Origin of the sequence: Streptomyces sp. NPDC059897, from assembly GCF_042730865.1 — a bacterium.
Taxonomy (GTDB): domain Bacteria; phylum Actinomycetota; class Actinomycetes; order Streptomycetales; family Streptomycetaceae; genus Streptomyces.
The window spans coordinates 55,203-170,545 of the sequence record NZ_JBHWKQ010000009.1 but is presented as its reverse complement, the minus strand read 5'-3'; the positions used below and the strand labels follow the sequence as shown (position 1 = coordinate 170,545).

The following is a 115,343-nucleotide window of genomic DNA, read 5'->3' as shown; positions in this document are numbered from 1 at the left end:
GGAGGCGTAGGCGGTGGCGGCCCCGTCCAGTTCGACGCGGTAGTAGGCGATGGCACCGTCCCCCGCCGGGAGTGAACTCCGGTAGGTCGTGCCCGCCTTGAGCTGCGCCGCCGTCGCACCACTGCGCGCGCCGTCGACGCTCTGGGCGCCCTCGGCGAACTCGTACGGATTGCCGTTCCCGGCCGCCGACGCCGCTCCCGGCAGCGCCAGCACCAGGGCCGCGCACAGCCCCGCCCCGGCAGCGCCCCTCGCCGGAGCCCGGCCGCGCCGCACGTTCCTCAGCCGCCTCAGGAGTCTCCCCATGGACGGCCATCCTGCCGTTCCACTCCACGCGGTGTCCGGCGTGCGACGGATTCCTGCCACGCGATCGCACAGGTGAAGACGCCCCGGACAGCACAAGGCCCCGGCCGCTGCTGCGACCGGGGCCCTATGAAGTGACTGTTGTCGATACTCACGAACCCGTGGGCACGGAGTCAGTCGCCTCCGTCCACAGATCCTGCTCGGCGCGATCCGCCTGGATCTGGCGGTACACGAGGAGCCCGCCGATGGCGGCCAGTGCGACCAGGAGAAGCTTCTTCACCGCGCGACCTCGTCTTTCCTTTGACGTAGGGGACTTCTGGCGCCCGACTATACACACCGATCGATACCGATCGGTGACCTGGATCCACCTCAACTCGGCCCCTGAGGACAGCAGTAGAAACGGCCCGTTGCGCCCATCCGAGTGGTGTTCATCTGAATATCGACGCCCCGCGAGCGTCGGTCCCCCACTCCCGGGCCCCCATCCACATCATGAGGAAAGTAATCAAATCGCCCAACCTGAAAGCGAGGGGCCATGACCAAGCAGAAGGTCATGACGCTGTGGACCGTCATCATCTCCGCAGTCATCGCGCTGTTCTCGGCGCTCGGACTCACCTCCCCGGCCACCGCGGCCACTCCGGCTCAGCAGACGGAGAAGACCCAGCCCGCGGCGGTCAGCGCTCCCGCCCCCGCGGCGGCCCGCCCGTACTGGTCGCTCAAGCGGTCCCTGCCACCGACGATGAAGCAGCGGATCCGCGCCGAGGCCCACGGCTCCTCCCCGAGCGTCCGCCACCGCCCGCCGGCCGACACCGAGCAGCGCAACGCCGACAGCCACCTGGCGGCCGAGACCCTCACCACGCAGCTGTAGCCCGCACCACGCAGCAGACGTAGCCGCTCAAGCAGTAGACGTAGAAAAAGCAGCGGCACAGACGGAACAGCACCACAGACAGATCAGCAGCACGCAGCACAGACGGACCCGCACCAAAGACGGAACAGCCGGGCGCACAACCACGCCCGGAGACGGCAGCACAGCAACACGGCAACACGGCAGTACCGCACAACAGAAGAGCAGGACTGTCGAACGAGGCCCCAGCCATCCCCTACGGCTGCGAGGGCCCATCGGCATGTCCGCCCGCGGCCCTGCACCGCTAACACGCGAACAGCAGAAGACCCCCAAGCGTTTCCGCTTGAGGGTCCTCATGATGTGGGGCTAACAGGATTTGAACCTGTGGCCTCATCCTTATCAGGGATGCGCTCTAACCAACTGAGCTATAGCCCCGCCGCGCTCTGCGGTGTGTGTCCCGCGCGCTGACTCCTGAAGATTAGCGCACTGGGGGGCCAGTCCCAAAATCGATAGTCCTGGCCCGCCCACCAGCGGGTCTTGCAGGCCTCAGAAAGCCGGGGGAACGGTCACTCGTCCTCGGCGAGCGTGAGCTCGACGCCGCCGACGAAGCCCGCGGAGAGGTTGTAGATGAACGCGCCGAGCGTCGCCAGGGCCGTGGCCAGGACGACGTCGATGACGGCGATGACCGTCGTGAACATCAGGACGCGCGGCAGCGACAGGAACGACTGCAGGTCGAAGCCGTTGGACTCGTTCGAGCCCGTGGCCTCGGAGATCGTGCCGCCGACCGTGGAGAAGACGCCCATGGCGTCCATGACCATCCACAGCACGGCGGCCGCGATGATCGTGCAGATGCCGAGCGCGATGGACAGCAGGAAACTGACCTTCATCACCGACCACGGGTCCGCCTTCGCGACCCGCAGACGGGCCTTGCGCGTACGCGGGGTGGTGCGCGCCCCGGTGCGCGGCCTGCGGGTCCCGTCCGGTGAGTTCTGGTACGCCTGCGGCGGGTGATACGGCTGGGCCGGCTGCTGCGGCCTCTCGCCCGGCAGGGCGCCGCTCTCGCCGGCCGCGTACTGCTGGGTCTGCGGACCTCGGGTGTCCGTCACAGTTCCCCCCTGGGATCCATGAGACTCGTTCGAGTCGGTCGAGTCGGTTGAGCCTTTGACGTCATCGACGTCGTGAGCGGAGCCACGGCCGCTCTCGGTTTCCGTACCGGTGGATGTCCCGGTAGAGCCTGCGCCCGTGGCTCCGCTCACGATGACTCACTCCTCGCGCTACTCGGCCGAGGACTGTCCGCCCTCGTCCGTTCCGACGGCCGTCTCACCCGCGGTGGAATCGTCGATGTCGACGCCGTCCTCGTCCTGCGGGACGTCGCCGTCGACTTCCTCCGCCTCACGGCCGGCCTCGGCGTTACGAGCGATGCCCACGACGGCATCGCGCTTGCCCAGGTTGATCAGTTGGACGCCCATGGTGTCACGGCCCGTCTCCCTGACCTCGTTGACTCGCGTACGAATCACACCGCCGGACAGCGTGATGGCGAGGATCTCGTCGGTCTCCTCGGTCACCAGGGCTCCGACGAGCTCGCCGCGGTCCTCCACGATCCTGGCGGCCTTGATACCGAGGCCACCGCGACCCTGGACGCGGTACTCGTCGACGTTGGTCCGCTTCGCGTACCCACCGTCGGTGGCGGTGAAGACGAACGTACCGGCACGCACGACATTCATCGAGAGCAGCTCGTCGTCCTCGCGGAAGCTCATGCCCTTGACGCCGGACGTGGCTCGGCCCATGGGACGCAGTGCGTCGTCCGTGGCGGTGAACCGGATGGACTGCGCCTTCTTACTGATGAGCAGCAGGTCGTCCTCGGCGGAGACCAGCTCGGCGCCGATCAGCTCGTCGTCCGAACCGTCCGCCTTCTCGCGGAGGTTGATGGCGATGACGCCACCGGAGCGCGGCGAGTCGTAGTCCTTCAGAGGCGTCTTCTTGACGAGCCCCGCCTTCGTGGCGAGCACCAGGTAGGGCACCGCTTCGTAGTCGCGGATCGCGAGGATCTCGGCGATCGACTCGTCCGGCTGGAAGGCCAGCAGGTTCGCGACGTGCTGACCGCGTGCGTCCCGCCCGGCGTCCGGGAGTTCGTACGCCTTCGCGCGGTAGACGCGTCCCTTGTTGGTGAAGAAGAGCAGCCAGTGGTGGGTCGTCGACACGAAGAAGTGGTCGACGATGTCGTCTTCCTTGAGCTTCGTGCCGCGCACGCCCTTGCCGCCGCGCTTCTGGGAGCGGTAGTCGTCGGTCTTGGTGCGCTTGACGTAGCCGCCGCGCGTGATGGTGACGACGATGTCCTCTTCGGCGATCAGGTCCTCGATGGACATGTCGCCTTCGAAGGGCACCAGCTTGGTGCGGCGGTCGTCGCCGAACTTGTCGACGATCTGCTGCAGCTCCGAGCTGACGATCTCGCGCTGGCGCTGCGGCGAGGCCAGGATCGCGTTGTACTCGTTGATCTTCTGCTGGAGCTCGTCGTGCTCCTGGACGATCTTCTGGCGCTCCAGGGCGGCCAGTCGGCGCAGCTGCATCTCGAGGATGGCGTTGGCCTGGATCTCGTCGATCGTGAGGAGCTCCATGAGGCCCCCGCGCGCGACGTCGACGGTCTCACTGCGCCGGATGAGCGCGATGACCTCGTCGATGGCGTCCAGGGCCTTCAGGAGGCCGCGCAGGATGTGGGCGCGCTCCTCGGCCTTGCGCAGCCGGAACTTCGTCCGGCGGACGATGACCTCGATCTGGTGCGTCACCCAGTGGCGGATGAACGCGTCGAGCGAGAGGGTGCGCGGGACGCCGTCGACGAGCGCCAGCATGTTGGCGCCGAAGTTCGTCTGCAGGTCCGTGTGCTTGTACAGGTTGTTCAGTACGACCTTGGCGACGGCGTCGCGCTTCAGGACGATGACCAGGCGCTGGCCCGTGCGGGACGAGGTCTCGTCGCGGACGTCCGCGATGCCGCCGACCTTGCCGTCCTTCACGAGGTCGGCGATCTTCTGGGCGAGGTTGTCCGGGTTGACCTGGTAGGGCAGCTCGGTGACGACCAGGCACTGGCGGTTCTGGATCTCCTCGACGGCGACGACCGCGCGCATCGTGATGGAGCCACGGCCGGTGCGGTACGCCTCCTCGATGCCCTTGCGGCCCACGACGAGGGCGCCGCTCGGGAAGTCGGGGCCCTTGATGCGCTCGATGAGGGCGTCCAGGAGCTCCTCGTGCGAGGCCTCCGGGTTCTCCAGGTACCACTGGGCGCCGGACGCGACCTCGCGCAGGTTGTGCGGCGGGATGTTGGTGGCCATGCCGACCGCGATGCCCGCCGAGCCGTTGACCAGCAGGTTCGGGAAGCGGGCCGGCAGGACGGTCGGCTCCTGGGAGCGGCCGTCGTAGTTGTCCGTGAAGTCGACGGTCTCCTCGTCGATGTCACGGACCATCTCCATGGACAGCGGTGCCATCTTGCACTCGGTGTACCGCATGGCGGCCGCGGGGTCGTTGCCCGGGGAGCCGAAGTTTCCGTTGGAGTCCACCAGCGGCATGCGCATCGACCACGGCTGGGCGAGGCGCACCAGGGCGTCGTAGATCGAGGAGTCGCCGTGCGGGTGGTAGTTGCCCATGACGTCGCCGACGACGCGGGCGCACTTGTAGAAGCCCTTCTCGGGCCGGTAGCCGCCGTCGTACATGGCGTACAGGACGCGGCGGTGTACGGGCTTGAGGCCGTCGCGTACGTCGGGCAGCGCGCGGGACACGATGACGGACATCGCGTAGTCCAGGTAGGAGCGCTGCATCTCCGTCTCGAGCCCGACGGGCTCGATCCGCATCGCGATGGCGCTGCCGTCCTCGTTCTCCTCGGGCGGCGGCGTGGGGGTGTTCTCGTCGGCCATTGCTGGTCAAGATCCTTTCTGTGCGGTCAGCTGAGACCGACTCAGATGTCGAGGAAGCGGACGTCCTTGGCGTTTCGCTGGATGAACGAGCGCCGGGCCTCGACGTCCTCGCCCATGAGGACCGAGAACAGGTCGTCGGCCTGGGCGGCGTCGTCGAGCGTGACCTGGCCGAGCACACGGTGCTCCTGGTCCATGGTCGTGACGCGCAGTTCCTCGGCGTTCATCTCACCGAGACCCTTGAAGCGCTGGACCGAGTCGTCCTTGATGCGCTTGCCTGCCTGCCTGCCCATCTCGATGAGGGCGTCGCGCTCGCGGTCCGAGTACGCGTACTCGAAGTCGTCACGGCCCCACTTGATCTTGTAGAGCGGCGGGCGCGAGAGGAACACGTGGCCGGCTTCGACGAGCGGCCGCATGAAGCGGAACAGGAAGGTCAGCAGCAGGGTGTTGATGTGCTGGCCGTCGACGTCGGCGTCCGCCATCAGGATGATCTTGTGATAGCGGAGCTTCTCGATGTCGAAGTCCTCGTGGACTCCGGTGCCGAAGGCCGAGATCAGCGCCTGGATCTCCTGGTTGTGCAGGATCTTGTCGATGCGCGCCTTCTCGACGTTCAGGATCTTGCCTCGGATCGGCAGGATGGCCTGGTACATCGGGTCACGGCCGGACTTCGCCGAGCCACCGGCGGAGTCACCCTCGACGATGAAGATCTCGCACTTGGTGGGGTCGTTCGACTGGCAGTCGGAGAGCTTGCCCGGCAGGGACGCGGTCTCCAGGAGGCCCTTGCGGCGGGTCAGGTCGCGGGCCTTGCGGGCCGCCACGCGCGCGGTGGCCGCCTGGATGGCCTTGCGGATGATGTCCGTGGCCTCGACGGGGTTGCGGTCGAGCCAGTCCTGGAGGTGCTCGTAGACGACCTTCTGGACGAACGTCTTCGCCTCGGTGTTGCCCAGCTTGGTCTTCGTCTGGCCCTCGAACTGCGGCTCGCTCAGCTTGATCGAGATGATCGCCGTCAGACCCTCGCGGATGTCGTCGCCCGTGAGGTTGTCGTCCTTCTCGCGCAGCAGCTTCTTGTCGCGCGCGTACCGGTTGATGAGACCGGTCATCGCGGCGCGGAAGCCCTCTTCGTGCGTACCGCCCTCGTGCGTGTGGATCACGTTCGCGAAGGAGTACACGCCCTCGCTGTAGCTGGTGTTCCACTGCATCGCGACCTCGATGGAAAGGAGCTTCTCCTTGTCCTCGGCCTCGATGTCGATCACGGAGGGGTGAACGACCTCTCCCTTGCGGGAGTTCAGGTACTTCACGAAGTCGACGATGCCGCCTTCGTAGTGGTACGACACCGAACGCGGCTCGAAGGCGGTGTCGTCGCCCGCCTCGTTCGTGTCCGCGCCGGCCGTGGCCTTCGCGATGTCGCGCTCGTCCGTGAGGTTGATCCGCAGGCCCTTGTTGAGGAAGGCCATCTCCTGGAAGCGCCGCGACAGCGTCTCGAAGGAGTACTCGGTGGTCTCGAAGATGTCGCCGTCGGCCCAGAAGGTGACCGAGGTGCCGGTCTCGTCCGTGGCCTCGTGCTTGGCGAGCGGGGCCGTCGGGACGCCGGCCTTGTACTCCTGCGTCCAGCGGTGGCCCTCGGTCTTGATCTCGACCGAGACCTTCGTGGACAGCGCGTTGACGACGGAGACGCCCACGCCGTGCAGACCGCCGGAGACGGCGTAGCCGCCGCCTCCGAACTTGCCGCCCGCGTGCAGGACGGTGAGCACGACCTCGACCGCCGGCTTCCCCTCGGAGGGGATGATGCCGACGGGGATGCCACGGCCGTTGTCGACGACGCGGACGCCGCCGTCGGGCAGGATCGTGACGTCGATCGTGTCCGCGTGACCTGCCAGGGCCTCGTCGACGGAGTTGTCCACGACCTCCTGCACCATGTGGTGAAGGCCACGCTCACCGGTCGAGCCGATGTACATGCCGGGTCGCTTGCGGACCGCGTCCAGCCCTTCGAGGACGGTGATCGCACTGGCGTCGTACGAGGCCTCTGTGGCCTCGACGTGCTCTTCGGCGTCGGTGGACGGGATGTTCTCGTTGGGGTTGCCGGAATCGGCCACGAAGCGCCCTTTCTGGCACAGCACAAGCCAAGCTCCCGGTTGGTGGCCGGAGCGGCTGCGGCGTGTTTGTTCGGTAAGCCCTGATCAGCGTTGCTCGGTGCGTCCCACAAGTGGGGCGGGATTGTCTCCCAGTGTACCGGTAGCTCGGACATAGATGGGGGTTTGGCGGTGCCTGAGTCCTCATGTGCCGCCCTCAACCGGGATCGTCCGACTCCCCCTATGCGGAGCGGGGCTCCAAGAGGCTCACAGCGGCACTCAGCGCTTCGAGGTGTGAACCACCAGCTACGGCGGCCGATCGGTCACCCGTAGGTGTCGCCGGGACCCGTGCTTCCGGGGGCTCGCAAGGGGCCGTAGCGGCGGGGGCCACCACCGGGATTCTTGATGTCGATGCGGCGCACCGCGCCGTGCCCGAGATCCTCGTTCAACCGCCTGACCAGCTGCGGAGCCAGCATCCGCACCTGCGTCGCCCACGCCGTCGAATCGCACTGCACCACCAGGACCCGCTCGTCCTCGTCGTACGTCTGCGGAACACAGTGCTTGGCGAGGTCCTCGCCGACGATCTGCGGCCAGCGCCCCATGACACCGCCGACCGCGGCCGGCGTCTCCCAGCCGCGCTCGGTGATCAGCCGGTTGATGGCGGGGCCGAGCCCCATCGGGTCCCGCCCGTCGGAGCGCGCCCCGGACCGCAGTCCGCCGCCGCGCCGCGCCTGCTTCTTCTGCTGCGCGGAGTCACCACGCGCGCGTGCCGCCTCTTTCGCCGCCCGGAGGGCGACGCGCGCCAGGTCGACACCAGAAGGCTCGGGATCGCCTTTTGGTTCCCGCGGGCCTGTCGCACCTTCGGGGGATTCACCGGCGCTCACAGCCGCTCCACCGTTCCGTCCGACACCGCGTAGCGGGTGCCCGCGAGTACCCCCGGCACGTCGTCGTCGACGGCCGCCGTGACCAGAACCTGCTCACCGGGCGCCACGAGCTCCGCCAGGCGCTCCCTGCGGCGCGCGTCCAGCTCGGCGAAGACGTCGTCGAGCACGAGCACCGGCTCGTTCCCCTCGGCCCGCAGCAGGTCGTACGAGGCCAGGCGCAGCGCCAGCGCGTACGACCAGGACTCGCCGTGGCTCGCGTAGCCCTTGGCGGGCAGCTGGCCGAGCTTGAGGACCAGTTCGTCGCGGTGCGGGCCGACCAGCGTGACGCCCCGCTCGATCTCCTGCTTGCGCGCCCCTTCGAAAGCGGCGAGGAGCTGCTCGTAGAGCTCCTCGCGCGCGTGCCCGACGATTTCGGGGGACGAGGGCTTGTACTCCAGGGCGATCGGCCCGCCGCCCGGCGCCAGCTGCTCGTACGCCTTGTCGGCCAGCGGCTGCAGCGTCGCGACCAGGTCGAGCCGCTGCGCGAGCAGCTCCGCGCCCGCGCGCGCGATGTGCTGGTCCCATACGTCGAGCGTGGACAGGTCCATGGTGCGCCCGCCGTGCCGCCGCGCGAGCGCCGCGGACTTCAGGAGCGTGTTGCGCTGCTTCAGGACCCGGTCGTAATCGGAGCGCACGCCCGCCATCCGGGGCGAGCGCGCGGTGACCAGCTCGTCGAGGAAGCGCCGGCGCTCGCCGGGGTCGCCCTTCACCAGGGCCAGGTCCTCGGGCGCGAACAGCACCGTGCGGACGATCCCCAGCACGTCACGCGGCTTGACCTGCGAGGACCTGTTGATCCTCGCGCGGTTCGCCTTGCCCGGGTTCAGCTCCAGCTCGACGAGCTGCTGGCGCTCGCCCTGGCGCACCTGCGCCCGGATCACGGCGCGCTCGGCGCCCATGCGCACCAGCGGGGCGTCGGAGGAGACGCGGTGGCTGCCGAGCGTGGCGAGGTAACCGACGGCCTCGACGATGTTCGTCTTGCCCTGTCCGTTGGGGCCCACGAACGCGGTGACGCCCGGGTCGAGTGCGACCTCGGCCCGGGCGTACGAGCGGAAGTCGGCCAGCGACAGATGCGTGACGTGCATGGTCGTGGGCCGACCTCCCCCAGAGTTCTGAACAGCGGTTTTCTACAGGTGTGGATTACTTCTTCTCGACGGCGTGGCCGCCGAACTGGTTGCGCAGCGCCGCGATCATCTTCATCTGCGGCGAGTCCTCCTGGCGGGAGGAGAAGCGGGCGAACAGCGACGCGGTGATCGCCGGCAGCGGCACCGAGTTGTCGATCGCGGCCTCCACCGTCCAACGGCCCTCACCCGAGTCCGCGGCGTAACCGCGCAGCTTGTCGAGGTGGGTGTCCTCGTCCAGCGCGTTGACGGCCAGGTCGAGCAGCCAGGAACGGATGACCGTGCCCTCCTGCCAGGACCGGAAGACCTCACGGACGTTGTCCACGGAGTCGACCTTCTCCAGCAGCTCCCACCCCTCGGCGTAGGCCTGCATCATGGCGTACTCGATGCCGTTGTGGACCATCTTCGAGAAGTGCCCGGCACCGACCTTGCCCGCGTGCACGTAGCCGAAGTCGCCCTCCGGCTTGAGCGCGTCGAAGACCGGCTTGACCTTCGCGACGTTCTCCTCGGAACCGCCGACCATCAGCGCGTAGCCGTTCTCCAGGCCCCACACGCCACCCGAGACGCCCGCGTCGACGAAGCCGATGCCCTTGGCCGCCAGCTCCTCCGCGTGCTTCTCGTCATCCGTCCAACGCGAATTGCCACCATCGACCACGATGTCGCCCTCGGACAGCAGCTCCCCGAGCTCGTCGATCGTGGACTGGGTCGCGGCACCGGCCGGAACCATCACCCACACCACACGCGGGCCCTTGAGCTTGCCCACAAGCTCCGCGAGGCTGTGGACGTCCGCGAGGTCCGGATTGCGGTCGTAGCCGAAGACGGTGTGGCCGGCGCGGCGGATGCGCTCGCGCATGTTGCCGCCCATCTTGCCGAGGCCGACGAGACCGAGCTCCATCTGTGGTTCCTTACGTTGCGACGAGGCGTGAGGTGGTGCGGGGCGGTACGGAACCACGCGCGCGTGGCGTCTCGTACCTGCGTCCGAGCCTAAACCCGGACGCTCCCGCACACCTGTGGGCATAGCCGCTCGGGCGAACCCGGGCGGCCCGCCCCTCAAGCTCCTCAGCCGGAGAGCCGCACCGGCATGATCAGGTACTTGTACGCGTCGTCCGCCTCGGCGTCCAGGGCCGGCTTGCCGGAGAGCAGCGCGGGCTTGGTGGATGTCGTGAACGACAGCTGGGCGACCGGGGAGTCGATCGCGCTCAGGCCGTCGAGCAGGAACGTCGGGTTGAAGGCGATCGAGATGTCGTCGCCCTCCAGATTGGCGTCCACCCTTTCCACAGCCTGTGCGTCGTCGCTGGAGCCGGCCTCCAGGATGAGCACACCCTGCTCGAAGCTGAGCCGCACCGGAGTGTTGCGCTCGGCGACGAGGGCCACACGCTTGACGGCCTCCACGAAGGGGGCGGTCTCGATGACGGCCACGGAGTTGAACTCCGTCGGGAACAGCGTGCGGTACTTCGGCAGGTCGCCCTCGAGGAGACGGGTCGTGGTGCGGCGGCCCGCGCCCTCGAAGCCGATGAGGCCCTCGCCCGCACCGGAGCCGGCGAGCGCCAGCGTGACCGTGTCACCGCTCGTGAGCGCCTTGGCGGTGTCCAGGAGCGTCTTGGCGGGCACCAGGGCGACCGCGGAGGCCTCCGGGTCCTCCGGCTTCCACAGGAACTCGCGGACCGCGAAGCGGTAGCGGTCGGTGGACGCCAGCGTCACCGTGTCGCCCTCGATCTCGATGCGCACACCGGTGAGGACGGGCAGCGTGTCGTCACGGCCGGCCGCGATGGCCACCTGGGACGCGGCGGCCGCGAAGACCTCACCCGGGACGGTGCCCGTGGCGGTCGGCATCTGCGGCAGCGCCGGGTACTCCTCCACAGGAAGCGTGTGGAGTGTGAATCGCGAGGAGCCGCAGACAACGGTCGCTCGTACACCGTCTGTGGAGATCTCCACCGGACGGTTGGGCAGAGCGCGGCAGATGTCGGCGAGCAGGCGACCGGAGACGAGCACCGTGCCTTCCTCGTCGATCTCCGCGTCCACCGATACGCGTGCCGAAACCTCGTAGTCGAAGCTCGACAGGCTGAGTGCGCCCTCCTCGGCCTTCAGCAGAAGGCCCGCGAGGACGGGCGCAGGCGGTCGTGCCGGGAGGCTGCGCGCCGCCCAGGCCACTGCCTCCGCGAGTACGTCGCGTTCCACCCGGATCTTCACCGTAAGCCGCCTCCTGCTGTTGCTGGCTGCTCTCGCCCTGCTTGGTCTTCGGTCTGCCGTCTGCATCGGCAGACGTGGTGTCTCTCGGCCCACCGATGGGGAGAACACCGGGGAACAGTCTGACGCACCGCACTGACAGTCGTTGCCTGCCTCGGTCAAGTCACGCCGAACCGAGGCCGAGGTGCCGAGAGCGAGTTGTGCACAGCCCAGGCTTCGAAACGAATTCCCAGCTCTTACTAGTTGGACGTAGTAGTAGGGGCTGTGGAAAGCGTGGATAACCTCTAAAGCGCAGGTCAGAGGCGGTTTTTTGTCCACCGGGCCTGTGGGCCGAGGCGGTGGACAACCGGCCTTCGCTGTGGATGGCGGAAAGTTCTGCACACTCGATGCACAGCCTCGGGCGACTTCTCCCCAGCGCCGTCCCCAGCTTTACCCAGGTTCTCCCCAGCCCAACCGACCACCTTGGTGTGACGCCTTTCACTCGCGGAGGTGAGATCGCGCGTTGCGTTGCCGAACAGTGGACAGCCGTGTGGAGAAGCTCTTGATCGCTGTGCACAACGAGCCGGAGCCTGTGGGTTGCCGGTGGACAACATCATGCACAGCCTGTGGAGAAAAAATCTCTCCACAGGCTGTGGAGACAGCTTTTCCACGAATCCACAGGCGCCTGACCTGGGCTGATGCCCTGTCACCCCGGGACCCTGTGGATGCCATCTGGACAACTTCCCAGTCCCCAGGGTGTGGATCGCAAAAACCTGGCCGATCTGTGGAGAACACCCGTAACGCGGCCGGGAATCGAACACCGGTTGAGCGAGAGGTGTCCTCGGGCCGGCGACCGGGACGGCGTCGAGCGTGCCCACAGACGCGAAAAGGGCGCTCCGGGGAGTCGTTCCCGAAGCGCCCTGCGGGTCGTAACCGGGCCGCTGTCAGCCGTTCTTGATGCGGTTGGTGAGCTCGGTGACCTGGTTGTAGATGGAGCGCCGCTCGGCCATCAGCGCGCGGATCTTGCGGTCCGCGTGCATCACGGTCGTGTGGTCACGGCCGCCGAACTGGGCGCCGATCTTCGGCAGCGAGAGGTCGGTCAGCTCACGGCACAGGTACATGGCGATCTGCCGGGCCGTCACCAGGACGCGGCTGCGCGAGGACCCGCAGAGGTCCTCCACGGTGAGACCGAAGTAGTCCGCGGTCGCCGCCATGATGGCCGAGGCCGTGATCTCGGGAGCCGCGTCCTCGCCGCCGGGGATCAGATCCTTGAGGACGATCTCCGTGAGGCCCAGGTCCACAGGCTGTCGATTGAGCGACGCGAACGCCGTGACGCGGATCAACGCCCCTTCCAGCTCACGGATGTTGCGCGAGATGCGGGACGCGATGAACTCGAGTACTTCCGGAGGCGCGTTGAGCTGCTCCTGCACCGCCTTCTTACGAAGGATGGCGATGCGGGTCTCCAGCTCCGGCGGCTGGACGTCCGTGATCAGGCCCCACTCGAAGCGGTTGCGCAGCCGGTCCTCCAGGGTCACCAGCTGCTTGGGCGGCCGGTCGCTGGACAGCACGATCTGCTTGTTCGCGTTGTGGAGCGTATTGAAGGTGTGGAAGAACTCCTCCTGCGTCGACTCCTTGTCCGCGAGGAACTGGATGTCGTCGACGAGCAGGATGTCCATCTCTCGGTACCGCTTGCGAAAGGAGTCGCCCTTGCCGTCGCGGATCGAGTTGATGAACTCGTTGGTGAACTCCTCGGAGCTCACGTACCGCACGCGCGTGCCGGGATACAGGCTGCGCGCGTAGTGCCCGATGGCGTGCAGCAGGTGCGTCTTGCCGAGGCCCGACTCCCCATAGATGAACAGGGGGTTGTACGCCTTGGCGGGTGCTTCGGCGACGGCGACCGCGGCCGCGTGCGCGAAGCGGTTCGACGCGCCGATGACGAACGTGTCGAAGAGGTACTTGGGGTTCAGGCGCGCCGTCGGCTCGCCGGGGCCGGTCGCCGGCGCGGGCTGGGCCGCCAGCGGGCCCGGCGCTCCACTGGGCACGCCACGGTTGCCGTGCCCGCCGGGGCCGTGCCCGCCGTCCTGGGGCGGGCGGCCGCCCATCGCGGGCTTGCCGGGCTCACGGCGCTGCGGCCGCTCACGCGGAGGTTCGTAGGAACCGCGCTCCTCATAGGACGACCGCTCTTCATAAGAAGAGCGGTCCTCGTAGGAACGGTCTTCATAGGGTCGCTCTTCGTAAGAAGAGCGGTCTTCGTAGGAGGAACGGTCCTCATAAGAGGGGCGGTCCTCGTAGGAGGGGCGCCCGTCCCCCTTCTGCTCGTACGGGGAGCGGTCCTGCTGCTGGTCGTAGCGGCCGCGCTCCTGCTCGTACGCCTGCTGCTGGTCGTAGGGCGGCCGTTCCTGCTGCCGGTAGTCGTGCTGCGGCTGCTGTGTGGGCGCCGCGTACGGGTCCCGCTCCGGGAAGCCGAGCCGGGGCTGCTGCCAGTTGTACTCGTCCTGCTGCGGACGCGGCCAGGCGCCCGGCTCGGGGCGCTGGTAGTCCGGGTAGGCGGGCCGGGCGGTCGGGAGCTGGTCGGGGCGGGGGGCCGGGGGCTGCTCGGCCCGCGGGCCCTGGACGTGCTCGTCGGCGCCGCGGCGCTCGTAGCCCTCGTACGCCGGCGGGGGCGTGGGGCTCGGAGCGGGTGTGGGGGTGGGCGCAGGGGTGGGGGGCTCGCCCACGGAGTCGTCGACGGTGATCGCGATCCGGATGGGGCGGCCGCACTCGCGGCTGAGGGTCTCGCTGACGACGGGGGCCAGCCGGCCCTCGAGTACGCCCTTGGCGAATTCGTTCGGCACGGCGAGCAGCGCGGTGTCGGCGACGAGGGCCAACGGCTGACAGCGCCGGATCCAGTGCTCGTCCTTCGTCTCGACGCCCTGCCCGCGGCCTTCCCCGAGGAGTTGCTCCAGAACTCGTGGCCACACTGCGGCAAGATCGGCAGGTACGTCAGCCACAGGGCACGCTCTCTCGCTGGTCCCACGAACGTGTGATTCCGGGGACGGATCGGGAAGAAAATCGGGTGGGGCGGTGAGAAGGGAACGAATCGGAGTTCAGCCACGGTAGTCAGCGCGACCGCTGCGGTTCAAGTTGTTGTCCCCAGCCTGTGGACAGTGTCCCCCGCATGACGTCGGTTTGACCGGATGGCGTAGCCGCGCGTACCGTAACCAGGTCGAGTTGTCGATGGCTGCTGCCGCCTGCCTCCGATGGGCAAGGTCACGATCCACAGTTCTTGCGGGCCGTGTAGCGGTGCACTCGGGCGTATTCGCGAGCTACTCGTGGGCGCACGGTGACAGCCAGGCGATGTCCCGCCACCACACGTTTTTCAGGAGCCCCCGAGTGAGCAAGCGCACCTTCCAGCCGAACAACCGTCGTCGTGCCAAGACCCACGGCTTCCGCCTTCGCATGCGGACCCGCGCCGGTCGTGCGATTCTCGCCAACCGTCGTGGCAAGGGTCGCGCCAGCCTGTCCGCCTGATCTCGTAATCAGGTCATGACGTGCTGCCTACCGAGTATCGGCTGAGGCGGCGCGAAGACTTCGCGACCGCGGTACGCCGGGGACGTCGGGCCGGACGCCCGCTTCTCGTCGTTCACCTACGTAGCGGTTCAACGGACCCGCACGCGCCCAGGGAGACTCTCTCCCCGCCGCGTGCGGGTTTCGTCGTGAGCAAGGCCGTGGGTGGCGCCGTCGTACGGAACGCGGTGAAGCGCAGGCTTCGGCACCTCATGCGCGACCGGGTGGCTTCGTTGCCCCCAGGTAGCCTGGTAGTCGTACGCGCGTTGCCCGGAGCGGGTGACGCGACCCACGCACAGCTGGCCCGAGACCTGGATGCCGCCCTCCAGCGGCTGCTGGGAGGGGGCGCGCGATGAAGTACCCACTGCTGGCCTTGATCAAGATCTACCAGTGGACCATCAGTCCACTGCTGGGTCCGGTGTGCAAGTACTACCCGTCGTGCTCCCACTATGGCTTCACCGCCATCGACCGGCACGGGGCAGTCAAGGGAACAGCACTCACCGCCTGGCGGATCCTTCGGTGCAATCCGTGGTCGCTGGGCGGGGTCGACTATGTTCCGCCACGCAAGCGTCCGCGCTGGCACGAGATGCTGCGCGAGGCATGGCGAGGGGACAAAAAAACGGCCCCCGCCGTTGAGGGCGACAGCCCCTCTGCACAGGACAATAAGTCCGGAGCGACTTCGCCCAACGCCCAAGGAGCCTGATCAGGGACATGATTTCCGATATCGTCAACGCTGTATCAGGCGTTTTCGCGTTCCTCACGACCCCGGTGTCGTGGGTCATCGTCCAGTTCCACACGGTCTACGGGGCGATCTTCGGCCCTGATACCGGCTGGGCCTGGGGCCTGTCGATCGTGTCCCTGGTGGTCCTGATCCGGATCTGCCTGATCCCGCTCTTCGTGAAGCAGATCAAGTCGACCCGGAACATGCAGCTGCTCCAGCCTCAGATGAAGGCGATCCAGGAGCGCTACAAGAACGACAAGCAGCGTCAGTCCGAAGAGATGATGAAGCTGTACAAGGAGACGGGTACCAACCCGCTCTCCTCGTGCCTTCCGATTCTCGTGCAGTCGCCGTTCTTCTTCGCGCTGTACCACGTCCTCGCGTCCATCGCCGAGGGCAACACGATCGGCGTCATCAACCAGTCGCTGCTGGACAGTGCCCAGAAGGCGCACATCTTCGGTGCCCCGCTGGCCGCCAAGTTCACCGACAGCGCCGCCGAGGTCCAGGCGATGGGCGCCTCGCTGACGGATGTCCGCGTGGTCACCGCCGTCATGATCGTTCTGATGTCGGCGTCGCAGTTCTACACGCAGCGCCAGCTGATGACGAAGAACGTCGACCTGACGGTGAAGACGCCGTTCATGCAGCAGCAGAAGATGCTGATGTACGTCTTCCCGCTGATCTTCCTCTTCATGGGCATCAACTTCCCCGTCGGTGTCCTCGTCTACTGGCTGACCACCAACGTGTGGACCATGGGCCAGCAGATGTACGTGATCAGCCGGAACCCCACGCCGGGCTCCAAGGCCCAGGCGAAGATGCTCGAGGCTCTGCAGAAGCACGTCGTCGACCACAGCGCCACCCGGAACAAGCGCGAGCGGAACATCGTCAAGGCGATCGTTGCCAAGGGCCGCGACCGTAACGAGTACGAGCGCAAGTTCATCAACGGGCTGAGCAAGGCCGGTCTCGCCGCGCAGGCCGACGGCACTGTCGCCAAGGGCGCCGCCGCGGAGGAGCTGGACGAGGACGGGATGCCGAAGGGCACCCCGAAGCGCCAGCAGCCCAAGCGCCAGTCCAAGTCGCAGCGCCAGTCCGGTGGCTCGACGGCTCAGGGCAAGGACGACTCCCCCTCCTCGGAGAAGACCTCGCTGGAGAAGCAGGACGAGCCGCAGGACGCGAAGCCGGGGTCCAAGACCAAGCAGTCCGGTGGGGCCAAGCCCGCGGGCGGCTCGCAGCAGCGCAGCAAGGCCAAGTCCGGGCAGCGCAAGGGCGGCCCGCAGCGGCCGAAGTCCCCGTCCAAGAAGTAAGACCTCGACGTAAGACGTTGGCGCAAGCCTTGACGCAAGAAGGAGCCCATCCCGTGACGGAAGGCACCACCGCCGCTGCTGAGGGTGGCGACACCCTGACCCGCCTCGAGCAGGAGGGTGAGATCGCCGCGGACTACCTCGAGGGTCTGCTGGACATCGCCGACCTCGACGGCGACATCGACATGGACGTGGAGGCCGACCGGGCCGCCGTGTCCATCGTCAGCGATGTGAGCAGCCGCGATCTTCAGAAGCTGGTCGGCCGCGACGGGGAGGTCCTCGAGGCGCTCCAGGAGCTGACCCGCCTCGCGGTGCACCGGGAGACCGGGGACCGCAGCCGTCTGATGCTGGACATCGCCGACTACCGCGCGAAGAAGCGCGCCGAGCTCAGCGAGCAGGGCGCCAAGGCCGCGGCCGAGGTGAAGAACACCGGTGAGCCGGTCAAGATGAACCCGATGACGCCCTTCGAGCGCAAGGTCGTGCACGACGCCATCAAGGCGGCCGGCCTGCGCAGTGAGTCCGAGGGCGAGGAGCCGCAGCGCTTCGTCGTCGTGCTTCCTGCCTGAGCGGCAGCACACGTCGCCTTCCGGCCCCGTCTGTTTCGCAGGCGGGGCCGATCTTTGTCAGCCTGTTAGTCAGCCACTTACTGCGGTAGAGCGGTACGGAAGGACGGTTCCCGTGACGGAGGCAGCAGAACTCCCCCCGGCCCCGGAGCAGGCCCGGGCGGTATTCGGGGAGCGCTTCCCGGACGCGGTCCGGTACGCGGAGCTTCTCGCTGACGCGGGAGTGCAGCGCGGCCTCATCGGCCCTCGCGAGGTGCCGCGCCTGTGGGAGCGGCACATCCTGAACTGTGCCGTGCTCTCCGAGGTGGTCCCCGAAGGCGTCACCGTGTGCGACGTGGGTTCGGGTGCGGGCCTGCCGGGCATTCCGCTCGCGCTGGTCCGTCCTGACCTCAAGATCACTCTCCTTGAGCCGTTGCTCCGTCGTACGACCTTCCTGACGGAGGTCGTCGAGCTGCTCGGGCTCGACCATGTGACCGTGGTGCGCGGGCGGGCCGAGGAGGTCCTCGGCAAGCTGACGCCCGTGCATGTGGTCACCGCTCGTGCCGTGGCCCCGCTGGACAGGCTGGCCGCGTGGGGCGTCCCGTTGCTCCGGCCGTACGGGGAGATGCTGGCGCTCAAGGGCGACACGGCTGAGGAAGAACTCAAGAGCGCGGCCACTGCCCTGAGCAAGCTCGGTGCGGTGGAGACATCCGTGCTGCATGTCGGCGAGGGTGTCGTGGACCCCCTGTCGACCGTCGTGCGCGTAGAGGTCGGGGAGAGCCCCGGCGGTGTGCGTTTCGCGGCGAAGCGCGCCAAGGCTGCCCGTACGGGACGCGCACGGCGCCGTCGCTGACGGTCGGCAGTACTCCACAAAAGCTGTCTAACGTACCCATCTCGGGGTGTCGCACGGGAGCGCATCGGGCTGCGGTGCATCGTGTTTCACGTGAAACGTCGCTCACTGCTGCAGGGCATCATCAGTCGTGGCCGCGCGGCGGCCGCTCCCCGCGACCGAAAACCCCTCGGGTCCCTCGATACGGACATGGAGTTGTCCACAGAGGGGGATTCGTCCACAGAAGCACGGGCCTCGCTGGTTCTCGACCCCGAAGGCATGGGAGGCTCTGTTCATTGCGAGCCTGAAGTCGAGGAGAGTGAATCCTTGCGGTCCGACGCCAACATCGCGGGACCGATGACCGATCCGGTCCCCGGTCCCCGTACCGAGTCGGTGGGGGAGGATGTTTCACGTGAAACGCCGCCCCCGATGGACGACACACCCATCGGTCGTGCTGCCCAACTGGCAGTAGAAGCTCTCGGTCGCGCGGGCGAGGGCCTGCCGCGACCTGAGCAGACCCGCGTCATGGTGGTGGCCAACCAGAAGGGCGGGGTCGGTAAGACCACGACAACGGTCAACCTCGCCGCCTCACTTGCGCTGCACGGCGCACGTGTCCTGGTGGTGGACCTGGACCCTCAGGGCAACGCCTCGACGGCTCTGGGTGTCGACCACCACTCGGAAGTGCCCTCCGTGTACGACGTGTTGGTCGACAGCAAGCCGCTCTCCGAAGTCGTCCAGCCCGTCCCCGACGTGGAAGGCCTCTTCTGCGCCCCGGCCACCATCGATCTCGCCGGTGCGGAGATCGAGCTGGTCTCTCTGGTCGCGCGGGAGAGCCGACTGCAGCGCGCCATCCAGGCGTACGAGCAGCCGCTGGACTACATCCTCATCGATTGTCCGCCGTCGCTCGGCCTTCTGACGATCAACGCCATGGTCGCCGGGGCGGAAGTACTGATCCCGATCCAGTGCGAGTACTACGCGCTGGAGGGCCTCGGCCAGCTCCTGCGGAATGTGGATCTCGTGCGTGGGCACCTCAACCCCGCCCTGCACGTCTCCACGATCCTGCTCACGATGTACGACGGACGGACCCGGCTGGCGTCCCAGGTCGCGGACGAAGTCCGCAACCACTTCGCCGGCGAGGTCCTTCGGACGAGCATTCCGCGCTCGGTGCGTATTTCGGAGGCCCCGAGTTATGGGCAGACCGTGTTGACCTACGATCCAGGGTCGAGCGGGGCACTCTCCTACCTCGAAGCGGCACGAGAGATGGCGCTGCGCGGAGTCGGGATTCACTACGAGGCCCCGAATGCCCACACGGGCGCTCAACTTGACCAGCAGAGTACGTCGGAGGGGATGCAGTGAGCGATCGACGGAGGGGACTTGGCCGAGGACTCGGCGCGCTGATCCCGGCTGCCCCCACACCAGAGAAGACGGGCCCGGCCACTCAGGCGGGAGGGGCCTCGACGTCTCCCGCCTCGGTGCCGGTGCTGACGACCGAGCGTGGAGTGGCGGCCGCCAAGGTGGCCGCGCTGTCACAGCCGCCTGTTTCACGGGAAACCGAGGAGTCGGCGGCCGCGGCGGCAGAGGACTTTGAGCGTCCTGCGGGAGCGCATTTCGCCGAGCTGCCGATCGACGCCATCACGCCCAACCCGCGCCAGCCGCGTGAGGTGTTCGACGAGGACGCTCTCGCCGAGCTCATCACGTCCATCAAGGAAGTCGGCCTGCTGCAGCCTGTCGTCGTACGACAGGTGGGGGCGGGCAACTACGAGCTCATCATGGGCGAGCGGCGCTGGAGGGCCTGCCGAGAGGCAGGTCTGGAGCGCATCCCGGCCATCGTGCGTGCCACGGACGACGAGAAGCTCCTTCTCGACGCGCTCCTGGAGAACCTGCACCGTGCACAGCTGAACCCGCTGGAAGAGGCTGCCGCCTACGACCAGTTGCTCAAGGACTTCAACTGCACGCACGATCAGCTGGCCGACAGGATCGGCCGGTCCCGCCCGCAGGTGTCCAACACGCTGCGGCTGCTGAAGCTTTCGCCGGCCGTCCAGCGCCGGGTGGCGGCGGGTGTGCTGTCGGCAGGGCATGCGCGTGCGCTGCTCTCCGTCGAGGACTCCGAGGAGCAGGACCGGCTGGCCCACCGCATCGTCGCCGAGGGCCTCTCGGTGCGGGCCGTCGAGGAGATCGTGACCCTCATGGGGTCGGGTCCCAAGAGCAACGCGCGGGCCAAGGGGCCGCGGGCCGGCGCCCGGGTCTCCCCGGCGCTGAGCGATCTGGCCACGCGGCTCTCGGACCGCTTCGAGACGCGGGTGAAGGTCGACCTGGGTCAGAAGAAGGGCAAGATCGTCGTCGAGTTCGCCTCGATGGACGACCTGTCGCGCATCCTCGGCTCTCTCGCTCCCGGCGAGGGACCCGTGCTCCAGAACGGTCTCCCGGAGGAGACGGACGGCGACGAACAGGACTGACCGCCGCCCTGTCACGAACAGAGAGCGGGCCGTGCTCCGGTGTGTACCGGAACACGGCCCGCTCTTTGCTTGTCTACGGTATCGAGCGAATCCCATCGTGGTTACGATGCGACGGGAAGAGCGCATCCACCCGGCGGCACCTCATACAGGAGGCGGGTCATGCGATCGGTGAGTCGCACCGGACTGATGACCGCAGGTCTCGGCCTGGGAGCGGTCGGCGGGTTCGTCGGCAGCCTGCTCAGGGAACGGAGCGCTCTGACGGCCGCCCGCGCAGCGGCGGGCGAAGGAAGCGAGGAACTGCCTTCATGGGGCGTCGGCTCGTACCGCTTACGCTGGACAACCTCCCGGACCTCCCCAAGCGCTGCCGTTCATGTGTCTTCTGGGAGCTGGACCCGGTCAGCGGCCAGGCCGCGGTAAAGGCGGGCACGCCCGAACTGGAGAAGGAAGCGTGGATCTCCGCCGTCCTGCTGGAGTGGGGCTCCTGCGGACGCGTGGTCTATGTGGATGACGTTCCGGTCGGGTTCGTGCTCTACGCGCCACCCGCGTACGTCCCACGGTCGACTGCCTTTCCGACAAGTCCGGTGTCCCCCGACGCCGTTCAGCTCATGACGGCCTGGATCTCTCCCGACTATCAGGGACAGGGGCTGGGCCGGGTCATCGTGCAGACCGTTGCGAAGGATCTGCTGCGTCGGGGCTTCAAGGCGATCGAGGCCTTCGGTGACGCTCAGTGGAACGGGCCCGCTTGTCTGCTTCCCGCGGACCATTTGCTGGCGGTCGGGTTCAAGACCGTGCGACCCCACCCCTCGTATCCGCGGCTGCGCCTGGAACTGCGGACGACGCTGTCCTGGAAGGAAGACGTCGAGATGGCCCTGGACAGGCTTCTGGGAGCCGTGCAGAAGGAACCGGCACTCCGGCCGCTGTGACGGGTCGGTGGACCCGTACAACGGAAACGGGCCGACCCTTCCGGGTCGGCCCGTTCGTGTTTCACGTGAAACAACGTCCGCCGTCTGTGAAACGGCGGCGCGTGATTATTCGGCGATGAAGTCCTCGAGGTCGCGCACGATGGCGGCCTTGGGCTTGGCACCGACGATGGTCTTGGCGACCTCGCCACCCTGGTACACGTTCAGGGTCGGGATCGACATGACGCCGTACTTGGCGGCCGTGCCCGGGTTCTCGTCGATGTTGAGCTTGACGACCTCGATCTTGTCGCCGTGCTCGGCGGCGATGGCCTCGAGCGACGGCGCGATCTGGCGGCACGGACCGCACCAGGCGGCCCAGAAGTCGACCAGGACGGGCTTGTCGCTCTTCAGGACTGCCTCGTCGAAGGTGTCGTCCGTGACGTTCTTCAGGTTGCCGGCCACAGCAGGCTCCTCATTTCTTGGGGGTGATACGCGGGTGAAAGTGTTCGGGTCAGACGCCGGCGGTCTGGGTCTTCTCCGGCTCGGCGGCCTCGCCGTCGACGAGCGCGGCCAAGAAGCGCTCGGCGTCGAGAGCGGCGGAGCAGCCGGTGCCGGCAGCCGTGATCGCCTGCCGGTAGGTGTGGTCCACGACGTCGCCGGCGCCGAAGACACCGGGGATGTTCGTACGCGTCGACGGTGCGTCGACCTTCAGGTAGCCCTCGTCGTCCAGCGTGAGCTGGCCCTTGAAGAGCTCCGTGCGCGGGTCGTGGCCGATCGCGATGAACAGGCCGGTGACCGGGAGCTCGGAGGTCTCGCCCGTCTTCAGGTTGCGCAGCGTCAGGCCCTCGAGCTTCGGGTCGCCCTTGACCTCGGCGACCTCGCTGTCCCAGATGAACTTGATCTTCGGGTCGGCGAAGGCGCGCTCCTGCATCGCCTTCGAGGCGCGCAGGGTGTCGCGGCGGTGCACGATCGTCACGGACTTGGCGAAGCGCGAAAGGAAGGTGGCCTCCTCCATCGCGGTGTCGCCGCCGCCGATGACGGCGATGTCCTGGTCCTTGAAGAAGAAGCCGTCACAGGTCGCGCACCAGGAGACGCCGCGGCCGGAGAGGGCGTCCTCGTTCGGGAGGCCGAGCTTGCGGTGCTGGGAGCCGGTGGTGACGATGACGGTCTTCGCGCGGTGCACGGTGCCCGCGGTGTCCGTCACGGTCTTGATCTCGCCGCTCAGGTCGACGGACACGACGTCGTCGGGCACGAGCTCGGCGCCGAAGCGCTCGGCCTGGCCGCGCATGTTGTCCATGAGCTCGGGGCCCATGATGCCGTCCTGGAACCCGGGGAAGTTCTCCACCTCGGTCGTGTTCATCAGTGCGCCACCAGCGGTGACGGCACCTTCGAACACGAGCGGCTTCAGCGACGCGCGCGCGGTGTAGAGCGCCGCCGTGTAGCCGGCGGGCCCGGAGCCGATGATGATCACGTTACGGACGTCGCTCACGGCTTGATTCCTCGTCTCTGCGGGACTGCTGCGTACTGCCGGGGGGAGGCCATTCGGAGGACTCTCACCCCACCCAACGGATCCTACGGGGCATGCATTCCCGACGTGCCCGGCCACACCTAGCGAGTGGTCTTGGGCAACCCGGAGCCGTGGTCGTAATCGTGCTTGTACAGCAGCGTGCCGGCTGAGGAGGACGAGCCGACGCAGGAGGAATCGATGATGAAGGCCGTGACCTGGTGGGCCGGATCGGTCTTGTGGGGCAGCACGACGAGGTAGGCCTTCTTCCCCTCGTACGTGCCGGTCTCCGCGGCGAGGGGGTCCTCGTTCTGGTGGGTTCCGAGCTGGATGCAGGGGGGCACCGAGACGGCGCCCTTCGTCATCGGCGCCTTCGTCCCCTGCGTGCTGGGCCCGTCCTTCTCCGTGCCGAATGTCGAGGAGCCGAGCAGCGTCGTGACCTTCGTCTCCAACGTGTCCTTGGCGAAGGTCGAGGCGCTGGAGCTCTTCCGGGCGACGGGTGTCCCGCCCTCGTCGTCCTGGATGAGCAGGGTGCCCACACCGATCGCGGTGACCGTCAGGACGGCCCCAAGAACGGCACCGGTACGCCTCCGGTTGCCGCGCGCCTTGCGTCCTGGGCCGGTGGCCCCGTGCGCGTGTCCGGCAGGGCGGTCGGCCGCGGTCGATGTTTCACGTGAAACGGGGCCCGTTTCACGGTCGCCTTCGGCAGCCAGGGCGGCATCGATCCGGTTGGCGATCTCCTCCGGCATCCGCGGCGGGGCCGACACAGCGCCGAGCGTGCCCCGGATCTCCTCCAAGGAGGCGAGGACGTCGGCGCAGAGCCCGCAGCCGTCGAGGTGCTGCTGGACGTCGGTCGTACGGGTGGGGGGCAGCAGGCCCTCGGCGAGATCGGAGATCTCGGTGACCTCCGGGTGCTCTGCCGTGTCGGTCGTGGATGTCACGCTCGCCCACCTCCGCCCTTCACCGCAGCCGAATCGCCGGGTCCTGTCTCGTCGCGAGGTCCCGCTGCGGGTGGGACGGATGTCCCCTGCGTCCGGTTCCTTCCCAGGGGCGGGTTCTCGCCGGCTTCCTGGCTCCCGCCCTCGTTGCGCAGATGTGTCAGCAGCGGAAGCAGCTTGGCTCGGCCGCGCGCACAGCGGCTCTTGACCGTGCCGGTCGGCACGTCGAGGATCCGCGCGGCCTCGGCGACCGGGTACCCCTGCATGTCGACGAGGACGAGGGCTGCCCGCTGGTCGCTGGGCAGGATCGAGAGCGCCTCCAGGAGCTGACGGTGCAGATCGCCGCGCTCGACGGGGGCGTCCGCGGATTCGTGCGGCTCCAGCAACTGGTCCAGGCGGTCGGCGTCGTCCACGGGCGCCGTCTTGCGCGAGGCCATCTTGCGGGCGCGGTCCAGGCACGCGTTGACGGTGATGCGGTGCAGCCAGGTCGTCACCGCGGACTGGCCGCGGAAGGTGTGGGCGGCGCGGTAGGCCGAGACCAGCGCGTCCTGCACCGCGTCCGCGGCTTCCTCCCGGTCCCCCAGGGTCCGCAGGGCCACCGCCCACAGGCGGTCGCGGTGGCGCCGGACGAGTTCACCGAAGGCATCCTTGTCGCCCGCGACATGACGGGCGAGGAGGTCCTTGTCGTTTGCTTCGCCGTAGGCGTCGTCCACTGTCGAACCCCCTCCCCGTGGTGAGCCGAACCCCTCAGCCGGTGAACTCCACGTCGGTGATGCCCTGCTTGAAGCCCGCGCTGCTGTAGCCATCCTGACCCGCGTGGGGCAGGGCGGTCAGCCAGACGAGCAGATAGCGCGTCTTGACCGGTTCATCGGCCGTGATCTTGGCGGAGGTGGTCTTCGAATCCGTCGTGGACCCGATCTGCTTCAGGCCGGACACCGAGCCCGGATCGAGGGACGGAGAGGCGTACAGGGAGACCGTGGTGTGGTCGCCGCCGTATCGGAGCCCTATCGAGGCGGCCGAGACGTCCTTGGCGGAGCCGAGGTCGTAGACGATGCCGACACCGGGCTTGATGACCATCTTCGGGCCGTCGACGAAGGACTTGGTCCGCCAGTACGTCGACTTGCTGTCGTCGTACGTCTTGTCGACGTCACCCGGGGCCTGGGCGCCGCCTTCGGCGACGAACTCCTTGGCGCTGCCGATCGAGAGCGGCTTCGCGTCCTGCTTGCCGCCCTTGTCGCTGTCGTCCGACGTGTCCGTGGGCCCGGAGTTTCCGGGGTTGCCGCGGTCCATGAGGGCGTCGGCAAGCTGCCAGCTGCCCAGGCCGAGGGCCGCGATGAGCAGCGCGGAGACGGCCCACTTGAGGGCCTTGCCGGTGCGGCTGTGCAGCGGGGGCGGCGGTGTGGGGACGGGCCGGGTGGCGTGCGGGGCGGAGCGGCCGTAGTTCCCCTGCTGGTACGTGGTCCGCTGGTACTCCGGCGGTGCCGTGAAGGCGGGCTCCGGCGGCCGGATCTTGGGCATCTCGCCGATGGCCTTCACCAGGTCCTCCGGCGTGGTGCACGGCGGCTCCTGGCGGGACGCGGTCGCCCCGTCATTGGCCAGCGCGCGCATGGAGAGCTCCGCCAGACCGCGGTGGACGCCGGCGCGCACCTGGTCGGGGGCGATGAGGCCGACGCCCTTGGGCAGCCCGGACAGGCCGTAGGCGTCGTCCTCGTACGGCCAGCGCTGGGTGAGCGAGGCGTACAGGAGCGCACCGATCGCCTCGGTGTCGGCGCGCTGCGGGGTGTCGCAGGTGATGCCGCGCAGCGCCGCGTTCACGGCGAGGCCGCGGATGCGCCACTGACCCGTGGAGGTGCGCAGCACGGCGCTCGGGGTCAGACGCAGGTGGGCGAGGCCCTCACGGTGGGCGGCGGCCATGGCGTGGGAGACCTGGCTGACCATCTGGTAGGCGTCGTGCGCCTCGATGGGGCCGAGGGCGAGCAGGGCGGTCAGCTCCGTCGCGTCGGGCAGCCACTCGTGGACGACGTAGACGAGGTCGTTCTCCTCGACCGCGTCCAGCACCTGCACGAAACGGGGGTCGCCCAGAAGCGCCGACGAGCGGGCGGCGGCGAGCACCGAGCGGCCCCGAGGGTGATCGGCGGGCAGGATGTGCACGCCGACGGCGCGGCGGAGTTTCTCGTCCATCGCACGCCAGCTGCTGAAACCGTCCAGACGGGTGACGCACTCCTCCAGCCGGTAGCGTCTGGCGAGCTTGTGGCCGCTGTGCAACTCGGGCGGCGACGCGGCGCCGGGGCTCATATGAGTCCCCGTCTCCGCGGTGTCCACGGCCTCCTCGCGCTCCGGCGCGTCCTGCTCCCCGGTATCGGCCACCCCGTCGGCCGTGGCCTGCTCCGCCTTGTCCGCCTTGGCGGTCAGCGGTTCATCACCGCTGTTGTCGGCCACGTCGACGGCAGCCGTGCTCCGTTCCGCCACCGTCGTTCCTGCCTCCCCATCCGTTGCGCTCACTCCGACGCCAAAGCCAATTGTGCCCACAGTCCAGCGCTATGCACGACACGCGGTGGCCACCGATGGTTGCACGCTGTTCCGGCCGACTCAGCGGCCGAGACGGCCTCGAACCATACCGACCAGTGAATTCAGTTCTTCGATCCTCATCTTGCGGGCTGCCACGTAGAAGACTCCGAGCAGCGCCGCACTGCCCACGACCAGCGCCGCGATGGAGCCGAGCACGCCGTGGCCGAGTGCTTGCGTGACCGCGTACCCAATTCCGCCGCCGATCACCGTCGCCGGCAGCGACGCGAGGCAGAGCCGGGCGTAGGTGCGGACGACGTGCGCTCCGTCCAGGTCGCCGCCGAGCCGGTTGCGCAGGCGCCGCCAGGCGACGCCGACGCCGATCGCGTACGCGATGCCGTAGGACAGTGCCATGCCGACGACGGCCCACTGAGCGGGCAGGATCAGGTAGCAGATGCCCGCTGCGGCGGCGTTGACCGCGGCGACGATGACCGTGTTGTAGAAGGGCGTGCGGGTGTCCTCGTAGGCGTAGAAGCCGCGCAGCACGACGTACTGCACGGAGTACGGGATGAGGCCGATGCCGAACGCCATGAGGATGTAGCCCATGGACTGGGCGGCCTCGGTGCCGCTGGACCCGAAGAGCAGGGTGCACATCGGGACGCCGAGAGCCACGAACATGAAGGAGATCGGGACGATCGCCACGGCCGAGGTGCGCAGGCCGGAGGAGATGTCGTCGCGGACCGCGCCCGGGTCGCCGTCGTGGGCGGAGCGCGAGATGCGCGGCAGCAGGGCGGCCATGACGGAGACCGTGATGATCGCCTGCGGCATGCCCCAGATGAGCTGGGCGTTCGAGTAGCCCATGATGCCGGTGCCGTCGACGGGGGACGCCTTGCCCGCCGCCGTGGCGAGCTGGGTGACGACGAGTACGCCCGCCTGGTTGGCGAGGACGAACAGGACGGTCCACTTGGCGAGCTTCACGGCCTTGCCGAGGCCGTGGCCCTTCCAGTCGAAGCGCAGGCGGAAGCGGAAGCCGGTCTCGCGCAGGTACGGGATCATCGCGAGGGACTGCACGACGAGGCCGAGCAGGGTGCCGATGCCGAGGAGGCGGATGCCCTCGTCCGGGATGGTCGTGACGCCCATCTGGGATTCGGCCGCGGTCCCGTAGACCCAGATGAACGTGCCGAACGTGAAGATCATGACGATGTTGTTGAGGACCGGGGTCCACATCATCGCGCCGAACTTCCCGCGGGCGTTCAGGATCTGGCCCATCACCACGTGGATGCCCATGAAGAAGATCGTGGGCAGGCAGTAGCGGGCGAAGGCGATGCCGACGCTGTTGGCGTCCGGATCCCCCGCGACCGTGTTCGACATCAGGTGGATCAGGACCGGTGCCCCGAAGACGACGACCGCAGTGATCGCCGCGAGCGCCACCATGACGAGGGTGAGCAGGCGATTGGCGAAGGCCTCGCCGCCGTCCTCGTCCTCCTTCATCGCGCGCACCAGCTGCGGCACGAACACCGAGTTCAGGCCGCCGCCGACAGTGAGGATGTAGATCATCGTCGGCAGCGTGTACGCCACGGACCAGGTGTCACCGAGCAGTCCGGCGCCCAGCGCCGCGGTGATCACCATGGTGCGGACGAAGCCGGTGAGGCGGGACACCAGCGTGCCCGCCGCCATCACCGCGCTCGACTTCAAGAGGCTGGAGGCGCGGCCGCCCTTCTTCGCCGCCGGCGCGGGCGCGGGGGTGTTGGCCGGTGGTGGCGGGGGCTGCGGAGGACCGAGCTGCGTGGTCGGGTTGTCGACAGGCTCGGCCGGCGGGCGGCCCCCGCTGTGGCCGGGCTGCTGGTCGCGGTACAGGTGCGCGAAGGCGTCCGGTTCGTGGCTCTCCTCGGCGGAGTGCGTCACCAGGTCGTCGACGCCCACGAACTGCGTCGTACGGGCGTCGTCGCCGTACGGCAGGTGCTGGGTGGGGCCCGCCGGCTCCGGCGCGGGCGTCTGAGCCCACACGCGGGGGTCGGGCTGGTACTGCTGCGCGGGCGGCGGCGCGTACAAGGGCTGCTGCGCCTGTTGCGAGCCCGGGGGCGGCGGAGGGTGCGAGGCGCGGTCGTACAGCGCCTCGGTCACCGGGTCCTGGGCGGTCAGGTCGTGCGCCCGGTACGGGTCCTGCTCGTACGCGTCCTGAAGGTACGCGTCCTGCGGATACGCGTCGGGGGCAGGCTGCGGCGGCGGCACCTGCCCCTCGGGCTGCGGTGAACCGGCGTACGGCCGACCATCGCCCGAGGCAGAGCCGCCCGAGCCGTGGCCACGCTCACCGTCGTACGGCGCGTTCATGGTTACCCCACCTCATCGTCCCCGGCCCAGCGGCCCCGACATCGCTCAACGGTCCACTCTCTCACCCGTGCCCGACGGGTCCGTGCTTTCCGAAGCGGTGTCAGGCGTCGGGTCACTCGGCTGCTGCGGAACGTCTGCCCGGGCGGGGGCGGTCGAGTCGCCGTCCGGCTGGTCGCCCTCCTCGTCGTCCGCGGCCGTGGAGTCGGCCGTGGAATTGCCCTCGGGAGCGTCCTCGTCGGGCTGCGCGGCGACGGCGCGCTTGCGCTGCTGGTACATCCGGTACCCGGCCAGGACGAGCAGCAGGACACCGCCGGCGATGACGAGCATCACTGTCGGGGTGACTTCGGTGACGTCGACCTTGAAGGCGAGCGGTTCGCCATAGGGCGCACCGTCCTGCGTGTACAGCTGGGCGTGCACCGTGATCGGGCCCGTCGCCTTGGCCGTGGTCGTGAACTTCACGGCCTGGCTGTGCCCGCTGGCGATCTTCACTTCCTGGTCCTGGGAGGTGGCGCCGCCGATCTTGAGACGTGTGCCGTTGCCCGAGGTGAGGCGCAGCGTCAGATGGTCGACGTCCTGCCACAGGTTGTTCTGCACCGACACCGGGATCGTCGCGCTGCGCCCGGAGAGCTTCACCTCGGACTTGTCGATCAGCGCCACCTGTTCGGTGAGGCCCGACAGATAGGAGGAGACGCCGTCGCGGAACTTCTCCGAAGTGCCCGACTCCGCACGCCACGACGTGGACATCTCCCGGTCCATCGCGCGGCCGAACGGTGTCACCACGCGGGACTGGTCGGTGAGGACGACCTTGAAGTTCTCGAGGTCGCGCTGGGTCGCCTGGATCTGCTCGAAGGCCGACCGCGGCAGCTCCTGCTTGCGCAGCGACGAGGGGTACGCGTGCGGGACACGCGTGGTGGCGGCAGGGTCGGGCTTCGCCTTCGCCGCGGCCGACAAGGTCTGGGGCTGCGACCAGTTGCCGTCCTGCAGCGCGTGCAGCGCCTTGGCCATGCTCTGGGCCTGGCTCGCGGTGGGCATGCGCTGCGGGGCCACGACGACGCTGCGCTGCTTGTCCGTCTGCTTGTTCAGCATCAGGGAGTGCGCGAGGAACTTCTGCACGGCGAGCGTGGAGCTCTCGGCGCCCGTCATGTCGCCCTGGAAAGCGGTCGACAGGCGGCCGTCGGCGACCACGGCCGAGGCGCCGCCGCCGATCGGGCGGGCGGCGGACGGCGTGTACGCCAGTCCTGAGGTCTCAGGGAAGTGGTCGCTGCGCGCGATGATCTTGTCGGCGCCTGCGGACGTGGCGACCTTGACGATGTCCGGGTCGACGGCGCCTTCCGCGGGCCATGCGTACGACGTGTCCGGCTTGGTGTGCAGGATCGTCTGCACGGTCAGCGTGGCGGCGTCCGTGGCGTCCTTGAGGTGGCCGAGGGAGCCGGTGACCTTCGTGCCCGTGTGTGCGAGCGACGCCAGGTCCGGGTCGGCGAACGGGAGCGTGACCACCTTCTGGCCCTGCACCGCCGTCTCCAGGTCGCTCAGCCACTGCTTGGCGTGCGCCTGGTTCCTGCCCGCCCTGAGCTTTCCGTCGGGTCCCTTGACCTTGTACGGCTCCGTCATGGCGTCGACCGACGCCAGCAGGTCCGGGTCGATCACCCAGGTCACGTCGAGTTCGCTGCCGAGGGCCAGCATCTGCTGGAGGCGGCCGCCCGGGCTGATCTGCTTCGACAGCTCGTTGTCGTCGAAGACCGGCGTCTGCTGCTCGTTCGCGCCCGTCTCGGCGGTGAGATGCGAATCGGAGATCAGCGGCCACAGGGCCGTCGTCCTCGTGCTCGTGTCGGCACCGCTCGGCTGCCAGGGCAGGAAGGTCCGCTGGATGCCGAGCGTCTGCTGGTACGGCTGCGCGGCGGTCTGTCCCATCAGCGCGACGCTGAGCTGGTAGACGCCGTCGGAGCCGAGGTGCAGCGCCTTGACCGGGACGGACAGCGTGAAGTCCTGCGCGACGCCGGGCGCCAGCTTGCCGAACTTCTTGCCGTACTTGCGGGAGACCTCGCTGCCGTCCGCGGCGCCGCCCGTGCCGTTCTTCGCGGCCTCGTCGACGGCCGTACGGCCGCTGTAGGACGTACCGACCCGCAGGCCCACGTGGGCGCCGGTGACCGTCCGCTTGCCCTTGTTCGTCACTGAGCCGCTGACCGTGACGGTGTCGCCGTCCGTCGGCGCGCTGGGTGTCAGGGAGTTCACGGACACGTCGACCGTGCTGGTCCCTGTCGCGCTCGCTGCGGCGGTCGCCGGGGTGGCGGCACCGGCCGGGGTCGCGGCAGGCAGCAGCGGCAGCGACGCCAGGAGCGGCGCAGCCGCGAGTAGGGCCCCGGTGCGCCGCAGCAGTCGCCGTGCAGGTGAGGGACTCACCGTTGGGAAGTCTGCCGCCTCGGCCACGTGGTCGTCCGTCCCTCGTCGTCGTCGGTGGTCGCAGATGTGTCCACGCATGGTAACGAGGAGCGCTGTGGCTGAGTGCCACGGTCTGCCCGGCTTGATCGTGGGGGCAAGAGTAGGGGGCCGCCAGTGTGCTCCTGTTGCGGGCCCGGCAAACGGTTCGGCCCGGGCCGCCCGGGCCACGTACCCTGTCCTGTTGTGCCGAACGCCAATGAAGACAACCCCAGCACCCTGAGCCAGGTACAGCAGCGCGCGGTCAGTGAGCTGCTGCGGGTCTCGCCTGTCGCAGACGATCTCGCCCGCCGGTTCCGGGAGGCCGGGTTCTCCCTCGCCCTGGTCGGTGGTTCGGTGCGGGACGCACTGCTCGGCCGGCTCGGCAACGACCTGGACTTCACTACTGACGCCCGTCCCGAGGACGTACTGAAGATCGTCCGCCCGTGGGCCGATGCGGTGTGGGAGGTCGGGATCGCGTTCGGCACCGTCGGTTGCCAGAAGGACGCCCGCGTCGGAGACGCTGATCATCGCTTTCAGGTCGAGATCACGACCTACCGCTCGGAGGCGTACGACCGCACCTCGCGCAAGCCCGAGGTGTCGTACGGCGACTCCATCGAAGAGGACCTGGTCCGCCGGGACTTCACCGTCAACGCGATGGCCGTGGCGCTCCCCGAGAAGGAGTTCATCGATCCGTACGGCGGCATCAGCGATCTGTCCGAGCGGATGCTGCGCACGCCCGGCACTCCCGAGGACTCCTTCTCCGACGACCCGCTGCGGATGATGCGGGCCGCCCGCTTCGCCGCTCAGCTCGACTTCGAGGTCGCCCCTGAGGTCGTCGCCGCCATGAAGGCCATGGCCGGCCGCATCGAGATCGTCTCCGCGGAGCGAGTACGTGACGAGCTCAACAAGCTGATCCTCTCCGCGCACCCGCGCAAGGGCCTGATGCTGCTCGTCGAGACCGGCCTGGCCGATTCCGTACTGCCCGAGCTGCCGGCCCTGCGCCTCGAGCGTGATGAGCACCACAGGCACAAGGACGTCTACGACCACACGCTGATCGTGCTCGAGCAGGCGATGGCGTTGGAGACCGAAGGACCCGATCTGACGCTGCGCCTCGCCGCGCTGCTCCACGACATCGGGAAGCCGCGCACGCGCCGCTTCGAGAAGGACGGCCGCGTCTCCTTCCACCACCACGAGGTGGTCGGCGCCAAGATGACGAAGAAGCGCATGACCGCGCTCAAGTACTCCAACGACCTGGTGAAGGACGTCTCGCGCCTCGTCGAGCTGCACCTGCGCTTCCACGGCTACGGCACCGGCGAGTGGACGGATTCCGCCGTACGTCGTTATGTACGGGACGCGGGACCGCTCCTCGGTCGCCTGCACAAGCTGACCCGTTCCGACTGCACGACGCGCAACAAGCGGAAGGCCAACGCGCTTTCGCGCGCGTACGACGGCCTCGAGGAGCGCATCGAGCGGCTCCAGGAGCAGGAGGAGCTGGACTCGATCCGGCCAGATCTTGACGGAAACCAGATCATGGAGATCCTGGGCGTCAGCCCGGGCCCGGTGATCGGGCAGGCGTACAAGTTCCTGCTAGAGCTGCGCCTCGAGAACGGGCCGATGGATGACGACGCGGCAGTGTCGGCACTCAAGGAGTGGTGGGCGGACCGCTCTCAGGTCTGAGACGTGCGGGACGCGTCGGGCCCTGTTTCACGTGAAACAGAGCCCGACGCATATCTGGGGACGCTGTTTCACGTGAAACGCCGCCGCCCGAACAGCGCCAGAGCGGTCGCTCCGTAGAGGACCGACACCAGGATCACGAGGGCGACCGAGCGACCGTCCGGCGGCAGCATCAGCGCCGCGACGCCGGCCGCGCCGACGAAGGAGACGTTGACCAGCACGTCGTAGACGGAGAAGACCCGGCCGCGGAAGCCGTCGTCGATGGAGGACTGTACGACCGTGTCGGTGGCGATCTTCGCGCCTTGTGTGGTCAGGCCGAGGACGAACGCGGCCACCACGATCGGCGCGGGTTCGAAGGTGAGCCCCAGGGCGAGTTCCAGTACGGATGCGGCGCCGGCGCAGAGGACGATCCACCCGGCCGCGCCGAGCCGCCCCACGGCCGCGGGAGTGATGGCCGCCGCGACGAAGAAGCCGGCGCCCGAGACACCCATGGCGAGGCCGAGCAGGGCCAGGCCCTCGGACTCCGTGGAGGACCACGCGTATCGGCACAGCATGAGCACCATGACGAGCAGGGCGCCGTAGCAGAACCGCATCACCGTCATCGCGGCGAGAGCGCGTGCGGCGGGTGGCCGCGAGGCAAGGTGCCGGACGCCTGCGGCGAGGTCCCGGGCGGTGCCGGTCACCGCCGCCCCCAGGCGCGGCTGGATCAACTCCGGATCCGGGCCGAGGAGCTGGGCGTCCATGCGCAGGGAAGCGAGTGCGGCGCACAGGTACAGCAACGCGCCGATGAGCACGACCGCGGCATCGGAGTCGTCGGCGATCAGCCGTACGCCAAAGGCGAGTCCTCCGCCCAGGGTTGCCGCGAGGGTCCCCGCGGTCGGTGAGAGGGAGTTGGCCATGACGAGGCGCTCGGAGTCCACGACGCGGGGCAGTGCGGCCGAAAGCCCGGACAGGACAAAGCGGTTGACCGCGGTGACGCACAGCGCGGACGCGTAGAAGAGCCAGTCCGGGGCGTGGCTCAGCATGAGGGCGGCCGTCACGGAGGCGAGCAGCACCCGCAGCAGGTTGCCGTAGAGGAAGACCTGCCGGCGTCGCCAACGGTCGAGGAGGACGCCTGCGAACGGGCCCACGAGGGAGTACGGGAGCAGCAGTACGGCCATGGCCGACGCGATCGCGGTGGGCGTTGTCTGTTTCTCCGGCGAGAACACCACGTAGGTGGCGAGGGCCACCTGGTACACGCCGTCCGCGCCCTGGGAGAGCAGCCGCAACGTCAACAGACGCCGAAAATCTTGCAGGCGCAGGAGTACGCGCAGGTCGCGGACGACAGCCATGGGGCACAGCCTCACATATGAGGCGGGCCCCCGGCCGCACAACGTGTGCGAACCGGGGGCCTCAACAGCCTTCAGAGGGTGGGTGTTTCACGTGAAACACCCGGACCGTCCTTCAGGACGAGGTCAGCGCTCGACCTCACCCTTGATGAACTTCTCGACGTTGTCGTAGGCCTCGTCGTCGAAGTACTGCACCGGCGGGGACTTCATGAAGTACGAGGACGCGGAGAGGATCGGGCCGCCGATGCCGCGGTCCTTGGCGATCTTCGCGGCGCGCAGGGCGTCGATGATGACGCCCGCGGAGTTCGGGGAGTCCCAGACCTCGAGCTTGTACTCCAGGTTCAGCGGGACCTCGCCGAAGGCACGACCCTCGAGGCGGACGTACGCCCACTTGCGGTCGTCGAGCCACGCGACGTAGTCGGACGGGCCGATGTGGACGTTGTTCTCGCCCAGCTCACGGTCGCGGATCTGCGAGGTGACGGCCTGCGTCTTCGAGATCTTCTTCGACTCGAGGCGGTCGCGCTCCAGCATGTTCTTGAAGTCCATGTTGCCGCCGACGTTGAGCTGCATCGTGCGCTCGAGGCGGACACCGCGGTCTTCGAAGAGCTTCGCCATCACGCGGTGCGTGATGGTCGCGCCGACCTGCGACTTGATGTCGTCGCCGACGATCGGGACGCCGGCCTCGGTGAACTTGTCCGCCCACTCCTTGGTGCCGGCGATGAAGACCGGGAGGGCGTTGACGAACGCGACCTTGGCGTCGATGGCGCACTGGGCGTAGAACTTCGCCGCGTCGTCGGAGCCGACGGGCAGGTAGCAGACGAGGACGTCAACCTGCTTGTCCTTGAGGACCTGGACGACGTCGACCGGGGCCTCGGGGGACTCCTCGATGGTCTCGCGGTAGTAGCGGCCCAGGCCGTCGAGCGTGTGGCCGCGCTGGACCTCGACGCCCTTGTTCGGCACGTCGGCGATCTTGATGGTGTTGTTCTCGGAGGCGCCGATGGCGTCCGCGAGGTCCAGGCCGACCTTCTTCGCGTCGACGTCGAACGCGGCGACGAACTCGACGTCACCGACGTGGTAGTCGCCGAACTGTACGTGCATCAGGCCCGGGACCTTGGTCTCCGGGTCGGCGTCCTTGTAGAACTCGACGCCCTGCACCAGCGAGGCGGCGCAGTTGCCCACGCCGACGATGGCTACGCGAACCGAACCCATTCCGGTTGCTCCCTGTGTGTACTCGGTGAAGTCCTGACCGGACTTCACGTGGCGGTGTCGTCGGACGGATCCGGCCGGGTACTGTCCCGGTGCCGGGGCAGGCCGCCCGTCTCTCCAGATGTGTCCTGCTGAGCCGCGTCCCCCGGGCCGGAGCCTCGTTGGTCGCGGCCCGCGCGCTCGCTCTCGATGAGCTCGTTCAGCCAGCGCACTTCGCGCTCCACGGACTCCATGCCGTGCCGCTGCAGCTCGAGCGTGTAGTCGTCCAAGCGCTCGCGGGTGCGGGCGAAGGAGATGCGCATCTTCTCGAGGCGCTCCTCCAGACGGCTGCGACGGCCCTCGAGGACGCGCATGCGCACGTCCCGCGACGTCTGCCCGAAGAAGGCGAAGCGCGCGGCGAAGTGCTCGTCCTCGTATGCATCGGGGCCGGTCTGCGAGAGCAGGTCCTCGAAGTGCTCCTTACCTTCCGCCGTCAATCGATAGACGATCTTGGCGCGACGCCCTGCGAGTGGAGCCGCGGGGGTCTCGTCGGGGCCTGAGCCCGATTCCTCGATCAACCAGCCGTTGGCGACCAGCGTCTTGAGGCAGGGGTACAGCGTCCCGTAGCTGAAGGCTCGGAAGATTCCGAGTGAAGTGTTGAGTCGCTTGCGCAGCTCGTAGCCGTGCATCGGGGACTCGCGGAGCAGGCCGAGTACGGCGAACTCGAGGATGCCTGAGCGTCGACTCATCGTCGCCTCCCCTCTGCCGCGGTCCCTTGGATCGACTCTTTATGCCGAGCTGATGTATCGACTCGATACATCACGACGATAGAACTGCTCTTCGGCTGCGGCAAGTGCGATCACGGTGAACGGCGTCACATCACCGATTCGTAGGAATCGAGTTGCCTGATTTGGGGTGAAGTTCGGCCCTAGGAGGGTTTTGACGGTGCGTAGTCTGTCCGCCATGCAGACCACCGGGAACCAAGTGACGCCTGTGAGCGTCGTCGTCCCCGGTGTAGTGCGGGTGAGTGCCGAGAGGGGCGCATCCGTACTCCGGGGGGACCGGAAACCCGACGCCGTTTCCAGGCGCGCGACCTCGCGCCTGCCCGAGGAGTAGTCGTTCGATGAGCGAGCACCGTCGCAAACCGCCGCAGCCGCAGGGCGGTGGGCGCGCCGCGGCCCGTCGCGGAGCATCCGGAGCACCATCGGGCCGCCGTGCGGCTCCGCGTGGAGGTTCCGCCTCACCCTCCGCTTCCTATGACCACCCGAGTTCAACGGGCCCGTCCGGGAGTCCGGAGGAGGACCGCCCGTGGGGAGGCCGAGCCGAAGCCCGTAGGGCCGCCCAGCGCGGCGGCCGGCGCAGGTCGGCCGAGGGTGCCGGCGGCGGCCGCCGCGGTGCTGCCGCCGGTGCCGCCGCCGGCGGCGCGTACGCCGCGGGACACGGCGGCCCGGAGAAGAAGAGGTTCGTCGACTACCCGCGTGCGCACAAGTACGGCTGGCGCCGCTGGGTGCCGTCCTGGCGCCTGGTGACCGGCATGTGCGTCGGCCTGTTCGGCAGCATGATGGTCGCCGCCGGCATCGCGTACGCGCTGGTGGGCGTGCCCGACCCGGCCAAGACGGCGACGGCGCAGAACAACGTCTACTACTGGTCCGACGGATCGCAGATGGTCGCCACCGGTGGCGAGACCAACCGGCAGATCATCAAGTACGAGGACATCCCGAAGTCCATGCGCTACGCCGTCATGTCGGCGGAGAACAAGACGTTCGAGACGGACAAGGGCGTCGACCCGATGGGTATCGCCCGCGCCGTGTTCAACATGGCCAAGGGCGGCGAGACCCAGGGCGGCTCGACCATCACCCAGCAGTACGTGAAGAACGCGATGCTGGACGACCAGTCGCAGACGGTGGCCCGAAAGCTCAAGGAGCTGTTCGTCTCCATAAAGGTCGGCCGGACCGTCGAGAAGGACGACGTCATGGCCGGCTACCTGAACTCGGCGTACTACGGACGTGGCGCGTACGGGATCCAGGCCGCGGCGCGCGCCTACTTCGACGAGGACGCCACGAAGCTCAACGCGAGCCAGACCGCGTTCCTCGCGTCCGTGCTGAAGGGTTCCACGTACTACGACCCGGCGGGCTCGCCCGGTATCGACCCGGTCAACGCGACGCCGGAGAAGAACCGCGAGCGCGCCACGAAGCGCTGGTCGTGGATCCTCGACGAGGAGATGAAGGACGGGCGGCTGAGCCGGAGCCAGCGGGCCGAGTACAAGACCTTCCCCAAGCTGCAGAGCCCGCGCTCCAACGCGCAGCTGGGCGGCCAGACCGGCTATCTCGTCGACCTCGCCAAGTCGAACGCCGTCAAGAACAGCAACGGCGAGATCACCGAGGACGACCTGCAGAAGGGCGGCTACGAGATCCACACCACGTTCAACAAGAACAAGGTGAAGAAGCTCGAGGACGCCGTGAAGAAGGTCCGCAAGGAGAACCTCGAGAAGAACCGCAAGGTCAACGGGAAGTACGTGGACCGGCACGTCCAGTTCGGTGGTGCCTCCGTCAGCCCGAAGACCGGTGCGATCGAGGCCATCTACGGCGGTGAGGACGCCACCAAGCACTTCACCAACAACGCCGATGTCACCGGCGCCCAGGTCGGTTCGACCTTCAAGCCCTTCGTTCTCGCGGCTGCCTTCAAGGACGGAGTCAGGGACCCGGAGGGGCCCGAGGTCCAGGACGCGAGCCAGCGCACGATCGTCTCCCCCAAGAGCCTGTACAGCGGCAAGAACGGGCTCAAGATCAAGGACTGGAAGGGGGACATCTGGACGAACGAGAAGGGCAAGCAGTGGAACCAGACCAACGACGGTAAGCAGTCGTACAACCGGCCCAGCTACCAGATTGATCTGCGCGAGGCCATGCGTGAGTCCGTGAACTCGGCCTATGTGCAGCTGGGCATGGATGTGGGTCTGGACAAGGTGCGGGGCGCCGCGAAGCGGGCCGGCATCCTGGACGACAGCTTCGCCGACTCCAACTACCCCTCGTTCTCCCTCGGTACGTCCGACCCGAGCGCGATCCGCATGGCGGGCGCCTACGGCACGTTCGCGACCAGTGGCCAGCAGAACGACCCGTACTCGGTGACGTCCGTCGACCGTGAGGGCGAGAACGTCTACCGGCACGAGGCCAAGCCGAAGCGCGCCTTTGACACGAAGGTCGCCGACAACGTGACCGACGTCCTCAAGACCGTCGTCGAAAAGGGCACGGGTACGGCGGCACGGCTGCCGGGCCGCGACGTGGCCGGCAAGACCGGTACCACCGACGGCAACAAGTCGGCCTGGTTCGTGGGCTACACCAAGCAGCTGTCCACCGCGATCACGATGTACCGGATGGACGACAACGAGAAGTCCCAGAACCGCAAGTTCCTGGAGATGTACGGCACCGGTGGTCAGGAGAAGATCCACGGTGCGTCGTTCCCGTCCGAGATCTGGCACGACTACATGGCGCAGGCCATGAAGGGCCAGCCGAACGAGCCGTTCCCGACGCCGGAGCCCATCGGAGAGCTCGTGGGCGCGACCCCGAGCCCCACACCGACCCCGTCGGCCACGGTGACTCCGTCGGAGACCGCCTCGCCGTCCCCGTCGACCAGCGAGAGCTCGTCGCCGTCGCCGTCGCCCACGGAGACGTGCAGCGACTGGGACTGGGCCTGCAAGAACGAAAACGAGGGAGACCCCGGGGGCACGGACACCGGAGGCGCGACCGACGGCGGTGTGACGTCGACACCGACCGACGGGAGTACCGACGATTCCGGAGGCCCGGGCAATGGCAACGGAGGCGGCCTCTTCGGAGGCCCGGACAAGTAGCCGACCTGGCCACAACGCACCGTGTTTCACGTGAAACGCTGTGTGTTCCACGGCAGTCGAGGGCCGTCACACCCATCGGGTGTGGCGGCCCTCGCCCCGTTCTCAGGCTCGTACGGCAGGATGTGCCGCATGCCCAGTGCAGAGACGACGAGCACGAATCCGCAGCAGCCGGAACCTGAGCAGGTACGGCCGACCAGAGAGGACGAGGTCGCGGCCGCCGGATCCGAGTTGATCGGCGGGCCCATCGGACGGCGGGCCCTGCTCGGGGTCTCCCGGTGGACACCGGCGCGGGTGATCGCACTCGTCATGCTCGGCATGTTCGCGCTCGGCATGGTCCAGAAGTTCCCCTGCTACGACGGCGCCTGGTTCTACGGCGCCAGCTCCCAGTACACACACGCCTGCTACTCGGACATCCCGCACCTCTACCAGGGACGCGGCTTCGCCGACGGCCTCGTGCCGTACTTCGACAAGCTCTCCGGCGACATGGACTACCTCGAATACCCGGTGCTCACCGGCGTGTTCATGGAGGTCGCCGCGTGGCTGACGCCCGGCAGCGGCTCCATCCAGCACCAGGAGCAGGTGTACTGGATGGTCAACGCCGGGATGCTGATGATCTGCGCGGCAGTGATCGCCGTGTGCGTCACCCGCACCCACCGCAGGCGCCCCTGGGACGCCCTGCTCGTTGCTCTGGCACCCGCCTTCGCGCTGACCGCCACCATCAACTGGGACCTCTTCGCGGTGGCGCTCACGGCGGCCGCCATGCTGATGTGGTCGCGGGGCAGGGCCTTCGCGTTCGGTGTGCTGCTCGGGCTCGCGACGGCCGCCAAGCTGTATCCGGTGCTGCTGCTCGGGCCGCTCTTCGTGTTGTGCTGGCGGGCCGGCAGGTGGCGGGAGTTCGGCAGGGCGGCCCTGGGCGCCGTTGCCGCCTGGCTGGCCGTGAACCTGCCGGTGATGATGCTGGCGCCCGAGGGCTGGTCGAAGTTCTATACGTTCAGCCAGGAGCGCGGAGTCGACTTCGGGTCCTTCTGGCTGATCATCTCCCAGCACCGGGACACGCCGCTCGACACCAATGTCGTCAACACCCTGGCCACGACGCTGATGATCCTCGCCTGCCTGGGTGTCGCCGCGCTGACGCTCACCGCACCGCGTCGGCCGCGCTTCTCGCAGCTCGCGTTCCTGGTGGTCGCGGCCTTCATCCTCACCAACAAGGTCTACTCGCCGCAGTACGTCCTGTGGCTGATCCCGCTCGCCGCGCTCGCGCGCCCCAAGTGGCGGGACTTCCTGATCTGGCAGGCGTGCGAGGTCGCGTACTTCCTGGGGATCTGGCTGTACCTCGCGTACACGACGAGCGGGGACAAGCACCAGGGTCTGCCCGAGGACGGATACCAACTGGTCGTCGCGGCACACCTGCTGGGCACGCTCTACCTCTGCGCGGTCATCGTGCGGGACATCTGGCTGCCCGATCGGGACGTCGTGCGCCGCTCCGGCGAGGACGACCCCACGGGCGGCGTCCTGGACGGCGCCAAGGACGCCTTCGTACTGGGACAGGCGGCTCGCCCTCGGCGACACCGGCACGCCGCACACGCCACGGAGGGGCCGCCGGCGGTCGACTGGGGCAGGGCACCGGAGAGTTCACTTTGAGCGAACGAGCTCGTTGAAGGCAGCGAAAAGCGGGTCGGGCCCCTCATGGGCCCGACCCGCTTTCGTATGTCCTGCGGAGCCGCGAAGCGACTGGCTCAGCGATCCACGATCCGGTCGAACTGCGTGGTGGTGTGCCGGAGATGCGCCACCAGCTCCTCGCCGACCTGCGGCTCGGGGGCGTCGGACGGCACGAACAGGATCGACACCTGCATGTGCGGCGGCTCGGCGAACCAGCGCTGCTTGCCCGCCCAGACGAACGGCGCCAGGTTCCTGTTCACCGTCGCCAGGCCGGCCCGTGCGACGCCCTTGGCGCGCGGCATGACGCCGTGCACGGCCTTCGGGGCCTCCAGGCCCACACCGTGCGACGTACCGCCCGCCACGACCACCAGCCAGCCGTCGGAGGGCGCCTTCTGCTGGCGGTAGCCGAACCGGTCGCCCTTGGCCACGCGCGTGACGTCCAGGACGGCGCCGCGGTACTCGGTCGCCTCGTGGTCGCCCAGCCACAGCCGCGTACCGATGCGCGCACGGAAACGGGTCTGCGGGAACTGCTGCTGCAGACGCGCCAGTTCATCGGCCTTCAGGTGGCTGACGAACATGGTGTGCAGCGGAAGCCGTGCCGCGCGCAGCCGGTCCATCCAGCCGATGACCTCCTCGACGGCGTCCGTGCCGTCGGTGCGGTCGAGCGGCAGGTGGATCGCGAAGCCCTCGAGGCGTACGTCCTGTATGGCGTGCGCGAGCTGCGGCAGGTCCTGCTCGGTGACGCCGTGCCGCTTCATCGAGGACATGACCTCGATGACGACGCGGGCGCCGACGAGGCCGTGCACCCCGTCCACGGAGGAGACCGAGCGGATGACGCGGTCGGGCAGCGGCACCGGCTCCTCGCCGCGCCGGAACGGCGTCAGGACCAGCAGGTCGCCGCTGAACCAGTCCTTGATCCGGGCTGCCTCGTACGTGGTCCCGACGGCGAGGACGTCGGTGCCGAAGCGGGTCGCCTCCTCCGCGAGCCGCTCATGGCCGAAGCCATAACCGTTGCCCTTGCAGACGGGGACGAGACCCGGGAACTGCTCGAGCACCTGCTTGTGGTGTGCCCGCCAGCGCGCGGTGTCGACGTAGAGCGTGAGCGCCATGGCCGGTCCCGGAACCTTTCCGTGGGGAGTACGTAGCTACGTGAATTGTGCCGGGTGCTCAGCGCCGCGACATGTAGATGTCGAGCGCCTTGTGCAGCAGCTTGTTGAGCGGGAAGTCCCACTCGCCCAGGTATTCGGCGGCCTGGCCGCCGGTGCCGACCTTGAACTGGATCAGGCCGAAGAGGTGATCGGTCTCGTCCAGCGAGTCGGAGATGCCGCGCAGGTCGTAGACGGTGGCGCCGAGCGCGTAGGCGTCGCGCAGCATCCGCCACTGCATGGCGTTGGACGGGCGGACCTCGCGGCCGATGTTGTCGGAGGCGCCGTAGGAGTACCAGACGTGCCCGCCGACGACGAGCATCGTGGCCGCCGCGAGGTTCACGCCGTTGTGCCGCGCGAAGTAGAGCCGCATCCGGTTGGGGTCCTCGGTGTTGAGGGCCGTCCACATGCGCTGGAAGTACGACAGCGGGCGCGGCCGGAAGTGGTCGCGCACGGCCGTGATCTCGTACAGGCGCTGCCACTCGGCGAGGTCCTGGTAGCCGCCCTGGACGACCTCGACGCCGGCCTTCTCGGCCTTCTTGATGTTGCGCCGCCACAGCTGGTTGAACTGCTTGTGGACCTCTTCCAGGGAGCGGTTCGCGAGCGGCACCTGGAAGACATAGCGCGGCTGTACGTCGCCGAAGCCCGCGCCGCCGTCCTCGCCCTGCTGCCAGCCCATGCGGCGGAGCTTGTCGGCGACTTCAAAGGCGCGCGGCTCGATGTGGTCCGCCTCGATGTCGCGCAGGCGCTTCACATCGGCGTCCTGGATGCCCTTCTTGATGGAGGGCGCGTCCCAGCGGCGAATGATGACCGGCGGGCCCATCTTCACGGAGAAGGCGCCCTGCTGCTTCAGATGCGCGAGCATCGGGCGCAGCCACTCTTCGAGGTTCGGGGCGTACCAATTGATGACCGGGCCCTCGGGCAGGTAGGCGAGGTAGCGCTTGATCTTGGGGAGCTGGCGGTACAGCACCAGACCCGCACCGACCATTTCGCCGGTGCGCTCGTCGAACCAGCCCAGGTGCTCGGAGTTCCACTCCGCCTTCACGTCTGCCCATGCGGGGACCTGCATGTGGCTGGCCGACGGCAGGCTCTGGATGTACGCCAGATGCTGCTCGCGGCTGATGGTCCTCAGGGTCAGGCTCATTCGGGGCGCTCCTCGGGCTGGTGTGTCCCCATGGGTACAGGGGCTCCGGCTCTCGCGCCGAAGCCTACTGCGCCCTGTGAGCGCCCCGACCGGCCGTATGGGAGGTCGGTGGTGAAGGCGGCCCCGCGGGGGCCTTCGAGGCGGCCCGCCTCAGCCGATGACCCCGCCGAAGAGTCCTCCGTGGGCCATGCCGATGAAGAAGCCGATGGCGGAGGCCCCCAGGCCCAGGATCAGCCCGAATCGTTCCCGGGTCGTCTCGGACACGAACTGGCCGTAGGCCCCGGTCAGGATGCCGACGAGCCCGGCCCAGGAGCTGAGCAGATGGAGCCCGGTCCAGAGCGAGGAGATGATCGCGATCGCTCCCAGCACCACGGTCACCCCGAGCAGGGTGTCCGGCAGCGGGTGGGGCTTGCCGTCCGTGGCGAAAAGGGAGGAGGAAGTGGTGCTGTGGGGACGCATTACTTGTGCCATGGGGCACCTCCTGCGGAAGCGGCGCATCGTAGCGCCGTACACACCCGATGTGTACAGATTGCGGCCCTGGGCTGCCGGATTTCAACCGGAAGCAGAGGTGCGGGTAGTCTGTACGGTCTGCACCGGTGTCTGTTCACGCCCCCGACCAGGGGCTCACTCCACTGACCAGCGCGGATCCGCTCGGCGGGACCCGATTGTCAGTGGTGGCCGATACCGTTGCTCACGCATAACAACCCTCCTGCCACGGAACGACCGTGGCCGCTGAGTCCAAAGGAGGTGGGTTCCACATGCGTCACTACGAGGTGATGGTCATCCTCGACCCCGATCTGGAGGAGCGCGCTGTCGCCCCCCTGATCGAGAACTTCATGTCTGTTGTCCGTGAGGGCAACGGCAAGGTGGAGAAGGTCGACACCTGGGGCCGTCGTCGGCTCTCGTACGAGATCAAGAAGAAGCCCGAGGGCATCTACTCGGTCATCGACCTGCAGGCCGAGCCTGCGGTCGTCAAGGAGCTCGACCGCCAGATGAACCTGAACGAGTCGGTCCTCCGGACCAAGGTCCTCCGTCCCGAGACCCACTGAACTTCCTAGTTCAGCGGCACTCGGGATTCGAGTAGCAGCAAGCAGCCAGCAGCAAACCCGCCGAGAGGTTCCCCCATGGCAGGCGAGACCGTTATCACCGTCGTCGGAAACCTGACCGACGACCCCGAGCTGCGCTTCACCCCGTCCGGCGCGGCCGTCGCGAACTTCACGATCGCGTCGACGCCCCGGACGTTCGACCGTCAGACCAATGAGTGGAAGGACGGCGATGCGCTGTTCCTCCGCGCGTCGATCTGGCGTCAGGCCGCGGAGAACGTCGCCGAGTCGCTGACGCGCGGTATGCGCGTCGTCGCTCAGGGGCGTCTGCGGCAGCGTTCGTACGAGACCCAGCAGGGCGAGAAGCGGACGGTCGTGGAGCTCGAGGTCGACGAGATCGGCCCCTCGCTGCGCTACGCCACCGCCAAGGTCACCAAGACCCCCGGACGTGGTGGTCAGGGTGGCGGCGGCGGCTTCGGCGGCGGCCAGCAGGGCGGCGGCGGTGGCGGCTGGGGCGGCGGCCCCGGCGGCCAGCAGGGCGGTCAGGGAGGTGGCCAGGGCGGAGCCCCGGCCAACGACCCCTGGGCGACCGGCGCGCCGGCCGGTGGCGGCCAGCAGGGCGGCGGCGGTGGCGGCTGGGGCGGAAGCTCCGGCGGCTCCGGCGGCGGCTACTCGGACGAGCCCCCCTTCTAGGGATCACTCCCCTTTCGGGGCTGGGCTCGCACCCCACACTTCTTGATCACACAGGAGAAACACCATGGCGAAGCCGCCTGTGCGCAAGCCTAAGAAGAAGGTCTGCGCTTTCTGCAAGGACAAGGTCACGTACGTGGACTACAAGGACACGAACATGCTGCGGAAGTTCATTTCCGACCGCGGCAAGATCCGTGCCCGCCGCGTGACCGGCAACTGCACGCAGCACCAGCGTGACGTCGCCACGGCCGTGAAGAACAGCCGTGAGATGGCGCTGCTGCCCTACACGTCCACCGCGCGATAAGGAAAGGGTGACCGAAACATGAAGATCATCCTGACCCACGAGGTCTCTGGCCTCGGCACCGCCGGCGAGGTCGTCGACGTCAAGGACGGGTACGCCCGTAACTACCTGATCCCGCGGAAGTTCGCGATCCGCTGGACCAAGGGTGGCGAGCAGGACGTGGCGCAGATCCGCCGCGCCCGCAAGATCCACGAGATCGCCACCATCGAGCAGGCCAACGAGATCAAGGCCAAGCTCGAGGGCACCGCGGTCCGTCTGGCCGTCCGCTCCGGCGACGCCGGTCGTCTCTTCGGTTCCGTCACCCCGGCCGACATCGCTTCGGCGATCGAGGCTGCCGGTGGCCCGAAGGTCGACAAGCGCCGCGTCGAGCTGGGCTCGCCGATCAAGTCGCTCGGTGGCCACGAGGCCTCCGTGCGTCTGCACCCCGAGGTTGCCGCCAAGGTCAACATCGAGGTCGTCTCTGCCTGAGCTCTGCTCTGAGCAGTGCTGAAGCACGTGTGGGGCCGCACCCTTCGGGGTGCGGCCCCACACGCTTGCCGTCGTCGTTTCACGTGAAACGACGAACCCGCGCAGGTGCCGGTTTCACGTGAAACGAGGCGCTACGGACGAGGCGCTACGGGTCTACGGGTCAGCGCGTCGCGCCCGTCACGGCCCAGCGTCCCGAGCGGTAGCGGATCCAGAGCGTGACCATGCGCACCGTCATCATCAGCGCCATCGCGCCCCAGACCGCGGTGAGGCTGCCGCCGAGGACGGGGACCAGCAGTGCCACAGGCGTGAAGACGGCGAGCGTGACCAGCATGGCCCAGGCCAGATACGGTCCGTCGCCGGCGCCCATGAGGACACCGTCCAGGACGTAGACGATCCCGCAAACGGGCTGGGACAGGGCCACGACGATGAGAGCGGGCAGGGCGACGTCCTGGACGAGCTGATCGCTCGTGAACAGCGGGACGAACAGCGGCCTGGTAGCGACGATCAGTACTCCGAGGACGACTCCCGCGGCGATCCCCCACTCCACCATCCGACGGCAGACGGCACGCGCGCCCGCAGCGTCGTCCGCGCCGAGGTAACGGCCGATGATCGCCTGACCGGCGATGGCGATGGCGTCGAGGGCGAAGGCGGTCAGGCTCCACAGGGACAGGATGATCTGGTGCGCGGCCACATCGGCATCGCCGAGCCGTGCCGCCACGGCCGTCGCGATCATCAGGATCGCCCGGAGCGAGATCGTACGGACGAGAAGCGGCGCGCCCGCCTGGGCGCAGGCCCTGATGCCGGCCGCGTCCGGACGCAGGGAAGCGCCATGGCGGCGGGCGCCGCGGACCACGACGACGAGATAGACGACCGCCATGCCGACCTGCGCGATGACGGTGCCCCAGGCGGAACCGGCGATGCCCAGGCCGGCGCCGTAGACAAGCCCGGCGTTCAGGCCGGCGTTGGCGATGAAGCCGGCGACCGCCACGTAGAGCGGGGTCTTGGTGTTCTGCAGTCCACGCAGCACACCGGTGGCGGCGAGGACGATGAGCATCGGGGGGATGCCGAGCGAGGAAATGCGCAGGTACGTGATCGCGTAGGGCGTCGCGGTGTCGGAGGCGCCGAAGAGTTCGACCAGCGCCGGGGCCGTGGGCAGGGTGACCGCCACGACGACGACCCCGAGGAACAGGGCGAGCCAGATGCCGTCCATGCCCTGCTGGATGGCGGACTTCAGATCGCCGGAGCCGACGCGGCGGGCCACCGCCGCGGTGGTCGCGTAGGCGAGGAAGACGAAGATGCTGACCGCGGTCTGCAGCAGGGCCGCGGCGACGGCGAGGCCGGCCAGTTGCGAGGTGCCGAGATGGCCGACGATGGCGCTGTCGGCCATGAGGAAAAGCGGCTCAGCGACGAGTGCGCCGAAGGCCGGAACGGCGAGGGCGATGATCTCTCGGTCGTGCCGGCGTCGGGCGGCCTTGGGTGTCGCGGGAGCCTGTGTCATGGCACCAATCTAATCTTCCACAGGTAAGAGATGCAACGCGAGAGTGACCCTTACTTGTGGAGGTCTTCCGCGTGTCGCGCGGCGGGGTTGGCGGAGATCTTGGGCCGACTGGGGAAGTTTTTCTTCTGCACAGCCAGTGGATGGGAAAACTGCAGGTCAGACGGTGTGTATGGAATAGCCTGAGGGCTTGTTCACAGCCCTGTCCACCGTGTCGTGCACAGGTTTTGCCGAGTTCTCCACAGCGAGGGGCCCGTCATCCACACCGCCTGTGGATAACCAGATTGGCTGACGGTGCCCACCGGCCTACCGTGGTGCGGCGCCCACCGTGTCCCGCGAGCTCGGAAACCTCACAAAACCGACGCGTCCGAAGCGGAGTTGGGCCTCTTATTTGTCAGTGTCGTGCCGTAGGAATGAGGGGTACGGCGAGGTCCGCTCGGCGGACGGGAGGAGGCGGCCCGGTGAGTATCTCCGAGCCTTTGGACGACCCCTGGGCCGATGACGGTCCCAGCGATCGCCTGCCCGCTTCCCGACCGTTCCGCGGCGGTGGCCGAGGCCAGGGTGACCAGCACGAGCGCGGGAGCGAGGGCGGCGGCTGGGACGAGGGACCTGCCACGTTCGAGCGCGTTCCGCCGCAGGACCTTGATGCCGAGCAGTCCGTGCTCGGCGGCATGCTCCTGTCGAAGGACGCCATCGCCGATGTCGTGGAGGTCATCAAGGGCGCCGACTTCTACAAGCCGGCCCACGAAACGATCTTTCAGGCGATCCTCGACGTCTACGCCAAGGGCGAGCCCGCCGACCCGATCACCATCGCCGCGGAACTGACCAAGCGCGGCGAGATCAACAAGGTCGGTGGCGCATCGTATCTGCACACCCTCGTGCAGACGGTCCCGACGGCGGCGAACGCCGAGTACTACGCGGAGATCGTCCACGAGCGCGCCGTACTCCGCCGCCTCGTCGAGGCCGGCACGCGGATCACGCAGATGGGATACGCGGGCGACGACGACGTCGACGAGATCGTCAACAAGGCGCAGGCCGAGGTCTACGCGGTCACCGAGCAGCGCACCAGCGAGGACTACCTCCCGCTCGGCGACATCATGGAGGGCGCGCTCGACGAGATCGAGGCGATCGGTTCGCGCAGCGGAGAGATGACCGGTGTGCCGACCGGCTTCACCGACTTCGACTCGCTCACCAACGGTCTGCACCCGGGCCAGATGATCGTCATCGCGGCCCGTCCCGCCATGGGTAAGTCCACGCTCGCGCTGGACTTCGCGCGCGCCGCGTCGATCAAGAACAACCTGCCCAGCGTCATCTTCTCCCTCGAAATGGGGCGCAACGAGATCGCGATGCGTCTGCTGTCGGCCGAGGCGCGTGTGGCCCTGCACCACATGCGCTCCGGCACGATGACGGACGAGGACTGGACGCGGCTCGCGCGCCGGATGCCCGAGGTCTCGGCCGCGCCGCTGTACATCGACGACTCGCCGAACCTGTCGATGATGGAGATCCGCGCGAAGTGCCGCCGGCTCAAGCAGCGCAACGACATCAAGCTCGTGATCATCGACTATCTGCAGCTGATGCAGGCCGGTGGCTCGAAGCGTTCCGAGAGCCGTCAGCAGGAGGTCTCGGACATGTCCCGAAACCTGAAGCTGCTGGCCAAGGAGCTGGAGCTGCCGGTGATCGCGCTCTCCCAGCTGAACCGTGGCCCCGAGCAGCGCACGGACAAGAAGCCGCAGGTGTCCGACCTGCGTGAGTCCGGTTCCATCGAGCAGGACGCCGACATGGTCATCCTTCTGCACCGTGAGGACGCGTACGAGAAGGAGTCGCCGCGCGCGGGCGAGGCGGACATCATCGTCGGCAAGCACCGTAACGGCCCGACGGCCACGATCACCGTCGCCTTCCAGGGCCACTACTCGCGCTTCGTGGACATGGCCCAGACCTGACCGGAGGCGGCCGCCGCGTGAAGATCAGCCTCGGGTGAAAACCGCTCGACGCCGGTCGGTGGCCGGGGTGGACTGGGCTCATGACGACATCCCCGGAAGAGTTGTTGCCCACCACGCGTCGCGCCCTCCTGCACCGCATCGCCGTTGCCCAGAGCGAGGGGCGGGCGCCGTCGCTCGTGGCCGCGGTGGCGCGGGACGGTGAGCTGGTGTGGACCGGGTCGCGTACCTCGGTGGACGGCCACGGGCCGGACGAGCATGTGCAGTACCGGATCGGTTCGATCACCAAGACGTTCACGGCCGTGCTGGTGCTGCGGCTGCGTGACGAAGGGCTGCTCGATCTGGCGGACCCGCTGGAGAAGCACCTGCCCGACAGCGGTGTCGGTGCTGTCACCATCGCCGAACTGCTCGCCCACACCGGTGGGTTGGCGGCCGAGACGCCGGGGGAATGGTGGGAGCGGAGCCCCGCGAGCCTGCGTCCGACCCTCGCGGACGTCCTCGGCGAACAGCCCTTCCGGCACCCCGTCGGCCGTCGCCACCACTACTCCAACCCCGGCTATACGCTCCTGGGTGCCCTGGTCGAGGCGGTGCGCGGGGTGTCCTGGGAGAAGGCGCTGCGCGACGAGATCCTCGAACCGCTGGGGCTGAGCCGCACCAGCGTGCAGCCACAGCAACCGCATGCCGGGGGCTGGGCCGTGCACCCGTACGCGGATGTGCTGCTTCCGGAGCCGAGCGAGGATCTGGGCCTGATGGCTCCCGCCGGTCAACTGTGGTCCACGACAAGGGACTTGGCCGTCTTCGCGTCCTTCCTCGCCGCTGGGGACGACCGGGTACTGAGTGCGGACTCGGTCCGGGAGATGCGGACCCCCGCCGCGCCGACACTGCCGGGCAGCTGGGAGGCGTCGTACGGGCTCGGTGTGCAGGTGGTGAGGGGCGGCGGCCTCACCTTGGCCGGACACACCGGCTCGCTGCCGGGATTCGTGGCGGGGCTGTGGCTGTGCGAGGAGGAGGGGCTTGTCGCGGTCGCCCTCGCCAACTGCACTTCAGGGGTTCCTGTGGCGACGCTGGCCGCCGAGCTGCTGGCGACCGTCGCGGAAGCCGAACCGAGGCTGCCCGAGCCGTGGCGGCCGCTTCCCGAAGTGAACGCATCCGAACTGGAGCTGGTGGGGCCCTGGTACTGGGGGACGCAGGCCGTGGTCCTGCGCCTGGCGGCCGACGGCGGGGTGGAGCTGGGGCCGGCGGCCGAGGGCGGACGACGCTCCAGGTTCCGGGCGAACGGCGACGGCACCTGGACCGGGCTCGACGGCTACTACGCGGGGGAGTTGCTCCGGGCCGTCCGGCGGGACGATGGGTCGGTGAGCCACCTCGACCTCGGCTCCTTCGTCTTCACGAGGGAGCCGTACCCGGCGGACGGGCCGGTTCCTGGCGGGGTGGACCCGGAGGGGTGGCGGGGCGTTCCGCGGTGATGCGCGGCGAGGCCGGTCGGCTGTTTCACGTGAAACAGCCGACCGATGGGCTTCCCGATCACCGATGAGCTTCCTGGGCACCGATGGGCTTCCCGGTCACAGCTGCAGCTTGAAGCCCAGGTGTGAGCCCACGAACCCGAGTCGCTCGTAGAAGCGGTGGGCGTCGGTGCGCGTGGCATCGGAGGTCAGCTGCACCAACTGGCAGCCCTGGCGCCGGGATTCTGCGACGGCCCACTCGATGAGCTGCGTACCGAGGCCGCTGCCACGCTCCTCGGCGTGGATGCGGACGGCCTCGATGATCGAGCGGGTGGAGCCCTTGCGGGAGAGCCCGGGAATGATGCTGAGCTGCAGCGTGCCGACGACGCTGCCCCCGCGCACGGCGACCACCAGGTGCTGATTCGCATCGGCCGTCAGTCGTGCGTGCGCGGCGAGGTACGGCGTGAGGTCCTCCGGTGACTCCCGCTGGGCGCCCAGCGGGTCGTCCGCCAGCATGGCGACGATCTCCGGAATGTCCTCGGCCGCGGCCGGCCTGATCTCAAGATCTCCCATGGGTCGCAGCCTATGTGGGCCTCCCGCCGCCTGTGTTCGGCGGTCAGACGGCGACGTGGAGCCCTTCGACCGCCTTGACCAGAGGGGCGAGCTCAGGGTTCTCGGCCGCGGCGTCGAGAGCTTCCCGCAGTGCCGCGGAGTTCGTGGGGCGGGCCTCTTCGAGGAGCTGGAAACCGGCGTCGGAGACGTTCGTGTAGATGCCCCGTCGGTCGGTCGGGCACAGGTAGCGCAGCAGCAGGCCGCGCTCCTCGAGCCGGGTGACCAGGCGCGTGGTCGCGCTCTGGCTCAGGACGACGGCATCGGCCACCTGCTTCATCTGCAGGTGCCCGCCCTCCCCGTCGTGCTGACGGCTGAGGACGTCGAGAAGCGAGTACTCGCGCACGCTCAGCCCGTGCCCGGTCTGCAGCGCGCGCTCGATGTGGGACTCGATCTTCCCGTGCAGCAGGGAGAGTGCGCACCAGCCCTGAGAGAGGGCGGTCAGTGCGGGATCTGTGGCGGTCATGGCTACGTGGTTCCTCCGTCTCGGAGCGGCTCGCTTCCAGGGTAGTCGATGCGTGGGGGTTGCCCGCGTTTGCAATTAACCAGCGTCTGCAATTATTGTTAGGTCTCGTAAAGCGCACCCGCAACAGTCTGGAAGGGACCCCTTCAATGCCTCTCGCGCTTCTCGCCCTCGCGATCGGGGCCTTCGGGATCGGGACCACGGAATTCGTGATCATGGGGTTGCTCCCAGAGGTCGCGGGTGACTTCGGCGTCTCCATCCCGACGGCCGGATACCTGGTTACCGGTTATGCACTCGGCGTCATGTTCGGTGCCCCGCTGATGACCGCCCTGGGCCAGCGCATCCCGCGCAAGCGGATGCTGATGCTGCTCCTCGGCTTCTTCATCGTCGGCAACCTGCTCTCCGCCGTCGCACCCGTCTTCGCCGTCATGCTGACCGGCCGTGTGGTCGCCTCGCTCGCCCATGGCGCGTTCTTCGGCATCGGCTCGGTCGTCGCGGCCGAGCTGGTGGCACCGCAGAAGAAGGCCGGAGCGATCGCCATGATGTTCACGGGCCTGACGGTCGCCAACGTCGTCGGTGTCCCCCTCGGCACGTTCATCGGCCAGACCGCCGGCTGGCGTGTCACCTTCACGGTCGTCGCCGCGCTCGGCGTCATCGGCCTCGTCGGTATCGCCAAGCTCGTACCCGACCTGCCCAAGCCGGAGGGCGTACGGCTCCGTGACGAGGTGGCCGCCTTCAAGAACGTGCAGGTCGTGCTCGCCATGGCGATGACCGTGCTCGGCTTCGGCGGCGTCTTCGCGGCCATCACCTACATCGCGCCGATGATGACGCACGTCGCCGGCTTCGCGGACGGCTCCGTCACCTGGCTCATGGTCCTCTTCGGCCTGGGCATGGTGGCCGGCAACCTCATCGGTGGAAAGTTCGCCGACCGTGCCCTGATGCCCATGCTGTACGTGTCGCTGGGGGCGCTTGCCCTCGTGCTCGCCCTGTTCACGGTCACCGCGCACAACCAGGTGCTGTCCGCGATCTCCATCGTGCTGATCGGCGCGTTCGGCTTCGCGACCGTGCCTCCGCTGCAAAAGCGCGTCCTCGACCAGGCGTCCGGCGCCCCGACGCTCGCCTCGGCCGTCAACATCGGTGCCTTCAACCTCGGCAACGCCCTCTCCGCCTGGCTCGGCGGCATGGTGATCGCCGCGGGCCTCGGCTACACCTCTCCGAACTGGGTCGGCGCCGTGCTCGCGGCGGCCGCTCTCGTCCTGGCCGTGCTGTCCGCGGCCCTCGAGCGCCGCTCGTCCGCTCCGAGCCTGATCGTCGCGGCCGCCGAGCAGCCGCGCACCGAGCCGGCCCACCACTGAACCCAATCCCCGGCCGACGGGGCCGACGACGCCCCCGCCCCACCGCATCACCCCGCAAGGAGCACCACCTCATGAGCACCACCGCAGTCACCCCGCTCAGCACGCAGGACGCCGAGACCCTGGTCTCCGCCGCCCGACTCGCGGCCGAGGCGGCCGGAGTCACCGTCAGCGTCACCGTCCTCGACGCGGGCGGGCACCTCCTGGCCTTCCGCCGCGACGACCGGGCCGTCCTCATCTCCGGCGAGACCAGCACGCGCAAGGCGTACACCGCGCTCCAGCTGAACGCCCCCACCGCCGACCTCGTCGACCTGGTCAAGCCCGAGGGGCCCTTCCACACGCTGCCCACCGCGCTGGACAGGCCGCTGCTGTTCATCGCCGGCGGCCTCCCGGTCCACCGCGACGGCCGACTCATCGGCGCCATCGGTGTCGGTGGCGGCGCCCCCGAGCAGGACCACGGCTTCGCCACCGCGGCCGTGGAGGCCCTCGCGTAACAGCGGAACGCTTCCCGAATCCGCCCCAAGTTGCCGCAGACAAGCGGCAACTTGGGGCGGAGCTGTGTTCAGCCCGCGGCCACGGTCAGCGGTGCGAAACGGCGCGTCCAGTCGCCCGGCAGATCCGAAGCCCCGTAGTTCATCACCGAGTTGAGGCCGACGGACTCGAGCCCGCGCCCCTTGAGCCACGCCAGCAGCTCCTCATGGCGTACGTCGATGTCGGTGCGCAGCGGCCGGTCCGTGCCCGCGGCGAGCGAGGCCACGAGGGCCTGCGCCGTCTCGGTGTCACGAGCGACGAGCGGGCCGACGACATGGGTGTCCTCGTTGGGCCAGGCGGCCGCGAAGCCGATGAGCCCGCCACCGGTGCCGCCCTCTCCACCCTCCACAGCCACCCGCAACTGGTCCGCGAAAGCCGGAAGTCGCGTGATCACATGCGTACGGTCCGGGCCGAAGACCTCCGCGTCCAGGCGGAGGATCGCCTGGAGGTCCTCCGCCGTGGCCGCGCGGGTGGTGACATCGGGCAGGGGCCCGCCCGCGGTGAAGCGGCCGCGCACCATCTCGGCTCGTCCCGTGACCTTGAAGCCCAACTCCTCGTAGAGCGGCCGTCCGTACGGCGTCGCATGGAGCGTGATCGGGGTCGTGCCCGCCCGCTCGACGACATGGCGCATCAGGCGCCTGCCCACGCCCTGCCGTGCGTGCCGTTCGGCGACCAGGACCATGCCGATCGCGGCGAGTTCGGGTCGCTCCCGGGGGCCGTACTCGGTCACCACGCAGGCGCTGACGAGACCCCCGTCGGGGTCGTCGATGCCATAGCCGGTACCGGCGGAGAGCAGGAGCCGCCACTTGTGTTCCTCGCGGGGCCAGCCCCGGTCCTCGGACAGGTCGGCGCACGCGAGGACGTCGCGTGGGGTGAGGCGACGGATGGGCAGGCCGGAGAGGGAAGGTGTCGACACGCAGGTCAGGCTGTCGGACTTCACCCCGTGGCGTCCACCGCTTTGTGGAGAGTGCCCCGGTGCTTTCGGCCACGCGGGAGTTTCACGTGAAACATGGCGCCGGGGCGGCTCGCCCGCGCCCGCCCGAGTCCGACGCGTGAATTGGCGCGCCGAGACCGCTAATTGAGGAATTTACGAAGTGGGCCGAGGTTCGCTTAATCCGCAGTTATGCCGGTAGGGGGTTGTCGACTTCGCGGCGGCCGGTATCGTCGGGTCCGGATCGTGCCGGGTGGCCGAAGAAGGCCGAGGGGAACCCCGTGGTGCGCGCAGGCCCACGCAGCCTAACGGGACGGAGAGATCGAAGACCTGCACTTTCCGCTTTGCGTTCTGGGCAATGACACCGGGTGGCATGCTGCGGTGAGGGGACTGCGGACAATGTCACACTCTTGCCTTACTTGTCAGTAGCCGTCCGGAATGCAGTGTTCAATGTGGACTGCATTGTTGCCGAGGCACGCGGGGGAAAGCCCACAGTTTCCGGGCGCGGAACAGCTCGGGAGTACGTTGACCGACCGAAATATGTTCGAGGCGAGGCACAGCATGGACGCTCCGACCACTACGCCGTCGGCCGGTTCCGGTTCTGACGGTTCGGACGGTGGGGGCGGTTGGTTCACGCCGCGCAAGGCACCGGCCCCGCAACCGCCGACCACCGGTTCAGGCCAGGACGCGAGGCAGGAGGAGCACCGAATACCGGAGCCGCGTCAGGCACCGTCCGAACAGCAGACGCAGCAGCCCGCTCCGCCGCGCGCCGCCGAGACGCCGGGCCCCATGGCCCCCGCGCGCCCCGCACCCGCGCAGGCCTCCCCCGACGCGATCCTCGTCCGCCGCACCATGGAAGAGGTCGGCCCCGTCGCGGACCGCGTCACCTCGTACTTCTACGCGCTGCTCTTCGTGCGCCACCCCGAACTGCGCCCGCTCTTCCCCGCGGCGATGGACACCCAGCGCGACCGGCTCCTCAAGGCGCTGCTGACCGCCGCCGAGCACATCGACAACAAGGACGTCCTCGTGGCGTACCTGAAGAACCTGGGCCGCGGTCACCGCAAGTACGGCACGCAGGCCGACCACTACCCGGCCGTCGGCGAGTGCCTGATCGCCGCGCTCACCCAGTACGCGACGACCACGTGGAACGCGGAGACCGAGGCCGCCTGGGTCCGCACGTACACGACGATCTCCCAGATCATGATCGACGCGGCGGCCGAGGACGAGCTGAAGGCACCGGCCTGGTGGATGGCCGAGGTCGTCTCGCACGACCTGCGCACCCCCGACGTCGCCGTGGTGACCGTGCGGCCCGATCAGCCGTACCCGTTCCTCGCCGGTCAGTACACGACGCTGGAGACGCCCTGGTGGCCGCGGATCTGGCGGCACTACTCGTTCGCGTCCGCGCCCCGCTCGGACGGGCTGCTCTCGTTCCACGTGAAGGCCGTCCCGGCGGGCTGGGTCTCCAACGCCCTGGTGCACCGGGCCCGCCCCGGCGACGTACTGCGCCTCGGCCCGCCCGCCGGCTCCATGACCGTCGACCACACCACCGACAGCGGGCTGCTCTGTCTGGGTGGCGGCACGGGCATCGCGCCCATCAAGGCGCTTGTCGAGGATGTGGCAGAGCACGGCCAGCAGCGTTCCGTCGAGGTGTTCTACGGCGCCCGCACCAACCACGACCTGTACGACATCGACACGATGCTGCGCCTCTCGCAGAGCCACTCGTGGCTCTCGGTGCGTCCCATCGTCGACCAGCAGGCCCATCTCCAGCTGCCGGACGCGGTACGGGAGTACGGCCCCTGGAACGAGTACGACGCGTATCTCTCCGGGCCCCCCGGGATGATCCGCAGCAGCATCGACACCCTGCGGCGCATCGGTATCCCCGGCAGCCGCATCCGGCACGACTCGGTCGAGGACCTGGTCGCGGCGGCGGACTGAGCCCCGCCGCCGAGCACCGCCGCCGCGGCCAGGTGACGCGCGGCGTCAGCCCAGATCGGGCGCGTGCATCGCCCGAACGCCCTCGATGTTGCCGTCCAGGTAGTGACGCAGCGAGAGCGGCACCAGATGGACCGAAGCGATACCTACGCGGGTGAACGGCACCCGCACGATCTCGTAGCCGCCGCACGGGTCCTCGATCTCGGGCCCGTGCCGCTGGTCGGTGTCCATCGACTCCAGCCGGCAGACGAAGAAGTGCTGGACCTTCACGCCGGTCGCGCCGCCGTCCTCGCCGATGTGCTCGACGGTGTCCACGAAGCAGGGCACCACGTCGACGATCTTGGCGCCGAGTTCCTCGTGCACCTCGCGGTGGAGGGCGTCCACGACGGTCGTGTCCTCAGGCTCGACCCCGCCACCGGGAGTCACCCAGTACGGATCGACGCCGGGCTTGGTCCGCTTGATCAGGATCAGGTTGTCGCCATCCAGCAGGACGGCGCGTGCGGTGCGCTTGACCACGGGTCGGACGGTCATGGGAGAAATGTGGCCCGGCTGGTTCCACGTGAAACATCGCGCATCGCTCGGAGCCCCGCTCACGACCAGTCGACGGCAGCGCGCAGAAGCCACTCGTGCGCCCGCGCGATGTGCGGCATGGCCAGTGTGCCGGTACGCACCACGAGGAAGTACGTGCGCAGCGGTGGTACGGGTGGGTCGAGCAGGGCGACGATCTCCCCGCGCTCCAGGTTCTCCTGGCAGAGATAGCGCGGCAGGACGGCGAGGCCGGCGCCCGCGATCACGCAGGCGAGCACCGCGCGCAGATCGGGCACGACGACCGTGCCGGAGACAGCGGGCCGGGAATCGAAGACCGCGGCCCAGTAGCGGCTGACCAGGGGCAACGACTCGTGCACCTCGACCACGGGGAACTTCTCCAGGGACGGCGCCGCGTCGCGGTACAGCATGCCGCGGCCGATCCGGGCGGCCAGGCGGGGTGCGGCGGCCAGCACGTGCTCCTCGTCGCAGAGCGGAGTCGCGGTGAGCAGGGCGCCGCGTGGACGGGCCGTCGCGATGGCCAGATCGTGATGTCCCGCGGCGAGCCCCTCCAGGGTTTCCTCGGCCGTGCCGAAGCTCGCCCGCAACGCGACGCTCTGTCCGTCGTCCCGGGTCAGGGCCGTCAGCGCGGGCAGGGCACGCTCCGCCGTGAACTCGGGAGGCCCCGCCAGGTGCAGGGTGCGCACGGCGGACTCCTCGTCGAGCCCGGCCTCGGCTATCTCCACGAGGGCGTCGAGGTGCGGGGCCGCCTTGTGGGCCAGCTCGTCGCCCATCGACGTGGCCGTCACACCGCGCGCCTGGCGCAGGAAGAGCGGGCGGCCCAGCTGCCGCTCCAGCGTGCGGATCTGGGACGTGACCGCCGGCTGGGACAGGCCGAGCAGAGCGGCAGCGCGCGTGAACGAACCGGCGCGGTGCACCGTCACAAAGGTGCGCAGCAACGCGAGATCCATCGCGGCACGCCTCCCTCCCCAACCCCCGGCCGCGCCCAACTATAAATAAGTCGATAGGTCTCTGTCGCTACCGTGATTGGACACTGACACAGAGTCAACTAGCCTTGTTCGCGCGGTTCTTCGCGCGTTGAGAGCCGGGACGGTCCGAGCCACGAGGGGGGAGGCTCGGACCGTCCGTTGTGCGTAGCGCGGTACTAGGGCCCTGCTGGCCACGTCACCGGGCGAGGGCCTCGTCCAGCGCCCGCAGCACGTCCGCCACCAGGTCCTCGGTGTTCTCGGCGCCTGCGGAGAAGCGGACGAAGCCCTCGGCGACGGCATCGCCACCCCAGCGCCCGCGCCGCTCGGCGGTGGACCGTACGCCGCCGAAACTCGTCGCGTCGTCGACCAGTGTCAGGGAGTCCAGGAACCGCTCGGCCCGTGCGCGCGAGGGCAGTTCGAAGGAGACCACGCAGCCGAACCGCCGCATCTGCCCCGCGGCGACGGCATGGGACGGATCGTCGGGCAGACCGGGGTGCCGCACCCCGGAGACGTCCGCGCGCCCCAGCAGGGCGTGCGCCACGGCCAGCGCGTTGGCGCTCTGCCGCTCGGCGCGCAGCTCGAGCGTGGCGAGGGACCGGTGCGCGAGCCAGGCCTCCATCGGCCCCGGAATCGCCCCGACGATCTTGCGCCAGCGCTTCACCGAGGCGATCGACTCGGCATCGGCGCACGCGACGTAGCCGAGCAGGAGGTCGCCGTGGCCCGTGAGCTGCTTGGTGGCGCTGGCCACCGAGAAGTCGGCGCCGAGCTCCAGCGGGCGCTGCCCGAGCGGCGTCGCGAGCGTGTTGTCCACGGCGACGAGCGCCCCGCGCGCATGGGCGGCATCGGCGAGGCGCCGGATGTCGCAGACGTCGAGGCCGGGGTTGGACGGCGTCTCCAGCCACAGCAGGCGCGCCCCGTCGAGCACGTCGAGCTGCGCGTCACCGCCGGTCGGCGCGGTGCGCACTTCGATCCCGTACGCCGTGAGCTGCTCGCGGACGAGCGGGAAGACCTGGTAGCCGTCGGCCGGCAGGACCACCGCGTCGCCCGCGCGCAGCTGCGAGAAGAGGACCGCGGAGATAGCGGCCATGCCGGAGGCGAAGGCCAGCGTCTGCGCGCCGGAGCGTCCGGGCGCCTCCAACTCGGTGATGGCGTGCTCGAGATGCGTCCACGTCGGGTTCTCGTCACGGCCGTACGCATAGGGCCCCGACACATCGCCGGGCAGATGGAAATGTGCGGCGAACACCGGACCCGGCAGGGTCGGTTCGTTCTTGACCGGTTCGGGAAGGCCGGCCCGGACCGCCCGCGTACTGTCTCCCGGCTCCTGTGCCGAAGGCTCCGTCATGCGACCCGGCCTCCCACCGCTTCGCGTACGGCTGCGAGGAGGCCCTCGGAGGCCGACTCGACCAGCTTCAGACACTCCTCGAAGCCGCCCGGATCGCCGTAGTACGGATCGGGGACGTCCAGGTCCGAGGGATCGGCCCCGGAGTCGTAGGAACGCAGCAGGCGGACCTTCTCGGCGTCCTCCGGCGTCGACGCCAGGCGGCGCAGGGTGCGCAGATGGCCGTGGTCGAGCGCGACGACCAGGTCGAGGCGCGCGAACCAGTCGCCGTGGAACCGACGGGCCGTGTGCTCGGCGGTGTAGCCGTTCTCGGTGAGGACGTGGACGGTGCGCGGGTCGGCGCCGTCGCCCTCGTGCCAGCCGTCGGTGCCCGCGCTGTCGATCTCGACGAGGCCGCCGAGCCCCGCCTCCTCGACGCGGGCGCGGAAGACGTGCTCGGCCATCGGCGAGCGGCAGATGTTGCCCGTGCAGACGAAACAGACGCGGTAGGTCATCCTCGGCCGCTCTCAGTCCTTGCCGTCGGGCAGCACGACGTTCAGCGCCCAGGAGACGACCGACACGATCAGGCCACCGAGAATCGCGGTCCAGAGGCCGTCGACGTGGAAGCTCAGGTCCACGGTGTCGGCCAGCCACGAGGTCAGCAGCAGCATCAGGGCGTTCACGATCAGCGTGATCAGGCCGAGCGTGAGGATGAACAGCGGGAAGGTCAGGAGTTTCACGATCGGCTTCACGATCACGTTGACCAGGCCGAAGATGAGGGCGACGAGGATCAGCGTGCCGACCTTTTTGCCGGTGCTGTCGCCGGTGAGAGTGATCTTGTCGAGCACCCAGACCGCGACGGCCAGGGCTCCCGCGTTGGCGATCGTCTTGACTAGGAAATTCTTCATGTGTCTGATCGTTGCAGACATGACTGGTGACAGGGGTGGGCGAGAAGGATGAAGGCGTTCCGGCTGGATGAGCTCGAGGCGGAGAGAGCCGCCAATGACGGGGCGTATCTGCAGTTTCTGCGGGAGCGAAACATGTCGGTCGGGCTGTACGCGCTCGACGCGGGCACGCAGGACCCGCAGCAGCCGCACAGTCAGGACGAGGTCTACCTCGTGGTGAGCGGCCGCGCTTCCATCACGGTCGGCATGGAGACGACCCAGGTCGGCCGGGGCAGCGTGGTGTACGTGCCGGCCGGTGTCGCGCACAAGTTCCACCACATCAGCGAGGACCTGCGCGTCCTCGTCGTCTTCTCGCCCCCGGAAGGCTGAGGCTCGGCCTCGGGGTTCCCTAGGGGTCGGGTCAGGGGAGGACAAGGGATCGGAAGGGCCCGCGCGGGCCTTTGACGTGCCAGCATCGAAGCAGAAGACCAGAAGAGTAAACGAGGGACAACGAAGGAGCGATGGCAGTGCGAGAGATATTCGCGGACATGCCGTGGTGGGTGAAGTGGGTCGCGGTGCCGGTCATCGCCATCGTCGTGTTCGGCGGTCTGATCGCCAGCGTCGTCGGCTTCGTGATCGGCCTGCTGTTCAAGGTGCTCGTGTTCGCCGCACTGGTGGGTGGACTCATCTACGTAGTGCGGAAGTTCATGGTCGGTTCGTCGTCGTCGCGGAGCCGCGACTGGTGAAGCCGGGCGCACCCGTGTGCGGATCCCGGTCGTTGCGTTGCGCGACCTTTCGCACGACCGGGGGAAGTTTCCTTGCGCGGCAGGCGCCAATCGGTGGCCAAGGGTTAGAGTCCGGAATTCGATGGCTTTAGCCCCCTGCGAGCCTCGAGTGCGCGGGGGTCCCCCACGCGCATCGGGAGTGAACCTTGGCCACGGTCGATACCGCACCCGCCGCCCCGCAGACACTCATCGGCTCCGTGCAGCGAGCCATGCGACTGCTCGAGGCGGTCGCTTCTCATGACGACGGGGCGCCGGCCAAGCAGCTCGCGCGGGAAGCCGGCCTCGCCCTTCCCACCGCGTACCACCTCCTGCGCACGCTGGCTCATGAGGGATATCTCCGCCGGGAGAACGGCGTCTTCGTTTTCGGTGACGCCGCCGAGCGTTTGAGCAGCAGCGGAGCGCAGCAGAATCGTCGCAGCATGATCACCGACGCGCTGCGGCACTGGCGCGACACCATCGGCGTCCCGGTCTATTTCGCGGTCTACCGCGAGGGCGAGATCGAGCTCGTCGCCGTCGCCGACACGCCCGGCAATCCGGCCGTCGAGGAGTGGGCCGACTTCCGGGAGACCGGCCACGCCCACGCCATCGGCCAGTGTCTGCTCTCCCAGCTCGACGAGGCGGCCCGCAAGGATCACCTCGACCGCTATCCCGCGCAGTCCATCACTCCGTACTCGGTGCGCGACGACCGCGCGCTGCTACGGAAGCTGAGCCGGGTGGGCCGCATGGAACCGGTCGTCGAGCGCCAGGAGTACGCGCTGGGCACCGCCTGCGCCGCGTTCCCCCTGACGATCGGGTCGACCGCGGCGACTTTGGCCATTTCTCTCCCTTCCCATCAGGCGGAGAAACTGCTGCCCACAGCCCGTCGGTTGCAGCACGAGATCGGCAGGCTGGTAGGAACACTCGCCTTCTCTATCAGCATTTGAAAACTCACTCCTTGTAATCCTGTGTGTACGTTGAGCAAGATGCCAGCAGTGTCAGGGAGATAATTCCTGGCCAATCGACGGCAAGTTGACGGGGTAGGCGATGCGCGAGTCGGTACAAGCAGTTCAAGCAGAGGTCATGATGAGCTTCCTCGTTTCCGAGGAGCTCTCGTTCCGCATTCCGGTGGAGCTCAGGTACGAGTCCACCGATCCGTATGCCGTGCGGCTGACCTTCCATCTTCCCGGAGACGCGCCTGTGACCTGGGCGTTCGGCCGGGAGCTCCTCGTCGACGGGGTCAACGGGGCCAGTGGTGAAGGAGACGTACAGGTCACACCGGTGGAGCGGGTGGGCGGCGCCGTCGGCGAGATGCCGGGCGAGGTGCACATCAGGCTCCAGGTCGGCGCGGACCAGGCCCTGTTCCGGGCCGGGGTCGCACCGCTCGTCGCGTTCCTCGACCGGACGGACAAGCTCGTCCCGCTCGGCCAGGAGGAAACGGGTGCGGACTTCGAGTCCGACCTCGACGAGGCCCTCGACCGGATCCTCGCCGAGGAGCAGAGCGCGGGCTGACTCCCCATCGGCTCGCACGACGGCAGACGGCGACACCAGATGGTTTGTACGACACCGGACCAGACGTAACGCTTCAGCAGCGCGGTGCACCCGAGCAGCTCCGCGCCTTTCAGCGTTTGCGCCGCCGGCCTCCGCCACCGCGTCCAGGAGCGGGAGCGGCCTTCGCGGGCCCCTGCTTCTCCGGGCGGTCGGCGGAGACCACGAGCGCGGCCAGTGCGGTGGTCACCGGCACCGAGGCGACGAGGCCGATCGAGCCGACCAGCGTCCGAACGATCTCCTCGGCCACCAGCTCGCTGTTGGCCACGTCGGCGACGCTGCTCTGCGCGATCGAGAAGAGCAGCAGCAGCGGCAGCGCGGCGCCCGCGTAGGCCAGGACGAGCGTGTTGACGACGGATGCGATGTGGTCGCGCCCGATGCGGATGGCCGCCCGGTACAGGGCGCGCCGGCCCAGCGTCGGGTTCGCCTCGTGCAGCTCCCACACGGCGGAGGTCTGGGTGACCGTCACATCGTCGAGCACGCCGAGCGAGCCGATGATGACCCCGGCGAGCAGCAGACCGCTCATGTCGATGTCCGGGTACAGGCCGTGGATCAGCCCCGTGTTGTCGTCGGTGTTGCCCGTCAGGGCCGCCCAGCCGATGAACAGCGAGCCCAATAGGCCGATCAGCAGCAGCGAGACGAGGGTGCCGAGCACGGCGACGGAGGTTCTGGCTGTCAGGCCGTGACACATGTAGAGCGCGATGAGCATGATCGCGCTGGCCCCGATCACCGCGACGACGAGAGGGTTCGACCCCTGCAGAATCGCGGGCAGGATGAAGAACGTCAGGACCAGGAAGCTGATCGCGAGCGCGATCAGTGCCATGACGCCGCGCATCCGGCCCACCACGACCACGGCGAGGGCGAAGATCCCGGCCAGCAGGGCCATCGGAAGCTTGCGGTTCACATCGGTGACCGAGTACTGCAGTTCCTTCGGCGCGTCCGGCGCGTAGGCGGCGATCACCTTCTGGCCCTCGTGCAACTGCCGCGGTGAGTCCGGCTGGACGACCTCGGTGAACGTACGGCCCTTGTCCTTGCCGCTGTCGATCCGGATCGTCGCGTTCTCACAGGTGCCACTGGTCTTCTGCTCGCCGGTGGTGCCCTGCTGCGCCGTGGGGTCCCCGGTGGGGCTCTGCCCCTGCGCGTGCACGGACGAGCAGTCGACCTTCTCGACCTGGGTGACCGTGGCCTGCTGCGTCTGCCGGTCGAAGCCGACCCCGCTGCGCTCGTGCGGCGGTGCGCCGCCCGGCCAGAGCACCGCGAGACCCACGACGACCGCGACCGCGAACGGGATCAGAACGGCCGCGATCACTTTGCGCAGGTGCCGCGAGACGGGCGCCGCCGGGCCATGGCTGTGGGAGTGCCCGTGCGGCGGGTGGGACGGCGGGGCTGGGGGCTGTTGGCTGGTGGTCACCGCCAGATCATCGCAAGAACGGAGGGGGCCCTCTGTTCAACGCGGCGTATGTCACGTTAGCGTGGAGGCGCTTTTGCCATCGCGGGAGCTCGGAGCACCGGGCTGAGAGGGCGCTGACCTTCGTCCCAGCGCGTTTCACGTGAAACAGCGTGGAACGGCGTGACCAGGGGACGAATACCGCTGCGTCGACCGCTGAACCTGTTACCGGGTAATGCCGGCGTAGGGAGTAGGTCTCATGACCACAACGGACGCACACACGCCTGCCTCCAGCTCGACCGAGGAGACCGGCCAGTCCATCGGCTGGCACAAGGGGTACATCAGGGGCTCGCGCCCCGACCTCCAGGTGCCGGTCCGTCAAGTGCACCTCACCAATGGGCAGTCGGTGACGCTGTACGACACCTCAGGTCCGTACACCGACCCGACCGTCGACACCGATGTCCGCCGCGGCCTCGCTCCGCTGCGGGAGAACTGGATCATCAGCCGCGGCGACACCGAGGAGTACGCGGGCCGCCCCGTCCGTCCCGAGGACGACGGCATCAAGCACACGTCGCCGCGCGGCGGCCTGCGCAACCTCGACGCGGTCTTCCCCGGCCGCCCGCGTCAGCCGCGCCGCGGCCGCGAGGGGCGGGCCGTGACCCAACTCGCGTACGCCCGCCGGGGGGAGATCACCCCCGAGATGGAGTACGTGGCCATCCGGGAGAACGTCGCGCCGGAGGTCGTGCGCGAGGAGATCGCGGCGGGCCGGGCCGTGCTGCCCGCCAACGTCAACCACCCGGAGATCGAGCCGATGATCATCGGCAAGCGATTCCTGGTGAAGGTCAACGCCAATATCGGCAACTCGGCCGTGACGAGCTCCATCGAGGAGGAGGTGGACAAGATGACCTGGGCGACCAAGTGGGGCGCCGACACGGTCATGGACCTCTCCACCGGCCGCAACATCCACACCACGCGCGAGTGGCTGCTGCGCAACTCCCCCGTGCCGATCGGCACCGTGCCGCTCTACCAGGCCCTCGAAAAGGTCGACGGCAAGGCCGAGGAACTGTCCTGGGAGATCTACCGGGACACCATCATCGAGCAGGCCGAGCAGGGCGTGGACTACATGACGGTCCACGCGGGCGTTCGCCTCCCGTTCGTCCCGCTGACCGCCGACCGCAAGACCGGCATCGTCTCGCGCGGCGGCTCGATCATGGCCGCCTGGTGCCTCGCGCACCACAAGGAGAGCTTCCTCTACGAGAACTTCGAGGAGCTCTGCGAGATCCTCGCGGCCTACGACGTCACGTACTCGCTCGGCGACGGCCTGCGCCCCGGATCGATCGCGGATGCCAACGACGAGGCGCAGTTCGCCGAGCTGAGGACACTCGGCGAGCTGAACTCCATCGCCAAGCGTCACAACGTGCAGACGATGATCGAGGGCCCGGGCCACGTCCCGATGCACAAGATCAAGGAGAACATCGACCTCCAGCAGGAGATCTGCGAGGAGGCGCCGTTCTACACGCTCGGCCCGCTGACCACCGACGTCGCCCCGGCGTACGACCACATCACGTCCGGGATCGGCGCCGCGATGATCGCCTGGTGGGGCACGGCGATGCTCTGCTACGTCACGCCCAAGGAGCACCTGGGCCTGCCCAACCGCGACGACGTGAAGACCGGGGTCATCACGTACAAGATCGCGGCGCATGCGGCGGACCTCGCCAAGGGGCACCCGGACGCCCAGGCATGGGACGACGCGCTCTCCGACGCCCGCTTCGAGTTCCGCTGGGAGGACCAGTTCAACCTGGCCCTCGACCCGGACACGGCACGCGAGTTCCATGACGAGACGCTGCCCGCGGAGCCCGCGAAGACGGCGCACTTCTGCTCGATGTGCGGGCCGAAGTTCTGCTCGATGAAGATCTCGCAGGACATCCGGCGCGAACACGGCACTGCTTTGTCGGAGGCCTCGGAGATCGAGGAGGGCATGGAGCAGAAGTCCAAGGAGTTTGCGCAGGCCGGCAATCGCGTGTATCTGCCGATCGCCGACTGACGGCATGCGTGCATGACGGTGGGGCCCCTCGTTCGCGAGGGGCCTCGTCGTCGAACGGCCCGGTGGCCGCCGGAGGGTCAGTCCGGCTGGTGGTCCGGGCCGCCGAAGTCCGGACTGGAGAAGTCCGGGCTCGAATAGCCGGCGCGCTGGCCCGTTGCCGTGCCGCCGCCGTCGGGGCTGCTGAACCCTGGCTTGTTGTAGCCGAGGTGCGGCATGCGCCCGCCGGAGCCGCCGCGGCCCCCCCGATGCGGGCCGCCGCCCGCCGAGGGATCCGCCAGGGCGTCCCGCAGGAACGGCAGGATGCCCCGGTCCAGGAGCGCGACACGCCAGGCTTCCCTGGCCTGCTTCATTTCCTCGCTGGCCTCGCCGTGCGTGCTCGCCTGGAGCGACGTCGAGCCATTGCGCAACGCCGCGAGCAGCAGGCAGACGGCCGCGACGAGAATGCTCGCCGCGGTGATCGCGCCGAAGACCCAGCCGAAGGTGCGCAGGGTCCTGGCGAAGGCCGGTACCGGGTTGAGCATGCTCAGGACGTAGCCGACGATCAGGAAGATCAGGGCTGCGGTCCCGGCAAGGACCGGGGCGAGCACGACGGCGACCGCGGCGACGCCCGGTCCCGTGCTCTCCCCGCTGGAGCTGCCTCCTTCGCGTAGCGGACGCAGGAGCCGCGGTGTGGAGCGCAGTTCCTCGCGGACCTTGACGTAGCGCTGGTACTCGTCGGCGGCCGCCGTGTTGATCAGCGCGGCGGCGCCGAGCGCCATCGTGCGCAGCTGTTCGGGGTTGAGCCGCTGGCCCACGGCGGCGAGTTCAGGCCGATTCGGTGCGGTACGCAGCGCGTCATCGAGGAGCCGCTCGAACTCGGGACGGTCCTCGTTCAGCAAATGCGGAGCGCTGTTCATGTGCATCCCCCGATGCTCCGTAGGGCTTGGTGGCCCGCATGGGTGCGAGCCGTCGGGCAGAAACGGAGGGGAGCCTGCTACGGATAAGCCGATGGTAGAGCTGTCACGGCACGCGGTGACAGGGGGTTTCCGGAAATTGGCCGTGCGGCCGGTCGGATCCTCCGCTTTCGCGTGTGCCCCGTGAAGTCTCAGACATCCATGGGGAGTTGCTGCACGAGCAGCTTTCCGGCCATGGTCACGCCGCCGTCCATGGCGATGGCCAGCCCATTCGCGTACACATGCGGGCCTTCGACGGGGGGCCTGCTGTCCTCGCTGTCCCCGTCCTCGCCACCGACCTCGCCGAGCAGATACGGGATCGGGCTGTGGCCGTGCACGATGCGCGAGCCGCCAAAGGCGTCGAGGAGCCGGCGTGCGGCGCCGGGACCCGATTCCTCGTCCTTGAACGCGAACCGCTTGGTGAACTTGCGGAACAGGTCCCAGCACTCGTCCGCGTCATTGCGCGTGAGGGTCTCGCGCACCGTGTCGTTGACGGCCTCGATGGAGTCGCCGTAGTCGAGATACGCGGTGGTGTCCGAGTGCGTGAGCAGGTGGTCGTCCTCGATCTCGATCGCGTCGAGCCGGGACATCCACTGCAGATGCACGTCCTGGAGGCGGTCCATGTCGGCCTTCTGCCCGCCGTTGAGCAACCAGGCCGCCTGGAACGTGGCGGTGCCGGCCCCCGAGTTCACGGGCGTGTCGCCGAACCGCTTCGCGCCGAGCAGCAGCAGCTCGTGGTTGCCCATGAGCGCCTTGCAGTAGCCACCGGCGGCCGCCGCCTCCGCGGACAGCCGCATGACGAGGTCGATGACGCCGATCCCGTCGGGCCCGCGGTCGGTGAAGTCGCCGAGGAACCAGAGGCGCGCGGTGCCCGCCGCCCAGTTGCCCTCGGCGTCGATCAGGCCCTTTTCGTGGAGGGCGGCGACCAGCTCGTCGAGATAACCGTGCACATCGCCGACGACGTACAGCGGGCCGAGGCCCTCGTCCCCGGTGGGCGCGGGCTGCGGCGTCTCGACCTGGACGGTGTCGCCCCGGTTGATGACGGGCAGATCGCGCTCCGTCGGCGTGTAGCCCTCGGGATACGCCTCGGGATTCTCGGCGCCGGGCGCGGGGACGTCGGGGTCCGTCGGCTGTACGTTCGCCGGTACGTCATGGACGTACGCGGGAACACGGAAGTCGCGCAGCGTATCCGTGCCCGCTGCGGGTCCCGGACCGGCCCCCTGAGTCATCGACCCCTCCACCACCATTGCGCCGCCTGTGCACCGTATCGGACTGCCTGGTCGCAGCGGCCCGCGGTGTCGTGCGCCCATCATAGGAATGCGGCTCGCGCTGTGTGATGCACCAGGGGTGGTGAATCGGTGACGGGCGGCTGATCACCGTGCATTTCTCCCGAATTGGTGTGGACTTTTCTCTTCGGAGGAGTCGATGACGAGGTCGATGGAGGGGGCGGGCGGGGTGTTCAGCTCTGTCCCGGAGAGCGCGGAGGGCTGACTGTGGTGCGGTGCGGGCGTCGCTGGGACGAGGTCCGCACGATGAGATCGGTCGGCATCACCTGCTCGACCGGCTGGTCGGACTCGACGCCCTCGATGGCGTCGATGAGGAGCTGCACGACGGATGTTCCGATCCGCCGCGGTTTGAGCGAGAGGGTCGTGATGGGCGGTTCCGTGTTCGCGTAGACATTCGACTCGCTGCAGCAGACCAGCAGCAGGTCGTCCGGGACGCGCAGCCCGTAGCGGCGTGCCGCGGCGAGCAGATCGGTGCCGTTGGGATCGAAGAGGCCGTAGACCGCGTCGGGGCGGTCGGGCCGGGCGAGCAGCCGGTCGGCCGCGACGGCCCCCGCGCAGGGGTCGTGCGCGGGGTACGACTCGTAGACCGGTTCCTGCCCGATCCGCTCGCACCAGCGCAGATACGCCGAGGTGGAGAGGTGTGTGTACGTGTCGGTGGTGGTGCCGGTGAGGAGGCCGATGCGGCGGGCGCCGGACTCGGCGAGGTGGTCGAGGATGCCGAGCACGGCGGCCTCGTGGTCGTTGTCGACCCAGGCGGTCACGGGCAGGGTGCCCGCGGGACGTCCGTCGGAGACGACGGGCAGGCCCTGGCGGACCAGCTCGGTGACGACCGGATCATGGTCGGAGGGGTCGATGACGACGGTGCCGTCGAGCGCGACGTTCGACCACACGTCGTGGCGTGAGGTGGCGGGCAGGATGACGAGGGCGTACCCGCGGGCGAGCGCGGCGGAGGTGGCGGCTCGGGCCATCTCCGCGAAGTACGCGAATTCTGTGAAGGTGAAAGGTTCATCCCCGTACGTCGTCACGGTCAGGCCGATGAGGCCCGATTTCCCGGTACGGAGCGTGCGAGCGGCCGCGGAGGGGCGATAGCCCAACCGGTCGGCGACCTCGCGGACGTGGCGTCGGGTGGCGTCCGGGAGCCGGCCCTTACCGTTGAGCGCATCGGACACAGTCGTGATCGAGACCCCGGCGGCTGCGGCAACGTCTCTGATGCCTGCCCGGCTCGGCCGGGTGCCCCTGCGGGTTGTCTCTGCCCGGCTCACCTGGTGCTTCCCTGCTGCTGTCATGGCGAGCCGATAGTAGGGCTCATTCGGCTGCATGGTGGGGGAGCATATGCAGGCGTTGACAGGCACGTTTCTGCAAGGTGATTGCCCATCATCAACCTTTAAATAAAAGGGAATTGAAGGGTTTGACTATGGCACATCGCTTGTCGTCGCGCATGGGCCTGCCAAGTCGGCGATGTTGCGAGTAGGTCTCAACTCACCTTCACGGGTGATGCGCGCCACGGCGCGAGCCACCGGCGCGCGCCAGGGCGAGGAGCGCTCCCCCCTCTCCGCACGCCTTGCGGAGGGGGCCGGACCCGGGCCATTGGGGCGCGCGGCGAATCCTCTTAAGGTGAGCAGTATTGGAACGGTGCCCACAAGGAGGACTGCGGTGAGCGAGATCAACCCCAAGCTGCGTGCGGAGCTGGCGGGGATCCCTGCCTACAAGCCCGGAAAGCCGGCCGCTGCCGGGGGGCCGGTGGCCTACAAGCTGTCCTCCAACGAGAATCCCTATCCTCCGCTGCCCGGCGTGATGGAGCAGGCGATCGCGGCCGCCGGGACCTTCAACCGCTACCCGGACATGGCGTGCACCGGCCTGATGAACGAGCTGGCCGACCGTTTCGGTGTGCCCGTCAGCCATCTGGCCACGGGGACCGGCTCGGTCGGCGTCGCGCAGCAGCTGCTCCAGGCGACCTCGGGCCCTGGTGACGAGGTCATCTACGCCTGGCGGTCCTTCGAGGCGTACCCGATCATCACGCAGATCAGCGGCGCGAAGTCGGTGCAGGTGCCGCTCACGCCGGACGAGGACCACGACCTCGACGCCATGATCGACGCGATCACGGACCGCACGCGCCTCATCTTCGTCTGCAACCCCAACAACCCCACGGGCAACGCCATCCGCCGGGCCGAGCTCGAGCGGTTCCTCGACCGGGTGCCCTCCGATGTCCTGGTGGTCCTCGACGAGGCGTACCGCGAGTTCATCCGCGACGCCGAGGTGCCGGACGGGGTCGAGATCTACCGGGACCGGCCGAACGTGGCGGTGCTGCGGACCTTCTCGAAGGCGTACGGGCTCGCGGGCCTGCGCGTGGGCTTCGCCATCGCGCACGAGCCGGTCGCCGCGGCGCTGCGCAAGACGGCGGTCCCCTTCGGCGTGAGCCAGCTCGCGCAGGACGCGGCGGTCGCCTCGCTGCGCGCGGAGGACGAGCTGCTCGGCCGGGTCGGTTCGTTGGTGGCCGAGCGCGCGCGGGTCGTCGAGGGGCTGCGGGCGCAGGGCTGGACGGTGCCCGAGACGCAGGCCAACTTCGTGTGGCTGCGTCTGGGGGAGAAGACGATGGACTTCGCGGCGGCCTGTGAGCAGGCGGGCGTGGTCGTGCGGCCGTTCGCGGGCGAGGGCGTGCGGGCCACGATCGCGGAGACCGAGGCCAACGACATCTTCCTGCGGACGGCCGAGGAGTTCCGCAAGGAGCTGTAGGGCGCCGCGCGTTGGCGCGTGCATCGTAGTGACAGGGGTCTCCCGGATTAACGGGGGACCCCCCTTCGTATGCCGACCATCAGTACGACATAATGCTTGTGAATGTGAACGCGTTCACAAGCGTGTCCCGGTTCCTCCCGGGATTTGTGGGATTAAAGGGGCAAACTGCCGCTGTGACCACGGCGATGTAAGGAGAAGACGCAGTGGACCCGACAACGGTCGCCCTCGCGCCGGAGACCCTGGCGCGATGGCAGTTCGGCATCACCACCGTCTACCACTTCCTGTTCGTCCCGCTGACGATCTCCCTCGCCGCGCTCACCGCGGGCCTGGAGACGGCATGGGTGCGCACGGGCAAGGAGAAGTACTTCCACGCCACGAAGTTCTGGGGGAAGCTTTTCCTGATCAATATCGCGATCGGGGTGGCGACCGGTCTCGTGCAGGAGTTCCAGTTCGGCATGAACTGGTCGGACTACTCGAAGTTCGTCGGTGACGTCTTCGGTGCGCCGCTCGCGATGGAGGCGCTGATCGCCTTCTTCTTCGAGTCCACCTTCATCGGCCTGTGGATCTTCGGTTGGGACAAGCTGCCGAAGAAGATCCACTGCGCCTGCATGTGGATGGTGTCGATCGGCACACTGGCCTCGGCCTACTTCATCCTGGCGGCCAACTCCTGGATGCAGCACCCGGTCGGCTACGAGATCGACGAGAAGACCGGGGTGGCCCGGCTCAACGACATCGGGCACGTCCTCTTCCAGAACACCGCGGTCGTCCAGTTCGCGCACACCATCTCCTCCGCCTTCCTGACCGGCGGAGCCTTCATGATCGGCATCGCGAGCTTCCTGCTCTGGAAGATCAAGAAGCAGAAGGACGCCGGCGAACAGGTCGACCGCAAGCGCACCATCACGCTGCGCAGCTCGCTGCGGATCGGCCTGATCACCACGATGATCGCGGGCATCCTGGTCGCCCTCTCCGGCGACCAGCTGGCCAAGGTGATGTTCAAGCAGCAGCCGATGAAGATGGCGGCGGCCGAGGCCCTGTGGGACACGGAATGCCCGGCGCCCTTCTCGATCTTCGCGGTCGGTGATGTGACCAAGGGCCACAACTCCGTCGAGATAGAGCTTCCGGGCCTGCTGTCCTTCCTGGCCGACAGCAACTTCACCAGCTGCGTCCCGGGCATCCAGGAGACCGCCAAGGCCGAGGCCGACAAGTACGGCGGCCAGCCCGAGGACTACATCCCCAACATCTTCGTCACCTTCTGGGGCTTCCGCCTGATGATCGGCATCGGGCTCACCGCTGCCGTCGCCGCGGGCGCCGGGTTCTGGCTGACGCGGAAGAAGCGATGGCTGTTGCCCGAGCATCGAAGGGGTGAGGACGAAATCCCCAAGCTGATGCTCACCAACACGAAGGAACTCGGCCCGACCGTCACAAAGTGGGGCTGGCGGGTCGGCATGGCCTCGCTGATCTTCCCCTTCATCGCCAACTCCATCGGCTGGATCTTCACCGAGATGGGCCGCCAGCCCTGGGCCGTCTTCGGACTGTTCAAGACCGCCGACTCGGTCTCCCCCGGTGTCAGCCAGGCCGAGATGGCGATCTCGCTGACCGCGCTGACCCTGCTGTACGCGGTGCTGTTCTGGATCAACGTACGGCTGATGAAGAAGTACGCCGTCAAGGGTCCGGACACGGACGAGGAACCGCCCACCAAGGATCCGAAGCTGCGTGGTCCTTCGGGGGACGACTCCGATGACGACGACGATGCCGACAAGCCACTGACCTTCGCGTACTGAGAGGAGAAAGCGCCATGGGCCTCAACGATTTCTGGTTCCTTCTGATCGCCGTTCTGTGGACCGGCTACTTCTTCCTCGAAGGCTTTGACTTCGGGGTCGGCATCCTGACGCGGCTGCTGGCGCGCGACAGGACCGAGCGGCGCGTGCTGATCAACATCATCGGCCCGGTGTGGGACGGCAACGAGGTCTGGCTGCTGACCGCCGCCGGCGCCATGTTCGCCGCGTTCCCCATCTGGTACGCGACGTTCTTCAGCGCCTTCTACCTGCTGCTCGTGATCGCGCTGCTGCTGCTGATCGTGCGGGTGCTGTCCTTCGAATACCGGCACAAGCGGCCGGAGGAGAGCTGGCAGCGCAACTGGGAGCTGGTGCTCTTCGTCAGCTCGCTGCTGCTGCCGTTCCTGTGGGGCGTGATGTTCGCCGACATGGTGCACGGCGTGCCGATCAACTCCCAGCAGGACTTCGCCGGTTCGCCCGCCGACCTGCTGACCTGGTGGGGACTGCTCGGCGGGCTCGCCTTCACCGCTCTGTGCACGCTGCACGGGGCCGTGTTCACCGCGCTGAAGACGGTGGGCGACATCCGGGTGCGGGCGCGGAAGCTCGCGACGAAGGCGGGTGTGGCCACCGTGCTGCTGGGCGGCGGCTTCCTCGCCTGGATCCAGGTCGAGAGCGGGACGGCGTGGACCGCGGTGGCGTTCGCCGTGGCGGTCGTCGGGCTGCTCGGGACGCTCGCGATGAACGCCAAGGGGCGCGAGGGCTGGGCGTTCGCCTTCAACGGGGTCGCGATCGCGGCCGTGGTGGCGGCGATCTTCCTGGCCCTGGTGCCGAACGTCATGCCGTCCTCGCTCAACGAGGCGTGGAACCTGACGATCGACAACACGTCCTCGGGCGCGTACACGCTGAAGGTCATGACCTGGGTCGCCGGGATCATGACGCCGCTGGTCCTGCTCTACCAGGGCTGGACCTACTGGGTGTTCCGCAAGCGGCTCGGCACGAACCACATGCCGGCCGAGGCGCACTGAGCTCCCGCCACTACGTGAGGGTGTGTTTCACGTGAAACCGATCGACCAGCGTCTGTTCCGGTACGGCCGGGCCTCGCGCCTCTTCCTGATCGCGGTGGTGGCCCTGGGCGCCGCCGGGGCGGGCCTGGTCATCGCGCAGGCGATGCTCATCGCCGAGATCGTGGTGGGCGCGTTCCAGCACGGCCTCGACGTCGCCGAACTGCGCTCGCCACTGCTGCTGTTGGTGGCGGTGGCGGCCGGGCGCGGGCTCGTGTCCTGGCTGACCGAGCTGGCCGCGCACCGGGCGAGCGCGGCGGTCAAGTCGGAGCTGCGCAGGCGGCTGCTGGAGCGGGCCGCGCAGCTCGGTCCCGGGTGGCTGAGCGGTCAGCGCACCGGGTCCCTGGTGGCGCTCGCGACGCGCGGGGTGGACGCCCTCGACGACTACTTCTCCCGCTATCTGCCGCAGTTGGGGCTCGCGGTGGTGGTCCCGGTGGCGGTGCTCGTCCGCGTCGTCACCGAGGACTGGGTGTCGGCGGCGATCATCGTCGGCACGCTGCCCCTCATCCCGATCTTCATGATGCTCATCGGCTGGGCCACCCAGTCCCGGATGGACCGCCAGTGGCGGCTGCTGTCCCGGCTTTCGGGACACTTCCTGGATGTGGTCGCGGGCCTGCCGACGCTGAAGGTGTTCGGTCGCGCCAAGGCGCAGGCCGAGTCCATCCGCAAGATCACCGGTGAGTACCGCAGGGCGACGATGCGCACCCTGCGGATCGCCTTCCTCTCCTCGTTCGCGCTGGAACTGCTGGCCACGCTGTCGGTCGCGCTCGTCGCCGTGACCATCGGCATGCGGCTCGTGCACGGCGAGATGGACCTGTACATCGGGCTCGTCATCCTGGTGCTCGCGCCCGAGGCGTATCTGCCGCTGCGACAGGTGGGCGCGCAGTATCACGCGGCGGCCGAGGGGCTCGCCGCGGCGGAGGAGATCTTCGCGGTCCTGGAGACGCCGCTGCCGGAGTCCGGCACGCGGGAAGCCCCTTCCGCCGGCGGAATCGGGTTTGAAGGCGTTTCTGTTCGCTACGTAGAGCGCTCTTCGGACGCCGTCTGCGATGTCACCTTCCATGTCGCCGAAAACGAGACCGTGGCGCTCGTGGGGCCGAGCGGGGCGGGCAAGTCGACGCTGATCAGCGCCCTGTTGGGCTTTGTACGCCCTTCCGGCGGGCGCATCTCCGTCGGCGGTGTCGACCTCGCCGAGATCTCGCGCGAGGCGTGGCACGCGCGCGTGGCGTGGGTCCCGCAGCGACCGCAGCTGTACGCCGGGTCGATCGCGGACAACGTGCGGCTCGCGCGGCCGGAGTCGGACGACGCGGCGGTGCTCGCCGCGCTGCGGGAGGCCGGGGCGCTGGAGTTCGTCGAGGCGCTGCCCGAGGGCATGGCGAGCGTGCTCGGGGAGGACGGCGCCGGGCTCTCGGCCGGGCAGCGGCAGCGGCTCGCGCTGGCGCGCGCGTTCCTCGCGGACCGGCCCGTCGTACTGCTCGACGAGCCCACGGCCGCGCTCGACGGGGAGACCGAGGCCGGCATCGTCGACGCGGTGCGCAGGCTCGCCGTGGGGCGGACCGTGCTGCTCGTCGTGCACCGTCCCGCGCTGCTCGCCGTGGCGGACCGGGTCGTACGGATCGAGGCACCGGGCGCGGTGCCGGCGCAGACGCGTGGCGCCGCACAGGGGAGCCCGTCCGTGCAGGCCCTCACCGATGCCGTCGAGACCGCCCCGGCGGAGGCGCGCGGCGACGCTCCCGTGGACCGGCGGCACGTACTCGCACGGCTGCGCGCCGCCGCCAGGCCGCGCCGCTCCCGGCTCACCCTCGCCCTGCTGCTCGGCGCGCTCGCGCTCGGCAGCGCGGTCGGCCTGATGGCGACGTCCGGGTGGCTGATCTCGCGGGCCTCGCAGATGCCGCCGGTGCTGTACCTGATGGTCGCGGTGACGGCCACGCGCGCGTTCGGCATCGGGCGGGCCATCTTCCGGTACCTGGAACGGCTCGTGTCGCACGACGCGGTGCTGCGGATGCTGGCCGACACCCGGGTCGCCGTGTATCGGCGCCTGGAGCGGCTCGCGCCCGCCGGGCTGCGCACGCAGCGGCGCGGCGATCTGCTCTCCCGGCTCGTCGCGGACGTGGACGCGCTGCAGGACTACTGGCTGCGCTGGCTGCTGCCCGCGTCGGCCGCCGCGCTCGTGGGCGCGGGATCGGTGGCGTTCACCGCGTGGCTGCTGCCCGCCGCGGGCGCCGTGCTCGCCGTGGGGCTGCTGCTCGCCGGGGTCGGGGTGCCGCTGCTGTCCGGCGCGGTGTCCCGGCGCGCCGAGCGCCGCCTCGCCCCCGCGCGCGGGGTGCTCGCCACGAAGGTGGCCGAACTGCTCACCGGCACCGCCGAACTGACGGTCTCCGGGGCCCTTCCGCGCCGCAACAAGGAGGCCGCGGAAGCCGATTCCGTGCTGACCCGGATCGCCTCGCGCGCGGCCACCGCGACCGCGCTCGGCGACGGGCTCACCGCGCTGATCACCGGCCTGACCGTGGCGGCCGCCGCGCTCGTCGGCATCCAGGGCGTGCGCACCGGGCAGCTCCACGGGGTGTCGCTCGCGGTCGTCGTCCTGACGCCGCTCGCCGCGTTCGAGGCGGTGCTCGGCCTGCCGCTCGCCGTGCAGCACCGCCAGCGCGTCCACAAGAGCGCCGAGCGGGTCTACGAGGTGCTGGACGCGCCGGAACCCGTACGGGAGCCCGAGCGGCCCGCACAGCCGCCGCAGGACCCCTTCCCGCTCGTCGTGCGCGGCCTCGCCGCCCGCTACGAGGGCCAGGACCGGGACGCGCTCGCCGGCCTCGACCTGACGCTGGAGCGGGGCCGCCGCGTCGCCGTCGTCGGCCCGTCGGGGTCGGGCAAGACGACCCTCGCCCAAGTGCTGCTGCGCTTCCTCGACGCGGACGCCGGGACGTACACGCTCGGCGGTGTCGACGCGGCGGCCCTCGACGGCGACGCGGTCCGGCGGTTCGTCGGGCTGTGCGCCCAGGACGCGCACCTCTTCGACAGCAGCCTGCGCGAGAACCTGCTGCTCGCCAAGAAGGACGCCACCGAGGACGAGCTGTGGGCGGTGCTCGGCCGCGTACGTCTTCGGGAGTGGGCGCAGGCGCTGCCGGACGGGCTCGACACCCTGGTGGGTGAGCACGCCGCACGGCTCTCGGGCGGCCAGCGGCAGCGGCTCGCGCTCGCCCGCGCGCTGCTCGCCGACTTCCCCGTCCTGGTGCTCGACGAGCCCGCCGAGCACCTCGACCTGGAGACGGCGGACGCGCTCACCGCGGACCTCCTGGACGTCACGCGGGGGCGAACGACGGTGTTGATCACACACCGGCTCGCCGGTCTGGAGGCCGTGGACGAGGTGCTGGTGCTGGACGGTGGGCGGGTCGCCCAGCGCGGTCCGTACGCCGAGCTGGCCGCGGTCGACGGGCCGCTTCGGGAGCTGCGGCTTCGGGAGGGCGCGGCGGAGGCGCTGGCCGGCGCGGAGGGCTGAGGCCCCGCCCCGCCTCGCCCCGCCCGGCCCACCTCCGACCACCCGCCCGGCCCACCTCCGGCCGGGCGCCCGGCCCTCCGCCCGGGCGCCGCCCAACCCGATCCCGACTTTCCTCGGCAATTGGTACTAATTAGGCTCGTCGCATGGCAGCACCCACGGACCCCGGCGCCCCTCCTCCCGCTGAGCCCGCCGCGGCGTCCTTGGAGGCGGCGACGCAGGCGACCCGCAGTCTTCACGGTCTGTCGGCCGAGCTGACCGCCCGGCTGCCGCAGCTCCTGGAAGCGATGCGGTCCGTGGGCACGGGCCTCGAACTGCACACCACGCTCGACCGGATCTGCGAGACCGCCGCCGAGCTGACCGACGCCAAGTACGCCGCGATCGGCGTCGTCGACGAGGACGGCGAGGGTCTCTCGGACTTCGTCTACTCCGGGGTCGACGAGGAGACCGCGCGGCGCATCGGGCGGCTGCCCGACGGCCACCGGGGGCTGCTCGGCGCGCTCATCCACGACCCCGTGACCGTGCGCCTCGCGAACCTGGCGGACGACCCGCGCTCCTGCGGTTTCCCCGCGAACCACCCGCCGATGCACACGTTTCTCGGCCTCCCCATCCGCGTACAGGGCGAGATCTTCGGAAACCTCTACCTCACGGAGAAGCACGGCGGCGGCGAGTTCAACGACGGCGACCTGAACATGGTCCGGGTGCTCGCCACGGAGGCGGGCATCGCCATCGGCAACGCGCGCCTCTACGAAGCGGCCAAGCAGCGCGAGCGGTGGATCGACGGCTCGGTGGCGGTGACCACCGCGCTCCTTTCGGGAGGTGACGCGGACGACGCGCTCCAGGTGGTCGCCGAACAGTCCCGGCACCTCTCGGACTCGGCGGCCGGCATCGTGATGCTGCCCGCGGAGGACGGCGGCATGGAGATCGTCGCCGTCGACTCGGACGAGCCCTCCACCGCGCTCGGCGTGATCGTGCCGCCGGAGAGCCGGGTGATCTCCGAACTGCTCGACGGCAAGGCCGTGTTCGTCGAGGACGCGGCCTCCGATCCCCGCATGATGACCGGCCTGGCGCGGGACTACGGGCCTTCCATGATGCTGCCCCTCCAGAGCGGCGGGCGGGTCCTGGGGACGTTGGTGATGACCCGCGCGCGTGGGGACCGGCCGTTCAGCGAGGCGGAGCGCACCCTGGCCACCCAGTTCGCGTCCCAGGCCGCGCTCGCCCTGGTGACGGCCGAGGCGCAGCGCGACCGGGAGCGCCTCGCCGTCCTGGAGGACCGCGACCGGATCGCGCGCGATCTGCACGACCTCGTCATCCAGCGACTCTTCGCCACCGGGATGATGCTGGAGACCGCCCAGCGCCGCTCCGTGGTGCCCGAGGTGCAGACCGGCGTCGGCAAGGCGGTCGACGAGCTCGACACCACGATCCAGGAGATCCGCACCGCGATCTTCGCGCTCCAGCAGGGGCCGGCCGAGGCGCCGTCGGGGCTGCGCACCAAGGTGCTCCGCGAGATCAACATGGCCGCCGTGCCGCTCGGGTTCAAGCCCTCGCACCGCTTCCTCGGGCCGGTCGACACGGTCGTCGGCGAGCTGACCGGAAAGCACCTCATCGCGGCGCTGCGCGAGGCCCTGTCGAACGCGTTCCGGCACGCGGAGGCCGACCGCATTGACGTCGTCGTGGACGCCACCGTGCTCCTCCCCGACGGGCAGCAGGGCGTCCGTCTGACGGTCGCGGACGACGGCGTGGGCATCAAGGAGGGCGGACGGCGCAGCGGCCTGAAGAACCTCCAGAAGCGGGCCGAATCGCTCGGCGGCGCCAGCTGGCACGGTCCGGGGCTCGACGGGGACGGCACGACGGTGGTGTGGCAGGCCCCCTACTGAGGACCGCCTGCCCCGGCAGGCCGCGCAGCCCCGGTTTGGCGGTACGTTCCTGCGCCGTACGGGGCACCCGTTCCCTCGGCCGTACCAGCTCCACAGGAAGCCCGGCGTGCGGCGGTCGACGATCCGATGCATGCGTCCTGGACCCCGCCGCACCGGCACATCGCTCGTCTTCCCGGTGCTGCTGTGCGCCCTCGTGGCCCTCGGTGGCCTGCCCACGGTCTCGCAGGGAGCGGAGGGCCCGGAGGCGAGCGCGGACGTCGCGCGCCTCTACGAGGAGGCGTCCACGGCGACGCAGCGCTACGAAGCGGGCCGCAAGGCCGTCTCCGTACAGAAGGCGAGGGCGCGGTCGATGGAACGGCTGCTCGTGCGGGAGCGGCGGCAGATCTCCGTGCTGCACAAGGACCTCGGCCGGATCGCCCGTGCCCAGTACCGCAGCGGCGGCGACATCCCGATCACGGCGCAGATGCTGCTCGCCGGGAACCCCGAGAAGCTGATGCGCGGTCAACGGGCGGTGTGGCAGGCCGATCTGGCGCTCAACAACGCCGTGGACAAGAGCAGACGGGCCGAGCGCCGACTCGCCGACGGGCAGCGCAGGGCGGCGAACGCGTGGCGCTCTTTGAAGGAGAGCAACGCACGACTCGTCATCCTTAAGAAGGGCATCGAAAGCAAGCTCGAAGCGGCGCGTTGGCAGCTCCAGGGGCAGGCGGACAGCTCGGTCGCCGCCGGAAAGTGCCGGGGCGCCGTACGCCTCAAGGAGCCGAAAAACCCCACCACGCGCGCGTGGGTGCCTCCCGTGGAGAAGTACGAGCTGTCCGCGGGCTTCGACAGCGCGGGCGAGCGCTGGTCGCACCGGCACACCGGACAGGACTTCGCGGTCGACATCGGTACGCCGGTGCGGTCGGTGGGCGCGGGCCGCGTGGTGAGCGTGTCCTGCGGCGGCGCCTTCGGCATCGAGGTCGTCGTACGGCACGGCGGCTACTACACGCAGTACGCGCATCTCGCCGCGGTCACCGTCGACCAGGGACAGAAGGTCCGCGCCGGGCAGTGGGTCGGCCAGTCCGGCACCACCGGCAACTCGACGGGGCCGCACCTCCACTTCGAGGTGCGGCTCACGCCGTATCTGGGCTCCGGGGTGGACCCGGCGAAGTGGTTCGCCGAACGCCACGTGAAGCTGTAGCCGTCGTGGAGCTACCGGGCGGGGGCGTGCGCGGCCAGGATGTCCTCGATGACGCGGGCGACGCCGTCCTCGTTGTTGGTCGCGGTGCGGCCGGTCGCGGAGGCCAGGACCTCGGGGTGCGCGTTCCCCATCGCGTAGGACGTGCCCGCCCAGGCGAGCATCTCCATGTCGTTGGGCATGTCCCCGACGGCGACCACCTCGGCGGGGTCGATGCCGCGCTCAGCGCAGCACATGGCGAGCGTGCTCGCCTTGGAGACGCCGGGGCCGCTGATCTCCAGGAGCGCGCTCGGGCTCGACCGGGTGATCGCCGCCCGGTCGCCCACACCCGCGCGGGCCAGCGCCAGGAAGGCGTCGGGGTCGAGCTCGGGGTGGTACGCGAGGAGCTTGAGCACCGGCTGGTCCGCGACGGCCGCGCCCTCGAAGTCGGCGGCCAGCAGCTTCTCCGCCGGGGCGACGGTCTCCCCGGGGTCCAGGTGCAGCGGCGGGTACGTCGGCTCGTGGTGCAGGCCGCCCGTGCGTTCGACGGCGAACGTGGTGCCGGGGGCGGTCGCCCGCAGGATGCGGACGACGTCGAGGGCGTCCGGGACCGTCAGCTCGCGGATCTTCACGAAGCGGTGCTCTCCCGCGCCACCGTGCAGGTCCACGACGGCGGCGCCGTTCCCGCAGATCGCCAGGCCGTGGCCGTGCACATGGTCGCTGACGACATCCATCCAGCGGGCCGGACGGCCCGTCACGAAAAAGACCTCGATGCCGGCCTCCTCAGCGGCGGCGAGCGCGGCGACCGTACGCGGCGAAACGGTCTTGTCGTCGTGCAGCAACGTTCCGTCGAGGTCGGTGGCGATCAGCCGGGGCGTGGGGGCGGAGGGGGCCGGAGTCCGGGGCCCGGGAGTCGGTGAGGTCACCGACCCATGGTCGCGCATATGCGTGCACGGGCGTGCTGCGGGGCGCACATATGAGTACGCACCTGGCTCATGCGCCCCGCCCGGATCCCGGTGTGACGGAGTCCCTTTCAGTCGAGTCGGTGGAGTCAGCCGAGTCAGTCGAGTTGGGCCAGCGCCTCCGTGGCGATCGACTCGAAGGTCTTCTGGTCGGCGGCGAACGCGGTGTCGGGGATCGGCCAGTGCAGGACGAGCTCCGTGAAGCCCAGCTCCCGGTGCCTGCCCGCGAAGTCCACGAAGGCGTCGACGGAGGTGAGGGGCCGGGTGCGGTCCGGGGTGAATCCGGTGAGCAGGATCTTGTCCGGTTCGTCCGCGTCACGGCCGATGGCCTCGCACGCCGCGGCCAGCTTCGAGACCTGCCCACGAATGGCCTGAATCGACTCCTCCGGGGTGCCCGTCTCGTACAGCTTCGGGTCGCCGGTGGTCACCCACGCCTGCCCGTGCCGCGCGGCGAGCTTCAGGCCGCGCGGGCCCGTCGCGGCCACCGCGAACGGCAGCCGGGGGCGCTGCACACAGCCCGGGATGTTCTGCGCGCCGACGTCGCCGCCCGCCGAGTAGAACGTCCCGTCGTACGAGACCGTGTCCTCGGTGAGCAGCCGGTCGAGCAGCGGAACGAACTCCGCGAAGCGGTCGGCCCGCTCGCGCGGCGTCCACGGCTCCTGCCCGCTGTGGGTGAGGGCGCTCGCGTCGAAGCCCGTGCCGCCCGCGCCGATTCCGAGCGTGATCCGGCCACCGGAGATGTCGTCGAGCGAGATCAGCTCCTTGGCGAGCGTGACGGGATGCCGGAAGTTCGGCGAGGTCACGAGGGTGCCCAGGCGGATCCGCTCGGTGGCGGTCGCCGCGGCCGTCAACGTCGGGACCGCCCCGAACCACGGCCCGTCCCGGAACGGCACCCGCCAGGACAGGTGGTCGTACGTGTACGCGGTGTGGAAGCCCAGCTCCTCCGCGCGCAGCCAGGCCTCGCGGGCGCCCTCGTGCCAGCGCCGGTGGGGCAGGATCACGGTGCTCAGGCGCAGCGGGCGAGGGGGCGTGGCGGGAGCGTTCTCGTTCATACCTGCGAGCGTAAGCGGATCTCTCGCACATCTCGCCCGGAGCTCGCCGGGGGCCGGCCCGGCCTCCTCGCGAGCGGCCCCTGATTCCGCCCTCGCGGATTCCCTCCTCGGATTCCCCCCTCGGGTTCCCTCCTCGGGGTCCTTCTGATTTCCTCTCGGGCCGCCGCGATTTCTCTCGGATTCAATCAAGAAATTTTGGGCCGGATGTTTGATCCACAGCCAAGTCAAGTTATCCACAGGCCAGTTGGCGATTCTGTGGACAACTCTCAAGCAGGAAAGCCCTTTTGGCCAACAGTAGGAGTATTGCTGTGGTTTGAGGTCAATGTGTCCAATGTCCTTGTGTGTACCTCGCGTTCGGCGGCAGCCGCGATGAACGTCGAGGCGTGCTCCGGGCCAACAAGGCTGCGTACGGCCCGCATTGTCGCCGCCGGTATCGCGACGGACTGCGGCTCTTCCACCACCTCGGCCGGAGTGCCTTCGGCGAGGTGGTGACGCAGGTGCCGAGTGGCGAACATCCGCATCGCGCGGGCCAGTTCGGCGTCCACCGACTGCTGTGCGAGCGGCCGGAGCCGCCGCACGAGCGAGGCCGCTTCGGCGGCTTCCGCGTCCGTCGGCGGCTGCGGACCGAGATAGCGCACGAAGACGTGCTCGGTGGTGAACTCCAGGAAACGCGCCGCTATATGTTCGACGTGCCCCCTCAACTCCCGTAGATGCCCGGAAATTGCGGACAGCGGAACGCCCGCGGCATGCAACTCCGCTGCCACGGCCAGCTCTTGAGGGCTCGGGACGAGGAACTCGTCGTCCCTGCCGGGTATGCGCTCGAGCACGCCGAGTTCGACCGCGTCCAGCACGGCGGCCTCGTCGGGGTCGCCGCCGAACTTCTCGTCGAGCTCCGCGCGCGTGATGCGACCCGCCCGCTCGTCCGTCCACGGGCCGTCCACCTCCGCGACCAGACCGAGCACGCCGCCCAGGCCGCGCCCCGCGTCCCAGGCCTCCAGGAGCTCCTTGATGGACGCCAGGGTGTAGCCGCGGTCCAGCAGGTCGGCGATCTGGCGCAGCCTGGACAGATGCGTGTCCGTGTACACATTGGCCCGCCCGCGGCGCTCGGGCCGCGGCAGCAGCCCACGGTCCTGGTAGGCGCGGATCGTGCGCACCGTGGCACCGCTGTGGTGGGCCAGGTCCTCGATCCGGTACTCGGCGGTGGGCCGCGCCGCCGCGTCGCCCGTACTCACAGCGGTGGCTCCATCCGGGCGACCGCGCGCAGCGCCTTGGGCGTGAAGCGGGACATGAGGTGGGCGCCGCGGGCCTCCGGGGTGACCGGGACGACCGCCTTGTCGTGCACGACGGCGCCCAGGATCGCGTCCGCGACCTTCTCCGGCGGGTAGTTGCGCAGTCCGTACAGGCGCGAGGACTTCTTCTGGCGGCGCTTCTCCTCCTCGGCGTCCACGCCGGCGAAGCGGGCCGTCGCCGTGATGTTCGTGTTCACCAGGCCGGGGCAGATCGCGGAGACCCCGATGCCCTGATCGGCCAGCTCGGCGCGCAGGCACTCGCTGAGCATCAGGACGGCGGCCTTGGACGTCGAGTACGCGGGAAGCGCCTTGGAGGGCTGGTACGCCGCCGCGGACGCGGTGTTCACGATGTGGCCGCCCTGCCCGCGCTCGGCCATCTGCTTGCCGAAGAGGCGGCAGCCGTGGATGACGCCCCACAGATTGACGTCGAGGACCTTCTTCCAGTCCTCCGGTGTGGTGTCGAAGAACGAGCCGGACAGGCCGATCCCCGCGTTGTTCACCAGCACGTCGACCACGCCGTACTCGGCGGCGACCTTCTCGGCGAGCTTCTCCATGGCCTGCTCATCGGTGACGTCCACGGTCTCGCCCCAGGCCTCGGGGGCGCCTATGAGGCGGGCCAGCTCGGCGGTCCGCGCGGCGCCCTCCGCGTCCCGGTCGACGGCGACCACGCGCGCGCCGGCCTCCGCGAAGGCGAACGTGGTGGCCCGGCCGATGCCGCTGCCCGCACCGGTCACCAGGACCAGCTGTCCCGCGAACCGGTCCGCGTGCTTGCCGTCGGGCGCGGGGCGCTGCGCGGGGACCCCGGCCTCCTGCCCCTCGTTCGCGGTGACGAACTCGGTGATCCAGGCGCTGAGCTGATCGGGCCTGGTGCGCGGAACCCAGTGCTTGGCGGGCAGTACGCGGCGCGTCAGCTGGGGCGCCCACAGCTCCAGCTGGTCGTACAGCTTCGGCGACAGGAAGGCGTCCCCGAGCGGCGTGATGAGCTGCACGGGCGCGTGCGCGTACGCGTCCTCGCGCGGTCGGCGCAGCCGCGCCCTTACGTTGTCCCGGTACAGCCAGGCGCCGCGCGCGGCGTCCGAGGGCAGCGACTTCGTCGGGTAGTCGCCCGCCGGGACCCGCTCGACGCGCTCCAGGATCTTCGGCCAGCGCTTGCCGAGCGGGCCGCGCCAGGCGAGTTCGGGCAGCACGGGCGTGTGCAGCATGTACACGTACCAGGACTTGGCGCCCTGGCCGAGCAGCTGGCCCACCTTGGCCGGTGTGGGCTTCTTCATGCGCTGCTTGATCCAGTGCCCGAAGTGGTCGAGGGAGGGGCCCGACATCGACGTGAAGGACGCGATGCGGCCCTGTGTGCGCTTGACCGTGACGAACTCCCACGACTGCACGGAACCCCAGTCGTGCCCCACCAGGTGCACCGGCCGGTCCGGGCTCACCGCGTCGACGACCGCCAGGAAGTCGTCCGTCAGCTTCTCCAGGGTGAAGCCGCCGCGCAGCGGCTGCGGTGCCGTCGACCGGCCGTGGCCGCGAACGTCGTAGAGCACCACGTGGAAGTGGTCCGCGAGGCGCGCGGCGACCTCCGACCACACCTCCTTGGAGTCCGGATAGCCGTGCACGAGCACCACCGTCGGCCGCTCGGCCCCGCCGGGCTCGCCCAGCTCGACGACGCACAGCTCGATACCGCCCGTGCGCACCCGGCGCTCGCGCGCGCCGTCGATCCTCATCAGGTCCGTCATCAGATGCCCTCCGCCCAGCGCCGCACGTGCGGCAGATCGTCGTCCAGCCAAAAGGCGCTCTCCTGCGGGTCCTTGGAGTCAGTGACCACGAGGAGCTCCTCGAACTTGGCGCCCGTGCCCCGGAATCCGAGGTGCGGCTCGACCGCCCACAGGCCCGGCTGCGGTGGATGGTCGGAGAACTTGTACGGCGACCACAGCGGCGACCAGCCGTCCCGGTGCCCGTGCAGCGCGTCGCTCGCCAGGCCCTTCAGGGACTGGGTGCCGAAGCCGAACAGCGTGGGGTTGACCCGCCGTTGCTTGACCCGGTCGACCTTGTGCGCGATCACGCCGAAGGGATACGCCCGGTGCCGGTTCGCATAGCCCTGGCGGACCATCAACCGCTCCACGTCCTCGTAGATCTCCCGCAGGGAGCGCCGCTCGCGCACCTCGCGCAGGAGCAGCTCGCGGTGCGCCTCGAGGTCCGAAAGGAGCTTGTCGTGCACGGGGTTGAGGCCGAGGCAACCCGAGTAGCCGATGTCCGCGGTGTAGCCCTGGTGGACCGGCGCCATGTCGAGGATGAAAGGCATCCCCGCCTCCAGCTTCCGGTTCGTCGGGAAGAACTGCAGCGGCACGCGGAAGTTCACGAACGCCGTGCGGTCCCCGAACCAGGCGAAGGGCAGATGGAACCAGTCCTTCACCCCGCGCTCGCGCAGCCACTCCCGCTGCATCCGCGCGGCCTCGCGCTCGGTCACGCCCGGCTTGAGCTGCGCCGCGACCGATTCCGCGCATGCGTACGCGAGCCTCTGCACTTCTCTGAACCCCCGTAGCTCCGCCGAGAGTTCACGTACCACCGCTGAGGTCATGCCACCGTCCGTCCCGGTCGCGGCCGCCCCGATGCAGTGACCGGGACGTCGCCGTACGCGTTCGTAACTTGACATTGATGAATGTGACAATGCCCGGCGGCGACGTCAAGGGGTGTGCACGGTCTGCTCGGGTCTACTCAGGGAGGACCCCTAGGGCCCCGTAATACTCAGGTCTCATACGAGGTCGACCCCACGGTCTGACGAATTGGTGTGGCCTGCGCCACTACGGTCGAACCGTGACTGTGATCGCGACCGAAAGCCTGAGCAAGCGGTTCCCCAAGGTGACCGCGCTTGACCGGCTGACCATGGACATCGGGCCCGGTGTGACCGGACTCGTCGGGGCCAATGGAGCCGGCAAGTCCACCATGATCAAGATTCTGCTTGGTCTGTCCCCCGCGTCGGAGGGCCGCGCCGAAGTGCTCGGGCTCGACGTCGCGACAAAGGGGGGTGAGATCCGTGAGCGGGTCGGATACATGCCGGAGCACGACTGCCTGCCGCCCGACGTCTCGGCCACCGAGTTCGTCGTCCACATGGCGCGCATGTCGGGCCTGCCTCCGACGGCCGCCCGCGAGCGCACCGCCGACACCCTGCGGCACGTCGGGCTCTACGAGGAGCGCTACCGCCCCATCGGCGGCTACTCGACGGGCATGAAGCAGCGCGTGAAGCTGGCCCAGGCGCTCGTGCACGACCCGCAGCTGGTGTTCCTGGACGAGCCGACGAACGGCCTGGACCCGGTCGGCCGTGACGACATGCTCGGCCTGATCCGGCGCGTGCACACCGACTTCGGCATCTCCGTCCTCGTCACCTCGCACCTCCTCGGCGAGCTGGAGCGCACCTGCGACCACGTCGTCATCATCGACGGCGGCAAGCTGCTGCGCTCCAGCTCCACCACGGACTTCACGCAGGCCACGGCGACGCTGGCGATCGAGGTCACCGACAGCGACGACCACCCGGACGGCACCAAGGCGCTCCGCGAGGCCTTCGCGCAGCGCGGCATCGAGACCAGCACCGGCGGCGAACTCCCCGGCGCCGGGCACACGGTCCTGATCACGGCCCAGGGCGAGGAGACCTACGACGTCGTGCGCGACGTCGTCGCGGACCTCGGCCTCGGCCTGGTCCGGATGGAACAGCGCAGGCACCAGATCGCGGAGGTCTTCCGCCCCGAGGCCGAGCAGCAGCCGGAGCAGGACTCCGAGCGCGCCGCCGCCTGGGCGGCCACCGCCGCATCGCAGCAGCAGACGGGAGGCGCGGCGCGATGACCACCGAGCCCAGCGCTGTGGACCGCGCGTCCACCCAGATCCACAACATCGGCTACCGCCACTACGACGGCCCCCGCCTGGGCCGCGCGTACGCCCGCCGCTCGCTCTTCTCGCAGAGCCTGCGCGGTGCCTACGGACTGGGCCGCTCGGCCAAGTCCAAGGTGCTGCCGATGCTGCTCTTCATCGTGATGTGCGTCCCGGCGCTGATCATGGTCGCGGTGGCCGTCGCCACGAAGGCGAAGGACCTCCCCGTCGACTACACGCGCTACGCGGTCATCCTCCAGGCGGTGATCGGCCTCTACGTGGCATCCGCGGCGCCGAACGCGGTCTCCCTCGACCTGCGCTTCAAGTCGATCCCGCTCTACTTCTCCCGCCCCATCGAGCGCGTCGACTACGTGGTCGCGAAGTGCGCCGCCATGGCATCGGCCCTGTTCATCCTCACGGCCGCGCCGCTGATCGTGCTCTACGCAGGCTCTCTGCTCGCCAAGCTGGACTTCACGGAGCAGACCAAGGGATTCGCCCAAGGACTGGTATCCGTGGCGCTGTTGTCACTGCTCTTCGCCGGGATCGGACTCGTCGTCTCCGCCGTCACCCCGCGCCGCGGGTTCGGTATCGCCGCCGTCATCGCCGTCCTGACCATCTCCTACGGCGCGGTGTCCACGGTCCAGGCGATCGCCGACGCGCAGGACAACGGCGGGGCGGTGACCTGGCTCGGTCTCTTCTCCCCGATCACGCTCATCGACGGAGTGCAGACCGCCTTCCTCGGGGCGAGCTCCTCCTTCCCGGGGGCGCACGGCCCCTCGGCGGCCGAGGGCCTCGTCTACCTGCTCGTCGTCCTCGGGCTCATCGCCGGCTCCTACGGGCTGCTGATGCGCCGCTACCGGAAGGTCGGACTGTGACCACGATCAACATCGACCACGTCTCACGCTGGTTCGGCAACGTGGTCGCCGTCAACGACGTCACCATGAACATCGGCCCCGGCGTCACCGGCCTGCTCGGTCCGAACGGCGCGGGGAAGTCCACGCTCATCAACATGATGGGCGGCTTCCTCGCCCCCTCGAACGGCTCGGTGACCCTCGACGGACAGCCGATCTGGCGCAACGAACAGATCTACCGGCACATCGGCATCGTCCCCGAGCGCGAGGGGATGTACGACTTCCTCACGGGTCGCGAATTCGTCGTCGCCAACGCCGAGTTGCACGGCCTCGGCAAGAAGGCCGCCGGCGAGGCGCTGGCCACCGTCGAGATGGAGTACGCGCAGGACCGCAAGATCTCGACGTACTCCAAGGGCATGCGCCAGCGCGTGAAGATGGCCTCCGCGCTCGTCCACACGCCGTCGGTGCTGCTGCTCGACGAGCCGTTCAACGGCATGGACCCGCGCCAGCGCATGCAGCTCATGGACCTGCTGCGGCGCATGGGGGACGAGGGGCGCACGGTCCTGTTCTCCTCGCACATCCTCGAAGAGGTCGAGCAGCTCGCCTCCCACATCGAGGTGATCGTCGCGGGCCGGCACGCCGCGAGCGGCGACTTCCGTAAGATCCGCCGCCTGATGACCGACCGCCCGCACCGCTATCTGATCCGCTCCAGTGACGACCGGGCCCTGGCCGCCGTGCTGATCGCGGACCCGTCCACGGCGGGCATCGAGGTCGACCTGAAGGAGGGCGCGCTGCACGTCCAGGCCGTCGACTTCGGCCGGTTCACGACGCTGCTGCCGAAGGTCGCGCAGGCGCACGGCATCCGGCTGCTCACGGTCTCGCCGTCCGACGAGTCCCTCGAGTCCGTCTTCTCGTATCTGGTCGCGGCGTAGGAGGCCCTGATGTACGACCCCACTGTCGCCCGACTCACCTACCGGGCCCTGCTCGGCAGGCGCCGGGCCCTCATCCTCTTCGCGCTGCCCGTACTGCTGGTCGTGATCTCCGCGCTCGTGCGCGGGCTCACGGGGGCCGACGACCAGACCGCGTCCGACCTGCTCGGCGGCTTCGCGCTCGCCACGATGGTGCCGCTGATCGGCGTCATCGCGGGGACCGGGGCCATCGGCCCGGAGATCGACGACGGCTCCGTCGTCTACCTGCTGTCGAAGCCGATCAAGCGGCCCACGATCATCTTCACCAAGCTCATCGTGGCGATCGGCGTGACCATGGTGTTCTCCGCGGTCCCGACCTTCATCGCCGGCCTGATCCTGAACGGGAACGGGCAGCAGATCGCCGTCGCCTACACGATCGCCGCCCTGGTGGCCTCGATCGCCTACGCGGCGATCTTCCTCCTGCTCGGCACGATCACCCGGCACGCGGTCGTCTTCGGCCTCGTCTACGCCCTCGTGTGGGAGGCCCTCTTCGGGTCCCTGGTCTCCGGGGCGCGCACGCTCAGCGTGCAGCAGTGGTCGCTCGCGGTCGCCCAGAAGGTGGCCGGCGGCGACCTCGTCACCTCGGACGTGGGGCTGCCGCTCGCGACGGTCCTCCTGGTGGTGGTGACGGTCCTGGCGACCTGGTACGCCGGGCAGAAGCTGCGGACCCTGAAGCTGGCCGGAGAGGAGTAGCTCTTGACGCCGCTTTCACCCTCCCGCCAGGACACTGGTCGGGAGGGTGAGGAGGAACAGGACATGGCAGGCGAATCGAAGAACGACGACGCCTGGGACGGCGTGGTCCTGGACACCGACTTCATACGCGCCGCCGAGGCGACCGAACCGTCCGCGCGGGCCCGGATGCTCGCCGAGCGATGGCGGGACGGAGGGCCCGAGCCCCAGCCGTGGCGTTCGGACGAGCCACCCGCGGGATGGTTCTTCAGCAAGGCACGGCGGCGCAGGTGGCGCCGCCGCCGCTGAATAATTCGGTGGCGTCGAACTCCGCGGCGCGGCACAGTAGTTGGGTCAGCACGCCGACCGTGGCGTCCGAGGACCGGGAGAGGAGCGCGGCGATGTCATGCAGTAGTCCGTCGAGCTCCCGGCAGGGCGGCCCGAGGCAGGCTCCGGAGTAGTCATTGCACTCCGTCGAGCCCGTCACGGAGGCCGCCCGGGGCGGCCGCTTCGAGCGCGTGTCCTTCTTCCGTGGCACGCGGGCCGCCCACCCTTCGCAGCGAGGGCCGGCCCCGGTTCAACCGGGACCGGCCCTCGCCGCATGCGGGCACATCAAGCCGCGAGCAAGCGCTCCAGCACCACCGCGATCCCGTCGTCCTCGTTCGACGACGTCACCTCGTCGGCCACCGACTTCAGCTCGTCGTGCGCGTTCGACATCGCCACGCCGTGGGACGCCCAGCCGAACATCGGAATGTCATTGGGCATGTCACCGAAGGCGATCGTGTCGACGGCCTTCGCACCCAGGCGGCGAGCCGCCAGGGAAAGCCCCGTGGCCTTGGACAGGCCGAGCGGGAGCAGCTCCACGATGCCCTCGCCCGCCATCGTGACGCCCACCAGACCGCCCGCGGCGGTGCGCGCCACCTCCGCCAGCTCGTCGTCGGTCAGGCCCGGATGCTGCACGTACACCTTGTTGAGGGGCTGCGCCCACAGCTCGGCGAGCTCCGTGAACGGGACGACCGGAAGCGGACCGTCCTGCACCTGGTAGCCGGGGCCGACGATGACCTCGCCCTCGATGCCGTCGCGGCTCGCGGCGAGCGCCAGCGGACCGATCTCGGCCTCGATCTTGGCGAGCGCGATCCCCGCCAGCTGCCGGTCGAGCGTCACCGAGGTGAGCAGCCGGTGCTCCCCCGCGTCATAGACCTGCGCGCCCTGGCCGCACACCGCGAGGCCCTCGTAGCCGAGGTCGTCGAGGATGTGCCGGGTCCAGGGCACCGCCCTGCCGGTCACGATGATGTGCGCGGCGCCCGCCGCGGTGGCCGCGGTGAGCGCCTCACGCGTGCGCTCGGAGACCGTGTCGTCGGAACGCAGCAACGTTCCGTCGAGATCGGTCGCCACGAGCTTGTACGGAAAGGCAGGGGCGAGGGGAGCGGGGTGGCTCACTTGGGGTTCGGCTCCAGGCTGTCGGGCTGTTCAGGCCGCGCGGGCCCGTCGGGCCGCTCAGTCTGCGATTACTTGGGGTCCAGGGTGGTGCGTCCCCCAAGGTACGGCCGCAGCATCTCCGGAACCCGCACCGAGCCGTCCGCCTGCTGGTGATTCTCCAGAATGGCCACGATCGTGCGCGGGACGGCGCACAGCGTGCCGTTCAGCGTCGCCAGCGGCTGCACCTTCTTGCCCTCGCGCATCCGGATGGACAGGCGGCGCGCCTGGAATCCGTCGCAGTTCGAGGCCGAGGTCAGCTCGCGGTACTTGCCCTGGGTCGGGATCCACGCCTCGCAGTCGAACTTGCGCGAGGCCGAGGAGCCGAGGTCCCCGGTGGCGACGTCGATCACCTGGAAGGGCAGCTCGAGGCCGGTCAGCCACTGCTTCTCCCACTCCAGGAGGCGCTGGTGCTCGTTCTCCGCGTCCGCCGGGTCGATGTACGAGAACATCTCGACCTTGTCGAACTGGTGCACGCGGAAGATGCCGCGGGTGTCCTTGCCGTACGTGCCGGCCTCGCGGCGGAAGCACGGCGAGAAACCGGCGTAGCGCAGCGGCAGCTGGTCCGCGTCGACGATCTCGTCCATGTGGTACGCGGCGAGCGGGACCTCGGAGGTGCCGACCAGGTAGTAGTCGTCCTTCTCCAGGTGGTACACGTTCTCCGCGGCCTGGCCGAGGAAGCCCGTGCCCTCCATGGCGCGCGGGCGCACCAGGGCCGGGGTCAGCATCGGCGTGAAGCCGGCCTCGGTGGCCTGCGCGATCGCCGCGTTGACGAGCGCGAGCTCCAGGAGAGCGCCGACGCCCGTCAGGTAGTAGAAGCGCGAGCCGGAGACCTTCGCACCGCGCTCGACGTCGATGGCGCCGAGCGCCTCGCCGAGCTCCAGGTGGTCCTTGGGCTCGAAGCCCTCGGCACCGAAGTCGCGGATGGTGCCGTGCGTCTCCAGGACGACGAAGTCCTCCTCGCCGCCGCGCGGGACGTCGGGGTGCACGATGTTGCCCAGCTGGAGGGCCAGGCGCTGCGTCTCCTCCTCGGCCTCGCGCTGCTCGGCCTCGGCGGCCTTGACGGCGGCGGAGAGCTCGCCCGCCTTCTTGAGGAGGTCCTGCTTCTCCTCGGGCGAGGCCTTGGGGATCAGCTTGCCGAGCGACTTCTGCTCGGAACGGAGTTCGTCGAAGCGGAGCCCGGACGACCTGCGCCGCTCATCGGCGGACAGGACGGAGTCGACGAGCGCGACGTCCTCTCCACGGGCGCGCTGGGAGGCGCGAACACGGTCGGGGTCCTCACGGAGCAGGCGAAGGTCAATCACCCCTCAAGGCTACCGTTGCCCGCTTCCGGCCCACGACCCGATATCCGTTGCACTCCCTTATGCCCTATTTGCCGGAATGTGAATTAAGGGTGGAGCGAGGCTGGAAAAGATCCACATCGGGCTCGCGGGGTGCGTCAAGGAAAGCCGCCTCTTTCCCTTGAAAGGGGCAGATGCGGCACTTCACCTTGACCCGATCCCCTTGCTGCGGGCGGGACTTGGGGCCCGCTGTCCACAGCGATGCACAGGCCGGAAAAGTTATCCACAGGCTGTGAGAATGATCTGTGGACGCCGGAAGAGATCATTCCGAAAGCCACATGCGTAACGAAGAATTCCCCTCTCAAACCGCGCGCAAGCTCACTTTCGGGTGGAAATGCTTCACTCCAAAGAGTTGATCACGACAAATGCCTGGACGAAGGGTGACCTGCCGGGCTGTGGACGCATCTGGGGGCTGTGGGCCGATTTGTCGACCAACCGGCACCTTCCTGTCGACTTGTCCCCAGGTCGAGAAGGCGCCCTGTGGATAACTTCTGTGGATGAAGAAAATCCGCTGGTAGGACCGGGTGTACAGGCAAAAAGGAGCCGGATCCGGCGGTGGACAACTCTCGGATCCGGCAGGGGGCGGCCGTCTACGGCCGAGGCGTCAGAACCGGCCGTCCTGGCAGCGCGCCAGCCAGTCGGACGCCGCCACGAATTCGCCGTCCGAGGTCCCCGAGCGCGGCGGGCGCACCTCCTCGACGGCGACGCCGGCCCGCGGATACGAGCCGAGGTAGCGCACCTCAGGGCAGGCCCGCTTCAGCCCCATCAGCGCCTCCGCCACCCGGCGGTCCGTGATGTGCCCCTCCGCGTCGATCGCGAAGCAGTAGTCGCCGATGCCCGTGCCGGTGGGCCGGGACTGCAGCAGCACCAGGTTGACCCCGCGGATGGCGAACTCCTGGAGCAGCTCCATCAGCCCACCGGGGTGGTCGTCGCGCTGCCAGATGACGACCGAGGTCTTGTCCGCGCCGGTGGGCGCCGCGGGCCGGGCCGGCTTGCCGACCAGGACGAAGCGGGTCTGCGCGTTCTCCGCGTCGTGGATCTCGGTGACCAGCGGCACGAGCCCGTACTTCTCGGCCGCGAACTCGCCCGCGAAGGCCGCGTCGTAGCGCCCCTCCTGCACGAGGCGCGCGCCGTCGGCGTTCGAGGCGGCGGACTCCCAGGTCACGTCCTCGGCCAGGTGGCCCTTCATCCAGTTGCGCACCTGCGGCTGGGCGGCCGGGTGCGCGGTGACCGTCTTGATGTCGGAGATCTGGGTGCCGGGGCGCACCAGCAGCGCGAAGGTGATGTCGAGCAGCACCTCGCGGTAGATCATCAGCGGCTCGCCCGCCACCAGCTCGTCGAGGGTCGTGGTGATGCCGCCCTCGACGGAGTTCTCGATCGGCACGAACGCGGCCTCGGCCTCGCCGCTGCGGACGGCGTCGAGCGCCGCGGGCACGGACACCATGGGGACGAGTTCCCGGGTGGCCGTCTCCGGGAGCGTGCGCAGGGCGACTTCGGTGAAGGTGCCCTCGGGGCCGAGATACGCGTAGCTGGCTGGCATGGCTTCACCCTAATGCGCGGTACGGGGCCGGGCTCCCGGATGCCTCACGGGCCACCCGCGCCCGGCGACGGCCTCACCGGGCCACCCACCCAACGGCACCCCCACCGGGCCCCGCTCACCCCTCCAGCAGCGCCTGTCCCACATAGCCGCCCTTCTCGGCCCCGCCCGGCACCGCGAAGAGCCCGCTCGCCTCGTGGCGGATGAACTTCGAGAGGGCGTCGCCGCGGTCGAGCTTGCGCTGCACCGGGACGAAGCCGCGCAGCGGGTCCGCCTGCCAGCAGATGAAGAGCAGGCCCGCGTCCGGGGCGCCGTCCTCGTCGTACCCGTCGTGGTACGAGAACGGGCGGCGCAGCAGTGCGGACCCGCCGTTCTGGTCGGGCCGGGTGATGCGGGCGTGCGCGTTGAGCGGGATGACGAGGTCGCCGCTCGCGTCGGTCTTCTCCAGGTCCGGCTCGGTGGTTTCCTTGCCGCCGGTCAGCGGGGCGCCGTTCGACTTCTTGCGCCCGATGACGTGCTCCTGCGCCGCCGTCGACAGCTTCTCCCAGTCGTCGAGGAGCATCCGGATCCGGCGTACGACGGCGTACGAGCCGCCGCCCATCCACGCGGGGGATTGCGCGGAGCCGGAATCCGGCACGAAGATCCGCTCGTTGAAGTCCTTGTCGGCGGGCTTCGGGTTGCCGGTGCCGTCGACCTGGCCCATCAGGTTGCGGACCGTCATCGGGTGGGCGGTGGCGCCGGGCGAGCGGTTGAAGCCGTTCATCTGCCAGCGCAGCTTCGCCGCGCCGCCCGTGTCCTTCTGGATCGCGCGCAGCGCGTGGAAGGCGACGAGCGAGTCGTTGGCGCCGATCTGCACCCACAGGTCGCCGTTGCTGCGCGCCTTGTCGAGGTGGTCGGAGTAGAAGTCCGGCAGCGGGTCGAGGGCGGCGGGGCGCTGCTTCTCCAGTCCCGTACGGGAGAAGAAGCTGTGCCCGAAGCCGAAGGTGATCGTCAGCGACGAGGGGCCCGCGTCCCGGGCCACATCCGTGTCGTCCGATGCCGAGGGCTCGCCCGCCATCAGCCGCTCGGCCGTCGCCGACCAGCGGCGCAGCAGGGCCGCCGCCTCCTTGCGCCCGGCGCCCGCCGCCAGGTCGAACGCGGCGAGATGGCCGCGGGACTGCATCGCGGTGGTGATGCCGGGCTGATGTTTCCCGTGAAACATCACCTCGTCCGCCCCGACCGTGGTCAACGTGGTCTGTTGTTCAGGGGAGTTCGAGGACGCCACGGCATACCCCGCGCCCGCACCGACGGCGCCCAGGGCGACGCCGGTGGCACCCGCCGTCCCGATCAGGCGGCGCCGCGAGATGCCCGCGGACGGCGGGGAGGGCTCGGTGCCGCTCTTGGACCCGGCCGTGTCAGCCGTGTCGGTCGTGTCTTTCATGGGCGGGTCAGCCGATCTTCGCGTTCTTGTTGATGGTGATCTGATCGATGTCCGAGGTGCGCACGGTCAGCGCGACCTTCCAGTCGCCCGCCACGGGGATCTGCACACCGCTCGCCGTCCAGTGTCCTGTGGCGATGTGGTCGGGCACGACGGGCAGCGGCCCGATCTTCTTCGACTCCTGGGTGAGGGCGATCTTCACCTCGGGAACGTCGAAGGCCTTGCCGTTCGGCCGCTCTATGTAGAGGTGCATCTCGTTGTTTCCAGTGCGCCCGGGGTCCATCTCCAGGAGGGCGGTGCCCTTGCCGTCCGCGCCGCCGGTGTCGAACGGAAGCTTCAGCGAGAGCGGCCCGGTCTGTGCCTGCGCGGCCGAGGTGGCGGACTTGGCCTCCTCTTCCGTGCGGCCCGGCTCGGTGGACGTCAGCACGGTGGTGACGGCGAGCAGGACGACCGCGATGCCCGCCTCGACGAGCACCGAGCGGCGCAGTCCGAAGCGGTGCGGATCGGCGTCGCGCACCCGCTTCTCGCGCGCGCTCGCCATCGCGGCGCGCTGCCGGGCGAGTTGGGCGGCGCGCTTCGGGTCCGTGCCCGCACCCGCGGCGGCCACGGAGACCGGCTCCTTCTCCTCGGCGACCTCGGGTACCTCGGATACCTCGGACGCCCGCTGCTGGGCTGGTACGGCGGCCACGGTCTCGGAGAGCCGCCCCGTCCACTTCCGGGAGATCCAGGCGACGCCGACGAGCACGGCGACGAGCCCGACCTTCACCATCAGCAGCTGCCCGTACGACGTCCCGGTCAGCGCCGACCAGGAGCCGACCTGGCGCCACGACTGGTAGAGCCCGGTCGCGACGAGGACGAGGACGCTGCAGAAGGCGACCCGGGAGAAGCGGCGCACCGCCGAGCCCTCGATCGTCGGCACCCGGTACAGGGCGACGAGCAGCGTGGTCAGCCCGCCGAGCCAGGCCGCGACGGCCAGCAGGTGCAGCACGTCGACGGGCATCGCGATGCCCGCCTGGAGGCCGGTCGAGGCGTGCTCGGCCATGGCCCAGGTGGCGGCGAGCCCGGCCGCGACGACGCCGCCGCCGACGGAGAGACCGAAGGTGAGATCGTTCCGCTCCTCGGCCTCCTCGTCGGTGTTCTCGTTCTTCTTCGCGTACGCCCCGAAGAGCACCGCGATGAAGAGGGCCGCGGCCGCGAGGAGCAGCAGCCGGGACGTGAGCGCGGCGCCGGTCTTCGTCTGCAGGACCTGGCCGAGCAGCGCCATGTCGAAGATGTCGCCGAACTTCCCGGACCCGGTGTACGAGCCGCGCGTCAGCAGCATGGCCAGGGTGGCGGCGGTGAGCGCGATCCAGGCGCCGACCACGACGCGCTGCACCGGCCTGCTGCCCGCGCCGCGCCGCCAGCATCCGAGCACGAACGCGGCGCCGCCCACGAGCAGGGCGAAGCCCGCGTACGAGACGTAGCGCGCGACGTCGTAGATCCCGCCGACGACGCCGCCGCCCGCGTTCTGGTCGGCCACCACCGCGGTGGTCTTGGACGGGGCGCCGATGGAGAAGGTGTAGGCGCCGGCGACGGGGTGGCTGTCGGCGGAGACGACCTGGTAGGCGACGGTGAACGTGCCGTCGGGCAGCCCGGAGTGCACCCCCACCGCGTAGGTGGTGCCGCCGGAGTGGGTGATCTTTCCGTCGTCGACGCGCTTGCCCGCCGGGTCGAGCACCCGGACCGAACCGTCGGAGATCGCGACGCTCTCGGAGAACGTGAGCGACACCTTCTTCGGCGCCGAGTCGACCACCGCTCCCTGCTTGGGATCGCTCCCGGTCAGGGCGGCGTGCGCGGACGCGGGCGCGGCGCCGGCCAGGAGCGCGCCGGTGACGGCGAGGAAGAGCAGCACCAGCTGCCAGGTGCGGGGAGCGATGGTCTTCACGTACGAGTCAGCCCCTTCAGTGCGAAGCGTGCGACGGGTTGTAGGTGGCGACCTTCACCGGGAAGGAGACCTTGACGTTCCCGGACTTGGCGAAGTGCAGCTGCACCGACACCTTGTCGCCCTCCGCGGGCTTGCGCTTCAGGTTCTCGAACATGACGTGGTTGCCGCCGCGTTCGAAGTCGAGCTCGCCGTTCGCGGGCACGGCGAAGGACTTCTGCTCCTTCATCACGCCGCCCTTGGTGGTGTGCAGGGAGACGGTCTGGGAGATGTCGCTGCTCACGGACGTGAGGGTGTCGGCGGCGCCCTTGTTGTGCACGGTGAAGAACCCGGCCGCCATGTCGCCGGAGGCGGGCGCGGGGATGAACGCGCCCTCGACCTTCACGTCGGGCTTGTCGGCGGCCTCGGAACCGGAGCCGCAGGCGGTCAGGGCGAGCCCCGCCGCGAGCGTGAGGGCGCCGAGGGTGATGGGCGTACGCCTCACGGCTTCTCCCCCTTGACGATCTTGGGGAGGTCCTTGGTGTAGTCGTCGACGGTGGCGTCCTCGCCGTAGAGCACGTAACCGGCGTCGTTCTTCGGCGAGAAGGCGATGACCTGCGTGCCGTGCATCGACACGAGCTTGCCCTTCTTGTCCTTCTGCGTCGGCTCGATGGAGATGCCGAGCGTGCGGGCGCTGCCCTGGATGGTGGCGAAGTCGCCGGTCAGGCCGATGAAGTCGGAGTCCTGCGCCTTGAGCCACTTGCCGAGCACGGACGGGGTGTCGCGGTCCGGGTCGGTGGTGACGAAGACGACCTGCAGCTTGTCCTGCTCGGCCTTGGGCAGCGCCTTCTTGGCGACGGCGATGTTGCTCATCGTCAGCGGGCAGACGTCGGGGCAGTGCGTGTAGCCGAAGTAGATCAGCGTCGGCTTGTTCTTGGTCTGCTCGCGCAGGTCGAACTTCTTGCCGTGGGTGTCGGTGAGGACCAGGTCCGGCTTCTTGAACGGCTTGTCGAGGACCGTCGCGGCCTTCTGCGAGCCGCCGGAGTCGGAGGACACCTCGGCGACCGGCTTGCCGCTGTCGTCGCCGCTGCCGCAGGCGGACAGGGCGAACGTCGCGACGGTGACGAGCCCGACCGCGGCCAGCAGGCTCTTCCTGTTGAGCTTCGTGTTCTTGCGGGGGTTGCGCATAGAAAAATGTCCCAGATGTGAGGTGGCCGGCGGGCGCCGGGGTCGCCCACCGCGACCCCGACACCCACCGAAGGTGGCTCAGCTGTTGGTACGCCGACGACCCGCCGTGACGCCGAACGCCACACCGGCGGCGCCGACGACGATGCCGACGATGCCGAGGGTCCGGGCGGTGGTGTCGCTGCCGGAGCCGCCGGAATCCGTGGTCGCGGCCGCGGCCTCCTTCTTGGCGCCGTCGTCGGAGGCGCCCGAGGCACCGTGCCCGTCCTCCGCCGCGGCGGAGAGCTCAAGGGCCGGAGCCGGGAACTCCGGCTCCTCCTGCCCCTTCTGCTGCGGCTCGATCCAGCGCACGACCTCCTTGTTGTCGTACGTCTGGAGCGCCTTGAAGACGAGCTGGTCGGTGTCGGTCGGCAGCTGTCCGATGGACACCGGGAACTTCTGGAAGTAGCCGGGCTGCACGCCCTTGTCCTTCTCCGAACCGGTCGCGGTCCAGGTGACCTTGGAGACGGCCTCGGTGATCTTCTCGCCGTGCATCTCCATCGGCTTGTCGAGCTTCGACTTGGTGACGTCGGCCTTCCAGCCCGGCACGGGCTCGGGCATCACCGAGGCGAGCGGGTGCTCGGTCGGGAAGTTGATCTCGACCTTGGTGGTCGCGGCGTCGTCGCGCTCGTTGGGCACCTTGAAGTCGACGACGGCGTAGTCGCCCTTGGCGGCCTCGCCCTCCGGCTGCACGCTCACGTGCGCGAAGGCGGGGGCGGACACGAGGACGACGGAGGAGACGGCGGCGGCACCGACGAGAGCGGCGCGGGACATCTTCTTCATGACAGGGAGAACTCCACGTTCAGCGGGATCCAGCGAGAGGTGAGGGGCGCGACCGCGGAACACCGCACTACGTAGGCGGCGAACAAGCGGGTACGCGCGCGTGCCGCACGGCACGGCTCACCCCCGCAGTACGCGGTGGAGTGTGCGTGCCGTTCAGGCAGCGAGAAGGAACGCGTCGGCCGCGGGCGGCCCGCGCCGGCTCACCGAGTGCTGAAGTGCCGCAGCCCGCAGCGCCGGTGGTGCGGCGAAGGCGGCACGAGCGACGCGCGGCATCCCGGGCGCACCGAAGAGCCCGGCCCTGAGAGCGCGTACGAGGCCGAAGGCGGCCCGCAGCGAACGCACGGGCGCCGCGAGGGCGACGCTCTGCGCGGACACCCGCGAGAGCCGCACGATCCGGCTCAGGGCGAGGTCGCCGTGGCGCAGCAGCCAGCCGGCGCCGGCCGCGGCGAGCAGGTGCCCGAGCAGCATCGGCAGGGACGGCAGCAGCGACATCGTGGAGTCGGCCGCGCCCGCCATGTGGTGCGCCTGTCCGGAGCCGGACGGCACGCGCGCGTTGTCGAGGATTCGCTGGGCCTGCGCCGGGCTGAGCGTCGACGCGCCCGCCCCGCACATGAGCCGCGCGGCCTGCTCGACCGCCGAGGGCCGGCCCGAGGCGACGGCCGTGTTCATGGCGTGCTGCTGGCCGAGCCCGAAGAGGCTGTGCAGTGCGATCTGCCCGGCCCCCAGCGTGGCGGCGATGCCCGGCAGCGACCGCTCGCGTCCCGTCAGCGGCAGGGCCACACAGAAGACGGCGAGGAAGCCGAGCGACAGCGTCCACAGGGGGACGGTGGCCGTCGAACCGAGGACGTGCCCCGCCGCGGACAGCATGACGCAGACCGCGGCGAACACCGCGGCCCTGAGCAGCCGGAGATCGGCCGCGCTGCGCGCCTGGCGCTCGTGGGGGGCAGACATGGCGGCCTCATCATCGCACTGGCTTCACACGCTCCATACGGCAGGTCCGCAAGGTCGCAAATCTCCCGTACACCGATGACCCCCGTATGCGCGTCGGCCGTATGGGCGTCATCACGTCAACTGAGCGATTGCGCCGGGCCGGTGGTGGCAATACGTATCGGTATGTCGAGTCGCGGCCGGGAGGCGGGAGCATGAGCATCTGGTGGTCCCTCCATCTGCGGCGCGACGCCGCGAGCGTTCCGCTCGCCCGGCGCCTCCTCATGGGCACCATGGAGACCGCGGGCGTCGACCCCGACGTCTCCTACGACCTGTCGGTCGCGCTCAGCGAGGCGTGCGCGAACGCCGTGGAGCACGGCGGCGCGGCGACGAGCGAGGCGTCGGACGGGTTCCGGGTCACCGCGTACCTGGACGGCGAGCTGTGCCGCATCGAAGTGGCCGACACCGGCCCCGGCTTCACCGCGAGCGGTGGCCGCGCGGCGGTGGCGGTCCGCCCGGCGCCCGACTACGCGGAGCACGGCCGCGGCCTGTGCCTGATCCAGGAACTGGCCGACCATGTGCACTTCGTGAACAGACCCGGCAAGGGCGGCGCCGTGGTCAGCTTCGACAAGATCCTCAAGTGGCGGAAGGACGCGCCGCTGATGGCGGTGTGAGCGGGTTTCGCGCAACAAGTAGGGGCCGCACTTGGGAAGTGCGGCCCTACTTGTCGCGTTTTGGCTGCTCAGCCCTTCAGGCGGGCCATCCACGCCTCGACCTCGTCGGCCTTGCGGGGCAGACCGGACGACAGGTTCTTGTTGCCGTCCTCGGTGACGAGGATGTCGTCCTCGATGCGGACGCCGATGCCGCGGTACTCCTCCGGCACGGTCAGGTCGTCGGCCTGGAAGTACAGACCGGGCTCGACCGTGAGCACCATGCCGGGCTCAAGCGTGCCGTTCACGTACGCCTCGGTGCGGGCCACCGCGCAGTCGTGGACGTCCATGCCGAGCATGTGGCCGGTGCCGTGCAGGGTCCAGCGGCGCTGGAGGCCCAGCTCCAGGACGCGCTCGACCGGGCCCTCGACCAGGCCCCACTCGACGAGCTTCTCGGCGAGCACCCGCTGCGCGGCGTCGTGGAAGTCCCGGAACTTGCCGCCCGGCTTCACGGCCGCGATACCGGCCTCCTGGGCCTCGTACACGGCGTCGTAGATCTTGCGCTGGAGCTCGCTGTACGTGCCGTTGATCGGCAGCGTGCGGGTGACGTCGGCGGTGTAGTACGTGTGCGTCTCCACGCCGGCGTCGAGGAGGAGCAGGTCGCCGGAGCGGACCGCGCCGTCGTTGCGGACCCAGTGCAGCGTGCAGGCGTGCGGGCCCGCGGCGCAGATGGAGCCGTAGCCGATGTCGTTGCCCTCCACGCGCGCGCGAAGGAAGAACGTGCCCTCGATGTAGCGCTCGGAGGTGGCCTCGGCCTTGTCGAGCACCTTCACGACGTCCTCGAAGCCGCGCACGGTCGAGTCGACGGCCTTCTGCAGCTCGCCGATCTCGAACGCGTCCTTCACGACGCGCGCCTCGGAGAGGGCGACCTTCAGCTCCTCGTCGCGCTCGGCGGTGACCTTGTCGGTCAGGGCGGCCTCGATGCCGGCGTCGTAGCCGCGCACCACGCGGGTGGGGCCGGAGACCTCGCTCAGGGCGTCGGCCAGCTCGCGCACGTCGGAGGCGGGGATGCCGTAGTGCTTCTCGGCCTCGGACAGGGAGTGGCGGCGGCCCACCCACAGCTCGCCCTGGCCGTCGAGCCAGAACTCGCCGTTGGCGCGGTTGGAGCGCGGCAGCAGGTAGAGCGTCGCGTCGTGGCCGCCGGCCTTCGGCTCCATGACGAGGACGCCGTCCTCCGTCTGGTTGCCGGTCAGGTACGCGTACTCGACGGAGGCGCGGAAGGCGTACTCCGTGTCGTTCGAGCGGGTCTTGAGGTTGCCCGCGGGCACCACGAGGCGCTCGCCCGGGAAACGGGCGGACAGGGCGGCACGGCGGGTGGCGGTCTCGGCGACCTGGGCGATGGGCCGCAGGTCGTGCAGCTCGGTGTCGGCCCAGCCGGACTTCATGTTCTCGGCGAGCTCGTCGGACACGCCCGGGTAGAGGCCGTTCTTGCGCTGCTTGATGGGCTCCTCGGACTCCGGGGTCTCCGGGGTGAGCTCCTCCGACACAGTTCCTCCTCGACGCGGCGGGCCCGGTGAAATGCCCTGGATGCGGCAGTGGACCCACTCCATCGTACGAGCGTACGGAAGGGGGTCCAGGGCCGGAGGACCTGTTACGCAGAGCGCCCCGGAGGTCACTCGAAGCGCGCCGCGAGCAGCACCACGTCCTCCTCGCTCTCGACCGCGTCGAGGCCGTCCGGGAGCACCGCCCGCAGCACGTGGTCGGCGATCGCCCCGGGGTCGTCACGGATCGCCTTGGGCACGGCGGAGGCGGCCGCGTGCAGCCGGGCGAACGCGCGGTCCATGGGGTCGCCGGTGCGGCGCAGCAGGCCGTCCGTGTAGAGCAGCACGGTCTCGCCCGGCTCGGGGGTGATCTCCACGCTCGGCGCCTCCCAGCAGGCGAGCATCCCGAGCGGCGCGGAGAGCGTCGTCTCGGCGTACTCGGTGCGCCGCTCGCCGATCACCAGGGGCGGGCTGTGCCCGGCTCCGGCGAGGACGATCTTGCGCTGCGCGGGCTCGCAGTAGGCGAACAGGGCGGTCGCGCTGCGCGCCGGCTCGGTCAGGCGCAGCAGCAGCTCCAGGTCGGACAGGACCGCCACCGGGTCCTCGCCCTCCATCACCGCGTACGCCCGCAGGGAGGCGCGCAGCCGGCCCATCGCGGCGACCGCGCTCGCGCCGGAGCCGCTGACCGAACCGACCGCGAGCCCGAGCGCCCCCTCGGGCAGCGGCAGCGCGTCGTACCAGTCGCCGCCGCCGCGCGGCCCTGTGCGGTGCCGCGCGGCGAGCTGCACCCCGGAGACCCGGGGCAGGCGCGGCGGCAGCAGCTCCTCGGCGACGGTGCGTGACCACGCGCGCGTGGTCTCCAGTTCCAGGAGGCGGGCGAGGTGCTCGGTGGCGTAGCGCGTGTAGAGGCCGATGAGGTGGCGCTGGCGCTCGACGGGTTCGGCCGGTTCGTCGTAGAGCCAGACCGCGGCGCCGAGCCGGCCGGCCTCCTCGGTGGCGAGCGGCATCGTGTAGCTGGCGGCGTATCCCAGGCGCGCGGCGACCTCGCGGTGGCGGGGGTCGAGCCCGTCCTCGGCGAGCAGATCGGCGTGCGCCTCGGGCTCGGCGGACAGCCCGTCGAGGATCCGCCCGTACGCGGTGGAGTCGCGCGGCACCGTCTCGATGTGCCCCAGGTCGGGCCTGGACAGGCCGAGGCCGACGGTGGTGTCGGGGCCGCGGCCGTCGCCCGGTTCCAGGACGACGAGTCCGCGCCGGGCGCCCACCAGGGCGGCTCCGGCGCGCAGCAGTTCGTGCAGTGCGTCCTCGAGTGCGGCCGTGCGGGCCAGACGTTCCGTGAGTTCGTGCAGCGTCGTGAGATCGGAGACCCAGCCAGCGAGCCGGTCCTGGATCACGGCTCCGGGTGCCACCGCGGAGGGTGTGACCTGCGACACGGGGGGAGCGGGCGTGGTGCTGGGGGCTGGAGAGGGAACCTGTCCAGGAGGGGAATCGATTCCGGCCACTTTCGGCAGGCGCGGGGTTGTCATGGCTTCCGGCTTTCCGACCGGTGCATATTGCTCTTTAGCATCGCAAACCCCCATGTCATTCTGCGCCGCTAGCAATGCCTCCACATGTACACGGACTCGTTGGGGGATGTCCAGCATTGTCCAGCCGGGATTCCTGGTGTCTGCCGTGGTCAAACGGCATCCGAGGAAAAACGATCTTTGTTCTCATATGTGATCCCACTCCGATCCCGAGCCGATCCTGATCGTTCGAAGATGGCCAAAAACTGCCTGAGGGAAGCGCCCATTGCGGTCGACTGGCATTGTTCAGCTGTGGTCGACAGAGCGTCATGGCGGCCGTGATGGGTACGTAGTCGGTGAAGACCAGGGGCAGTTGGGATCCGCCCGGAACCTGGTGACGGAACCGGGCGTCATAACCATCGGCGACCGAGTCCCATCCTCCCGTGGCGGAGGCGGCGAGAAATACGCGGGACGGCAAACGCCAGGCGCCGCCACCCCACGCCAGGCTTTTAAAGCACACAGCAGGCGCTCGGACTATAGGGGTACAACCCTGCCTCGGGCCGGTGATTCCGGCTGGGGTGTGGCGCTCCAACACGTACGCGCAGTGACTGATCGACACATGGTGTGATGTGGCCCATAGCGTTCTCTTCGGTCTACGGAAAGGAACGAGCGCTCATGCGCGAGATCCTCGGAAGGCGACGCAGGCTCCTGTCCAGGCGTGACAACGGGAAGTCTGACCTGATCAGCGCGGCCCTCACGTTCGCGACAGCGTGGCAGTGGCCGGTCCTGCCGGGCATAGGGCTCGAAGCGGGCGGACGTCGTGACGGCGTCCGCTGCGCCTGCCCCGACCCGGAGTGCACGGTGCCCGGCGCGCACCCCTTCGACCCGGGGCTGCTCGCCGCGACGACCGATGAGCGCATGGTCCGCTGGTGGTGGACGAACCGCCCCGAAGCGCCGATCGTGCTCGCCACCGGCGCACCGTCCGGTGCCTCGGAGGGGCGCGCGCCCTGTGCGGTGAGCCTCCCGGCCGTCGCGGGCGCCCGCGCGCTCGCCGCGTTCGACCGCAGGGACGTCCGGCTCGGCCCGGTGATCGCGACGCCGGAGCGGCTCGCGATCCTCGTGGCGCCGTACTCGATGGAGCAGCTCGGCGAACTCCTGTACGCGCAGGACTTTGTACCCGGATCGCTGCGCTTCCACGGCGAGGGCGGGTATCTCGCCCTGCCGCCGTCGATCTCGGGTGCGGGGCAGGTGCGTTGGGAGCGTGCCCCGCTGCCCGGCTCCGCTGCCCCCTGGGTACCGGATGTGGAGGCCGTGGTCGGCACGGTCGTCGATGCCCTCACCCGTACGGGTGTGAGCGCGCCCGAGTTGTAGCGGAATCCGGCGCGCGGCGGGCCGGTGGGCGGGGTGCGCGCCGATATCTTCGGCGCATGCCTGCCGCGCCACGCTCCCCCCAGCTCCCGGACGAGACCGAGCGGGAGCGGCCGCACGCGCGACTTCGACTGTTCGGTCTGCTCGCCGTGGTGGTCCTCACGGCGGCGCTGCCGCTGGCGGGCGCGTCCGCGGGTCCGGTGGACGACGGGCCCACGCGGCAGCCGGCCACCGAGGCCAAGCCCGCCGAGGCCAAACCTGCCGAAGCCAAGCCTGCCGAAGCGCAGGCCACTGAGGCCAAGGCCGCGGAAACGACCAGCAGGGACGACAAGCCGGCCGATCAGAAGGCCGGAAAGCCCTCCTTGCTGACCGGTCTCGGCCTGACCACCGAGGCCCACTGCGGTCCCCAACTGTCCGCCCCGGACGGCATCGAGGCGCAGACCTGCGTGCTCGTTCAGGGGCACGACACATGGGCGCGTACCTATTACCGCAACGCGACGGGCTCGGATCTGACCGCCGTACTGACCCTGATGGCACCCGGTGGACGCACGGTGCAGTTGCACTGCGTGGTGGGTGCGGAGGACGAACCGGGGATGTGCGAGACACCGCGGGGACGTACGCGGGGAGAACCCGGCCAGTACACGGCGGTGGCGGAGTACGCGAGGGGCGGGGAAGGCCCGCTGCTACTGCGCTCCGGAAGCAACTCGGCGCCGTCGCACGGGGGTTGAGGCCCGGCGGCCGCTGAGCGGACATGGAAGCGCCCGGTTGCTGGCGACGGGGGATGCACCAGCAACCGGGCTACTTGAACGGTAACAAGAGATCGCCGGTTAGCAAATTCGATCTCTTCTATTCGGACATGGATTTACCTGCAACTACCGGGAGTTGTGACCCGGCTCACCTTGCGGTTCGAGAGGTTTTCCCGTCCTGGTGGGCTGACTGGTCGGTCAGCCCACCCGAAGCTGTGAATCAGCTGAGCGTCACCTGTCGATTGGTGAGCCCGCCGCGAGCGCGACGCTCGTCCGGGGTCAGCGGTGCGTCCGTGGCCAGCGCGCCGGCCAGTCGCTCGGCGAACTCGGCGGCGGGCTTCTCGATGTCCTCCGCCCGCACCGAGCTCGGCAGGTCCCAGACCGGAACGGTCAGGCCGTGCGCTCTGAAGGAGCCCACCAGACGCGTGCCCTCGCCGAGCGACGACGTGCCCGCCGCGTGCAGCCGCGCCAGCGCGTCGAGCAGCTTCTCCTCCGCGTGCGGCATGACCCACCGGAGGTGGTTCTTCTCCGGCGTCTCGCACCAGTAGGCGCTGTCCACGCCGGAGAGCTTCACGGTGGGGATCGCCGCCGCGTTGGCCCGCTCCAGGGAGGCGGCCACCTCGCCCGACGCGTTCTCGGAGTCCGGAACCCAGAATTCGAAGCCCGTGTGGACGATGGGCTCGAAAGTGCCCTCCGGGGCGAGCACGTCCTGAAGTCGCGGACCGTCGGCCGGCGCGCGGCGGGTCTGCACCGGGTTGCCCGGCTCCGCGGTCAGCGCGCGCTGCAGCGTGTCGGCCAGGTCGCGGCTGATGTCCCCGGAAGGCGTCTCGTTCTGCAGGCCGAGCAGGACCGAGCCGTCGTCGCGGCGCAGCGCGGGCCAGGCCATGGGCAGCACGGTGGCGAGGGTCACCGAGGGGACGCCCTCGGGGAGCCCGTCCTTCAGGGTCAGCTCGACCGTCGCCGCGGGCACCAGCTCGCGCAGCGCGACCCAGTCGCCCTCGCCGGGCAGGCCCTCGAAGGGGCGCTGCACCAGCTCGGTCACCGCGTGCGCGGCGACGCGGCCGTGGCAGGCCTTGTAGCGGCGACCGCTGCCGCAGGGGCAGGGTTCGCGGGCACCGACGACGGGGACCTCGCCTGCGGTGACGTGCGGCTTGCCCTTGGTCTGCGGGCGCTTCTTGGCCATCTTGGGTGTCTCCCGGATACGGCTCTCGTACGTACGGCGGCGAGCCTAGCCGCTCGTACTGACAAGAGGGGGATTCAGCCCAACTGGCCGCGCCCGGCCGGTTTTCAGCCCAGCTCGTCGAACGCGTCCGGGAAGGCCAGGTCCGCCAGGTCCCCGACGGGTGGCGCGGCCACCCGTGAGGCGAAGTCGTCCCGGCGCTGCGCCATGGCCTCCGCGTGCACGTCCTTGTGGACGATCACCCAGACGGTGACCTCGCCGCGCATGCCGTCACGTACGCCCCAGTCGTCGGCGAGCGCCGTGATGATGTTGAGCCCGCGGCCGCCGTGCGCCGTGATCGAGGGTGTGGCCGGAATCGGGCGGGTGGGCCCGCCGCCGTCCGTCACCTCGACCGCGAGGCAGCCGCGGTCGTCGACCCGCCAGGCGGCGCGAACGTCACCGTCGCCGGCCAGATCGTCGCCGAGCGGCCGGCCGTGCCGGCACGCATTGCTGAGCAGTTCGGAAAGGATGAGAACCGCATCGTCGATGACCGTTTCCGGTACGCCGCTCATGCGCAGTTGTTCACGCATGCGACGTCTTGCCGCGCCCACGCCCGCAGGGCCATGGGGTACGGCCATGCTCGACGACGCGGGCACCTCCTGTGCCACCACCAACGCCACCCCCGAGACCTCCTTTGCCCCACGCCACGGTGTGAATGCCCCAATGGACTGGACCGGAAACCGGCCATCCCGCTTCCGGTGACGCACTCGTGACGATCGAATACCGTCCGAACGCGCCGGGGCACACCCTGTGACGGCTCCGGGGGAAAGGTGGCCGGATCCGGTCCCTGCCGCGGACCGTCCCGCGCGCCCCGCCTCAGGACCTGCCGAGGTGGCGCAGCACCGCCGCGGGCCGGTTGGTGATGATCGCGTCGACGTCCAGGCTCGCGCAGAGGTCGACGTCCTCGGGCTCGTCCACGGTCCAGACGTGGATCTGGTGACCCGCGCGCGCGAGTTTCGCGACGTACGCGGGGTGGTTGCGCACGATCCGGATGCTGGGGGCCGCGATGTGCACGCCCCTGGGGAGGCGCCCTTCGCGGTGGCGGGGCGAGACGAACTGCATCAGGTAGACCGTCGGCAGCGTCGGAGAGGCCTCCTGGACGCGGGCCAGGGAGCGCGCGGAAAAGCTCATCACGCGCACGCGCGAAGGTTCGTCGGGCGCCGGGGCGTCCAGACCGAACCGCTTGAGCAGGAGCAGCAGCCGCTCCTCCACCTGCCCCGCCCACCGCGTGGGGTGCTTGGTCTCGATCGCCAGCTCCACCCGGCGTCCGGCGTCGGTGACCAGCTCAAGGAGGCGCTCCAGCGTCAGGACGGAGGTGTCGGAGGTGTCGGCCGCGCTGCCCGTCCAGTCGGGGACCTCGTCGTGGCCCTTCCAGGAGCCGAAGTCGAGGGCGGCGAGCTCCGCGAGCTCCAGTGTGGAGACGGCTCCACGGCCGTTCGACGTACGGTTGACGCGGCGGTCGTGCACGCATACGAGATGACCGTCGGCCGTGAGTCGCACATCGCACTCGAGGGCGTCCGCGCCGTCCTCGATGGCCTTCTTGTAGGCGGCCAGGGTGTGCTCGGGGGCGTCCTGGGAGGCACCGCGGTGGGCGACGACCTGAATGCGCTGCTGTTGTGCGAGGGTCACCGCGTCATGGTGCCACCGAGCGGCAGGCGACCAGGAAAAGTTCGGCCCAGCGGATGCGTCCGTTTTGCCGGACGTAAAGGATGGCGGGGGACGCACAGGATCGTCTTACGGTGGCCTGACGTCCCGTGGGAAAGGCTGACGGCGTACAACAGCACAAGTGGACCGTGACAGGGCCATGCCGGGACGGTGGCGCGCGTGACAGCCGCCGGCCCGGGGCATCCAGACAGGACGGATCGGCGACGACAGCCGTGGATCGAGGAGAGAAAGCTGTGAGCACCGAGAACGAGGGCACCGAGGTACCGCCGGCCCCGTCCGCACCTCCCGTGCCGGTGGACGCTCCCGCTGCTCCCGCCGCGCCCGCGGCATCCTCCGAGGGTGCCGCGTCCGGCGTGCCGGGTGCGGCAGGACCCGCCCACGGCGGCGACTGGCCGCCCCCGCCGCCCGCCATGCCGGCCTACGCGTCGGGCGGTGGCGGCGCGGGCTGGGGCGCCTCGTACCAGCAGCCCGCGCCCAAGCCGGGCGGCCGGCGCGGCGGCCTGGCCGCCGGGATCATCGCGGCGGCACTGGTCGCGGGCGCGGTCGGCGGCGGTGTGGGCTACTGGGCGGCCGAGCGGGGCGACGGGTCGAGCACCGGTTCGACGACCGTCTCCGCCTCCAACCCGGCCGACCTCAAGCGCGACAAGGGCACCATCGCGGGCATCGCGGCCAAGGCGCTGCCCAGCACGGTCACCATCGAGGCCGAGGGCAACAGCGGCGAGGGCGGTACCGGCACCGGCTTCGTGTACGACAAGCAGGGCCACATCCTCACCAACAACCACGTGGTGGCGGAGGCGGCCGACGGCGGCAAGCTGTCGGCGACGTTCTCGAACGGCAAGAAGTACGACGCCGAGGTGATCGGCAAGGCGCAGGGCTACGACGTGGCGGTCATCAAGCTCAAGAACGCGCCGGACGACCTGAAGCCGCTCACGCTCGGCAATTCGGACCAGGTGGCGGTCGGCGACTCGACCATCGCGATCGGCGCGCCCTTCGGCCTGTCGAACACGGTGACGACCGGCATTGTGTCCGCGAAGGACCGCCCGGTGGCCTCCAGTGACGGCACCGGCAGCAGCAAGGCCTCGTACATGAGCGCCCTGCAGACCGACGCGTCGATCAACCCGGGCAACTCCGGCGGCCCGCTGCTCGACGGCAACGGCAACGTGATCGGCATCAACTCCGCCATCCAGTCCGCCTCCAGCGGCGGCATGGGCGGCGGTTCGGGCCAGTCCGGCTCGATCGGTCTCGGCTTCGCCATCCCGATCAACCAGGCGAAGATGGTCGCCCAGCAGCTCATCAAGACCGGGCAGCCGGTCTACCCGGTGATCGGGGCCTCCGTCTCCCTGGAGGAGGGCACCGGCGGCGCGAAGATCACCGAGCAGGGCGCGGGCGGCTCCGCGGCCGTCACGCCGAACGGTCCTGCGGCCAAGGCGGGCCTCAAGCCCGGCGACGTCATCACGAAGCTCGACGAGCAGCCCATCGACTCGGGGCCGACCCTGATCGGCCAGATCTGGACGCACAAGCCGGGCGACTCCGTGAAGCTCACCTACACGCGCGACGGCAAGGAGCAGACGGTCGACGTGACCCTGGGCGAGCGCAAGGGCGACAGCTGACCGAGCCCGCGACCCGACCCGCTACGCTTGTCCCGCGCCTCGACGGTTTTCAAGACCGTTACGGCGCGGGGTGGGTTGCCCGAGCGGCCTAAGGGAACGGTCTTGAAAACCGTCGAGGCGAGAGCCTCCGTGGGTTCAAATCCCACACCCACCGCACAGTTGAGTGAGCCCCCGAACCGGGATCCGGGTCGGGGGCTCACGCGTGTTCGGGGCGCTACGGCTCTGCCGTGAGGCGTGCCGCCGAGGCGATCGTCGAGCGGGCCTCCCGCTCGGTCAGGCCGGTGCGCACCGCCGCGTCGGCCAGGGCGTCCGCGAGGGTGTCGCCGACGCCGTTCTCGTACGCCCTGCAGGCCGCCCAGAACAGGCGGGTGTTGCGCTGGCCCTCGTGGGCGCTGAGGACGAACTGGACGAGGCCGAGGCCGTGTTGACCGGGACGGCCCGTCATGGGGTGGTGCGCGCGCGGCGGGGGCGTGAGCAGGCGCAGGAGCGCCGGTGGGCAGGGCGCCGGCGGCAGGTGCCCGGTGCCGGGGACCGTGCCGTAGACGCCGTGCTCGGTGCGCGATCCGGGCCCCACGAGGTAGCCGCCCGCACCCCGGATGTCGATGCCGGGGGCGAGGCGGCCCGCGGAATTCGGCACGACGGCGTCCGGCGGACCGGAGAGCCACAGGTGCCGGCCGCCGCTCGGGGTGGCCACGACCACGGTGTCGGGGATCGTGAAGAGATGCCGTAAGGCCAGCTCACGCAGGGAGGCGGAGGCGTCGGTGCCGGATTTGGTGTCCAGGTCGACGCCGATGAGGTGGTGCGGGGCCAGGCCGCACGCGATGCCGTAGCCGGTCGCCCTGGGCGCGGCCGCGAAGAGCGCGCGGATGCGGCGCGGATCGGTCGACGCGTCGTACACACCGTGCCCGGGGAGGCCGCATTCGCCGTGGCAGCGCGGGGCCGTGGGCGGGTCGCCGCGGTGCGGCGAGGGCAGCGCCGGGAGTTTGGTCCTGGCCAGGGGGATGACGGCGAGGCCGCGCTCGGCGGCGGACAGGGCGTGCGCGAGGGCCAGGGTCGCGAGGGACGGGTGGGGTGGGCAGTGGGGCGGGTGCCGGTCCATGGTGGCCATGCCCCCATTTTCGTACGTACGTTCGAAGAAGGGAAGTGGGGCTGGTCATCCGAGGGAAGCATTTACCAAAAATGTGCTGAAACGCTTCGTCGTTTGGGCTGCTTGGGCACGGCTGGTCCCGAGGTGGCGCACTCCGGGCTGAGCTGGGGTTTTCCGGGTGTGAAGAGGGTTTATCGACATGTCCTCACGCTTGCGAGCGAATAGCGGCTTCCGGGGTGGTTCGCCGGGGATTCGGTGGGCAATTCTGATCTCGCGACGTCGTGAACTTCGCCGGGGCGGTCGGCCAACTGCCCTGGTACATCCCGTACTTGACGGGTGCCGGACCTCGTCCGAGCGCCCGGAGCGTACTTCCTGTCCTGGAGGAATAGACATGGCTTCCATCCGTACTGCCCGCGCCATCGCCGCCGTCGCCGCTCTGCCCCTCGCGGCAGCCCTCTTCTCCGGAGTGGCCATGGCAGACAACGGCTCGTTCGCGGACAACGGATCGAACGCGGGGGTGGCGACCGTCAGTGGCAGTGGTGTCGGTGACGACAACTACGGCAACTCGTCCACCACGCAGCAGCAGGCCGTCGGCAACGGCGCCTCGAACCAGAACAACGAGGCTCAGGTGAACGGGTCCGGGTTCACGGCGATCGACCAGTCGAACGTGAACGTGAACTTCACCGAGCTCTGGTAAGCCACCGGCTCCTGCGCTGCGGGGGTCTTCCGTGGGGTGCGTGACAGTCTGCGCGGCGGTGCTTCGGTGCCGCCGCGCAGGCGTGTTCGCCGCGTACGTGCGGGGCGGTGGCGTGCTGATCCCTTGACACCCATCGGTATCTGACGGACAGTCAGAAACCCTTGTCGGTACGAGGCCAGTCCTGGAGGGCAGCCGCCGTGCACCTCGCCCCCACCGAGCGCCAGCGCGAGCTGCGCGCCCAACTGCGAGAGAGATTCCGTACGTTGATGCCGGGCGGCCCACCGGCCGCCGACGACCCGGTCGGCCAGCGCCGACTGCTGCGCGCCATCGGGGCCGAGGGACTCCTCGGGCTCGGCTGGCCCACCGAGTACGGCGGGCAGGGGCGCGGCGCCGACGAGCAGTTCGTCTTCTTCGACGAGGCGTACCGGGCCGGCGCGCCGGTCTCCATGGTCACGCTGAACACGGTCGGCCCGACGCTCATGAAGTACGGCACCGAGGAGCAGAAGGCCTACTTCCTGCCCCGGATCCTCACGGGCGACCTGGTCTTCGCGATCGGCTACAGCGAGCCGTCGGCGGGCACGGACCTCGCTTCCCTGCGCACGCGCGCGGTGCGCGACGGAGGGAGCGATGAAGGTGCTTCCTGGGTGATCGACGGGCAGAAGGTGTTCACGTCGAACGCGCAGAACGCCGACTGGATCTGGCTCGCCTGCCGGACCGACCCCGAGGCGCCCAAGCACAAGGGCATCTCGATCATCCTCGTGCCGACCGACGCGCCCGGTTTCTCGTGGACCCCGATCGACACCGTCGGCGGCCTGACCACGACGGCCACGTACTACGACGGGATCCGGGTCCCCGGCTCGAACCTCGTCGGCGAGGAGAACGCGGGCTGGGGTCTGATCACCAACCAGCTCAACCACGAGCGGGTCGCCCTCGCCGCGATCGGGATGCAGGCCGAGGACTTCTACGAGCGGGTGGCAGACGCCGCCCGCACCCCCGATCCGGTGACGGGTGAGCGCCGCGTTGACGCGCCCTGGGTCCGGTCCCAACTCGCCGAAGCGCATGCCCGGCTGGCGGCAACGCGCCTGCTCAACTGGCGTTTGGTGGGGGATGTCGGGGCGGGTCGGCTGGCCCCCGGGGACGCCAGCGGCGTGAAGTTCGCGGGAACGGAATCCGCGGTCGAGACGTATCGAATATGTCAGCAGATCGCGGGCGACGCCGGGTGGGTGCGGGCCGGGTCGCCCGGTTCGCTCGGTGAGGAAACGGGGGTGGGCGACGGCGAGTTGGAGCGGATGAACCGCGCGGCGCAGATCAACACCTTCGGTGGCGGGGTGAGCGAGGTGCAGCGGGAGATCGTGGCGACGATGCGGCTCGGGATGCGGAGGGGGAAGCGGTGAGCGCGGGTGTTGCGGGGCAGGAGTTCATGGGGCACGAGCCCTTGGCGTACGAGAAGCTGAAGACCTTCGAGGGGCGGGTGGCGGCCACCGAGGCCGCCGGCCTCGACCCGGTGAACGCGCCGATGATCCGGCACTGGTGCGAGGCCATGGGCGATACGAACCCGGCCTACCAGGGGCCGGACGCGATCGCGCCGCCCACCATGCTGCAGGCCTGGACGATGGCGGGCCTGACCAGCTACGAAGGGCGCTCGCCCGCCCACGACGAGCTGTTCGGGCTGCTCGACGGCGCGGGGTACACCTCGGTCGTCGCCACCGACTGCGAGCAGGAGTATCTGCGGCCGCTGCGGCCCGGCGACGCGATCACGTACGACTCGGTGATCGAGTCGGTCTCGCCGCTGAAGACGACGAAGCTGGGTACGGGGCACTTCATCACGACACGGATGAACGTGCGGGTGGGTGGAGAGATCGCCGGGACGCATCTGTTCCGGATCCTGAAGTACACGCCCGCCAAGCGGAGTTCGACCAGCAGCGGGGCGGCGAAGAAGGGCACGGGCCGGCGGCCGCGGCCCGTCGTCAACCGGGACAACGCGGGCTTCTGGGAGGGCGTCGCCGATCACCGGCTGCTCATCCAGCGCTGCCGCGCGTGCGAGACGCTGCGTTTCCCCTGGCTGCCGGGGTGCAACAGGTGCGGCGGGCAGGAGTGGGACACCGTCGAGGCGAGCGGCGAGGGCACCGTCTACAGCTACGTGGTGATGCACCATCCACCCTTCCCCGCCTTCGCTCCTCCGTACGCGGTGGGGCTGATCGAGCTGGCGGAGGGCGTACGCATGGTGAGCAACGTCGTGGGGGTGCCGAGCGACAAGGTGCGCATCGGGATGCCCGTACGGCTCGAATTCCTCGCTGTGGACGATGAGTTGGAGCTCCCCGTCTTCCGTGTCGTCGAGGGGGTCTGACATGGACTTCACCCCCACCCCGGAGCAGGAGGCGGCGCGGGATCTCGCCGCGCGGATTTTCGGCGATCTGTCCACGCCGGAGCGGCTCGCGGGCCTCTGCGGCGGCACGGACGGCGAGCTCTGGAAGGAGCTGGGCGCGGCGGGCCTGCCGGGCGCCGTGGAGGAGACCGGGCTGCTCGGGCTCGCCCTGATGCTGGAGGAGCAGGGCAGGACGACGGCGCAGGTGCCGTTCGCCGCGAGCTGTGTGTACGGCCTCCTGGCGGTGGCGGCGCACGGCACGGACGCGCAGCGGGAGCGGCTGCTGCCGGGCCTCCGGGACGGCTCCGCCGTGGCGGCGGGGGCGTTTCCCGCGCGCGGTGGGATCGTGGTGGATGCCCTGCCGGACGGGCGGGCGCGGCTCTCCGGGGCTGTGCCGTGGGTGCCAT

Annotated in this window: 102 protein-coding genes, 2 tRNA genes and 1 riboswitch (2 of these 105 cut by a window edge); of the genes, 47 read left to right on the top strand and 57 right to left on the bottom strand. The window is 69.5% G+C overall.

Translation table 11 applies throughout. The annotated features are described in order from the left end of the window. Positions 1-303: the start of a hypothetical protein gene (locus ACFV9W_RS13205; protein ID WP_385759095.1), read on the bottom strand. Its footprint begins 1,182 nt before the window's first position; only the first 303 of its 1,485 coding nucleotides appear in the window; it begins with the start codon at positions 301-303; its stop codon lies beyond the left edge, outside the window. Between the two features lie 148 nt (positions 304-451). After that, positions 452-580, bottom strand: a complete 129-nt coding sequence (locus tag ACFV9W_RS13200) for a DLW-39 family protein (RefSeq protein ID WP_003999697.1) — start codon at positions 578-580, stop codon at positions 452-454. Positions 581-832: 252 nt separating this feature from the next. Here ACFV9W_RS13200 and ACFV9W_RS13195 point away from each other — a divergent pair, with 252 nt between their 5' ends. Further along, a complete protein-coding gene (locus ACFV9W_RS13195; protein WP_385759092.1) occupies positions 833-1,165 on the top strand; it encodes a DUF6344 domain-containing protein in 333 nt (110 codons plus the stop codon). A 337-nt stretch (positions 1,166-1,502) separates the two neighbouring features. Here the strand turns inward: ACFV9W_RS13195 and ACFV9W_RS13190 are convergent. The 9 genes from ACFV9W_RS13190 to dnaA all read right to left on the bottom strand — a co-directional run bounded on the left by ACFV9W_RS13190 (position 1,503) and on the right by dnaA (position 14,306). Then, a tRNA-Ile gene (locus tag ACFV9W_RS13190) sits at positions 1,503-1,576 on the bottom strand. A 131-nt stretch (positions 1,577-1,707) separates the two neighbouring features. Then, positions 1,708-2,397 (bottom strand): DUF3566 domain-containing protein, encoded by a 690-nt coding sequence (locus ACFV9W_RS13185; RefSeq protein WP_385759089.1) that lies wholly within the window; start codon positions 2,395-2,397, stop codon positions 1,708-1,710. An 18-nt stretch (positions 2,398-2,415) separates the two neighbouring features. Next, positions 2,416-5,043 carry a DNA gyrase subunit A gene (gene gyrA / locus ACFV9W_RS13180; RefSeq protein ID WP_385759086.1) on the bottom strand — a complete coding sequence of 876 codons (2,628 nt, stop codon included), beginning with the start codon at positions 5,041-5,043 and terminating at the stop codon, positions 2,416-2,418. A 41-nt stretch (positions 5,044-5,084) separates the two neighbouring features. Beyond that, entirely contained in the window at positions 5,085-7,133 is a 2,049-nt protein-coding gene (gene gyrB / locus ACFV9W_RS13175; protein ID WP_385759084.1) for a DNA topoisomerase (ATP-hydrolyzing) subunit B, read from the bottom strand. Between the two features lie 299 nt (positions 7,134-7,432). Next, positions 7,433-7,993, bottom strand: a complete 561-nt coding sequence (locus ACFV9W_RS13170; RefSeq protein ID WP_385759081.1) for a DUF721 domain-containing protein — start codon at positions 7,991-7,993, stop codon at positions 7,433-7,435. Then, the gene (gene recF / locus ACFV9W_RS13165; protein WP_385759078.1) at positions 7,990-9,114 is read right to left on the bottom strand and encodes a DNA replication/repair protein RecF; all 1,125 of its coding nucleotides are present in this window, start codon (positions 9,112-9,114) and stop codon (positions 7,990-7,992) included. The genes ACFV9W_RS13170 and recF overlap by 4 nt, the downstream gene beginning before the upstream one ends. Positions 9,115-9,169: 55 nt before the next feature. Continuing rightward, entirely contained in the window at positions 9,170-10,045 is an 876-nt protein-coding gene (gene gnd, locus ACFV9W_RS13160; RefSeq protein ID WP_385759075.1) for a phosphogluconate dehydrogenase (NAD(+)-dependent, decarboxylating), read from the bottom strand. Positions 10,046-10,209: 164 nt separating this feature from the next. Continuing rightward, positions 10,210-11,340, bottom strand: a complete 1,131-nt coding sequence (dnaN, locus tag ACFV9W_RS13155) for a DNA polymerase III subunit beta (protein WP_385759072.1) — start codon at positions 11,338-11,340, stop codon at positions 10,210-10,212. 920 nt (positions 11,341-12,260) lie between these two features. Next, entirely contained in the window at positions 12,261-14,306 is a 2,046-nt protein-coding gene (gene dnaA, locus ACFV9W_RS13150; RefSeq protein WP_385759069.1) for a chromosomal replication initiator protein DnaA, read from the bottom strand. Between the two features lie 382 nt (positions 14,307-14,688). Between dnaA and rpmH the strand changes: the two genes are divergently transcribed. From rpmH to ACFV9W_RS13105, 9 genes are all read left to right on the top strand, one after another. Further along, the gene (gene rpmH, locus ACFV9W_RS13145; RefSeq protein ID WP_006381191.1) at positions 14,689-14,826 is read left to right on the top strand and encodes a 50S ribosomal protein L34; all 138 of its coding nucleotides are present in this window, start codon (positions 14,689-14,691) and stop codon (positions 14,824-14,826) included. A 20-nt stretch (positions 14,827-14,846) separates the two neighbouring features. Further along, positions 14,847-15,218: a ribonuclease P protein component gene (rnpA, locus tag ACFV9W_RS13140; protein WP_385759066.1), complete on the top strand. Its 372-nt coding sequence runs from the start codon at positions 14,847-14,849 to the stop codon at positions 15,216-15,218. Beyond that, positions 15,215-15,565, top strand: coding sequence for a membrane protein insertion efficiency factor YidD (gene yidD, locus ACFV9W_RS13135; protein WP_266711973.1), 351 nt, complete (start codon positions 15,215-15,217; stop codon positions 15,563-15,565). Before rnpA ends, yidD begins: the two co-directional genes overlap by 4 nt. A gap of 8 nt (positions 15,566-15,573) precedes the next feature. Continuing rightward, positions 15,574-16,881: a membrane protein insertase YidC gene (gene yidC, locus ACFV9W_RS13130; protein ID WP_385759062.1), complete on the top strand. Its 1,308-nt coding sequence runs from the start codon at positions 15,574-15,576 to the stop codon at positions 16,879-16,881. Positions 16,882-16,934: 53 nt separating this feature from the next. Next, positions 16,935-17,444 carry a protein jag gene (locus ACFV9W_RS13125; protein WP_385759058.1) on the top strand — a complete coding sequence of 170 codons (510 nt, stop codon included), beginning with the start codon at positions 16,935-16,937 and terminating at the stop codon, positions 17,442-17,444. A gap of 112 nt (positions 17,445-17,556) precedes the next feature. Then, positions 17,557-18,273 carry a 16S rRNA (guanine(527)-N(7))-methyltransferase RsmG gene (rsmG, locus tag ACFV9W_RS13120; protein WP_385759055.1) on the top strand — a complete coding sequence of 239 codons (717 nt, stop codon included), beginning with the start codon at positions 17,557-17,559 and terminating at the stop codon, positions 18,271-18,273. A gap of 255 nt (positions 18,274-18,528) precedes the next feature. Beyond that, entirely contained in the window at positions 18,529-19,605 is a 1,077-nt protein-coding gene (locus ACFV9W_RS13115; RefSeq protein WP_385759287.1) for an AAA family ATPase, read from the top strand. Continuing rightward, the gene (locus ACFV9W_RS13110) at positions 19,602-20,705 is read left to right on the top strand and encodes a ParB/RepB/Spo0J family partition protein (protein WP_385759052.1); all 1,104 of its coding nucleotides are present in this window, start codon (positions 19,602-19,604) and stop codon (positions 20,703-20,705) included. Before ACFV9W_RS13115 ends, ACFV9W_RS13110 begins: the two co-directional genes overlap by 4 nt. A gap of 305 nt (positions 20,706-21,010) precedes the next feature. Further along, positions 21,011-21,628 carry a GNAT family N-acetyltransferase gene (locus ACFV9W_RS13105; RefSeq protein ID WP_385759049.1) on the top strand — a complete coding sequence of 206 codons (618 nt, stop codon included), beginning with the start codon at positions 21,011-21,013 and terminating at the stop codon, positions 21,626-21,628. A 105-nt stretch (positions 21,629-21,733) separates the two neighbouring features. On the opposite strand, the gene trxA is transcribed toward ACFV9W_RS13105, so the two are convergent. From trxA to ACFV9W_RS13070, 7 genes are all read right to left on the bottom strand, one after another. Continuing rightward, a complete protein-coding gene (trxA, locus tag ACFV9W_RS13100) occupies positions 21,734-22,066 on the bottom strand; it encodes a thioredoxin (protein ID WP_306322698.1) in 333 nt (110 codons plus the stop codon). 49 nt (positions 22,067-22,115) lie between these two features. Then, positions 22,116-23,093 (bottom strand): thioredoxin-disulfide reductase, encoded by a 978-nt coding sequence (trxB, locus tag ACFV9W_RS13095; protein ID WP_385759046.1) that lies wholly within the window; start codon positions 23,091-23,093, stop codon positions 22,116-22,118. A gap of 119 nt (positions 23,094-23,212) precedes the next feature. Further along, positions 23,213-24,049, bottom strand: a complete 837-nt coding sequence (locus ACFV9W_RS13090) for an anti-sigma factor family protein (protein ID WP_385759043.1) — start codon at positions 24,047-24,049, stop codon at positions 23,213-23,215. Next, the gene (sigM, locus tag ACFV9W_RS13085; RefSeq protein WP_385759040.1) at positions 24,046-24,759 is read right to left on the bottom strand and encodes an RNA polymerase sigma factor SigM; all 714 of its coding nucleotides are present in this window, start codon (positions 24,757-24,759) and stop codon (positions 24,046-24,048) included. Before sigM ends, ACFV9W_RS13090 begins: the two co-directional genes overlap by 4 nt. 34 nt (positions 24,760-24,793) lie before the next feature. Continuing rightward, positions 24,794-26,515: a protein kinase family protein gene (locus tag ACFV9W_RS13080; protein WP_385759037.1), complete on the bottom strand. Its 1,722-nt coding sequence runs from the start codon at positions 26,513-26,515 to the stop codon at positions 24,794-24,796. A gap of 120 nt (positions 26,516-26,635) precedes the next feature. Continuing rightward, a complete protein-coding gene (gene murJ, locus ACFV9W_RS13075) occupies positions 26,636-28,882 on the bottom strand; it encodes a murein biosynthesis integral membrane protein MurJ (RefSeq protein ID WP_385759034.1) in 2,247 nt (748 codons plus the stop codon). 45 nt (positions 28,883-28,927) lie between these two features. Next, on the bottom strand, positions 28,928-31,309 hold the full coding sequence (locus ACFV9W_RS13070) for a DUF6049 family protein (RefSeq protein ID WP_385759031.1): 2,382 nt from the start codon (positions 31,307-31,309) through the stop codon (positions 28,928-28,930). Positions 31,310-31,504: 195 nt separating this feature from the next. Between ACFV9W_RS13070 and ACFV9W_RS13065 the strand changes: the two genes are divergently transcribed. Beyond that, complete coding sequence (locus tag ACFV9W_RS13065; protein WP_385759028.1) at positions 31,505-32,977, top strand: CCA tRNA nucleotidyltransferase; 1,473 nt, start codon at positions 31,505-31,507, stop codon at positions 32,975-32,977. A gap of 68 nt (positions 32,978-33,045) precedes the next feature. Here the strand turns inward: ACFV9W_RS13065 and ACFV9W_RS13060 are convergent, their stop codons facing one another. From ACFV9W_RS13060 to ACFV9W_RS13050, 3 genes are all read right to left on the bottom strand, one after another. Continuing rightward, positions 33,046-34,305: an MFS transporter gene (locus ACFV9W_RS13060; protein ID WP_385759025.1), complete on the bottom strand. Its 1,260-nt coding sequence runs from the start codon at positions 34,303-34,305 to the stop codon at positions 33,046-33,048. Positions 34,306-34,428: 123 nt separating this feature from the next. Continuing rightward, entirely contained in the window at positions 34,429-35,511 is a 1,083-nt protein-coding gene (locus ACFV9W_RS13055) for an inositol-3-phosphate synthase (protein ID WP_385759022.1), read from the bottom strand. Positions 35,512-35,555: 44 nt separating this feature from the next. Further along, complete coding sequence (locus tag ACFV9W_RS13050; protein ID WP_385759019.1) at positions 35,556-36,236, bottom strand: helix-turn-helix transcriptional regulator; 681 nt, start codon at positions 36,234-36,236, stop codon at positions 35,556-35,558. 374 nt (positions 36,237-36,610) lie between these two features. Here ACFV9W_RS13050 and ACFV9W_RS13045 point away from each other — a divergent pair, with 374 nt between their 5' ends. Together ACFV9W_RS13045 and ACFV9W_RS13040 are read left to right on the top strand one after the other, a co-directional pair. Continuing rightward, entirely contained in the window at positions 36,611-39,331 is a 2,721-nt protein-coding gene (locus ACFV9W_RS13045) for a transglycosylase domain-containing protein (RefSeq protein WP_385759016.1), read from the top strand. 129 nt (positions 39,332-39,460) lie between these two features. Next, a complete protein-coding gene (locus tag ACFV9W_RS13040; protein WP_385759013.1) occupies positions 39,461-40,972 on the top strand; it encodes a glycosyltransferase family 87 protein in 1,512 nt (503 codons plus the stop codon). A 95-nt stretch (positions 40,973-41,067) separates the two neighbouring features. Here ACFV9W_RS13040 and ACFV9W_RS13035 read toward each other — a convergent pair whose 3' ends face one another. The 3 genes from ACFV9W_RS13035 to ACFV9W_RS13025 form a co-directional block, all read right to left on the bottom strand. Then, positions 41,068-42,099 carry an alanine racemase gene (locus ACFV9W_RS13035; protein WP_385759010.1) on the bottom strand — a complete coding sequence of 344 codons (1,032 nt, stop codon included), beginning with the start codon at positions 42,097-42,099 and terminating at the stop codon, positions 41,068-41,070. 58 nt (positions 42,100-42,157) lie between these two features. After that, positions 42,158-43,279, bottom strand: a complete 1,122-nt coding sequence (femX, locus tag ACFV9W_RS13030; protein WP_385759007.1) for a peptidoglycan bridge formation glycyltransferase FemX — start codon at positions 43,277-43,279, stop codon at positions 42,158-42,160. 150 nt (positions 43,280-43,429) lie between these two features. After that, positions 43,430-43,750: a hypothetical protein gene (locus tag ACFV9W_RS13025; RefSeq protein WP_385759004.1), complete on the bottom strand. Its 321-nt coding sequence runs from the start codon at positions 43,748-43,750 to the stop codon at positions 43,430-43,432. A 287-nt stretch (positions 43,751-44,037) separates the two neighbouring features. Between ACFV9W_RS13025 and rpsF the strand changes: the two genes are divergently transcribed. The 4 genes from rpsF (at position 44,038) to rplI (ending at position 45,781) form a co-directional block, all read left to right on the top strand. After that, complete coding sequence (rpsF, locus tag ACFV9W_RS13020) at positions 44,038-44,328, top strand: 30S ribosomal protein S6 (protein ID WP_164559357.1); 291 nt, start codon at positions 44,038-44,040, stop codon at positions 44,326-44,328. A 75-nt stretch (positions 44,329-44,403) separates the two neighbouring features. Beyond that, the gene (locus ACFV9W_RS13015) at positions 44,404-45,015 is read left to right on the top strand and encodes a single-stranded DNA-binding protein (protein WP_266712018.1); all 612 of its coding nucleotides are present in this window, start codon (positions 44,404-44,406) and stop codon (positions 45,013-45,015) included. 64 nt (positions 45,016-45,079) lie between these two features. Further along, on the top strand, positions 45,080-45,316 hold the full coding sequence (gene rpsR, locus ACFV9W_RS13010) for a 30S ribosomal protein S18 (protein WP_003949403.1): 237 nt from the start codon (positions 45,080-45,082) through the stop codon (positions 45,314-45,316). Between the two features lie 18 nt (positions 45,317-45,334). Continuing rightward, a complete protein-coding gene (gene rplI / locus ACFV9W_RS13005; RefSeq protein ID WP_385758999.1) occupies positions 45,335-45,781 on the top strand; it encodes a 50S ribosomal protein L9 in 447 nt (148 codons plus the stop codon). 160 nt (positions 45,782-45,941) lie between these two features. Here the strand turns inward: rplI and ACFV9W_RS13000 are convergent, their stop codons facing one another. Then, positions 45,942-47,279, bottom strand: a complete 1,338-nt coding sequence (locus ACFV9W_RS13000) for an MATE family efflux transporter (protein ID WP_385758996.1) — start codon at positions 47,277-47,279, stop codon at positions 45,942-45,944. Between the two features lie 458 nt (positions 47,280-47,737). On the opposite strand from ACFV9W_RS13000, the gene dnaB reads away from it, so the two are divergent. Next, positions 47,738-49,216, top strand: coding sequence for a replicative DNA helicase (gene dnaB, locus ACFV9W_RS12995; RefSeq protein WP_385758994.1), 1,479 nt, complete (start codon positions 47,738-47,740; stop codon positions 49,214-49,216). Positions 49,217-49,296: 80 nt separating this feature from the next. Further along, the gene (locus ACFV9W_RS12990; RefSeq protein ID WP_385758991.1) at positions 49,297-50,679 is read left to right on the top strand and encodes a serine hydrolase domain-containing protein; all 1,383 of its coding nucleotides are present in this window, start codon (positions 49,297-49,299) and stop codon (positions 50,677-50,679) included. Positions 50,680-50,775: 96 nt separating this feature from the next. Here the strand turns inward: ACFV9W_RS12990 and ACFV9W_RS12985 are convergent, their stop codons facing one another. Beyond that, positions 50,776-51,228, bottom strand: coding sequence for a GNAT family N-acetyltransferase (locus ACFV9W_RS12985; RefSeq protein WP_385758988.1), 453 nt, complete (start codon positions 51,226-51,228; stop codon positions 50,776-50,778). Between the two features lie 43 nt (positions 51,229-51,271). Then, positions 51,272-51,730: a MarR family winged helix-turn-helix transcriptional regulator gene (locus ACFV9W_RS12980; protein ID WP_385758985.1), complete on the bottom strand. Its 459-nt coding sequence runs from the start codon at positions 51,728-51,730 to the stop codon at positions 51,272-51,274. 146 nt (positions 51,731-51,876) lie between these two features. On the opposite strand from ACFV9W_RS12980, the gene ACFV9W_RS12975 reads away from it, so the two are divergent. Together ACFV9W_RS12975 and ACFV9W_RS12970 are read left to right on the top strand one after the other, a co-directional pair. Beyond that, on the top strand, positions 51,877-53,082 hold the full coding sequence (locus ACFV9W_RS12975; protein ID WP_385758983.1) for an MFS transporter: 1,206 nt from the start codon (positions 51,877-51,879) through the stop codon (positions 53,080-53,082). 71 nt (positions 53,083-53,153) lie between these two features. Next, a complete protein-coding gene (locus tag ACFV9W_RS12970) occupies positions 53,154-53,573 on the top strand; it encodes a heme-binding protein (protein ID WP_385758982.1) in 420 nt (139 codons plus the stop codon). A gap of 68 nt (positions 53,574-53,641) precedes the next feature. Here the strand turns inward: ACFV9W_RS12970 and ACFV9W_RS12965 are convergent, their stop codons facing one another. Continuing rightward, a complete protein-coding gene (locus tag ACFV9W_RS12965; RefSeq protein ID WP_385758978.1) occupies positions 53,642-54,526 on the bottom strand; it encodes a GNAT family N-acetyltransferase in 885 nt (294 codons plus the stop codon). A 576-nt stretch (positions 54,527-55,102) separates the two neighbouring features. On the opposite strand from ACFV9W_RS12965, the gene ACFV9W_RS12960 reads away from it, so the two are divergent. Continuing rightward, on the top strand, positions 55,103-56,476 hold the full coding sequence (locus ACFV9W_RS12960) for a globin domain-containing protein (RefSeq protein WP_385758975.1): 1,374 nt from the start codon (positions 55,103-55,105) through the stop codon (positions 56,474-56,476). Between the two features lie 45 nt (positions 56,477-56,521). Here ACFV9W_RS12960 and ACFV9W_RS12955 read toward each other — a convergent pair whose 3' ends face one another. The 5 genes from ACFV9W_RS12955 to ACFV9W_RS12935 form a co-directional block, all read right to left on the bottom strand. After that, positions 56,522-57,004: an NUDIX domain-containing protein gene (locus ACFV9W_RS12955; RefSeq protein WP_385758972.1), complete on the bottom strand. Its 483-nt coding sequence runs from the start codon at positions 57,002-57,004 to the stop codon at positions 56,522-56,524. Positions 57,005-57,063: 59 nt separating this feature from the next. After that, positions 57,064-57,969, bottom strand: a complete 906-nt coding sequence (locus ACFV9W_RS12950) for a LysR family transcriptional regulator (protein WP_385758969.1) — start codon at positions 57,967-57,969, stop codon at positions 57,064-57,066. A 214-nt stretch (positions 57,970-58,183) separates the two neighbouring features. After that, on the bottom strand, positions 58,184-59,329 hold the full coding sequence (locus tag ACFV9W_RS12945; RefSeq protein ID WP_385758967.1) for a cystathionine gamma-lyase: 1,146 nt from the start codon (positions 59,327-59,329) through the stop codon (positions 58,184-58,186). Continuing rightward, positions 59,326-59,820, bottom strand: coding sequence for a low molecular weight protein-tyrosine-phosphatase (locus ACFV9W_RS12940; protein ID WP_385758965.1), 495 nt, complete (start codon positions 59,818-59,820; stop codon positions 59,326-59,328). Before ACFV9W_RS12940 ends, ACFV9W_RS12945 begins: the two co-directional genes overlap by 4 nt. Before the next feature lie 12 nt (positions 59,821-59,832). Next, positions 59,833-60,213: a phage holin family protein gene (locus tag ACFV9W_RS12935; RefSeq protein WP_385758962.1), complete on the bottom strand. Its 381-nt coding sequence runs from the start codon at positions 60,211-60,213 to the stop codon at positions 59,833-59,835. A gap of 48 nt (positions 60,214-60,261) precedes the next feature. Between ACFV9W_RS12935 and ACFV9W_RS12930 the strand changes: the two genes are divergently transcribed. From ACFV9W_RS12930 to ACFV9W_RS12915, 4 genes are all read left to right on the top strand, one after another. Then, complete coding sequence (locus ACFV9W_RS12930) at positions 60,262-60,579, top strand: cupin domain-containing protein (protein ID WP_385758959.1); 318 nt, start codon at positions 60,262-60,264, stop codon at positions 60,577-60,579. A gap of 137 nt (positions 60,580-60,716) precedes the next feature. After that, positions 60,717-60,935, top strand: coding sequence for a DUF5326 family protein (locus ACFV9W_RS12925; RefSeq protein ID WP_385758956.1), 219 nt, complete (start codon positions 60,717-60,719; stop codon positions 60,933-60,935). Positions 60,936-61,171: 236 nt separating this feature from the next. Beyond that, positions 61,172-61,897: an IclR family transcriptional regulator gene (locus ACFV9W_RS12920; RefSeq protein WP_385759285.1), complete on the top strand. Its 726-nt coding sequence runs from the start codon at positions 61,172-61,174 to the stop codon at positions 61,895-61,897. A gap of 100 nt (positions 61,898-61,997) precedes the next feature. After that, positions 61,998-62,462, top strand: coding sequence for an SsgA family sporulation/cell division regulator (locus ACFV9W_RS12915; protein ID WP_385758954.1), 465 nt, complete (start codon positions 61,998-62,000; stop codon positions 62,460-62,462). Positions 62,463-62,571: 109 nt separating this feature from the next. Here the strand turns inward: ACFV9W_RS12915 and ACFV9W_RS12910 are convergent, their stop codons facing one another. After that, on the bottom strand, positions 62,572-63,909 hold the full coding sequence (locus ACFV9W_RS12910; RefSeq protein WP_385758952.1) for a YibE/F family protein: 1,338 nt from the start codon (positions 63,907-63,909) through the stop codon (positions 62,572-62,574). A 71-nt stretch (positions 63,910-63,980) separates the two neighbouring features. Continuing rightward, positions 63,981-64,152, top strand: a riboswitch (TPP riboswitch). On the opposite strand from ACFV9W_RS12910, the gene thiC reads away from it, so the two are divergent. Next, positions 64,145-65,929 (top strand): phosphomethylpyrimidine synthase ThiC, encoded by a 1,785-nt coding sequence (thiC, locus tag ACFV9W_RS12905; RefSeq protein WP_385758949.1) that lies wholly within the window; start codon positions 64,145-64,147, stop codon positions 65,927-65,929. (Overlaps the previous riboswitch by 8 nt.) 77 nt (positions 65,930-66,006) lie before the next feature. On the opposite strand, the gene ACFV9W_RS12900 is transcribed toward thiC, so the two are convergent. The 3 genes from ACFV9W_RS12900 to ACFV9W_RS12890 all read right to left on the bottom strand — a co-directional run bounded on the left by ACFV9W_RS12900 (position 66,007) and on the right by ACFV9W_RS12890 (position 69,433). Beyond that, positions 66,007-66,831, bottom strand: coding sequence for a hypothetical protein (locus ACFV9W_RS12900; protein ID WP_385758946.1), 825 nt, complete (start codon positions 66,829-66,831; stop codon positions 66,007-66,009). 182 nt (positions 66,832-67,013) lie between these two features. Then, complete coding sequence (locus tag ACFV9W_RS12895) at positions 67,014-68,090, bottom strand: metallophosphoesterase (RefSeq protein WP_385758943.1); 1,077 nt, start codon at positions 68,088-68,090, stop codon at positions 67,014-67,016. Between the two features lie 230 nt (positions 68,091-68,320). Beyond that, positions 68,321-69,433, bottom strand: a complete 1,113-nt coding sequence (locus tag ACFV9W_RS12890) for a LacI family DNA-binding transcriptional regulator (RefSeq protein WP_385758940.1) — start codon at positions 69,431-69,433, stop codon at positions 68,321-68,323. Between the two features lie 367 nt (positions 69,434-69,800). On the opposite strand from ACFV9W_RS12890, the gene hisC reads away from it, so the two are divergent. From hisC to ACFV9W_RS12860, 6 genes are all read left to right on the top strand, one after another. Then, positions 69,801-70,880 (top strand): histidinol-phosphate transaminase, encoded by a 1,080-nt coding sequence (gene hisC, locus ACFV9W_RS12885; protein ID WP_385758937.1) that lies wholly within the window; start codon positions 69,801-69,803, stop codon positions 70,878-70,880. Between the two features lie 203 nt (positions 70,881-71,083). Then, on the top strand, positions 71,084-72,661 hold the full coding sequence (locus ACFV9W_RS12880) for a cytochrome ubiquinol oxidase subunit I (protein ID WP_385758935.1): 1,578 nt from the start codon (positions 71,084-71,086) through the stop codon (positions 72,659-72,661). A gap of 14 nt (positions 72,662-72,675) precedes the next feature. Next, on the top strand, positions 72,676-73,680 hold the full coding sequence (gene cydB / locus ACFV9W_RS12875) for a cytochrome d ubiquinol oxidase subunit II (RefSeq protein WP_385758933.1): 1,005 nt from the start codon (positions 72,676-72,678) through the stop codon (positions 73,678-73,680). Positions 73,681-73,711: 31 nt separating this feature from the next. Further along, positions 73,712-77,212, top strand: a complete 3,501-nt coding sequence (gene cydD, locus ACFV9W_RS12870) for a thiol reductant ABC exporter subunit CydD (RefSeq protein ID WP_385758930.1) — start codon at positions 73,712-73,714, stop codon at positions 77,210-77,212. A 143-nt stretch (positions 77,213-77,355) separates the two neighbouring features. After that, entirely contained in the window at positions 77,356-79,086 is a 1,731-nt protein-coding gene (locus tag ACFV9W_RS12865) for a GAF domain-containing protein (protein WP_385758927.1), read from the top strand. Positions 79,087-79,216: 130 nt separating this feature from the next. Then, positions 79,217-80,263, top strand: coding sequence for a M23 family metallopeptidase (locus tag ACFV9W_RS12860; protein WP_385758924.1), 1,047 nt, complete (start codon positions 79,217-79,219; stop codon positions 80,261-80,263). A gap of 11 nt (positions 80,264-80,274) precedes the next feature. Here the strand turns inward: ACFV9W_RS12860 and ACFV9W_RS12855 are convergent, their stop codons facing one another. From ACFV9W_RS12855 to ACFV9W_RS12835, 5 genes are all read right to left on the bottom strand, one after another. Beyond that, positions 80,275-81,183 (bottom strand): HAD-IIB family hydrolase, encoded by a 909-nt coding sequence (locus ACFV9W_RS12855; protein WP_385758921.1) that lies wholly within the window; start codon positions 81,181-81,183, stop codon positions 80,275-80,277. Positions 81,184-81,299: 116 nt separating this feature from the next. Beyond that, positions 81,300-82,253, bottom strand: coding sequence for an LLM class flavin-dependent oxidoreductase (locus ACFV9W_RS12850; protein WP_385758919.1), 954 nt, complete (start codon positions 82,251-82,253; stop codon positions 81,300-81,302). 266 nt (positions 82,254-82,519) lie between these two features. Next, positions 82,520-83,485: a MerR family transcriptional regulator gene (locus ACFV9W_RS12845; protein WP_385758916.1), complete on the bottom strand. Its 966-nt coding sequence runs from the start codon at positions 83,483-83,485 to the stop codon at positions 82,520-82,522. Beyond that, complete coding sequence (locus tag ACFV9W_RS12840) at positions 83,482-85,260, bottom strand: SDR family oxidoreductase (protein WP_385759282.1); 1,779 nt, start codon at positions 85,258-85,260, stop codon at positions 83,482-83,484. Before ACFV9W_RS12840 ends, ACFV9W_RS12845 begins: the two co-directional genes overlap by 4 nt. An 11-nt stretch (positions 85,261-85,271) precedes the next feature. Next, the gene (locus ACFV9W_RS12835; RefSeq protein WP_385758913.1) at positions 85,272-86,114 is read right to left on the bottom strand and encodes a M24 family metallopeptidase; all 843 of its coding nucleotides are present in this window, start codon (positions 86,112-86,114) and stop codon (positions 85,272-85,274) included. A gap of 242 nt (positions 86,115-86,356) precedes the next feature. On the opposite strand from ACFV9W_RS12835, the gene ACFV9W_RS12830 reads away from it, so the two are divergent. From ACFV9W_RS12830 to ACFV9W_RS12810, 5 genes are all read left to right on the top strand, one after another. Beyond that, complete coding sequence (locus ACFV9W_RS12830; protein ID WP_385759279.1) at positions 86,357-87,373, top strand: ABC transporter ATP-binding protein; 1,017 nt, start codon at positions 86,357-86,359, stop codon at positions 87,371-87,373. After that, the gene (locus ACFV9W_RS12825) at positions 87,370-88,272 is read left to right on the top strand and encodes an ABC transporter permease subunit (protein ID WP_385758910.1); all 903 of its coding nucleotides are present in this window, start codon (positions 87,370-87,372) and stop codon (positions 88,270-88,272) included. The genes ACFV9W_RS12830 and ACFV9W_RS12825 overlap by 4 nt, the downstream gene beginning before the upstream one ends. Continuing rightward, positions 88,269-89,180 carry an ABC transporter ATP-binding protein gene (locus ACFV9W_RS12820; protein ID WP_385758907.1) on the top strand — a complete coding sequence of 304 codons (912 nt, stop codon included), beginning with the start codon at positions 88,269-88,271 and terminating at the stop codon, positions 89,178-89,180. Before ACFV9W_RS12825 ends, ACFV9W_RS12820 begins: the two co-directional genes overlap by 4 nt. Positions 89,181-89,189: 9 nt before the next feature. Then, the gene (locus ACFV9W_RS12815) at positions 89,190-89,909 is read left to right on the top strand and encodes an ABC transporter permease (RefSeq protein WP_385758904.1); all 720 of its coding nucleotides are present in this window, start codon (positions 89,190-89,192) and stop codon (positions 89,907-89,909) included. Between the two features lie 63 nt (positions 89,910-89,972). Then, on the top strand, positions 89,973-90,194 hold the full coding sequence (locus tag ACFV9W_RS12810; RefSeq protein ID WP_385758901.1) for a hypothetical protein: 222 nt from the start codon (positions 89,973-89,975) through the stop codon (positions 90,192-90,194). A gap of 303 nt (positions 90,195-90,497) precedes the next feature. Here the strand turns inward: ACFV9W_RS12810 and ACFV9W_RS12805 are convergent, their stop codons facing one another. The 9 genes from ACFV9W_RS12805 to ACFV9W_RS12765 all read right to left on the bottom strand — a co-directional run bounded on the left by ACFV9W_RS12805 (position 90,498) and on the right by ACFV9W_RS12765 (position 100,513). Next, the gene (locus ACFV9W_RS12805) at positions 90,498-91,325 is read right to left on the bottom strand and encodes an HAD family hydrolase (protein ID WP_385758898.1); all 828 of its coding nucleotides are present in this window, start codon (positions 91,323-91,325) and stop codon (positions 90,498-90,500) included. Positions 91,326-91,393: 68 nt separating this feature from the next. Next, positions 91,394-92,665, bottom strand: coding sequence for a serine--tRNA ligase (gene serS / locus ACFV9W_RS12800; RefSeq protein ID WP_385758896.1), 1,272 nt, complete (start codon positions 92,663-92,665; stop codon positions 91,394-91,396). Positions 92,666-93,305: 640 nt separating this feature from the next. Beyond that, a complete protein-coding gene (gene pheA / locus ACFV9W_RS12795) occupies positions 93,306-94,241 on the bottom strand; it encodes a prephenate dehydratase (RefSeq protein ID WP_385758893.1) in 936 nt (311 codons plus the stop codon). 115 nt (positions 94,242-94,356) lie between these two features. Then, on the bottom strand, positions 94,357-95,658 hold the full coding sequence (efeB, locus tag ACFV9W_RS12790) for an iron uptake transporter deferrochelatase/peroxidase subunit (RefSeq protein ID WP_385758890.1): 1,302 nt from the start codon (positions 95,656-95,658) through the stop codon (positions 94,357-94,359). Between the two features lie 7 nt (positions 95,659-95,665). After that, positions 95,666-97,579 (bottom strand): copper resistance protein CopC, encoded by a 1,914-nt coding sequence (locus ACFV9W_RS12785; RefSeq protein WP_385758887.1) that lies wholly within the window; start codon positions 97,577-97,579, stop codon positions 95,666-95,668. Positions 97,580-97,595: 16 nt separating this feature from the next. After that, on the bottom strand, positions 97,596-98,060 hold the full coding sequence (locus tag ACFV9W_RS12780; RefSeq protein WP_385758884.1) for a copper chaperone PCu(A)C: 465 nt from the start codon (positions 98,058-98,060) through the stop codon (positions 97,596-97,598). Beyond that, positions 98,057-98,743, bottom strand: coding sequence for an SCO family protein (locus tag ACFV9W_RS12775; protein WP_385758881.1), 687 nt, complete (start codon positions 98,741-98,743; stop codon positions 98,057-98,059). Before ACFV9W_RS12775 ends, ACFV9W_RS12780 begins: the two co-directional genes overlap by 4 nt. Positions 98,744-98,821: 78 nt before the next feature. Continuing rightward, the gene (locus ACFV9W_RS12770) at positions 98,822-99,562 is read right to left on the bottom strand and encodes a YcnI family protein (protein WP_385758879.1); all 741 of its coding nucleotides are present in this window, start codon (positions 99,560-99,562) and stop codon (positions 98,822-98,824) included. 153 nt (positions 99,563-99,715) lie between these two features. After that, positions 99,716-100,513: a hypothetical protein gene (locus ACFV9W_RS12765; RefSeq protein WP_385758876.1), complete on the bottom strand. Its 798-nt coding sequence runs from the start codon at positions 100,511-100,513 to the stop codon at positions 99,716-99,718. A gap of 191 nt (positions 100,514-100,704) precedes the next feature. Between ACFV9W_RS12765 and ACFV9W_RS12760 the strand changes: the two genes are divergently transcribed. Then, positions 100,705-101,163: an ATP-binding protein gene (locus ACFV9W_RS12760; protein ID WP_385758873.1), complete on the top strand. Its 459-nt coding sequence runs from the start codon at positions 100,705-100,707 to the stop codon at positions 101,161-101,163. Between the two features lie 68 nt (positions 101,164-101,231). Here ACFV9W_RS12760 and ACFV9W_RS12755 read toward each other — a convergent pair whose 3' ends face one another. After that, positions 101,232-102,686: an aminopeptidase P family protein gene (locus ACFV9W_RS12755; protein ID WP_385758870.1), complete on the bottom strand. Its 1,455-nt coding sequence runs from the start codon at positions 102,684-102,686 to the stop codon at positions 101,232-101,234. Positions 102,687-102,811: 125 nt separating this feature from the next. Beyond that, positions 102,812-104,320 carry a PP2C family protein-serine/threonine phosphatase gene (locus tag ACFV9W_RS12750; RefSeq protein ID WP_385758868.1) on the bottom strand — a complete coding sequence of 503 codons (1,509 nt, stop codon included), beginning with the start codon at positions 104,318-104,320 and terminating at the stop codon, positions 102,812-102,814. Positions 104,321-104,854: 534 nt separating this feature from the next. Between ACFV9W_RS12750 and ACFV9W_RS12745 the strand changes: the two genes are divergently transcribed. Together ACFV9W_RS12745 and ACFV9W_RS12740 are read left to right on the top strand one after the other, a co-directional pair. Continuing rightward, complete coding sequence (locus tag ACFV9W_RS12745) at positions 104,855-105,550, top strand: bifunctional DNA primase/polymerase (RefSeq protein ID WP_385758865.1); 696 nt, start codon at positions 104,855-104,857, stop codon at positions 105,548-105,550. Between the two features lie 56 nt (positions 105,551-105,606). Beyond that, on the top strand, positions 105,607-106,275 hold the full coding sequence (locus ACFV9W_RS12740) for a hypothetical protein (RefSeq protein WP_385758862.1): 669 nt from the start codon (positions 105,607-105,609) through the stop codon (positions 106,273-106,275). A 238-nt stretch (positions 106,276-106,513) separates the two neighbouring features. Here ACFV9W_RS12740 and ACFV9W_RS12735 read toward each other — a convergent pair whose 3' ends face one another. The 3 genes from ACFV9W_RS12735 to ACFV9W_RS12725 form a co-directional block, all read right to left on the bottom strand. Continuing rightward, positions 106,514-107,476 carry a DUF5926 family protein gene (locus tag ACFV9W_RS12735; RefSeq protein WP_385758859.1) on the bottom strand — a complete coding sequence of 321 codons (963 nt, stop codon included), beginning with the start codon at positions 107,474-107,476 and terminating at the stop codon, positions 106,514-106,516. A gap of 104 nt (positions 107,477-107,580) precedes the next feature. Next, positions 107,581-108,219, bottom strand: a complete 639-nt coding sequence (locus ACFV9W_RS12730; protein ID WP_385758857.1) for an ATP-binding protein — start codon at positions 108,217-108,219, stop codon at positions 107,581-107,583. A 109-nt stretch (positions 108,220-108,328) separates the two neighbouring features. After that, complete coding sequence (locus ACFV9W_RS12725) at positions 108,329-109,141, bottom strand: glycerophosphodiester phosphodiesterase (RefSeq protein WP_385758854.1); 813 nt, start codon at positions 109,139-109,141, stop codon at positions 108,329-108,331. Positions 109,142-109,410: 269 nt separating this feature from the next. Here ACFV9W_RS12725 and ACFV9W_RS12720 point away from each other — a divergent pair, with 269 nt between their 5' ends. Together ACFV9W_RS12720 and ACFV9W_RS12715 are read left to right on the top strand one after the other, a co-directional pair. After that, complete coding sequence (locus ACFV9W_RS12720) at positions 109,411-110,787, top strand: S1C family serine protease (RefSeq protein WP_385758851.1); 1,377 nt, start codon at positions 109,411-109,413, stop codon at positions 110,785-110,787. A 69-nt stretch (positions 110,788-110,856) separates the two neighbouring features. Continuing rightward, a tRNA-Ser gene (locus ACFV9W_RS12715) sits at positions 110,857-110,941 on the top strand. A 60-nt stretch (positions 110,942-111,001) separates the two neighbouring features. Here ACFV9W_RS12715 and ACFV9W_RS12710 read toward each other — a convergent pair. Further along, positions 111,002-111,895 (bottom strand): bifunctional DNA primase/polymerase, encoded by an 894-nt coding sequence (locus ACFV9W_RS12710; protein ID WP_385758848.1) that lies wholly within the window; start codon positions 111,893-111,895, stop codon positions 111,002-111,004. Positions 111,896-112,265: 370 nt separating this feature from the next. Here ACFV9W_RS12710 and ACFV9W_RS12705 point away from each other — a divergent pair, with 370 nt between their 5' ends. The 4 genes from ACFV9W_RS12705 to ACFV9W_RS12690 form a co-directional block, all read left to right on the top strand. Next, on the top strand, positions 112,266-112,571 hold the full coding sequence (locus ACFV9W_RS12705) for a hypothetical protein (protein ID WP_385758845.1): 306 nt from the start codon (positions 112,266-112,268) through the stop codon (positions 112,569-112,571). Between the two features lie 197 nt (positions 112,572-112,768). Further along, entirely contained in the window at positions 112,769-113,965 is a 1,197-nt protein-coding gene (locus ACFV9W_RS12700; protein ID WP_385758842.1) for an acyl-CoA dehydrogenase family protein, read from the top strand. Between the two features lie 26 nt (positions 113,966-113,991). Continuing rightward, the gene (locus tag ACFV9W_RS12695; protein WP_385759276.1) at positions 113,992-114,918 is read left to right on the top strand and encodes a bifunctional MaoC family dehydratase N-terminal/OB-fold nucleic acid binding domain-containing protein; all 927 of its coding nucleotides are present in this window, start codon (positions 113,992-113,994) and stop codon (positions 114,916-114,918) included. A 1-nt stretch (position 114,919) separates the two neighbouring features. Beyond that, positions 114,920-115,343 carry the start of an acyl-CoA dehydrogenase family protein gene (locus ACFV9W_RS12690; RefSeq protein WP_385758840.1) on the top strand. 656 nt of this gene lie beyond the right edge of the window, so 424 of the gene's 1,080 nt are visible here — the first part of the coding sequence; it begins with the start codon at positions 114,920-114,922; the stop codon falls past the right edge of the window.

Coding starts and splice junctions, on each gene's coding strand:
- ACFV9W_RS12815 (WP_385758904.1), top strand. CDS start 89,190: ATGTACGACCCCACTGTCGCCCGACTCACCTACCGGGCCCTGCTCGGC.
- gyrA (WP_385759086.1), bottom strand. CDS start 5,043: ATGGCCGACGAGAACACCCCCACGCCGCCGCCCGAGGAGAACGAGGAC.
- ACFV9W_RS12990 (WP_385758991.1), top strand. CDS start 49,297: ATGACGACATCCCCGGAAGAGTTGTTGCCCACCACGCGTCGCGCCCTC.
- cydB (WP_385758933.1), top strand. CDS start 72,676: ATGGGCCTCAACGATTTCTGGTTCCTTCTGATCGCCGTTCTGTGGACC.
- ACFV9W_RS13050 (WP_385759019.1), bottom strand. CDS start 36,236: ATGAGTCGACGCTCAGGCATCCTCGAGTTCGCCGTACTCGGCCTGCTC.
- recF (WP_385759078.1), bottom strand. CDS start 9,114: ATGCACGTCACGCATCTGTCGCTGGCCGACTTCCGCTCGTACGCCCGG.
- ACFV9W_RS12960 (WP_385758975.1), top strand. CDS start 55,103: ATGGACGCTCCGACCACTACGCCGTCGGCCGGTTCCGGTTCTGACGGT.
- ACFV9W_RS12950 (WP_385758969.1), bottom strand. CDS start 57,969: ATGGATCTCGCGTTGCTGCGCACCTTTGTGACGGTGCACCGCGCCGGT.
- rpsF (WP_164559357.1), top strand. CDS start 44,038: ATGCGTCACTACGAGGTGATGGTCATCCTCGACCCCGATCTGGAGGAG.
- yidC (WP_385759062.1), top strand. CDS start 15,574: ATGATTTCCGATATCGTCAACGCTGTATCAGGCGTTTTCGCGTTCCTC.
- ACFV9W_RS13045 (WP_385759016.1), top strand. CDS start 36,611: ATGAGCGAGCACCGTCGCAAACCGCCGCAGCCGCAGGGCGGTGGGCGC.
- ACFV9W_RS12975 (WP_385758983.1), top strand. CDS start 51,877: ATGCCTCTCGCGCTTCTCGCCCTCGCGATCGGGGCCTTCGGGATCGGG.
- ACFV9W_RS13115 (WP_385759287.1), top strand. CDS start 18,529: ATGGGAGGCTCTGTTCATTGCGAGCCTGAAGTCGAGGAGAGTGAATCC.
- ACFV9W_RS12695 (WP_385759276.1), top strand. CDS start 113,992: ATGGGGCACGAGCCCTTGGCGTACGAGAAGCTGAAGACCTTCGAGGGG.
- ACFV9W_RS12735 (WP_385758859.1), bottom strand. CDS start 107,476: ATGGCCAAGAAGCGCCCGCAGACCAAGGGCAAGCCGCACGTCACCGCA.
- ACFV9W_RS13035 (WP_385759010.1), bottom strand. CDS start 42,099: ATGGCGCTCACGCTCTACGTCGACACCGCGCGCTGGCGGGCACACCAC.
- ACFV9W_RS12980 (WP_385758985.1), bottom strand. CDS start 51,730: ATGACCGCCACAGATCCCGCACTGACCGCCCTCTCTCAGGGCTGGTGC.
- ACFV9W_RS12890 (WP_385758940.1), bottom strand. CDS start 69,433: ATGACAGCAGCAGGGAAGCACCAGGTGAGCCGGGCAGAGACAACCCGC.
- ACFV9W_RS12900 (WP_385758946.1), bottom strand. CDS start 66,831: ATGCACATGAACAGCGCTCCGCATTTGCTGAACGAGGACCGTCCCGAG.
- murJ (WP_385759034.1), bottom strand. CDS start 28,882: ATGAACGCGCCGTACGACGGTGAGCGTGGCCACGGCTCGGGCGGCTCT.
- ACFV9W_RS13060 (WP_385759025.1), bottom strand. CDS start 34,305: ATGGCTGTCGTCCGCGACCTGCGCGTACTCCTGCGCCTGCAAGATTTT.
- ACFV9W_RS13015 (WP_266712018.1), top strand. CDS start 44,404: ATGGCAGGCGAGACCGTTATCACCGTCGTCGGAAACCTGACCGACGAC.
- ACFV9W_RS12835 (WP_385758913.1), bottom strand. CDS start 86,114: ATGACCTCAGCGGTGGTACGTGAACTCTCGGCGGAGCTACGGGGGTTC.
- pheA (WP_385758893.1), bottom strand. CDS start 94,241: ATGCCAGCCAGCTACGCGTATCTCGGCCCCGAGGGCACCTTCACCGAA.
- ACFV9W_RS12740 (WP_385758862.1), top strand. CDS start 105,607: ATGCCTGCCGCGCCACGCTCCCCCCAGCTCCCGGACGAGACCGAGCGG.
- ACFV9W_RS12840 (WP_385759282.1), bottom strand. CDS start 85,260: ATGAGGATCGACGGCGCGCGCGAGCGCCGGGTGCGCACGGGCGGTATC.
- ACFV9W_RS12955 (WP_385758972.1), bottom strand. CDS start 57,004: ATGACCGTCCGACCCGTGGTCAAGCGCACCGCACGCGCCGTCCTGCTG.
- ACFV9W_RS12765 (WP_385758876.1), bottom strand. CDS start 100,513: ATGTCTGCCCCCCACGAGCGCCAGGCGCGCAGCGCGGCCGATCTCCGG.
- gnd (WP_385759075.1), bottom strand. CDS start 10,045: ATGGAGCTCGGTCTCGTCGGCCTCGGCAAGATGGGCGGCAACATGCGC.
- thiC (WP_385758949.1), top strand. CDS start 64,145: ATGACCACAACGGACGCACACACGCCTGCCTCCAGCTCGACCGAGGAG.
- efeB (WP_385758890.1), bottom strand. CDS start 95,658: ATGAAAGACACGACCGACACGGCTGACACGGCCGGGTCCAAGAGCGGC.
- femX (WP_385759007.1), bottom strand. CDS start 43,279: ATGAGCCTGACCCTGAGGACCATCAGCCGCGAGCAGCATCTGGCGTAC.
- ACFV9W_RS12930 (WP_385758959.1), top strand. CDS start 60,262: ATGAAGGCGTTCCGGCTGGATGAGCTCGAGGCGGAGAGAGCCGCCAAT.
- rpsR (WP_003949403.1), top strand. CDS start 45,080: ATGGCGAAGCCGCCTGTGCGCAAGCCTAAGAAGAAGGTCTGCGCTTTC.
- ACFV9W_RS12985 (WP_385758988.1), bottom strand. CDS start 51,228: ATGGGAGATCTTGAGATCAGGCCGGCCGCGGCCGAGGACATTCCGGAG.
- yidD (WP_266711973.1), top strand. CDS start 15,215: ATGAAGTACCCACTGCTGGCCTTGATCAAGATCTACCAGTGGACCATC.
- ACFV9W_RS12915 (WP_385758954.1), top strand. CDS start 61,998: ATGCGCGAGTCGGTACAAGCAGTTCAAGCAGAGGTCATGATGAGCTTC.
- ACFV9W_RS13195 (WP_385759092.1), top strand. CDS start 833: ATGACCAAGCAGAAGGTCATGACGCTGTGGACCGTCATCATCTCCGCA.
- ACFV9W_RS12825 (WP_385758910.1), top strand. CDS start 87,370: ATGACCACCGAGCCCAGCGCTGTGGACCGCGCGTCCACCCAGATCCAC.
- ACFV9W_RS12770 (WP_385758879.1), bottom strand. CDS start 99,562: ATGAAGAAGATGTCCCGCGCCGCTCTCGTCGGTGCCGCCGCCGTCTCC.
- ACFV9W_RS12810 (WP_385758901.1), top strand. CDS start 89,973: ATGGCAGGCGAATCGAAGAACGACGACGCCTGGGACGGCGTGGTCCTG.
- rplI (WP_385758999.1), top strand. CDS start 45,335: ATGAAGATCATCCTGACCCACGAGGTCTCTGGCCTCGGCACCGCCGGC.
- ACFV9W_RS12775 (WP_385758881.1), bottom strand. CDS start 98,743: ATGCGCAACCCCCGCAAGAACACGAAGCTCAACAGGAAGAGCCTGCTG.
- ACFV9W_RS12970 (WP_385758982.1), top strand. CDS start 53,154: ATGAGCACCACCGCAGTCACCCCGCTCAGCACGCAGGACGCCGAGACC.
- ACFV9W_RS12860 (WP_385758924.1), top strand. CDS start 79,217: ATGCGTCCTGGACCCCGCCGCACCGGCACATCGCTCGTCTTCCCGGTG.
- ACFV9W_RS13000 (WP_385758996.1), bottom strand. CDS start 47,279: ATGACACAGGCTCCCGCGACACCCAAGGCCGCCCGACGCCGGCACGAC.
- ACFV9W_RS12850 (WP_385758919.1), bottom strand. CDS start 82,253: ATGAACGAGAACGCTCCCGCCACGCCCCCTCGCCCGCTGCGCCTGAGC.
- ACFV9W_RS12760 (WP_385758873.1), top strand. CDS start 100,705: ATGAGCATCTGGTGGTCCCTCCATCTGCGGCGCGACGCCGCGAGCGTT.
- ACFV9W_RS12945 (WP_385758967.1), bottom strand. CDS start 59,329: ATGACGGAGCCTTCGGCACAGGAGCCGGGAGACAGTACGCGGGCGGTC.
- ACFV9W_RS13040 (WP_385759013.1), top strand. CDS start 39,461: ATGCCCAGTGCAGAGACGACGAGCACGAATCCGCAGCAGCCGGAACCT.
- ACFV9W_RS12710 (WP_385758848.1), bottom strand. CDS start 111,895: ATGGCCACCATGGACCGGCACCCGCCCCACTGCCCACCCCACCCGTCC.
- ACFV9W_RS12865 (WP_385758927.1), top strand. CDS start 77,356: ATGGCAGCACCCACGGACCCCGGCGCCCCTCCTCCCGCTGAGCCCGCC.
- ACFV9W_RS12750 (WP_385758868.1), bottom strand. CDS start 104,320: ATGCTGGACATCCCCCAACGAGTCCGTGTACATGTGGAGGCATTGCTA.
- ACFV9W_RS12895 (WP_385758943.1), bottom strand. CDS start 68,090: ATGACTCAGGGGGCCGGTCCGGGACCCGCAGCGGGCACGGATACGCTG.
- ACFV9W_RS12855 (WP_385758921.1), bottom strand. CDS start 81,183: ATGCGCGACCATGGGTCGGTGACCTCACCGACTCCCGGGCCCCGGACT.
- ACFV9W_RS12935 (WP_385758962.1), bottom strand. CDS start 60,213: ATGAAGAATTTCCTAGTCAAGACGATCGCCAACGCGGGAGCCCTGGCC.
- ACFV9W_RS12940 (WP_385758965.1), bottom strand. CDS start 59,820: ATGACCTACCGCGTCTGTTTCGTCTGCACGGGCAACATCTGCCGCTCG.
- ACFV9W_RS13025 (WP_385759004.1), bottom strand. CDS start 43,750: ATGGCACAAGTAATGCGTCCCCACAGCACCACTTCCTCCTCCCTTTTC.
- ACFV9W_RS13105 (WP_385759049.1), top strand. CDS start 21,011: ATGGGGCGTCGGCTCGTACCGCTTACGCTGGACAACCTCCCGGACCTC.
- ACFV9W_RS12745 (WP_385758865.1), top strand. CDS start 104,855: ATGCGCGAGATCCTCGGAAGGCGACGCAGGCTCCTGTCCAGGCGTGAC.
- ACFV9W_RS12705 (WP_385758845.1), top strand. CDS start 112,266: ATGGCTTCCATCCGTACTGCCCGCGCCATCGCCGCCGTCGCCGCTCTG.
- ACFV9W_RS13055 (WP_385759022.1), bottom strand. CDS start 35,511: ATGGGTTCGGTTCGCGTAGCCATCGTCGGCGTGGGCAACTGCGCCGCC.